Below are 115343 nucleotides of genomic sequence, written 5' to 3'. Positions count from 1 at the left end.
TGCAGCCAACCTGTCTACCCAGTTCAATGAGGTGCCGTTCCTGCAGCGCTTTGCCGCCGCCGCACAGGCCGGATTTGAGGCGGTGGAGTTTCTGTTCCCTTATGATTATTCGGCTGAGCAGCTAAAACCGCTGCTGGATGACAACGGCCTAAAGCTGGTGCTGTTCAATACGGCACCGGGCAACGTTGCGGCTGGCGAATGGGGCGTCAGCGCTATCCCAGGCCGGGAAGCGGAGGCACGGGCCGATATCGACAGCGCACTGGCCTACGCGCTGGCGCTTGACTGTCCCCAGGTGCATATCATGGCGGCCACCGTACCGCCGGGTGCGGATCGCCAGCAGTACGTTGATACCTTTGTCAGCAATATGCGTTACGCCGCTGAACGCTTCGCACCCCATAACATCAGGCTATTAATCGAAGCGTTAAATCCCACGACGAAACCGCGCTATCTGTATGCCAGCCAGTATCAGACGCTGGAGATGGTCGACCTGATCGACCGCCCCAACGTGTTTACCCAGCTTGATCTGTTCCATGCCCAGATCGTGGACGGCAACCTCAGCCATCTGATTCGCCATTACGCGGGACGTTACCGCCACGTGCAGATTGCCGCGGCCCCCGACCGCCATGAACCGGACGAAGGGGAGATCAATTATCCCTGGCTGTTCCGCTTACTGGATGAGGTGGGATATGACGGCTGGATCGGCTGTGAGTATATCCCGCGCGGGGACACCGTTCAGGGGCTGAACTGGTTCTCGCCCTGGGCAAAAAACTCCTAAGGCATTGATAAACATCACACCGGTGTGTCAGCACCGGTGCAGTTCTGGTCGTCTTTTATCCGCACCAGCATCAGGTTGAGCTGTAACCAAAAATCCTAAAAAAGATAATTTACTCTGAGGTTTACCATGACGACTGCGTTGCTGTTAGCCATCGCGACCGCCAGCATTGTGATTCTGCTGCTGCTGGTCATCAAAGCCAAAGTGCACCCCTTTGTCGCGCTACTGATTGTCAGCCTGCTGGTGGCGATAGCGACCGGTATCCCGGCTGAAAAAATCATGGAGACGATTATCAGCGGCATGGGCGGGCTGCTGGGCCATATCACCATTATTATTGTGCTGGGTGCCATGCTCGGGGCCATTATCGAAGCCTCCGGCGGAGCGGAGTCGCTGGCCCAGCGCTTCAGTAAAGCCCTGGGCCTGAAACGGACCGTTGCCGCCCTGACTATGGCGGCGTTTATTCTGGGCATCCCGGTCTTTTTTGAAGTGGGCTTTATTATCGTTATCCCGTTGATCTACGGCTTTACCAAGGTGGCTCGGGTTTCCCCCTTAAAGTTTGGCCTGCCGATGGCCGGGGTGATGTTAACGGTGCATGTGGCATTGCCCACCCATCCGGGTGCGGCGGCGGCGGCAGCGATTTTGCACACCGATATGGGCTGGCTGATGCTGCTGGGGATTCTTATCTCTGTCCCGGTTGGTATTTTAGGGTATTACGTCGCCCGGGTGATGAATCGCCGTCAGTATCATCTGTCAGTCGAGGTGCTGGAACAGTTACAGATGGCGAAGCCTGAAGGTGCCATCAAGAAAAATGAGCCGGCCCCACCGGGCGCATTGACCATCTGTGGCCTGATCGTGATTCCCATTGTTTTAATTGTGCTGGGCACGTTGTCGCACTCACTGCTGGCGCCAGACAGCCAGCTGGGGAAAGTGATGACGGTCATTGGCACGCCGCCTGTTGCGCTGTTGATTGCATTAGGGCTGGCTGCCTGGCTACTGGGCATCCGCCGTGGCTGGAGCAAAGATAAGCTGGAAGACCTGACCGGACGGGCGATTCCGGGATCGGCCAGCGTGATTCTGGTTGCGGGCGCAGGGGGCGCTTTTGGTAAGGTGCTGGTTGAGTCTGGCGTAGGTAAAGCGCTGGCCCTGGCGCTGGAAACACTGCACCTGCCGTTAATCCCTGCCGCCTTTATTCTGTCACTGGCGTTGCGCGCCTCTCAGGGATCGGCCACCGTCGCGATTCTCACCACCAGTGGCTTACTGACGCAGGCCGTCGGCGGCATTGATGATGTGCATCGGGTGCTGGTGACGCTGGCAATTTGTTTCGGCGGGCTTGGGCTGTCTCACGTTAACGATGCGGGGTTCTGGGTGGTGACCCGCTATCTGGGCCTGTCGGTGGCAGATGGGTTAAAAACCTGGACGGTACTGACGACCCTGATGGGGCTGTGCGGTTTTGCTCTGACCTGGGCACTCTGGTGGGTGATCTGATGCGTTGGCCGGGAAAGGCGATTGGCTTTCCCCGGCCAGTCTGAGCGTCAGGACACCAGTTCCTGCGCATACCGATACAGCGCTTTCAACTGTGCCACTTTTTCCTGGTCGCTTTCATGCAGGCTGGCCAGGGATTCCAGCTCCATCAGGAAGGACTGCACCTTCTCCGGGTTCAGCACCTCGCGTCGATGCTGCAGCCAGCGCTGCTGCTCGGCATCATCCAGCGTGCCCGGAAAATTACGTGCCCGGTAGCGAAACAGCAGCTTAGCCACGCGTGGGCTGTCAAACGTCAGGTCCAGCGCGGGCAGATTCGCCGGTGCTGTCTGGCGAATAATGTTCATGCCCGCCCGATCGGCATCGCTAAAGAAACCATCATAGAGCTGAGTGTCGACATCATCCGACGGCGTGAAGGGGTCTGCATCGGCAAAGATCGCCACCAGTTTTTCACGCACCTCGGGATGTTGCCGCAGCGTCGCCAGGTTATCCAGGCTGAACTGACGATCGATACCCAAACGCTCGGCATCTTCAGGTCGCAGGGTATTCGCCGGTGCCAGCACGGGACACTTATTGATATGTACCAGCTTAACGGGAACGGCTGCCAGATCGCCGAGATCGCTTTTGCGCGTATACAGACGCGCGCGCAGGCTGTCGGCATCCAGCGCCAGTAGCGGCGTGATGTCCCCGGCCAGATCCACCACGATGAGCGCATTACGGTTGTCGGGATGCCAGGCGAGCGGCACCACCCAACTGGTATTGCCGCGCGCCGCGCCAAACATACCGGAAACGTGCACCAGCGGTTTCATTTGGGGGATGTCGACCAGCTGAATGAGTTTGTTTTTGTTGCGATGCGTAAACAAAAACTCAAACAGTTTGGGCTGTTTCTCTTTAACCAGTTTTGCCATGGCAAGTGTGGCGTACACATCTGACATCGCATCATGGGCGTTTTCATGGGCCACGCCGTTGGCTTTGGTCAGGTGCTCCAGCCGGAAGCTGGGAAAGCCGTCTTCATTTTCTGGCCAGTTAATGCCTTCGGGCCGCAGCGCATAGCAGGCGCGCATCACGTCCAGTAAATCCCAACGGGAGTTACCGTTCTGCCAGCTCCAGCCATAGGGATCGTAGAAGTTGCGGTAAAAAATATTCCGCGTCACCTCATCGTCAAAACGTACGTTGTTGTAGCCCACCACGCAGGTTTGCTCTGTGGTGAACAGGGCATGAATACGGGCGGCAAATTCAGCCTCGCTCACGCCTCGTGAGGCGGCAATTTGCGGCGTAATGCCGGTGATCATCACCGCTTCGGGCTGGGGCAGGTAATCATCCGGAGGACGGCAATAGAACACCTCTGGCTCGCCAATCGGATTGAAGTTGCTGTCGGTACGTAAACCGGCAAACTGCGCCGGACGATCCAGGGATGGACTGGTGCCGAAGGTTTCGTAATCGTGGAACAAGAAAGTTAATTCAGAGGCGGGCACGTCGCTGTCCTGTCTGCAAAAAATCAATGTTCAGGATAGTCTTCTGCGCGCTTCAGTACAACCGTGCAGGGCAATGCTGCGTAACGGCGCGCAGCAGTTCATATTTTTTTTCAATTTATTTAAACCTTATTAAGGCTTTTGCCGTAAAACGTCCGGCTGTTCCCGTCTGTTTTATTTGCGCAACTAAGGATGAAGTGTTGAAAAGGCGTCTGTTAATTACCGTAACTGTTTTTTGGGCTTCGCTGGCACAGGCCGACGATATGCCGTTTCCCGTGACGCCACCGGCGATTGATGCCGCGTCATGGGTGCTGATGGATGCCACCACGGGGCAGGTTCTTACCGCGGGCAACCCCGACGAGCGCCGCAATCCTGCCAGTCTGACCAAACTGATGACCGGTTATGTGGTCGATCGCGCGATCGATCAAAAGAAAATTACCCGCGACGATATGGTCACCGTGGGCAAAGATGCCTGGGCTGCGGGCAATCCGGTCTTCAAAGGTTCCTCGCTGATGTTTCTTAAGCCAGGCGATAAACTGACTGTGCGCGACCTGAGCCGTGGCGTCATCATCGACTCAGGCAATGACGCCTGCGTGGCGCTGGCCGACTACGTCGCCGGGAGCCAGGACAATTTTGTTAAGCTGATGAATCACTACGTTGAGAAACTGGGCCTGGCAAATACCCATTTCGAAACCGTCCACGGTCTGGATGCACCAGGACAATTCTCCAGCGCGCGGGACATGGCAAAACTGTCCCGCGCCATTATCAGCGGCGAGCCAGATTTCTATGCCATGTACCGTGAGAAAACCCTGTCCTGGAATGGCATCACCCAGAACAACCGTAATGGCCTGCTGTGGGATAACAACCTGCATGTCGATGGTCTGAAAACGGGCCATACCGAAACGGCCGGGTTCAACATTGTGGCTTCAAATGTCGTCGGTCAGCACCGTCTGATTGCCGTGATCATGGGCGGTAAAAGTGCCAAAGGGCGCGAAGAGCAGGCCCGCAAGCTGCTGGTCTGGGGACAGAATACCTTCGACACGGTGCAACTGTTCCATGCCGGTAAGAAAATTGGCAGCGAGCATGTCTGGTATGGTAATCCGCACCAGGTGGAAGTGGGCACGGCAGAGGACGTCTATCTGTCGCTACCGCGCAGTGAAATCCCGAACGTCAAAGCCAAATACGTGATTCAACGTACCGATCTGGAAGCGCCGCTGAAAGCCAATGAAAACATTGGGGAAATCCAGGTGATGGACAAAGATAAGCAGATTGCCAGTTATCCACTGGTGGCGCTCAGCGCTGTAAACGAAGCGGGCATAGTTAGCCGCCTGTCTGACTATCTGAAACGTAAGTTTTAATCTTACGCTACGCGCACCTGCCTGTCGGGCAGGTGCCGGGCGATCGCCTGCCTCAGGGCCGTCTGGCCACCTGAGCGGTTAATTTTGCTGATTTACGGTCACGGGTCGGAGATAATGACCCATTGCTTCAGGCATTCACTAAAATATTGACGGCGCGCCAGGAGTGACAGGGCGCATCGCGTAGAATCACCTTTTTACCAGCGGACAGCCACCTTGCGCTCTGATAAGCCCATCTCAAATCTGGAATTCTGGTTGTATCGTCATTACCGCAGCGTGCACGGTCTGCGCATCGCGGTCGCGTTTCTCTTTGCTTTTTTATTTGTCCGCATCACTGAAATCCCCGAAGGCACCTGGCCGCTGATTACGCTGGTGGTCGTCATGGGGCCGATTTCGACGTGGGGCAATGTGTTTCCCCGCGCCATTCAGCGCATTGGTGGCACGATTGCCGGTTCCATTTCGGGATTAATCGCGCTCAAGCTGGAGATCATTTCGCTGCCGGGCATGCTGGCATGGTGCGGGCTGATTATGTTTATCAGCGGCTATCTGACCCTGGGGAAACATCCCTATATGGCGTTGTTGATTGGCATCACGCTCTGCGTGGTGGTGGGCGCGCCGATGGGGGATTTCACCGTTGCCATGTGGCGCGGCGGCGATGTGATTTTAGGCTCGCTGCTGGCGCTGATATTTACCGCCGTCTGGGCGCAACGCGCGTATATTCACTGGCGTATCCAACTTTCGGATACGCTGGGCGAGATGGCAAAAATCTATCATGCGGGGTTTTCGGCCAACCTGGTGGACAAGCCGCGACTGAACAAGCCGTTTGGTAAACTGCTCACCAGCGTGATCAAAATGCGGGCTTTGCTGGAGCCGTCCAGTAAGGAAACGCGCATTCCCCGTTCGGTGTTTGAAGCGATTCAGACCATTAACCGTAATATGGTGTACACCATTGAGATGCAAATTAATGCCTGGTGGGCATCGCGGGAAAGCCATCTGATTATGCTGAACGCCCCGGCACTGCGTCGTACCCAGCAGATGACGGAAAACGCGTTACGCACCTTATCGGTGATGGCGGTGAAGGGGGAAACCTATGACATTATTGCTGCCAACCATGAGTTAACAGAAATCGTCAAAGAACTTAAGCAGTTGATCGCCGACGGCAGCGACCGTCTGGAGGAAACGCCGATTTATGGCTATGTCTGGCTGAGTCTGGAGCTGGCGAAACAGCTGGAGCGCATGACCGATTTGATGCGTCTGGCGCTGCGTAAATAATCACCTCAGACAATGACTTAATGCGAAACCCGGTTTTTTTGCGCTAAGATAAGAGCCAGTCCGAATTTAGCTGTGAGAATTGCCCATAAGGCTGGCTAGCCGCTAAGCTGATCGTTTTGACTCTCTCCCTGCTTTAGCAGGCTTAAAGAAAGGTGCCATCATGGAAAATGCCAAGCAATCATTTCAGGACGTACTTGAGTTTGTGCGTACGTTTCGCCGCAAGAACAAACTGCAGCGTGAAATTGTCGATAATGAGAAGAAAATTCGTGACAACCAAAAGCGCGTGCTGCTGCTGGATAACCTGAGCGAATACATTAAACCCGGCATGAGCGTTGAGGCGATTCAGGAAATCATCGCCAGCATGCGTGCTGACTATGAAGATCGCGTTGATGAATACATCATCAAAAATGCTGACCTGTCTAAAGAGCGCCGTGAGCTGTCTAAAAAGCTCAAGACGCTGGGCGTGGGTGAGACAAAAGCGCCGTAATGGCGCGCCGCTAGCGCAAACCGTCCGTTACCGATATCACCGGCCCGCTGCAACCTTCAGGTTGGGCGGGCTTTTTTGCGCCCGCATGGCGGGCTAAAACGCTTAACCCGAGAGCTTACGCGCAATCTGCTGCAGCTGACGGGCCAGATCGGATAAATCCAGGTCCTGACTGGCGGGTACGGCGGTGGTTTCCCGTATCACCAGAACCGGCTCCAGTATGCGGGACGTCACCGCCTCACCGCGCAGTTCGGCCAGCACCCGATCAACGCTGTGGGTGCCAAGTTGTTGAAGGTCCTGACGAACGGTGGTGAGCGGGGGCTGATACCAGGCACTTTCCGCCGTGTCATCGTACCCCACAATGGAAATATCGGCCGGGATCGCCACGCCGTGCTGATGCAGCGCCCGCATTGCGCCCAACGCCATCTCGTCATTCGCCACTAACAGCGCCTGGGGCAGGGCATCGGGTAGCTGCGTCAGCATGGCCTGATAGCCCGATTTTGCGCTCCAGTCGCCGCGCAGTACGCAGCAGGGGGAGAGCTGATGATCGGCCAGTACCTGACGCCAGACGGCTTCGCGCTGACGCGCCGATATCGAGCGCACAGGGCCATTGAGCAGGCCGATTTGCCGGTGTCCAAGGGCAATCAGATGCGCCACGGCGGCACGTGCCCCTTGTTCATTTGAATACTGACAGTGAGAGACAACAGCATGCGGATCGGCATCCAGAAACAGTACGGGTTTTTTGCCACACATCGCGCGGATTTTTTCTGCCTCAGCCGCTTCTAAAGGGATATTAATCAGCACCGCATCAACACGTTGGGCCATCAGTTCATTCACCGTGGCTTCGGGGTTGTCTTCACTGTCCATGGCGATAACCAGGTGGTATCCGGCTCTGGCGGCGCGCTGCTGTATGGCCGAGGCAATTTGCGCCGGTGCCATCAGGGCCAGATTGCTGGTGGCCAGCCCCAGGGTGCGGGTGGCTTTTCCCGCCAGCTGCTGCGCGACCCGGTTGGGAACATAGTTAAGTTGTTGCATCGCCGCTTCAACTTTTTCTCGGGTGCGGGGGGAGACCTGCTCAGACCGGTTAAGCACACGAGAAACGGTTTGATAGGAAACGCCAGCCAGTTGGGCAACATCATCAAGGGTCACAGAGCGGGACGTCATTATTCCTCCATAAGATGAGGCAGCGAGTGTAACAAAATTCCGTTACCCGCGCGTCCTGCAACGGCGCGGCTGCTTTCTCATCACTTCCGTGTTTAACGGTTCTGTTGATAGATTTGCAGGTTAACGTTCACCGCATTCAACAGCGGCACCGTAAGACTATGACGGTTGGCGCGCAACAGCAGGTCGCCAATGATGGTCTCCGCTTCAATCGCGAAACCCTGGGTCAAATCACGATACATTGAAGACGTCATCGGCGTGGCCGGATTGTTCAGCCACTGATAAATTTTGGCGGTAACGGCATGGCGGGGGTGATAACCCTCGGCGCAAATAACCTGAAGCACCTCAGCGTAAATGCCCTGAAGCAGCATCTCGCCGCCTTCAGCGTTCAGCACCTGTTGCGTGTTACCTCGCGCCAGGCAGCAGACCGCGCCTAACGTGCTTAACAGCAGCCATTTTTCCCACAGTTCACTGATAATATCCTCGGTAAAAAACGTCTCTACCGCACAGGTGCGTAGCGCCGCATCCAGTTGCTGAAGCCGTGCGTCGTTATGGCCATCCAGCGCACCGTAATAGAGCTGATGCAGTGGCGTGAGCTGCACCACGTGGCCCTGTTCGTTAAGCGTGGCGTTAATTTTGCACAGGCCGCCCACCACCTTGTCTGCGCCAAAATGGGCAATCAGGGTATCGAAATGCCGCATACCGTTGAGAATCGGCATAATCAGGGTTTCTGGCCCGACCGCGTTATTCATATCGCGCAACGCCTGCTCAAGGCCGGTACTTTTAACGGTCAGAATGATCAGGTCAAACGGGCTGTTCAGCGCAGGAGCAGTGACTAACTGCGGTTGCAGGACTTCGCGTCCGGATGGGGTTTGCAGCACGAGGCCGTTTTCTTGTAATTGACTGAGACGGCGCTCACGCACAAGAAAGGTCACATCCTGCCCGGCCTGTACCAGCCGTGCGCCAAAATATCCGCCGGTTGCTCCGGCACCCACCATTAAAATGCGCATCCGATATCCTTGTATGAAAAGCGTCTGCCCTAACACAGCGCCGCAATTTCTGTTATGCGTCAAAACCCAACGCGCTCGCAAGTAATATTACAACCTGAACGCCAACAGGATAGGGACTGGCAGGCTAACCTTATGTCAAAATTCTTGAACGTAGCGCTTAAGGATATTCACTATCAGTGATGGACAAGCTGGCGTACCCTTTGTGCATTACGGTTTATAACGCGAAAGCAACCGTCTTTCGTCAGGAGACGTCACAGATGAAAAATATTGGTTTTCTCTCATTCGGCCACTGGACACCTTCGTCTCAGTCAGCCACCCGTTCTGCTCAGGACGTATTGCTGCAGTCTATCGATCTTGCCGTGGCGGCAGAAGAACTGGGCGCCGACGGCGCGTATTTTCGTGTGCATCACTTTGCCCGTCAGCTCAGCTCGCCGTTTCCGCTGCTGGCAGCCGTCGGCGCGCGCACCAAAAAAATTGAAATAGGCACCGGCGTTATCGATATGCGCTATGAGAATCCGCTCTATATGGTGGAAGACGCGAGTGCGGCCGATCTGATTTCTAACGGTCGCCTGCAACTGGGACTGAGCCGCGGTTCACCAGAACAGGTTATTGATGGCTGGCGCTACTTTGGCTATGCACCGCAGGAAGGCGAGACGGATGCCGACATGGGCCGTCGTCACACCGAGGTGTTCCTGGATGCGCTGCGTGGCGAAGGTTTTGCCAAACCCAATCCACAGCCGATGTTTCCAAACCCACCCGGCCTGCTGCGCCTGGAGCCGCTGTCTGAAGGCTTGCGCGATCGCATCTGGTGGGGTTCCGGCTCCAACGCTACGTCCGTATGGGCGGCGAAGATGGGCATGAACCTGCAAAGCTCGACGCTGAAAGATGATGAAACCGGCGAGCCGTTCCACATCCAGCAGGCTAAACAGATTCGCGCCTATCGTGAAGCCTGGAAAGCGGCAGGGCACCAGCGTGAGCCACGGGTTTCCGTCAGCCGCAGTATTTTTGCACTGGTAAATGATATGGACCGGGCTTACTTTGGCCGCAGTGGACAGGATCAGGATTCAGTGGGTTTTCTGGATGAGAAAACCCGCGCCATTTTCGGCCGCAGCTATGCCGCCGAACCGGAAAAACTGATCAAGCTGTTGGCAGAGGATGAAGCAATAGCTGAAGCCGATACCTTGCTGCTGACCGTGCCGAATCAGCTGGGCGTGGATTACAATGCGCACGTCATAGAATCGATTCTGAAGTATGTGGCTCCGGAGCTGGGCTGGCGTTAAGCCCTGATTGATTCCAGCCGATTGATAACCCCACGCAGCACTGGTTGCGTGGGGTTTTTTTATTCAATAATAACCCCACTTCGGCAGCCCTCGCGCTCCCAACGCCTGCCGATTAGGTCGATGGCAGGGCCGCGTTTTGGTTAAAACTATTACCTCTTGAAACGATAACCTTTCGATAATATTTGCTTTCAGATTTATCCCAATAAATTAGCGTGCGTTGTAAATTAATTGACATGAAGTCATGTTAATTTTATTAATGTATCAAGATCTTCAAAAGGATACCTCTATTTTAGATATCCTGACATATTCATTTTCACTGCGTAAAACACGCAGGCGTCTTTTTATTTCTTGTTCGCACGCTACGACAGTCATTGCATGCTGCTTAATATTTTTTAATATCAAATGGCACTAAATTCTGTCGAAACCTACTGAACATAACGGATTGCAACGCCCGTTTTATCCTCATCACAACGTAATCGGAAAAAATTAATGGCGATCGATATTTATTTGAAAGTTGAAGGTACCACAGGAGAATCCCAGGACAGCAACCATAAAGGATGGACCGACGTGCTGTCATTTGACTGGGGGGCTTCACAACCCGGCAATATGGCGGTGGGAGGCGGTGGCGGCGCAGGGAAAGTGAATTTCAACGATCTGCGTGTTAAAGCGCTAATCGATAAATCCACGCCTGCTATCCTTAAATACTGTTCCAGCGGAAAGCATGTTTCAAAAGTTGAACTGTCCGTCTGTAAAGCCGGTGGAAGCCAGGTCGAGTATTCCAAAATCGTATTAGAAGATGTTCTGGTTACCGCGACCAATTTCAACGGCATCGGGCAAAGTGACACTATTGTGGTTGACTACGCTTTTCAGGCATCCAAAGTTTCAACCAGCTATTGGGAACAAAGCGCAAGCGGCACCAAAGGCGCGGAAACCAAAGCCGGTTGGGATATTAAACAAAATAAAGAGAGCTGAGTGAATCTGCCCTGAAATATAAAGGTGAAAAATGGCTATTGATATATTTTTAAAAATAGATGGAATCGAAGGCGAATCGCAAAATGCGAATCATAAAAAATGGATTGATGTCCTGTCATTTAACTGGGGAGCGCAGCAGCCAGGTAATATGTCTGTTGGCGGCGGCGGTGGAGCAGGGAAAGTTAATTATCATGATCTAAGCGTTGAGGCATTGATCGATAAAGCCACGCCTGCGTTAGTGAAATATTGCGCCACCGGTAAACATCTGCCAAAAGTTCAACTGTCTGTCTGTAAAGCGGGCGGACAGGAAGTGGAGTATACCCGTATCACGCTGGAAGATGTATTGGTGACACAGACTGACTTTACCGGAGTCGGTCACGCCTCCACGCTGGGGATGCAATACGCATTTCAGGCCAGCAAAGTGGCACTGGAATACTGGGAGCAGGCTTCTCAGGGAAGTAAAGCAGCCTCGGTGCAGATGGGCTGGGATATTAAACAAAATAAAGAAAGCTAATCACTTCGTCAGGCGGCATCAAACAGAGAGGACGTTATGGCATTTCCCAAAGTTAACCTTATTGAGGGCCTTACTACGGACCCTGGTTCTAACCCTGCGGGTTCCGCTAATTTTCTGACAAAAGAGGTGCTTGAAGAAGCCCTGATTTTAGTCAGATCGTTTGAGCCAAAAGAAATCGCCCAGCTCAGTAAAACGGAAACAAGCCAGATTGCCTATGCGATGTCGAATTATAAAGATGAAAATAACCGCCGCTTCAAAAGCTGGAATGAAGAGTCTGCGTCGCATAGAAAGCCGGGCGGGGAGATTCGTCGCCTGGATAATCGTATTGCGGGCGTAAAAGTACAGCAGGCGAGTATGATTGTGACAGGTGCTGTAGCCAGCTCTACTGGCGCGACAGGTATGGCCTTATGGTCAGCCTTAAATGGTCTGGGAAGTATTATTGGGCGTGGTTCTCTTCCTGTTATTGCGTCCATTGCTTCGAGTGTAGGCGGCTATTTCGTCACAAAAAGAACGTTTGCTGTTAACCAGATGGCTGCACATATCAAAACGCTGGCTGATACATTCAATTCAACACACGAAGCCTTTGAAGAGTTTAAAGTGGAAGCTGAACGTAAACGTGCCAATTTTAAACCTGATACGGAAATGCGCATACCACTCAGCTTTGAGCAAACCGTAGCCTCTCATAACGCGATGACACCGGACCTGGCGCAGGATATGGCGACTATCCTGCAGCAGTTTATTCACAATGAATATAAGCGTGTCGAGCTGTATGGCACCAGCAACCCGTTTGTGAAAGTTTTTTTCAGAAACCAATCACCGCTAAGTCTGTCACGCACGCAGTACAGTACTCTTATCAACTTAAAATTCCCATAATCCGCTATTTTTCCTAATAAAATGACAGGCTGTACAGCGCCCTGAGGTGAATTTCTCAGGGTCGGCCGCTGCTTGTTTGGCGGACCTGCGGTTCCGATTACCCCTCATATGCAACGACCATGAATACCGGTGTCGAGTCCGGCCTCCAGGTTACACCGTCTGCGCCAGGGCAAAATCGACCCAGCCCAGTGGGAGTTGAGGCGTTTTTCCGCTAACCAGTTTGCCCACTCGCTCAGGCACAGTGCCGGGGCGAAGAGTCAGACGCAGGCCTTCCATCGCGTGTAACATGTCGATGGGCAAACCAAAAAACCGCCACGCTGTGGGGAAGGGATTTTCACATCCTTACGTCAATCAGAAATTCACTGCTCATGGCACTGCGTCGTTAAGCACTGTCCTTACAGCGCGCACTGGCACGATCGCTGGGGTTATTAAAGGCACAGGACGGCGGCAGGGGATCGTGCAGAAAGGGGGCTATTTTTAGCGTTATGCGAGGAGGCTTCCAGAGTCTGGCTTGTTGGCAGGCGTCAAAAACGCTATCGTTTACGGGCACTTGCAAAACCCAGTGCCGGGACGTCTGCAGCGAAAACTTTCCCGGCGATATCATGCGAGCCTGCGTCTTTTAAACCTCGTCAGCTTTGCGATGCATCATTATCACGTGGGCTGTGTGAGAGCACACTAAGGTGCGCGGTAAGGACGCAGTAAGTTATGAGGTACGCGGGTTTAGTATAAGCAGACGTTCACAACGCGGTCAGCCCATCACCGTTGAAACGGGCACCTCTTATCATGGAATCATCCTCTTAACCAGGAGCTTGCAAATGACTATGAACTTAAGACCTTCTGACGCTGCACCTGTCTCAGTATCTTTTAAAACCCAGCGTCGATACAAAGTCGGCTATGTGCCTAATTTTGGCGATACCAGCACACCTGCGCTAAATATAAGTGGTAAATGGCTGCGGGAAGTCGGATTTGAAACCGGCACGCTGGTGACGGCAGAAATTAGCCTGGGATGTATTGTGCTGCGGATCGATAAGTCATAAAGGGGAAGCGTCAGGCCAAAAAACGCCTTAAGGACGATCTTCATCTTTTGCCGCACGCAGGTAGCAACGCCTGGTTAAATATAAAAGCCCTGCGCGCCAGCCCGGTTAGCATCCAGCACAACTTTGCCGTCTTGTTCTACCTGACGTCTGTCAGCGCTGGTGGGTGAAATAAACAACAAAAAGCCCGCTCGGGTTTCCCTGAGCGGGCTCTTAAAATTTGGCTCCTCTGACTGGACTCGAACCAGTGACATACGGATTAACAGTCCGCCGTTCTACCGACTGAACTACAGAGGAATCGTTTGAACGGGGCGCATATTATCGACGTCCCGCAGGCTTGTCAAAGCTCTTTTTCACAAAACTGTCTAATTGCTGAAATACTCGCCAACTCCCGCTGTTCAGCCGTTCCGCTCTGCTTTGTGACCGCCAAAAATGGCCGCAAACTGCACCTTTTATTCAATAAACAGAATCTCTGTTCCATTTCTTAACGATTCTGAAAGGCCCGGTTGCACGAATGTTCTTTAGGTTCGTCACAGTTATTTCATTTTTAGTTTGAAATACCTATAAATGGAATTTAAATTTCATTTAATCCTTTCTCTGTCAGCCCGGAGTCAAAATGAATAAAGTCAGAATCGGCATGATCGGTAGCGGTTATATCGGTCGCTGCCATGCGATCGCCTATGCCCAGGCACCGGCGGTGTTTGCGTTAAAAGGGGAGATCGTGCGTGAGATGCTGGCAGAGGTTAATCCCGAACTGGCGGCAAAGCAGGCCGCCACCTTTGGCTTTTCCCGCTCCACGGGTGACTGGCATGCGCTGGTATGCGACCCGAATATTGACGTCGTAGACATCTGCGCGCCCAATTTTCTGCACAAAGAGATGGCGCTGGCTGCCATTGCCAACGGCAAGCACGTTTATTCTGAAAAGCCGCTGTCTCTGACGGTGGCCGATGCACAGGAGATGGTAGAGGCGGCCAATGCGGCAGGGGTTAAAACCCTGGTGGGCTTCAACTACATGAAGAATCCCACCAGCCAGCTGGCAAAAGAAATCATTGCGCGGGGCGAAATCGGTGAGGTGGTGCATTTTTATGGCACCCATAACGAAGACTACCTGGCGAAGCCGGAAACGCCGCTCGACTGGCACTGCCAGAAAGCGCTGGCCGGGTTAGGTGCACTGGGCGATCTGGCCGCGCACATCGTCAATATGGCGCACTACCTCGTAGGCAACATTGCTGAAGTCAGTGGGGATATGATGACGGTGATTAAAACCCGTCCGGACCCAAAAGACCTGAGCCGTCAGTTGCCGGTAGAAAATGAAGACCAGGCCAGCGCCTTGCTGCGCTTTCACAATGGCGCGCACGGCGTAATTGAAACCTCGCGCATCGCCTGCGGCGCCAAGATGGGGCTGACCTATGTCGTGACCGGCACCAAAGGCACGCTGCGTTATACCCAGGAGCGCATGGCGGAACTTGAGCTCTATATCCATGATGAACCGGCAGGGCGGCAGGGCTTCAAAACGCTGCTAACCGGGCCTGCGCATCCGGACTATGCTAACTTCTGCGTATCGGCAGGCCATGGCATCGGCTTTAACGATCAGAAAACGGTAGAAATTCGCGATTTGATTAATGGTATCGCTGCGGGCGACCGCATGTGGCCAGATTTTGCAGAAGGATTGCAGGTGCAGAAGGTGCTGGAGGCGATAGCCCTGTCGGCAGCAGAAAGACGCTGGAAGGCGGTATAGGTCTTAGTTACATCATACTTATGACTGCACAACACAAAGTCGGCCCCGAGCATCATGTCGGGGCCGGTCAGCGTTGATCAGGCTGACGCTTTATCCCACCACAGCTTATCCATCGCATAGTAGCGATCGCGCTGACTGACAGGCTGAGACAGATCGCGCTGCCACGGCTTATCCAGAATGTAATGCAGGTTCTTGACGTCGTCGCATTCCCACAGTTTGTCATGCTGGAAACGCAGCGTTTTCAGGGCGTTGTAAACATAAGAGAGCGGCATCCACTGGCCTTTAAAGGCCTCGTTCAGCAAATCCTGCTCGGAAAAGGTGTACTCGCTCAGGTCATCGATAGCCGCAATGCGGGCTTCCAGTTTTTCAAACATGCCGTTATCGGGCTTCAGTACCAGAAAGCCGCCGTTGAGGTAGTCATCCACATGCGCGGGTGGCGACTCCTCACGTTCCTGCCAGGTATAGTGACAGAACTCGGGTTGCCAGTTGTCAGGATAGGCGTCGATCTGGTTGGGATTGCAACGGCAGGCATGACAGGCGGCAAGAAAGTTGTCACCGAGATCCAGTGAGAACAGTTCATCCATGTTCTGTAAGACCAGCATATCGGCATCCAGAAACACGACCCGCTGATAATCGGTCAACTGCCATGCACGCAGTTTGGTCCAGACTTCCCCGAAGCGTTCAGACGCATAGTGCGCGTTCAGATCGCGGTGCGGATAAAGCCCGTGAACACGATGGATCACACAGCCTTCATCTTCCAGTGCGGCGCAGTCTTGCGCATCAATGGCGTCGGTTGCCATGACCACCAGTGGCCAGCGCGTTTTAGTTTGCATCAGTGAACGGTGCAGCGCTTTCACGCCCACCAGATAATCCGGTTGCGTCAGTAAGGTTACCCAGGCAAACATATCATCCCTTATCGGTTTCATTAAACAGTGCGGTGGTGTAGTCGTTGCTAAGGCGGTTTTGCGGATCGCGCTGCTCCCGCAGGGCGCGGAACGCTCCCCAGTGGGGATAGAGATCCTGCCAGCGGTACAGCGAGGCATCATAATATTTGCCCCAGTGAGGACGACCGCCTTCTTCTGCCAGCAGTTTCTCCACCTCAGTTAAAAAGTGCAGGCCCGCTTCAGAAAGGGAACCGTCATCGGCGTAATACACCACAAAGCCAAAGAAGCAGGTGGGTTGGTCGAAGGCTGGACTCAGCCAGGCCGATGAGGCACCGGTACAGCGCAGGATAATTGGATAGTGCATGTGCGGGCGATTTTCGGCATACCAGCGTTTAATCTTGCGGATAACCGCCGGTGTTTTTTCCAGCGGCACGCCGATCTCCACGTTGATCTGCGGCACGGCAATGCCGCGACAGAACAGCTGATAGATATCGCCGGTGACATCGGTAAAATCCCGAAAACGTGTCACGGTGCGGAACTGTTTGCCGCCTTTACCGTGGATCTGCGTGTCGCGATGCATATGTTCCAGCGTCTGATCGATGGTGTCGTTCAGGCTGTCATCACCTTCATCAGCGTGCTCCACGACTTCACGGCCATTCTTCTCATAATGCTGGATCTCGTCTTCACTGGCCTGATGCGCATTCCACACGTGCATCAGGTTGTCATCCACAAACCACCAGGCTTTGCTGAGTTCGTATTCGTCATTCCAGCGCAGCAAATCACTTTCCAGGTTATCTGCGGGAACCGCATTTTTATGGCAGGTGAAAATACGAAAAGGCTGGGTGCGCAAGGTGACCTCAGTGACGATGCCAAGCACGCCAAGGGAAACCTGCGCAGCAGCAAAATCCGCATCACCACGTGACAGCTCACGAACTGAACCGTCGCTCAGCACCATGCGGATGTGCTCAGCTTCATCGGCAATCGAACTCTGTTGCAGGCCCTGACCGTGGGTGCCGGTCGCCATTGCGCCCGCCAGCGTCTGTACGGAAATGACGCCGGGCGAAGAGGCGAGCATGCGATCCATGTCGGTCAAGGTGCTGTAGATGTCTTCCAGCGGTGTGGCAGCCGCGAAGGTCACGCTGTTCTCGTCGCTGCGGACAAGGCCGGTCAGCGCACTGAGATCCAGCAGCAACTCGTCCGGGTGCACGGACAACATTCTGCCAGGGGAATAGGTTTTGCCGGTCACGCGTACCTTGCCACTGGATTCACGCAATAACTGCTGAAGCGCGGCTTCATCAGCGGGGCGTTTTACCTGCTGGCGCGTCCCAATTTGTGCATTTTGCGCCCAGTTCCAGACAGCATCATCGTGCGGATCAACGTGGGTCTGGCGTAGCGGATAAAGGTTGGCGTCTCTGCTCAAACTGCAGTCCTTAGTTAAGTGATATTAAAAATACCTCTTAAGCATAGACTATTGCTTTTTACGCCCGGGATGCTGGCCGCTAGCGACAGATATAACGCAGGGTGGCCGTGACCGCTAACTGGCGGTTACGACGGATAATGTCCGCTTCATCTTTGTCGGGGCTGAACAGAGTATTAAACGTGAACCGGTTCGATACCTGATGCACGCAGATACTGCTGATAAGGCGATGTACATCCAGCGTCTCGACTTCCTGAATAAACAGCCCCTGCTGCTGTCCCCGACTGAGGATGTCATCCAGCAGATCCAGCGCACTGCGGTTCAGCTGGCCCAGGCGGGCTGACTGCGCGATATAGCGGCCGCGGGACAGGTTTTCCATGCAGATCAGCCGAATAAAGTCTGGATGAGAAACATGGTAATCAAAACTGGCCTCAACCAGTTTGGTTATGGCCTGCTCAGGTTGCATTGCCGCCAGATTCAGGCCGGTTTCGTGTTCCCGGATCTGCTGATAAACCTGTTCCAGCACATCGATATAGAGCTGCTCTTTATTGCCAAAATGGTAAACCACCATGCGTTTGGTGGTCTGGGCATTCTCGGCAATCTGCTCCAGGCGAGCACCCTGCATACCAAATTCGGCAAAGGTTTTGAGTGCACCAGCCAGAATGCGTTTTTTAAGCCCTTCGGGATCGTTTTTGCGTTTCGTAGTGTCCGACATAGTGCTCAACGGGTTGCCTGATAACGAGAAAGTAAGAGGCTGATACTACCACAGCGAAACAATACTGTTGCGCCGACAGGGGAAAATCCCCCCGCCAATCAGGATTAATCGGTCTGTTCTGAGGCGCGTTCTCGATAAGGCAGCGGCACCTTTTCCCCTCTGACGTTATTGCTGCATTACAGCGTTTTTACGATCATACCGATGGCGGCCAGCAGCATAATCACGCCTACCACTTTGTACATTATCTGCAGCGATTGCGGGCTGGTCAGAAAAACCCGGATTTTCATCGCCGCCAATATAAACATTGCGCCGACAGCCAGTAATACCGCGGCGGTAACGGGCACCAGCACTGTCCCCCAAAATTTCAGTGAGATCGTCTCCAGGGAAATCACCAGCGGCAGTATTGCCAGATAAAAAGCAATCGTTTTGGGGTTACCCAGCGTAATACTCAGACCGGATAGCCAGGCTGAAGCCAGTTGCTGATGCGTCACTTTCTGGTCGATGTTGATTGCATGGGGTTGATAAGACCAAAACTGCCAGGCCAGAAAACCCAAATAAAGTGCAGCCGCCCAGTTAATCAGGGTAAAGAGAGCGGTATAGGTATGCGCGACCACGCCAAGGCCAAAAACGGCAAGGGTGAGATAAAATAGATCGCCCATTATCACGCCCACCAGGGCGGCTAAGCCGGCCAGTGAACCGCCATTTAAGCTGCGCGCGACAATCGCCGTCATGCCCGGGCCAGGAATCGCGGCGGCCAGGCCAAGCGCCAAAACATAAGGCAGTAATTCTGCATTGACAGGCATAGCATTTCCTTTCTTTAGATGACATGTATGCGTCTGTTCACGAGTCCTGTAGCCCTGACAGCACGCTCGCTCAGAGGCGAAGTAAAATGCCCTTATCCGCCTTACTTCGTTGCGTCACATCCTGCTCTGTAAAGCATTCACCTCTCGCACCGCACACAACACAGGGTGAATACAGTATGCCGGAGCTGACCAGAAATGGGTTGTCTGAATCACGTCGATATGCCTTACTCTTTGCAAGAATTTACCTGTTTTATGCCTTATACAGAAAGGAACTGACCTCCATGGCGCTCGACAAGACAGAAATAAAAATTTTAAGTGTATTGCAGGGCGATGCGCGCATCACCAATCAGGAACTGGCCGATAAAATTGGCCTGTCCGCCTCACCGTGCTGGCGCAAAGTTCGCAAACTGGAAGAACAGGGCGTGATACAGGGCTACCGGGCCGTACTGGATCGAAAAAAAACCGGCTCTGGGGTAATGGTGTTTATTCGGGTGGTCATTGACTGTCACAGCGAAGCTGAAGCGGAGAAGTTTGAGCAGCAGGTGACCGCACTGGAGGACGTTGTGGCCTGCTACAGCATAGGCGGCGACGCCGACTTTCTGTTGCAGGTGGTGGCAACCGACCTCGACTCATACGCTGATTTCGCCATGTCGGTCGTGCGCAGGCTGCCGCGTATCAAAGAGATGCAAAGCATGTTTGTCTTAAAGGAAATTAAACCTTTAACGACCTACCCGATTAAAAGCACATAATGAAACCATTGCTCTGGTAAATCCAGGTTCTGTTATCGCCTGGCCATCATACTCCGTATGGTGGCTCTATCCTGATGTCACGCCGATACGTTCCCGGCTTGCTCAACGGCCAAAAGCTCATGCAGTTTTAAAGCGGCCGGCCAATTTTTTTTGTGCCTTTGATGTAGTTAAGGTTGTGATATTGGCCATTTGAATAAATCACAATGAACTTCCTCTGACCGACATAGGCTCCGTAACTGTTTTTAGCGTTAACCATGCCGGGAATGATCCAACCGAACATCAATTCTTCTTTATCTTCGGGAACATTCATGATCCATGAATATCCTCTATAGGGCTGGAAAAAACGATAATGGGCGCTATAGGGATCTTTTAGATGATAATAAAACGTATCTTTGACTACCGTTTTATAGTTATTAGGCAGCGTGCCATAATTAGCGAACTGCACCTGTAACGGATCGGGTTCATGAGACCGTGCTACACATCCAGTTAGCAATACTGTTAAGGCAAAATAAAGAAAGCGCGTACTCATCAACTGCCTCTCAGTGGGGGGCATATTATAAATTTTTTATCAGCCAGAACACTAGCATCCCGATTGATTACCGGTCTATAAACCATTGATAAACGAATTGTTTATTGATCAGTGCCCGTCTGGAAAGGGAAATGTATGGACGTTGCCCGTCGCGTGAAGGCAATCATGATCGATGTGTAAACAGCGAGGCCATCTGAAAGTGTTGCCTGCCAACATCAATCGGGCTTCAAGGTGCGTTAGCGATACCCAGCAAAAAGCCCGCTCAGCTTTCCCTGAGCGGGCTTCTCACAATCTGGTTCCTCTCACCAGGATCGCCTTTGCCATTAACTGGCTGAATGACAAGCGAAACTGAAAAATGGCGGCGGTTGTCAGGGCCACCAGAATGACCACCAGCACCCATCACTTTCGCCTTATTTTCTCTCTGCGACAAATGGCCTTCCGGGTTCACGATCTGCAAGAAGCGGCCTGATTTCAAACTGGACATCCCCCTTACCGACAATACATTTGAAAATGTCGGATGACATTGCAGTTAAGGTCGCTCTTCACATTGCACCACTACCATTATTTTCATGAAAGTATTTGCATGTGGTTTATATTTATTAATGCTTTTTGTTTTCACGAAAACAGTTTATTCAGATGTCTGAAAGGGCAACGTTAAAAATATTTTGTATATCATTCGTAGTAAGTCACTATCCGTTGCCCACTCAGTTCATGGACACTAACCTTCATATCATAAAGTTGGCCGAGACGTTCAGCTCTAATAACCTGGTCAGGAGAACCCTCACAATATATTTTGCCTGCGGACATCGCAATAATGTGATCTGAATAGTACGAAGCAAAGTTGATATCATGAAGCACTAATACGACGGTTTTACCCAGATCGTCTGCTGCTCTTCGAAGAATCTTCATTGTTGCAGTAGCATGCTTGAGGTCTAAACTGTTCAGGGGTTCATCGAGTAACAGATAATCGGTGTCCTGACACAGGACCATTGCAATAAAGGCGCGCTGGCGCTGTCCACCTGAAAGCTCGTCAAGGAAACAATCGCGCAACGATGTTATGTCCAGATACTCAAGTGCATGCTCAATATGCTCTCGATCATCTTGGGTGAAACGTCCTTTCGAGTGCGGGTAGCGGCCAAAAGCTACCAGGTCGCTGACGGTCAGGCGCACACTGGTATGGTTATCCTGGCGTAGAATTGCCAGACGTTGTGCAAGTATGTTCGTTGGCGTGTTAACGACATTCATCTCGTCAACCGTCACTGTTCCACTGGTTGCTGGCAATAACCTGCTAATGAGCATCATAAGTGTGGATTTACCTGCACCATTAGGACCGATGATGGATGTCAGTCCGCCTTTAGGTATACTCACTGAGACGTTGTCCACAGTCGTAATTGTGCCGTAGCGTTTAGTGAGTGCGTGCGTTTTTATCATCGCGCCTTCTGCATGATTAATATAATGAAAGTAATACCGCCGAAGAACTCAATTATAATGCTCAGGCCGGTATTAAAGCCAAATAGCCTCTCCAGAACAAACTGCCCGCAGACCAGACACGTCATCGCGATCAGCACAGAGGCCGGTAGCATCAGAGCATGCCGCGCATTCCCGACAAAACGATAAGTTAGATTGGCTACCAGCAGGCCGAAGAAAGTAACCGGCCCAACCAATGCCGTAGAGACCGATACGAGGATGGCAATCATCATCAGGATGGCTCTAACCGTTCGTTTGTAATCAATGCCTAAATTGATCGCGGTGTCTCGCCCTAGCACCAACACATCAAAGCTGTGCCGCATTCTCCAGCCTGTCAGCGAGACGCTAAGGACAAGTATTGCTGCTATGGATAGCAGGCTGGCGTCGATAAGATTGAAGCTTGCAAAGAGGCGGTCCTGCAGGACGGCGAATTCCCCCGGATTGATAACACGCTGCAGGAAATTTGACAGACTTCGCAGTAGCCCACCGAAAACGAGACCGGCCATCGCCAGAAACATCAGGTCTCTGCGTCCCCCGGCGAAGAGTCTGCTATAGAGCAGGGTTGCTGAACCGATCATGACGAATGTCTCGACTGCAAAACGTAGAAATGGGTTGATGGTAGCGTCGTGGACATAGCCTATGGTGAATGCCACTAAGGTCTGAATAAATACGTACAGTGCATCGAAACCCATGACGGATGGCGTCAGAATACGATTCTGGGTTATGGTCTGGAATAGCACAGTAGAGACGGCTATTGAATAACCAACTAACAAAAGCCCTGCGAGCTTTTGTGCACGAAGAGGTAGCACAAAAGACCAATGTCCTCCTGCACCGACTGTCATGAAAGCCACTGATAAGAGTAATGTCAGTGTAGCGAGCAAAATGATTACTATAACGGGTCTTATCTCTTGAGATTCAATCAAATCGTGCAGCTCCCCTTTTGAGGATGAAAAGGAAAATCACACTGCCAGCAATCCCTATGATGGGGCCCACTGGGATCTCGAAGGGTTGGTTTACGGAGCGACCTAAAATGTCGCAACTCAGTACGAAACCGGCGCCGAGAGTGGCGGTCCAGGGTACTGATCTGCGCAAATTATCGCCTATCATCATGCTGATGATATTTGGCACGACAAGACCGACAAAGGGAATTGCACCTACCGTCGCGACCACTGCAGCCGTTACGATTGAAACGATGACCAGCCCGGTAATGAGTGTCAGCCGATAGTTCAGGCCCAGGTTATTTGCGAAATTCTGCCCAAGTCCTGCCACAGTGAACCTGTCGGCTGCAATGTAAGCGAGGACGGCTGCGCCAAATGAGATCCACAGTAGTTCATAGCGGCCGCGCAGAACCGATGAAAAATCCCCAGTAGACCAGGCTACGAGGGACTGAATAAGGTCGAAGCGGTAGGCAAGAAATGTCGCCATTGCATTGATTACGCCGCCGAGCATCAGGCCGACGAGCGGAACCATTAATGGCGAGCGCATGGGCGACAGCCGCAGGATGACAAGGAACAGCAGTGTTCCCAGAAGGGCGGTACAACATGCCACAAGCATGCGTGCGAGCACAGGCAGCCCGGGGGCCAGTAGCGCAGCCAGCAATAACCCAAGAGTGGCGGACTCAATCGTACCTGCTGTGCCAGGCTCCACGAATCGGTTTCGCGAAAGCATTTGCATGATCAGGCCAGCAACAGCCATGGAACTTCCAGCGAGGAGCAATGCAAGGGTCCTCGGAATGCGGCTAGCCAGCAGAATGCTTATAGTCGATGTCGTATTGCCTGCAAAAAGCGATACAGGCGAAGTTGTCGTCGCACCGATAAAGAGGCTAATAAGGGAAAGCAATCCGATAACGCTCAGTGCGATCAAAAGTCCTTTCACTGACGATTTGTCAACGTGCGCTGGAGACGTCATTTTGTCTTCGTTATTGCCAGGGAAACTTCATCGGCCATTGACTGAAGCGCAGTGAGTCCGTCGCCAACAATATACCATGCGACAGGATCAAGGTAGACAACGTGGCCAGCCTTCCAGGCTTTGGTTTGACGCACCAGTTCATTATCCAGCAGCTGTTGGGCTGATGCTCCTTTTTCCCCTATGGCCGCGTCACGATCAATCACATAAAGCCAGTCAGGATTCGTTTCGAGAATGAACTCAGAGGATATCACCTGGCCGTGAGGGCCATCATCCAGTTTGCGCGTCACGGGTTGCACGCCAAAGTCGTTATAAAGTGTACCAAACCAAGAGTTTGGGCCGAGCGCCGCGATGCGTCCACCGCTGGTCATCACCAGCAGTCCTGTCCCTATTTTGGACGTTTGTGCTCGAAGTGCCTCTACTGTTGCACGTAGCTTGCTGGTACGACGGTCAACCTCGGCTTGTTTCCCAAATATTTCTCCAAGAAGCTGCGCATGCGATATGGCGCTGTCAACCCGGTGTTGAAAGTCAGGAGTAAGGTCGATGGTAGGGGCGAGCTTTGCTAATTGAGTGTACTTGGGTGATGAACGTCCCCCCACGATGATCAGGTCAGGGGACAGCGCATTAAGTGCTTCGTAATCGGGCTCGAAAAGTGAACCAACCTTCCGGTAACGGCTTTCCCCAAATTTAGCGAGATAAGGGGGATAGTTGAGTGTGGGAACACCCGCAACATCAACCCCTATGGTGGAAAGGGTATCTAGTGCAGCGATATCAAGTACAGCCACAACCCTGGGCTTGACCGGTACGCTGGTTATCCCCTGAGTATGATGAACGGTTATCTCTTCGGCTTGCAGCATGCTCGAAAAAAGAACAAAGAATGTCAGTGAGATTATCGCCAGCGCATACTTGATGCCCACTACCACACACGATGGGCGCGGATAATAACCGTTTGATATGAGTACAAGGACAGTCTGCCTGTTGAACATGCTGAATTTCCGTAATTGTCGGCGTCAACGCGCTGCACATCATGTCCATTGCATTGAACATCATAATAATGGGTTCGATATCACCACAAGTTGTTAATTAGGGATATAACGGTTTGCGCATACGATAAAAATAGAAAAGCTCGCTAAAAATGATATGGATTTAAAAGTAAAGTGTCATTGCGCAATATAGCCAATCTGTTAACCAATTCAGCCAAAATAAATCGGATAATTTTTCTCATCAGGCGTGTTTTTTATCTATTTTAATAGCGGTCTTATGTGGGTGCTAAGTTATTAATAACGGGTGGCGGACTTTAATGCCAATTAATATCACGCTGGTTTTTTGAGCTAATTCCCAATATTTTAATTTTTCAAAACCAAGATAATTTTGTGAGTATTTTTTTCAATGTTATTTAAACTGGAGCGATTTTATAAAAAAAGAGAAGGGTGATTAACATGCAAAGAAAAATGAAAGCAATGGTTTATCACGGGAAAAATGATATTCGTGTTGAGGAAAGGGTTCGTCCAACGGTTATGGAAGCTACTGATGCCATTATTAAACTAACCAAAACGACAATCTGCGGGACTGACCCGGGTATATGGAAAGGAAAAAAACCGGAGACTGGCAAGCAGACGGACGGAGTGGTTCTGTGACCATGTTCTGTTGCGCTTATGCCAGCCCAATGCAACGTGCTTAAACGTTTTTTCCGGTGAGCGGGCAGCTTTCCTGGCGATACGTTGCTGTGCTGGATTGATATTCTGCGCCATCACGTTGCTGCCGGGCATAAGCCAGAGAAACATCGGGATAGGCACCTAAGCCGAGGCGGGATTCTTTACCATTGATACGATATTTGAGACACCAGAGACGTGAACCGGCTGGATTGACGAAAAGGGACAGGCCATGAGAATCGGAAACTTTGAAAGGTTTAGCGGATGGTTTTACGCTTCGGATTGTCGTGTCGTTCAGAGACGTAGGGTAGTCACGCCATAATCGAACTGAAATGACCTCAAATCAGACCATCAACCTTGCCCAATGCGAAGGGGGAAATGAAAATGCACCGGAAAGACTTTTCATGCTAAGTTGTTGAATATAAAACGTATAATGATTCGGGGAGATGCATGAAAACATACATCTGGCTCCTCTGACTGGACTCGAACCAGTGACATACGGATTAACAGTCCGCCGTTCTACCGACTGAACTACAGAGGAATCGTGCTACAGGGCGCATACTAATGGAGTCAGGATGCTGAGTCAAAGCGGTTTTACCGGCTTCTGAACCCTTTGCTGAAGGTTTCAACAGCCTGTTTATTTCGCCCGCAACAATCCCTTTGTAAGGTTCCATTTAAGCATTCGTTGAGTCGCCTTTCAGATACATGACCTGGCCCTTAACGGATGAGGGCAGGGCGTTGGTGCGCGCGGTGATATTCGCGCCGCTTGTGCCGTGATAAGCAGCAGCTATGGTTAAAAGGGTGCATAACCTTATCACGGAGAGGCGAATGAACGAGCAACTGAAAGCGCAGATAGCCGCAAGGCTGGCGGTAACGGCCGGGCAACGACAGCAGACACGCACAGCGCTCAGCCAGGGCCAGCAGGCGGAGCCGGATCAACGACGCGCGCAACGCTATGCGTTTCAGCAACGCGCCCGCCAGGGTGTCATCATTGGCACGAACGATCTGCTACCGGTGTCTTTTTTGCAGCAAGGATTGCGCGCGGCCAAAGCCGTGGCGCTGGTCAGAGAAGATGGCGTGCCGAAAGGCAGCGGATTTCTCACCCACGGCAACCTCTTTGTGACTAACCATCATCTGCTGTCTGACCCCGCAGCATCAGGCCGTATCACACTTCAGTTCGGCTACCGTCAGGGCGAGACGGACGAGCTTATTCAGGGGCGTCTTTATAGCGTAGATGCAGAACGCTTTTGGCTTACCAGCCCGACGGACGCGTTTGACTGCACGCTAGTCGCGCTGGGCGAAGCGCTTAACGACAGCGCTGAGAATCCGTTGCCGCTGGCGCTTAACGATCGCAACGATAAACATGCACTGGGCATCAGCCTTAATCTGATCCATCACCCGGCTGGCGCGCCACAGCAAATTACGCTGCGCAATAATGCGCTGTTAGCCCGTCACGAACAGTTTCTGCACTACGAGGCCGACAGCGAAGGCGGCTCGTCGGGTGCGCCGGTATTCAACGATGGCTGGCAACTGGTGGCACTCCATCATGGCGGTGTTGAAGATAACGGGAAATGGGTTAACGAAGGTATACGCATCAGCGCGCTCACTGACTGGCTGAAAGGCGAACTGCCGACGCTGCCTGCTGACCGGCAGGCAATCCTGATGCAGGCACTCAAGGCTGAACCCGCACCGGACTACGCGCTTCCAGGTGCCGCCGCGCCGGACGAAAATTATCGTAACCGCGACGGTTTTCAGGCGGACTTTCTGGCTGATACCCACATCGATATGGCCACGATTATCGCCCCGCGTTCCGGTGAAGTCGCGCCCCTGCGTGACGGGCGCAAGGGCGCTGAGGCCAGGCTGGATTACGAACACTTTTCCCTGCTGATGAACGCTGAACGGCAGCTGGCTTTTTTTACCGCGACCAATATTGATGGCGCGCGCTATATCAATGTCGACCGCGGCAGCGGGCAGCCCTCACTGTTACCCGAAGGCGACCGCTGGTCTGAAGACAGCCGCATCGACAGCCGTTATGTGACAGGTCAGTCGTTCTATAGCGCGTTCAGCCGCTGGTTCGACCGCGGTCATCTTACCCGTCGCAGCGATCCCACCTGGGGCACAGCGGCTGAAGCGGTGCGCGCCAACAAAGATACGTTTCATTTTACTAACTGCTCACCGCAGCATTTTCGTTTTAATCAGAGCGTGCAGTACTGGCAAGGCGTTGAGCGCTATATCCTGGAATACGGCGTGCTGAAAACCAAACAGCAGATTAGCGTGCTGACCGGACCGATACTCAACGATCAACATCGGCAATATGGAGAGTTACAGGTGCCGCTGATGTTCTGGAAAGTGGTTCTGCGCATTGGGCCACAGGGCAAACCGCAGGCGACCGCCTTGCTGGTCAGTCAGGATAAGTTGCTGGATGAGCCGCGCCGCGTGTTACCGTCCTTGCAGCCGGAAGCGGTGCCGCAGGTGGACGAATACCGTGTCTCTGTCCGCTCGCTGGAAACGCTGGCCGGGCTTGATTTCAGTGCTTTCCGCGACTGGGACAGCTGGCAGCCAGATGCCAGTCTGCTGGCCGAGCCTGTGCAGGCCAAACTGATTATGACGTGGGCAGAGGTGTTGTAATCGCGGAGGAAAAGTGGCTGACTGTCGTCGCGTAAAGCCCGCGCCGGGAAACCCGGGCGGGTTTTATTCATGCTGGCCGCTGGCTGAGGTTGTCATTGTCTGTATACGCTGAAAGAACGAGCGGTTTAGCTACAAACCCTTGTCTGTTTAGATCATTAGCCTGACTACGTTTGGTGAACTATGCGACTGCCAGTGCCGATAACGTGCAGACATGATCCCTCGCTGACAGGCAACGTGCGGTTTCTGATTGAAGAGAAAGCGCCCAGCCTGTTGCAGTAAGCAGCGAACCTCTCAGAGATTCGCTGTGCAGAACTCACGCATAAGCAGGTTCGACAGGGTAAAACGTTGGCGACTTTAGGGGGATTCTTTTCAGACGTTCGCAATGAATGCGATAACGCCGCGCAGGAACCCATGATTCACAGTACTGCGGGTTGTGGCTGCATGTGAAGGCAAAGAAGAACACCCATTCGTCCATGCACCCGGCGATGAGTTCTCAGACACGAAATGCCTCCACCATGCCCCGCAGATCCTGTGCCTGCTCAGACAGCGAACGGGAGGCTGAAGACGACTCCTCCACCAGCGCCGCGTTGTTCTGCGTTACGCCGTCCATCTGGCTCACCGCCACGCTGACCTGTGAAATGCCCTGCATTTGCTCGGACGATGCCAGGGAGATGTTATCCATGGCCTCCGCCAGCTCGCCGACCATGCCAACAATCTTCATAATGCTTTGCCCGGTAGCGGAGGCGACGCACACGCCGCTTTCCACCTGATCAACGGCCTGTTCAATCAGCACCTTAATATCCCGTGCCGCCGTGGCACTGCGCTGCGCCAGCGTACGGACTTCGCCAGCCACCACGGCAAAGCCACGGCCTTGCTCACCGGCGCGTGCCGCCTCTACCGCCGCATTCAACGCCAGAATGTTGGTCTGGAACGCAATGCTTTCAATCACCGAGGTAATATCCCGGACTTTTGCGGCGCTGACGGAGATATCGTGCATCGTCTCCGACATTAGTTGTACGTCGGACTCACCCGAGCGGGCCAACTGTGCCGTCCCGCGAGCCGATTCAGCGGTCTGCTGAGCACCTGCGGTATTGCTCTTCACCGTGGCGGTCAGTTGCTCCATGCTGGCAGCGGTTTCCTGCAGGGCGGCGGCCTGCTGCTCGGTGCGGGATGACAGTTCGGTATTGCCTTGGGCGATTTCATCGGCGGCCAGCGCCACGGAGGCAGAGGCGTCTTTTATCTGCGAGACCAGACCGCGCAGTCTGGCCTGCATGCTGTCCAGTGAGGCCAGCAGGCTGGTGGTATCCTTGCTACGCAGCACAACGGTGGAACTCAGGTCTCCGGCCGCAATAGTAGCTGCCAGCGCCTGTGCCTGACCAGGTTCACCACCCAGCTGCCGCATCAGTTTCCTGCTAATAAACACACAAATTGCTGCTCCGGAAATGACGGTTGCAAGAATGAGCGCAATAAAGGTTTTAATAACGCGACTGGCGGAGTCATTACTTTTTACCGCCGTGTTTTCAGCAAACGCCCGCTGCATATCTGTTAGTTCATTCAGACTGGATATGAGAATTTGCTGAGGAGGACGAACAACATTTGTCAGATAAGCAGCAAGGCCATCCAGTTGCCTCTGCCTGCCCATGTTGGCAGCGGCGGCGAGTGTGGTGAGCGCAGCCTGTTCATTTTCCTGCACTTTCCTGAGCAGGCTAAGTTCCTTCTGGTTACTGTCTCTCTCGATCATGGCGGCAAGCTCAGTACGTTTCTGAGTATAAGCCGCTTTTTGGGTTTCAAAGCGCCCCCACTCATTCTCAATCGCTGATTTATCAGAAAAGAGAGCCATGTTCCTCACTTCAACAAGCATGTTTCTCAGGGCCGTACCTGCATCATTAGCCAGTGTGACTTTTTTGAGGTTGGTATTGACGATCTCATTAATATTCTGACGCGCTTCAAGCAGGTTGCTCATGGCAACCGCTGAGCTAATAACAAAAAGCAGGATTAAAAAGGCAAATCCTGCCGACAGTCGTGTCGATACCTTCATCTTTCTCTCCGGTTATGGTTTGTCGTACCCATGTTATTTTCGGCAGAGTGCTGATGAACCTAAGGGGCCGTTTTCACAAAGCGCAAAACAGCGCTTTTTTTTAACGTCTGGTGATATCTCACTACGAGCTGACCCCATGACAGATACCGGTAAACGCGTAAGTTCACCTTAATAAATCAATTAAATTAAAGTGTTGTGCTGCGCATATTACGTCCTGTTGTGCCGACAACGCCTCTGTCTTATTTCTCTTTTAAAGGCATCGTTAATGATTAAAAACGTTTTCAGCCAGCCGCAGCGAGCATCCGCTGCTGTTACCGTCCTTTAGCCTGAAGAACATCGTCAAAAATGCCCGGCTGTCGCTCAACTGCCCGACCTTCAGGACAGTCAGCTACCTCTGGCACCTGAATCGTTTTGGATGCGTGAGGGAGAAAGAAATACCCGAAGCACGCCGTTGCTGGGTTATGCCTTTTGCCACTCTTACATCAGGTAATGCTTTAACAACGCGTTGATATTCTTCTATATAGATAGTCGACACCGCTTTATTTCGATCTTTATCCCAAAATGGAATATCTCGCGCTGGCTGATTTATCTCAAAAGGGGATGATGCGATGCGTTTGCATAACGCGGAGTGAACAACATGAAAAATCAGGACTGGCATCCGGCAGCTATCAGCGCGTGAGTCGGGAATAAAGAAACAAGAGACAGCGCTGTCGCGCAAAGCGTGATTCGCCTTAGCTGGTTTAGCGACTGCGCTCACGTGGTGTGGCGGATGGGGAAGGGGCGCATCGCCGCAGAATCAAGGTGATTAAGCGCAACACATCTGGCCTGGGCGCGATTCCACTGCCGCCCATCATCATGCGGCTAACCCCCAGCAAGCAAAAAGCCCGCTCAGGTTTCCCTGAGCGGGCTTTTCAAAATCTGGCTCCTCTGACTGGACTCGAACCAGTGACATACGGATTAACAGTCCGCCGTTCTACCGACTGAACTACAGAGGAATTGTTGGAACGGGGCGAATAGTAGCGGCGTCAGTTCGGGATGTCAAAGCACTCTTTCATCGTTTGCGTTCAAGTGCTCGTAAAAGCAGCGCTTTGGCGAATATCAGACACATTCGCTTGCTTTTCAAACTGCTAACAGGATCTCACTTTAAACCCATTTCTCAGTAGATGTTAGACGCATGTCAAAGTTTTGTTATTTGACGATATCAAAACACTTGTTTCAGTGCTTTTATGATAAAAATTTCAAAAACAAAATATATGGAATAAATAAACTGCTCGGCGCGGGAAAGTGGGATGGACGTGCCAGCGCAAAGAGGATGTCTCATCCTTAGTTAGTAAAATCATGTAGATAAGAAAAGTAATGGTGGATTGAAAAAAAAGCATTAACGGAGTTGCCTTACCTCAAATTTTCCATAAAAACGCCAGCGAAGCGGTTCGAATGTAAAAAATATTTTTCATTCAAAGCGTTATTCGCTAGCAAGTTAACAAATAAGAAGGGTCCCTATGAACATCAAAAAAACGATTGTTGCCTCACTGTTAGCCTGCATGTTACCCGCCGCCGCAATGGCAAAAGATATTTCCGTTGGCGTTTCAATGGCGTTGTTTGATGACAACTTTCTGACGATTGTGCGTACCGCCATGCAAAAAGAAATGCAAAAAGATGGCGTGAAAGGTCAGGTTGAAGATGCCAAAGGCGATGTGGCCCAGCAGCTCCAGCAGGTACAAAATTTTATTGGTCAGGGCGTGGACGTCATCATCGTTAACCCGGTAGACACGAACGCCGTGAAACCCATCATCGATCAGGTAACCAAAGCCGGAGTGGCGCTGGTGTTTGTTAACCGTAAACCTCAGGCCCAGTTAGGCGACAAGATGGCGTATGTGGGCTCTGACTCCGAGCTGGCGGGACGTCTGCAGATGGAAGCGTTGGCGAAAGCCATGAACGGCAAAGGCAATGTGGCGATTCTGCTGGGCGATCTGGCTAATGAAGCCACGCGTGAACGTACCAAAGGCGTTGAAGCCGTGGTCGCCAAATACCCAAATATTAAAGTGGTACAAAAACAAACGGCCAAATTTACCCGTAACGATGCGGTAGATGTCGTAAGTAACTGGATGACCGCTGGCGATGATATCAATGCCATCGCGTCAAACAACGATGAAATGGCGATTGGCGCCATTCAGGCATTAGGCAAGAACGATAAACACATTCTGGTAGCAGGCGTGGATGGCACACCGGATGCGTTGCAGATGATCAAGAACGGCAAGATGGTGGCCAGCGTATTCCAGGATGCTAAAGGCCAGGGTGAAGGCGCTGTTCAGACCGCCATCAAGCTGGCTAACGGTGAGAAAGTGCAGAAAATTGTGGATATCCCCTTCCAGCTGATCACCAAAGATAACTACACCAAATACGTTGGCATGAACCAAAAATAAACGTCCTGAACCTGTTGTACGGAGGTGATGTATGACCGCTTTTGCGCTTGAAGCCGAAGGCATCAGCAAGTTCTTTCCAGGCGTTAAGGCACTGAACAATGTGTCACTGCGCGTACGTTCTGGAACGGTACATGCCTTGATGGGTGAAAATGGCGCGGGCAAATCCACTTTAATGAAGTGCCTGATCGGGATATATCGTCCCGATCAGGGCACCATTAAGATTAAAGGGGAGCCAGTGCAATTCAGGGACACCATGGATGCGTTACGGTCCGGTATTTCTATGATCCATCAGGAACTGAATCTGGTGCCGCACATGACCGTGGCTGAAAATATCTGGCTTGGACGGGAGCCGGTTAAATTTGGCTTTGTCGACCATGCTCAGTTGAATAAAGAAACCCAGGCGCTGCTAAACCGGCTGAATATTAAACTGAAAGCCGACAGCATGGTGGGCGAGCTGAGTATTGCCTCGCAGCAGATGGTAGAGATTGCCAAGGCGGTATCCTGGAATTCCGACATTGTCATTATGGACGAACCCACCTCCGCCTTAACGGAAACTGAAGTCGCGCATTTATTTACCATCATTCGCGATCTGCGCCAGCAGGGGAAAGCCATCATCTATATCAGCCACAAAATGGATGAGATCTTTGCCATCACGGATGAGATTAGTATTTTCCGTGATGGTAACTGGGTCGGCAGCGACATCACCAGTGAATATACGCGCCAGTCGCTGATTACCAAGATGGTTGGACGTGAGCTGACACAGCTGTTCCCCAAATTCAACAATGCCATTGGTGAAGAGGTGCTGACGGTACGTAACCTCACCTGTAAAGACCGGTTTTCTGAGGTGAGTTTTAGCGTACGTCGTGGCGAAATCCTTGGCGTTGCCGGGCTGGTCGGGGCAGGGCGCAGCGAGGTGATGGAAACCCTGTTTGGTATGACGCATTTTGACAGCGGTGAAATCCTGATTGATGGCGTACCAGTCACTATCGACTCGCCGTCTGCCGCGATTGAAAAAGGCATGGCGTTTCTGACTGAAGATCGTAAGAAGTCTGGGCTGTTTTTAGTGTTGTCGGTGTTAGAGAACATGAGCATCGTCAACATGCCTGAATACAGCGGTAAAAGCGGTTTTGTCAGCCATGTCAAAATGGCCCAGGACTGCATGGATCAAATTCGCCGCCTGAACATCAAAACCCCAACCATGGATCAAATCATCAATAACCTGAGCGGGGGAAATCAGCAGAAAGTGCTTATCGCTCGCTGGCTGCTGGCCCAACCGAAAATCCTGATCCTGGATGAGCCAACGCGAGGAATCGATGTAGGGGCAAAAGCCGAAATTTACCGTTTGATCAGTGAGCTTGCCAACCGTGGAGTCGCCATCATTATGGTGTCGTCAGAGCTGCCGGAGATTCTGGGCATGAGCGACCGTATAATGGTGATGCATGGCGGGCGCATTACCGGCATCCTCAATAAAGAAGAAGCCGACCAGGAAACTATTTTGTCGTTAGCATCCGAATGAGGCGCGAAACCACTATGAGTAACACAAAAGTCACGGCCGCTCAGGCTCCTCAACAACAACCCTCGTTTCTGTCGACCTTGCGCCATCGCATGCCAAAGGACACCGGCATCTTTGTGGTGATGGTGGGGATTGCCCTGGTTTTTGAAATGTTCGGCTGGTATGTGCGCGATCAGTCCTTTTTACTCAATCCTAACCGCCTGGTGTTGATCGTCCTGCAGGTTGCTATCATCGGCATCATTGCCGTGGGTGTGACGCAGGTGATCATTACGACCGGTATCGACCTTTCTTCCGGTTCGGTGATTGCGTTAACCGCAGTGGTGGCTGCCAGCCTGGCGCAAACGTCAGACAGTCTCACGCCGATGTTCCCGTCGCTGGTTAATATGCCTGCGGTTGTACCTATTGGTGCCGGTATCGGGGTCGGTTTGCTTTGCGGGCTGATCAATGGCGTCTTAATTACCCGTACCGGAATTCCTCCCTTTATTGCCACCTTGGGTATGATGGTCTCCGCGCGCGGTCTGGCGCAGTATTACACCCAGGGCAACCCCATCAGTTTTCTGTCCGATGGATTCACCTCTATTGGTCAGGGTGCTATGCCGGTGGTGATTTTCCTGGTTGTGGCGCTGGTGTTTCACGTTGCGCTGAAACATACCCGCTATGGCAAATATGTTTATGCCATCGGCGGCAATATGACTTCGGCCAAAGTGTCCGGCATTAACGTCAATAAATACCTGATCATCGTTTACACCATCGCAGGGGCGCTGTCAGGCCTGGCAGGTGTGGTGCTGGCGGCACGCGTCAGCAGCGGCCAGTCAAGCATGGGCGTGGGCTATGAACTGGATGCGATTGCCGCAGCGGTCATCGGCGGCAGCAGCCTGATGGGCGGCGTGGGTCGTATTACCGGCACGCTGATTGGTGCGGTGATTCTTGGTCTGATTAAAAGCGGATTCACCTTTGTTGGGGTGGATGCGTATATCCAGGATATCATCAAAGGCATCATCATCGTCGCCGCAGTTACCATCGATATGCGACGCAATCGCGCCAAACGCTAATACGCTGCCGCCTTTGCGCCGTAGCGGCGTTGGCACCAGGCGCTTATCCCAGTCACATAGTTAACTATGCTCCTGGGCCTAAGCGCCTGGCGCCGCCTTGCTACAACACAAATGCGTTTGCGTATTCGCGCTTTGCTGGCTGAGGTGAACAAGAGACAGCAAAACTAAAAAGCTTTTTACCGAAATCCCGTGAGGGTTTTCTCTGGTGCCAGAGGATATCTGCCTTGCTACAACACAAATGCGTTTGCGTATTCGCCTTTCTGACCTTTTAAAAAAACGTGAGTATATTTAGCGTTATAGGTGGGAAGACGTTTCGAATCGATCAACCACTCAGGCAATAACGTGTTTCTCCTCAGCCAACAGTCTTAGACTTTCACGCAGCAACGCAGCAACGCAGCAACGCAGCAACGCTTCTCTCTTTCTGCTTTTTCTCCTGCATAACCGGGCCGGGCGCTGGCACGTCGATAACCTTTGCTGGCACAGGGCCGACGCTGCACGCTGGTTTGACATATTGCGCACTGTTGCGGTGCAGCTCACCTCGCCTCGCCGCCTGAATACGGCGGTGCTCCCAGGCTTACCTCTTTGGAGGTACAGATAAACGCTGTTTATTCTGATGCTTAGCAATTATTTCCCAACATGTTTCGCGATCTGAATAAACCTGGTCTGCATATTGCAATTCCCTCTTATGCAAGCTGGTTGACAGAGACCAGCCAGACACCTTGACGTAGCAACGGAGGCAAGATGAATTTAAGACGGCTGAAATATTTTGTGAAAATCGTCGATATCGGTAGCCTGACGCGGGCAGCCGAAGTGCTGCATATTGCTCAGCCTGCATTGAGCCAGCAGGTTGCTACGCTTGAAGGTGAGTTGGAACAGCAGCTTCTCAACCGCACCAAGCGCGGCGTTACGCCGACGGAAGCCGGGAAATTACTTTACAGCCATGCGCGCGTTATTCTGCGGCAGTGCGAACTGGCACAGTCAGCAGTGATGAATGCGGGTGAGGTGGTCAACGGGCAGGTGTCGATTGGACTGGCACCGGGAACGGCGGCCTCAGCCTTAACTATGCCGCTGCTGCAAACCGTACGGGAACAGTATCCCGATATCATGGTTTATCTGCATGAAAACAGCAGCAGTGCGCTAAACGAAAACATCATCAACGGTCAGTTGGATATGGCCGTGCTGTATGACCGTGCGCCGACGGCAGGCATTAACAGCGTGCCGTTGCTGAAAGAAGATCTGTATCTGGTGGGCACCACGGCCTGTCCGGGGACCAACGTGGATCTGGCCGACGTGGCGCAGATGAGCCTGTTTCTGCCACGCGACTACAGCGCTGTGCGCCAGCGGGTCGATGAGGCGTTTTCACTGCGTCGCCTGAGTGCGCGCATTATTGGCGAAATAGAGTCGCTTTCTACCCTCACCGCCGCCATATCAAGCGGAATGGGTGTGACCGTGTTGCCGGAGTCGGCTGCCCGGGCGCTGGTAGGATCAACCCAGGCGTGGATGGCGCGCATTACCAGTCCGACCATCAGCCTGCCGTTGTCGCTGAACCTGTCACACCGTTTGCCTTTATCGCCGCCTGCGCAGGCCGTTAAAAATATCCTGCTGTCGCTGCTTAACAAGCCGCTAACGGAAAAACGCGAACTCACGCTGGTCAGCTGACGCTCATCCTTGTTGATCTGTCTGTAAAGCAGGGCGCGGAGACATCGCGCCACTGCCCTTTCTCTGGCTGTCTTCCTGATGTGATTCATTCCTTCCTGCTGCCTGTCATATGCTTTAAATGCATAAATAAAACTTTTTTAGTATTTCCTGTTATCGATAATCCTTTTTACCCTCTGGTTATCAGATTGTGTAAAGAGAGGTAAAGGGTGTGAATTTCCAGCAACTTAAAATTATTCGCGAAGCCGCGCGGCGGGAGTTCAACCTGACAGAGGTGGCAAGCACCCTGTTTACGTCACAATCGGGCGTCAGTCGCCATATCCGCGATCTGGAAGATGAGCTTGGCGTCGAAATTTTTATCCGGCGCGGCAAGCGACTGCTCGGTATGACAGAGCCGGGTAAGGCGTTATTAACCATCGCTGAGCGAATTCTGGACGAAGCCGGTAAAGTCCGTCGTCTGGCGGACGTTTTCACCAATGAATCCAGCGGTATTCTCTCCATCGCAACCACCCATACTCAGGCCCGATACAGTCTGCCACCGGTTATTAAGGCGTTCCGCCAGCTTTATCCCAATGTCCGGCTTGAACTCAACCAGGGATCGCCGCAGGAAATCGTAAATATGCTGCTGGCAGGAGAGGTGGATGTCGGCATTGCCAGTGAAATGCTGGTGAACAACGGCAGTCTGGCGGCGTTTCCATGGTTCAGCTGGCATCATGCTTTGCTGGTGCCGCACGATCATGACCTCGTTCAGCAGCAACCGGTATCACTGAATGCGCTGAGCCACCATCCTCTTATTACCTATCGTCAGGGCATTACCGGACGCTCGCGCGTGGACAGGGCCTTTCAGGGCGCAGGTTTAAAACCGGACATCGTGCTCAGCGCCCAGGATTCCGATGTGGTGAAAACCTATGTCAAACTTGGTCTCGGAGTCGGTATCCTGGCCGATCAGGCCTGTGAAACCGAGCCGGGCGGAGAGCTGGTCAGGCTGGATGCCACGCACCTGTTTGACGCCAACACGGTATGGCTGGGCCTGAAACGGGGACAGCTACAGCGCAACTACGTCTGGCAATTTCTTGAGCTGTGCAACGCCAACCTGTCGCTTGAAGAGATCAAAAAGCAGGCGCTTTCATCAGCAGGTGATGATGAACCGGTGATCGATTTTCAGATTTAACGCTCGGGCACATCGGGCTGCATATCGTGACGGCATAAAATTTTTTTTCTGCCGTAAATCCTCTCAGCGAACGCTTTCTGGCTGGCAATAACAACATCCTGCGCTTCCCCCCACCCGATAAAGTGGAAAGATCTGAACAAAGGGGGATGGGATGTCACGTATACAACTAAACGATCACACGCTGCTGCGCCAACAGGCGCTGTTCGCGGGCCAATGGCAGAATGGCTATCAGGGCGAAACCTTGCCGGTTATCGACCCGGCCACCGGCGACACGCTGGCCACCATTCCGGCGCTGGGCCGTGAGGAAACCGAGGCGGCAATTAACCACGCGGAGTCGGTGCGTCATGAATGGGCAAAAACGCCTAATGCCACGCGTGCCGGGCTGCTGGAGAAGTGGTATCAGCTTATTATCGATAACGCGGACGATCTTGCCATCATCATGACGGCCGAGCAGGGCAAACCGCTGGCGGAAGCGAAAGGTGAAGTGCTGTACGGCGCCAGTTTCGTCAAATGGTTTGCCGAAGAGGCACGTCGCATTTATGGCGATACCATTCCTGCTCCCACCTCAGACCGCAGAATTATCGTGTTGAAACAGCCGGTCGGTGTAGCGGCAGCGATCACACCCTGGAACTTCCCTATCGCCATGATTACCCGCAAGGTGGCTCCGGCGCTGGCGGCGGGTTGCCCCATTATCGTTAAACCCTCCGACCTGACGCCGCTCTCCGCGCTGGCGCTGGCGGTACTGGCCGAGCGCGCCGGCTTTCCGTCCGGTGTCTTGCAGGTGGTCACCGGTATGCCGACGGAAATTGGTGCCGCGCTGACCGAAAGCCGCCTTGTCCGTAAGATCTCTTTTACCGGTTCAACTCGCGTGGGTCAGTTACTCATGAAGCAGTGCGCTGACAGCATAAAACGGCTGAGTCTGGAGCTGGGGGGAAATGCGCCGTTAATCGTTTTCGATGACGCCGACATTGAGATTGCGGTGGCGGGCGTAATGACCAGCAAGTTCCGTAACGCCGGGCAAACCTGCGTCTGCGCCAACCGGATTCTGGTTCAGCGCAACATCTATGAACGCTTTTCCGCCCGTCTGCTGGAGGCCGTTGCTACCCTGAAGGTGGGTGACGGATTTGCAGCCGGAAGCACCATCGGGCCGCTAATCAATACCGGGGCGGTCGAAAAGGTGAATGCGCACATCGACGATGCCTTACAAAAAGGGGCGACGCTGTTAACAGGCGGCATCAGCAATGGAACGGGCACCTGGGTTCAGCCTACCGTGCTCGGTCAGGTCACGCGTGAGATGCGTATTGCCCAGGAAGAAACCTTTGGCCCTGTGGCGCCGCTGTTTATCTTCGACGATGAAGAGCAGGCACTGGCGATGGCAAATGACACACCTTATGGACTGGGCGCTTACTTCTTTACCGAGAATATTCGTCGTGCCTGGCGGGTAGCGGAAGCGCTGGAATTTGGCATGGTCGGTTTTAATACCGGCGTAATCTCTTTAGAAGTCGCTCCTTTTGGTGGGGTAAAATTATCCGGTATTGGTCGTGAAGGTTCACGTTACGGAATTGATGAATATCTGGAGCAAAAAACTTTCCATCTCGGCAGCCTGTAATTTAAAACGGTATTCATAAATGTACGCGCCAGCATAAGCACTCTGCTGGCGCTTTTTTTTGTGCGCCAGATCTAAGTTTTCCTTCCATTCTCCTTTTTAGTGCAAGTTTCATGCGCAATGCACCAAAGCAATGCGGGTTTTTTGTGAGGTAAATCATCTGTTTAAGGCTTCGGCAATTCCGCAATAAATCCGTCATTAATACGGCAGAAAAATTTTTTTGCGTGGTTTTAAACGCATTTTAATTTTCTTAACGGCTGGCATACTTTCTGCATTACCTAATTAATATTTCAGAAAAGCATTGCCGAAATTTAACCAAACCAGCGTGTGACGGCTGTAACAAATAAGGATTCTTCCATGTTGAGTTTCGACCCGGAAAGCGTGCAACTCCCGTTGGGCCATTATATCGGCGGGAAACATGTGCAAACACAAGGCGAATCTTTTGCCGTCAAACGCCCCTCAGATGGTCACGTCTTTGCCACTCTGCATGAAGCGCAGGCCGAGGACGTTGACCATGCCGTCATGACGGCCCATCAGGCATTAAAAACCAGCGGCTGGTCAGGCTGTGCACCCCGTGAACGCGGTCGGATAATGCGTCGCTGGGCCGATTTAATTGAGCAGGATCGGCTGCTGGCCCAGCTTGAAGCGCTGGGCTCGACGCGTCCGATTGCTGACGTGATACAGCACGAAATTCCTTTCACTGCCGAAGCCATCCGTTTCTATGCCGAATGCGCGGACAAATACAGCGGTGACCTGTTCCCCACCCGTGAAAACAGCCTGGGGATGTTGATTGCTGAACCCTATGGGGTGATCGGTGCCATTACGCCCTGGAATTTTCCGTTGTCGATGGCCTCGTGGAAGTGCGGACCGGCGCTGGCTGCGGGGAATGCCGTGGTACTCAAGCCGTCAGAACTGACGCCGCTTTCTACCGTACGCATGGCAGAACTGGCGGTCCAGGCCGGTTTGCCCGCCGGTATCCTCAATATTGTACAGGGCAGTGGGGCCGTAACGGGCAGTGCGCTCGTCAGGCATCCTCTGGTCCGTAAGGTCTCCTTTACCGGCTCAACCCTGACCGGCGCGCGCATTATGAGCGATGCGGCGCAGTTCGGCATGAAACCGGTGACGTTGGAGCTGGGCGGAAAAAGTCCACAACTGGTCTTTGATGATGCGGGTGATATCGAGGTGCTGGCGCAGCGTATTCTGCGCGGCTTTACCGCCAATGGCGGTCAGGCCTGCGTAGCGGGTACGCGCTTAATCGTGCAGCGCGGCATTGCCGATGCGCTCACGGCGCGGCTGACGACATTGTGCCGTGAGGTTAAACCCGGCGTCACCTGGCAGGAAACCAGTCGTTATGCGCCGCTGATTGATGCACGCCAGGGCAATAAAGTGCGTTCGGTGATTGAAGAAGCCAAAGCCCTGGGCGCAGAAGTGCTGGTGGGCGGCGAACGCTTTGCGGATACCGATGAGGGCTGGTTCTGGCAGCCCACGCTGTTAAGCCAGGTTAAACCTGATAACCCGGCGGTTCAGCAGGAAATTTTTGGTCCGGTGCTGACGATTCAGACCTTCGATGAGGAAGAGCAGGGGCTGGCACTGGCGGCACATGACACGTATGGCCTGTGCGCGGGCGTGCATACGCTGAGCCTGCCCCGGGCGATGCGGGCGATACGCGCGATTGAAGCCGGTACCGTCTGGGTCAACCGCTACGGTCGCTCTGGCGATTTTATTATCCCTACCGGCGGCTTTCTGGGATCGGGTATTGGCAAAGATTTGGGTCGCCAGGCCTTCCAGGCCTGCCAGCGCCAGAAAAGTGTACTTATCGATTTTTAAGCACCACACCTGACAATAACGAGGTTAATTCAATGGCACTGTTTAAACCCAAATTCATCACATTTGATTGTTACGGCACGCTGATTTTTTTTGACATGGCCGGTGCGGCTAAACGCTGTTTCGCCGATCGTGTCGACGCAGAAGCGCTGGACGCCTTTGTAACTGATTTTTCCAGCTACCGTCTGGACGAAGTCATGGGTGCATGGAAACCCTATTACGATGTCGTCAGCAATGCTATTCAGCGCACCTGCAAAAAGTGGGGCGTGAAATGGCAACAGGCAGACAGCGATTTTATTTACGCTGACTGCGCCACCTGGGGCCCGCATCCTGATGTGCCCGCTGGCTTAGCCAAAGTGGCAAAAGAATTCCCGCTGGTGCTGTTGACTAACTCGATGAATGACCTGATTCCTCATCATATTCCTCGCCTGGGCGCACCGATCCATATGACGATCACGGCGGAAGAGGCCGGTGCCTACAAACCGCATATGAAAGGTTTTGAATACATGCTGGAAAAACTGGACTGCCGTCCGGACGAGATCCTGCATGTGTCATCCAGTTTCCGTTATGACCTGATGACCGCCCACGACCTTGGCATTAAGCATAAGGTCTGGGTCAACCGCGGCCATGAACCGGCTAATCCGTATTATCAATACACCGAAGTTAAAGACATTGGCGGCCTGCCTGGCGTCGTCGGTCTTTGAGGACATCGACATGAAACTGGAATCGTACTGGCAAGCCACCGCCCCGTCGTTCAGCGCTGCCGCGCAGGGGCCGTTGCCGTCACAGGCGGATGTGGTGGTGATAGGCGCTGGCTTTACCGGTGTGTCTGCGGCGCTGACGCTGGCGCGAAACGGTATCAATGTTGTGGTGCTGGATAGCGGAGAAGTGATGAGTCAGGCTTCGTCGCGCAACGGCGGTCACTGCAATACCGGCGTGGCGCAAAACTTTGCCTCGCTGGTTGCCAGCCAGGGACTTGAACAGGCCAGTCGCTTCTATCGGGCGTTTGATGATGCGGTTACCTATGTTGAGCAGTTAGTGAAGGACGAGCAGATTCACTGCGATTTTCGGTGGTGCGGCAAACTCAAGCTGGCCAGTAAAGCCTCGCATTTTGCCGGACTGCAGGACGCCTTCACGTTGATGCGGCGCACGGTGGACCCCGATATCCAGTTACTGAGTAAAGATGAGGTTCAGCGTGAGATCGGCAGTAGCGATTTTCACGGTGGATTGCTGCAACAGCGCGGCGGTCAGATGCACATGGGCAAGTTTGGTGTGGGCCTGGCCGAAGCCGCGGCACGCAGCGGCGCAAAAATTTATCCCCACCATCACGTCACCCAACTGGAACGCCTTGACGGCTATCGCCACCGGGTGGTGACCAGCAAGGGTGAAATCCAGGCAGACAAAGTGCTGATGGCAACGGGCTGCTCCAGTGAAGGTCCGTTTCCATGGTTCCAGCGTCGTATCGTGCCGGTAGGCAGCTTTATCGTTGTCACTGAGCCGCTGGATGATGGGCTCATCCGTACCTTGCTGCCTGAGGATCGTAACTACGTTACCTCCATGAATATTGGTAACTACTTCCGCACCACGGCGGACCGCCGTCTGGTCTTTGGTGGACGCGCGCGCTTTGCCATCAGCAATCCGACCTCGGACTCACGCAGCGGCGAGATATTGCATGCTGCAATGGCGAAGATGTTTCCGAAGCTGGCTAACACCCAAATTGATTACTGCTGGGGTGGCATGGTGGATATGACGGCCGATCGCCTGCCGCACGCCGGCGAACAGGACGGCATATTTTATTCGCTGGGTTACAGCGGTCATGGCACCCAGATGTCGGTATGGATGGGCCGCGTGATGGCCGATCTGTTAAGTGAGAAAGTCCGGGACAACCCCTGGCAGCGTCAGACATGGCCTGCACTGCCGGGCTATCACGGAAAACCGTGGTTTTTGCCCCTTGCCGGGCTCTACTACAAAGCAAAGGATCGCCTTTCGTAAATTCACATTGTTTTTCAGGCCGTTGCGGGGTTGTTGTGTTTGCCGAAAGCGACCAACAGCCCGCCGCGGATGGGCAATGCAGCATGCGCCGTCTGAATAACGCAGGGAATTTTCCATGTTCGCTCGAACACGTAATGAGGTGTACAGATGAGTAAAATTGATAATAAAGAATCTGACGTAACCAATCCTGCTCTGACGCGGATGATCACTGAAGGCACATTGTCTCGTCGCAGTTTAATGAAGCTACTCTCCGCCGGTGCGGTGATGAGCACGGGACTGATTGGCTTCCCCGGCATGGCGCTGGCGGAAAGCAAACCCGTACAGGGCGGGAAACTGCGTGTCGGGATGTCTAACGCGTCTGCAACCGATACGCTGGACCCGGCAAAAGGCAGTAACAGCGCCGACTACACGCGCCAGTTTATGTTTTACAGCTGTCTGACCGAGGTCGACAAGGCGATGTCCGTTAAGCCCGGCCTGGCAGAGTCGGTTGATTCTGACGACGGCATCACCTGGAGCATTAAACTGCGCAAAGGTGTTACCTTCCACGACGGTAAACCTTTTACCGCGAAGGATGTGATTTTCTCGCTTAATCGTCATAAAGATCCTGCCGTTGCCTCCAGCGCATTCAAGCTTGCTGAACAGTTCAAGACCATCACTGCCGTCAACGATAATGAAGTGCAGCTTGTTCTCGTGGCACCTAACTTTGATCTTCCCTATATGCTGACCACGTCTCCCTTCCTGATTGTTCAGGATGGCACCAAAGATTTCAGCAAAGGGATCGGCACTGGCCCCTTCGTATGCAAGAGCTTTACGCCTGGCGTGAATACCGTGGGCACCAAAAACCCGAACTACTTTAAACCGGGCCTGCCGCATCTGGACGAAGTGGAGCTGCTTGGCGTTACCGATCAGGCTGCCCGCGTCAACGCCCTGCTGTCTGGCGATATCCAGGTGGCCTCGGGCCTGAAAGCCTCAGACAGTATGCGCATTGGTCATACGACGGATCACGCGGTGCTTGAAACCAAGGGCGGCATGTATACCAACCTGATCATCCGTACCGATATCAAACCCGGCAGCAACCCAGATTTCGTGCTGGCGATGAAATACCTGCAGCCCAGAGAAATCATCGTGAAAACGGTGCTGCAGGGCTTTGGCGATGTCAGTAATGACACGCCGGTTCCGCCGTGGCATCCGCTGTTTAACGCCGATCTTAAACCGCGTCCGCTCGATCCTGAAAAAGCCAAGTTTTACATCAACAAAGCGGGCATGACCGGACAGTCGATAGAGATTATTACCACGCCGCCGCTGGAAGGCGCGACGGAAGGGGCGCAGCTCATCCAGCAGGTCGGGCGCAACGCAGGGCTTAACGTTAACGTGCGGCGCGTGCCGTATGAAGGCTACTGGGGAACACACTGGACGAAAGATCCGGTAGGCTACGGCTCGATCAACCCGCGCCCAACGCTGGATATGCTGTTCTCACAGTTCTACCTGTCAAGCTCATCTACTAACGAGAGCGGCTGGAAAAATCCCCAGTTTGACCAGTTGGTGATTGCGGCACGCGGTGAACGTGATAAAGCCAAACGCAAGCAGATGTACGGTGATATGCAAACCCTGATCTATGACCACTGCGGTACGCTCATCCCGGCATTTATCAGTTCAATGGATGGCTACAGCAAGAAGGTTAACGGCCTTGAGGCCTGGCCATCGGGCATGCTAATGGGCTATCGCTTCCATGAGTTTGCCTGGCTTTCAGCCTGATAATCGTCTGACGAAGGAGTTCGCCGATGAACCGATACATGATGTTCCTGATTGCCCGGCGCATTGGCGCCGGCATCCTGACCTTGCTTATCGTCTCGGCGGTGGTATTTTTTATCACCAGCCTGCTGCCGGGCGATGCGGCGCAAATGATCCTGGGGCAAAACGCCACGCCAGAAACGGTAGCGGCCTTGCGCCAGCAGCTCGGTTTAGATCAGCCGCTGCTGGTGCGCTATTTCACCTGGCTTGGCGGCATGCTGACGGGAAATTTTGGCACCTCATTTGCAAGTCATCTGCCGGTCGCACAACTGGTGGCGCAGCGTCTTCCCGCCACCTTTGAACTCGCTGCTACTACCACAGCGATTTGTGTGCCGCTCGCACTGATTATTGGTATCGCGGCGGCCATGAATCGTGGCTCCAAACTCGATCGTGCGCTGGTGATTGGCACGATGGCGACGGTGGCCGTACCGGAATTTCTGGTGGCCACGATTGCGGTGCTGATTTTTGCCGTGAAGCTGCACTGGGTTTCTGCGATGTCGCTGGGCAGTCCCAGTATGGACTTCGCCAGCTACATCAAAGCCTATGCGTTGCCGGTGATGACGTTATGCTGCGGACTGGTCGCGCAAATGGCACGTATGACCCGCGCGGCCATTATTAACCAGCTCGACAGCCCTTATCTTGAAATGGCCTTGCTCAAAGGGGTTTCCCCCATGCGGGCGGTGTTACGCCATGCCTTACCGAATGCCGTCGGCCCCATTGCTAACGCGATTTCCCTCAGTCTTTCTTACCTGTTTGGTGGGGTCATTATTATCGAAACCATCTTCAGCTATCCGGGTCTGGCCAGCCAGATGGTCGACGCGGTCAGTAATCGCGATCTGCCGGTGGTACAGCTCTGCGTAATGCTGTTTGCCAGCTGTTATCTTGTGCTGCTGCTGGCGGCGGATATTGTCACTATCGCCTTTAACCCGAAATGGAGGAGCTGATGAAAATATTGCTTCCGTGGCGTATTTTTCAGTCACTGTCTTTATCGGGCCGCCTGGGCCTGGTGGTGACCTTGTTCTGGTTGATCATCGCCATCTTCGGCACCTGGTGGGCCCCCCACAATCTTGACGACATTGGGGTCGGGCCATTAATGGGCGGATTGACGCATGAAAACCTGCTGGGTACCGATTACCTCGGACGGGATATGCTCAGCCGCATTATGTACGGTGCGAAGTTTTCCCTGGGTCTGGCGCTGGGCGCTGCCATGCTGGCCAGCCTGATTGGCACCATGCTGGCGCTGTTAGCGGCGGTAACCGGACGCTGGCTGGAAGAGCTGCTGGGCCGTATCAACGACGCGATGCTGGTGTTGCCAGGCAAAATACTGGCGCTGATGATTGTGGCGGTGTTCGGGTCCTCGCTGCCGATGCTGCTGATCACGGCGGTGTTTACCTACTGGCCGGGTGCGTTTCGTATCGCCTTTGCCCTCGCCAGCAACTTACGCAACATGGACTATGTCCGCGCCTCTCGCCTGCGGGGAGAAAGCCGCTGGTACATCGCCATCCACGATATTCTGCCCAACATGGTGCATCCGGTCCTGGCGGATTTTGGTCTGCGCTTTGTGTATATCGTATTACTGCTGAGTGGATTGAGCTTCCTGGGGCTGGGCGTTCAGCCACCTTATGCCGACTGGGGAACATTAGTGCGTGAAAATATTCAGGGGTTGTTTGACGGCTCACCGGCGGTGTTGATGCCTGCGGTAGCGATTGCCAGCCTGACCATCGCGGTCAACCTGTTTATTGACAGCTTGCAAAGCATGCGTCCGTTGACGCTGGCAAAGGAGGGGGCATGAACGTGACACAACATACGGCAATGCCTGTGATTTCTGTCGATAACCTGCGCGTGACGGCGCATACCGACAATGGGGATGAACTGGATATCGTCTCCGATATCCGCTTCACGGTGCAAAAAGGTGAAGTGCTGGCGCTGATTGGTGAATCCGGCTCGGGTAAAACCACCATTGCGATGGCGCTGATGGGCTATGCGCGCCACGGTTGCAAGATCGCCGAGGGCAATATTCATGTGGCGGGCACCAACATCATGGATCTCACGCCCGCGCAGTTGCGCATGTTTCGCGGCAATAAAGTGTCCTATATTGCCCAGAGTGCCGCCGCCTCTTTTAACCCCGGAATGAAAATCATCGATCAGGTTATCGAACCGGTTGTGATTCACGGCACCATGACGCGCAAGGCGGCGAAGGTCAAAGCGCTGGCGCTGTTCCGTGAGCTGGCCTTACCCAACCCGGATACGATTGGCGATCGCTTCCCCCATCAGGTCTCAGGCGGGCAGTTACAGCGTTTAATGACGGCGATGGCCCTGATTAGCGATCCCGAGGTGGTCATTCTTGATGAACCCACCACGGCGTTAGACGTGACGACCCAGGTTGAAGTGCTAAAAGCCTTTCGTCGGGTGGTGAAACAACGCGGCGTAACGGCGATTTATGTCAGCCATGACCTGGCCGTGGTGGCGCAAATGGCCGACCGGATTCTGGTTCTGCTGCAAGGCAAAATTGCCGAATACGGCACAACGGCGCATTTGATTGGTGCACCCCAGGCGGACTATACGCGCCTGCTGATGGATGCCGCTCAGCAAAAAGAGCGGCCCAGCAACTGGTGTCAGGCAAAGGCGAATGAACTGCCGTTGCTTGAAGTGCGTGACCTGTCAGCCGGTTACGGTCCAAAGGGCAGTGATGGATTGCCCAAAGTCCGCATTCTGGAAAATATTAATCTCACGCTGTGGAAAGGTCAGGCCATTGGCATTATCGGGGAATCCGGCTCGGGTAAAACCACCCTGGCGCATGCCATTGCCGGTCTCAATCCTGCCTGCCAGGGACATGTCCTGTTTAACGGCCACTCTGTTGCGGGCCAGATGCAAAAACGCAGCGACAATGAGCTGCGACGTATTCAGTACGTTTTCCAGATGGCGGATACAGCCCTCAATCCGGCCCATAGCGTGGAACGCATTTTAACGCGTCCGCTGACGCTGTTTCATGGTCTGAGCGGCATCGCTCGCCAGCAGCGACTCTATCAACTGCTTGATCTGGTTAAGCTGCCGCGCACCGTGCTGTCCCGCCGCCCCTGGTCACTGTCAGGTGGGCAAAAACAGCGTGTTAACCTGGCCCGTGCACTGGCGGCTGAACCGGATGTGATTTTATGTGATGAAGTCACGTCGGCGCTGGATACCGTGGTGGCTTCCGCCGTGCTGGATCTGATCAGCGAACTGCGCCGCGAGCTGGGCCTGTCGGTAATGTTTATCAGCCACGATATGCACGCCGTGCGCGCGGTATGTGATGAGATCGTCGTGATGCGAAATGGCAGCATCGTCACTCAGCTGGCGCGCAGCAATTATGACCAGCCTACCAGTGAACTCTATTTCGAACGCCTGAAACGTGCGGTTCCTGAGCTGCGTCAGGGCTGGCTGGATGAGCATGAAGAGATTCTGAAAGCTGAGTAACAGGCTGTTATGCCGTCGAGCACGTTCGACAGACAGACAGTATCCAGGCGCCGGGCGCGATGAGCGTCATGGCACCGGCAAACAAACAGATTAAGAGGTGGCTACGCCATGCCCGCACCGATTCGTTACGTACAGGACAGCAGTGATTTCCCGGCGTCCGCCGATGTGGTGGTGATTGGTGCCGGTATTGCGGGGGCCGCCGCCACCTGGGAACTGGCAAAAAAAGGATTGAAGGTGGTGCTGATCGAGAAGGGGCTGGTCGGCGCCGAGCAGTCGAGCCGCAACTGGGGCTGGTGCCGTCAGCAGAATCGTGACGAGCGCGAACTGCCGCTGGTGATTGAAGCCTTACGCGGCTGGGAAGAACTTAGCATTGAAACCGGGGAAGAGCTGGGCTTTCGTCGCAGCGGTCTGGTCTATGCTACCCGCAATGAAGCAGATATTGCGGCCTGGGATAAGTGGGGCCAGATGGCCAAACAGTACGGCGTGCGCAGCGATATCCTGAATGCTCAGCAGGCGAAAGCCATGACGCCAGGCAGTACCACAAACTGGCTGGGCGGCGTTTCCGCCCCGGCGGATGGTGCGGCTGAACCTAAACTGGCTGCACCGGGCATTGTGATTGGCGCGCAAAAAAAAGGCGCGCTGGTTTTCCAGCAGTGCGCAGTGCGCGGGCTGGATATTTCAGCCGGGCGCGTCAGCGGAGTCATAACGGAACGCGGCCTGATCAAAACCACCCGGGTGATCTGTGCGGCGGGCGCCTGGACCTCGATGTTTTGCCGTCGGCACGGTATTGATTTGCCGCTGGGGAACGTCATTGGCACCGCCTTCCGTACCCACCCGATTGAGCAGGCTATCGCCGTCCCTTTTTATACCGAAAGCTTTGCCTGTCGGCCGCAGATGGATGGCAGCTATACCGTTTCCGTATCGGGCCGCGGGCGGCTTGAACCCGGTGCGCAGGGGATTCGTTACCTGCGACAGTTTTATCCCACGTTTAAAAGTCGGCGTAAAAATCTTACCCTGAATCTGGGGGTGAAGCCGTTCTTTAATGGCCCTGAGGCGATGGGCCGCTGGGATCTGGATGCGATTTCACCCTTCGAGCGGATGCGTATTCTGGACCCCGCTGCCGATGCCTGGGTCGTGGAAAGCGGACTTGCGGCAATGCGGCGTGAATTTCCTGCGCTGGCAAACCTGAAAGTCGCACAGGCCTGGGGCGGGATGATTGACAGTACGCCGGACGCGATTCCGGTCATTTCAACGGTGGCAAAACTGCCAGGCCTGGTGTTGTCGGCAGGATTCAGTGCCCACGGTTTTGGGATTGGTCCCGGTGCGGGCCGCCTGGCGGCTCAACTGGCGACAGACTCCACGCCGGTGGTCGATCCCACGCCTTATCGCTACAGCCGTTTTATCGACGGCAGCGGACTTGATGCACCCGGCATGATGTAAGGAAAGCAAAATGACAGTTGATATTCGTACCATGACGACCGAAGACATTCCCCAGGTTTACGCGATGAGCCAGGCGCTGAACTGGCCGCACCGCCATGAAGACTGGGCCATCGGCATGCAGCTCGGCGAAGGCGTGGTCATTGAAGAGCAGGGCGAAGTAATAGGCAGTGCGATTCTCTGGCGCTGGGGCGACAAGGCCGCGACCATCGGTCTGGTGATTGTCGCGAATCAGCACCAGGGGCGCGGGCTGGGCAAGCAGTTGATGCTGGCCTTATTAGAGAAAGTGCCCGGTTATAACGTGCGTCTGCACGCGACGGAGATGGGTAAGGGCTTGTATGAAAAACTCGGCTTTGTTACCTGCGGTAAGATCCTACAGTACCAAACGCCTGCCCTGAACGCGTTACCCAGAGTGGAGATTCCGGCTGGATTGACGCTGCGCAGCGCCACCCCTGACGATCGGGATGCGCTGGTGCAGATGGAGCAGGCCGCCCACGGGCTTTTCCGCCCGGCGCTGGTGGAACATCTGATTACCGACAATCAGACCATTATCTTGCAGGATGACCAGCAAACCCCTCAGGGTTATGCCAGCCTGCGGCGCTTTGGTCGTGGCTGGGTCATTGGACCCGTTATTGCACAGGATTTTCCGGTTGCCCAGGCGCTAACCGCCGCGCTGATGCAGAGCCTGAAGGGCGAATATCTGCGCATGGATACGGATGCCGCGCTGCCGCTGGCCGCCTGGCTGGAGAGCCTGGGCCTGACAAACGTTGACGCGCCGATCACGATGGTGCGCGGTGACGTCTGGGTGCCACAAGGCATGCAGGCATTTGGGCTGATGACGCAGGCAATGGCCTGATGCACATCGTTTATAAATCGGAGCCACAGCGCGGCCTGCACTGGCAGCGTTGGCTGGCTGAGCACGCGCCTGATATTCATTTACACCTCTGGCCGGAGACCGGCGATGCCGATCAGGTTGATGCGCTGGTCGCCTGGCTGCCGCCCGATAACCTTGCAGACCGTTTTCCCAATCTGAAAATCCTGTTTTCCGTAGGGGCCGGAGCGGAACAGTTTGACCTGTCCAGGCTGCCGTCACATATCCCGCTGGTCAGAACGATTGAACCCGGCCTGACGCAGGGCATGGTGGAGTACATCACCTTTGCGGTGTTGGGATTACATCGTGATATGCCACGCTATTTTCAGCAGCAACGGCATCAGCAATGGCAGGCGCATCTGGCTATTCCCGCCGGTCAGCGCCGCGTCGGGATCATGGGACTGGGCGAACTGGGCCGCGCGGCACTGGCCCAGCTTCAGACGATGGGGTTTGACTGTGGCGGCTGGAGCCGTACGCCGCATCTTATTCCGGATGTGCCGTGCTGGCATGGTGACGATCAGCTGCCCGACTTTCTCGCCCGCAGCGATATTCTGGTGTGCCTGCTACCGCTGACGCCCAGTACTCAGGGGCGACTGAATGCCGGGCTGTTCAGCCAACTGCCAACTGGTGCTGCACTGGTCCAGGCCGGGCGCGGTCCCCAGCTTAATCATCAGGATCTGCTGGATGCGCTCGACAGCGGTCAGTTACGGGCGGCGGTGATTGATGTAACCGATCCTGAACCTCTGCCTTCCGATCATGCATTCTGGACGCATCCCGCAATCTGGCTCACGCCGCACATCGCCAGCCAGACGCAAAACGACAGCGCGATCAGCGCACTGCTGGCTAATCTGCGTCGCTTTCAGCGTGGTGAACCGCTGCACGGCGTCGTTGATCGTTCACGAGGATATTGATATGGACCATTTAGTGGCGTTGCGCCGCGATCTACACCGTAATCCTGAACTGGGTTTCCATGAACAGCGAACCAGCGATATTGTCGCGCGTTTTCTACAGGAGTTAGGCATTGAGGTGCATCGGGAAATTGGCAAAACGGGCGTAGTGGGCGTGCTGAAGAAAGGCAACGGCTCACGCATGATTGGGCTGCGGGCCGACATGGATGCGCTTCCCATGCAGGACAAAGGCGAGGTGCCCTGGACCAGTCTGGTAGCGAACCACAGTCATGCCTGTGGTCACGACGGTCACACCACCATGCTGCTGGGCGCGGCGGAAAAGCTGGCGCGTGAGGTTGAGTTCAGCGGCACTGTCTGCTTTATCTTTCAGCCGGCAGAAGAGGGCCTGGCAGGCGCGAAGGCCATGATTGACGACGGTCTGTTTCAGCGCTTCCCCTGTGATGCGGTGTTTGCCCTGCATAACTGGCCTGAATTACCCCTGGGTGAAATTCAGACCCGGCCCGGCGCCATTATGGCCGCGGCAGACCGGTTTGATATCACTGTCAAAGGCGCGGGCGGTCACGCCGCACAGCCGCATCTGACGCACGATACGTTGTTAGCCGTCAGTGAACTGGTGGTGCAGTTAAACACGCTGGTTTCCCGGGCGCTCGATCCCTGCGAACCGGCTTTGCTGACGGTGACGCGAATGCAGGGCGGTTTTTCCCACAATATGATCCCTGCGGAAGCCAACATCACCGGTACGGTGCGCACTTTTAACCCGGCAGCGCAGGATATTATTGAATCCCGGCTGCGGCAGATGGCGGAACACATTACGGCGGCGCACGGGTTACAGGCCGAGGTGAACTATTTGCGTTATTACCCGGCCACCATCAACAATGAATCTGAGGCGACTCAGGCCCTGGCGGCCTTGCAGGCGGCGGGCATGACAACCCAACTGGCGCGCCAGCCTGCACTCACCTCGGAAGATTTTGCCTTTATGCTACAGGCAAAGCCCGGTGCCTATGTATGGATAGGATCGGCCCCCAGCAAGCCGCTTCATCATGCCGCCTATGACTTTAACGACGCGCTGATACCGCATGGCATCCAGGCGTTGATTACCCTGGCCTGCCACGGGCTGGGAACAACATTTACTCGCTGAAACCCGTGGGATTTTGACACGAAATGCCGCTGCTGACGGAATTACGGCAGCGTTATTGCCCCACAGATTGCGATACTTAAGCCAATCGAACACGACGTGGATGAGGTATAAAAATGCAGAATGTCCTGGCAGAGCAGCAAACCTATGCGGACAACAGCCAGTTGCTGGATGTCCGAGATCATAATGTGCCGCGCGGCATTGTTACCGCTCATCCGCTGGTGATTGAGCGAGCCAAAGGCAGTGAAGTGTGGGATGTAGAAGGCAATCGCTATCTGGATTTTGTCGGCGGCATTGGCGTGCTTAACGTGGGCCACAACCATCCGGCTGTGGTTAACGCTGTAACCCGCCAGCTGGGCCTGGTATCGCACGCCTGTTTTCAGGTGGTGGCCTATCCGGGATATATCGAACTGGCGCAGCGTCTGAATAAGCTGGTGGGCGGGGACGAACACTATAAGAGCGTGTTTTTCACCAGCGGTGCAGAAGCGGTGGAGAATGCGGTTAAAATTGCCCGTTCTTATACGCAACGACCGGGCATCATCGCCTTTGACGGCGCCTTCCACGGACGTACTTTACTTGGCGTCACCCTGACGGGGATGTCAGCACCTTACAAACAAAATTTTGGCCCTTTCCCTGGCGATGTTTATCGTCTGCCGTTCCCGAACCCGTTGCACGGCGTCACGGAAGCGGACTGCCTGAAAGCGCTGGACCAACTGTTTGCGGTGCAGATTCTGCCGGAGCGCGTGGCTGCGATTATCATTGAGCCAGTGCAGGGCGATGGCGGCTTCCTGCCCGCCGGGCCGGCATTTATGCAGGCGTTGCGTCGCATCACGACTCAACACGGTATTATGCTGATCTGTGATGAAATTCAGACCGGCTTTGGTCGTACGGGCAGCATGTTTGCCTTCCAGCAACTCGGCATTAAGCCTGATATGGTGACGATGGCGAAAAGTCTGGCGGGGGGCCTGCCGATTTCCGGTGTGGTGGGCAAAGCCGAAGTGATGGACGGCCCGGCACCGGGCGGACTGGGCGGCACCTATGGCGGTAATGCGCTGGCCTGTGCAGCGGCACTGGCGGTGCTTGACGTGTTTGAGCAAGAAAACCTGCTGGCGCGTTCCTGTCAATTGGGTGAGCAGTTGAATCAACGTTTGCGTCAACTTGCAGATAAATATGCCTGCATCGGTGACGTGCGCGGCGTGGGCTTTATGCAGGCAGTAGAAATTCTGGATGTGGACACCCACAAACCCGACAGCGCGCTGACGCAAAAGATCCTCGACAGCGCCTGTCAGGAAGGGCTGCTGCTGATTAAATGCGGTTTACACCGTAATACGATTCGCTTCCTTGCACCGTTAGTGACCACCGATTCGCAACTTGAAGAGGCACTGCATATTTTTGATATTGCCCTGGCGCGTGCGACCGGACGCTTAGGATAGCCGCTCTCCCTCATTGAACAGGCAACAGCCCGGTATCGCGGCCAGCGGGGCCGCCACCGGGTTCAACGCTGGCGCAATTTTTGCAAAGCGTGACAGACCGGGGTTTTTTTGTGTTACAAAAAAATAGCGTACTTGTTATTTTAAAGTGGCGTATTTTAAGTATCTATAAAAGTGCGCTTTACGCTTGTGTACACAGAGTAGCTCTGGGTAGTAGCGAACATCCAGTACAGCTGTAAACAATGAGGGGTGCTATGAACGGCTTAATGAAACTCGATCGCATCGATATCAATATTCTGGTGCAACTACAAAAAGATGGCCGTATCAGCAACGTTAATCTCGCCGATGCAGTAGGACTTTCCCCGAGTCCTTGCCTGCAACGGGTTAAACGGCTTGAGCAGGCCGGTTTTATTACCGGCTATGAAGCACACGTCAATCTCACCAAAATTACCGACTCGGTCACCGTGTTTACCGAAGTGACGCTGAACGGACACCGGCGCGAAGACTTTATGAAGTTTGAAGCCGCCATGCGTGACGTTGACGAACTCATGGAATGTCATTTAATTACCGGGGGTTACGATTACCTGTTGCGCTTTATTACCCGCAGCATTGAGCATTATCAGGATGTGATTGAGAAGATGCTGGATGCGCAAATTGGCATCGATAAGTACTTCAGCTATATCGTGATTAAATCACCCGTGATGAAAAGCAGTGTGCCGTTACGCTCATTGATCAGTAAACATAACCCGATGGAGTTCGGCGTGTAATTTTCGGCCCGGCGCGCAGAAGCCTGGCAAGCCCATCCTCTGCGCGCCTTGCCACCCGTACTCAGGATCAGAGCAGTTTAATACTGATTCGCGTAGCGGAGCTGACAGGCTGAGCCTGATAGCCCTCGACAATAATGCGACCAAAGTGGGCTGTATTTGAGCCCGCTTCAATCAACGGAATCAGCGTGCCTGCTTTGGGGTGATAACCCTTCACAAACTTCACTAACAGCGTACCGCCTGCGACCAATGGCCCCTTCACGTTGAGACGACCTCCGCCCTGACCATCGATATCCAGTTCAAGAGTTGCCTGAGGCTGCGCCGAATATTGTTTAACGCGCACCGGGCTGGCTGCGGCAATACGCACGCTGCCGGCGTTGCCCACATAAACTTCACCCACGCCCAGGGCGCTGGCTGAACCGGCCTCCAGCACGCCACCTTCAATTTCAGTGCCGCCGCTGTAGCGATTCGCACCCAGTAGCCGCAGCGTACCTGAACCCTGTAAGGTCAGTTTCCCCTGGCCGCCAATCGCATTCCGCCAGCTGTCGGCCTGATTAAAACCGCCTTTCTCAGCATCCATCATCACCTGCACATTCCCGGTAAACTGACCATATCCGTCGGCAGCCGCCACGATATTCAGACGTCCCCAACCTTCGGCATCATCCAGGATCGGATAGCCCGATGACAGTTCAGTGGTTTTTAAAACCACGCGGCGCTGCATGGCACTCAGATAGGGAAAACGGGTTTCCAGCAGAATCTCGGCACCTTTGGGCACCACCGGTGGACGATGGCGGGACGCGATGGGAGCAAAGCCAAACGTCATGCGCCGAAGGGCACTGGCACGGTTAAGGGTAGGATCGGCGAAGCGGTCGGCACTGAGCGGCGCGGCGTGAGCGTATTGCAGGAAGGTGCTGGGTTGTGTACCGGTGCGTTGCCATAATGCCTGATGCGCCTGTTTATACGCGCGTTGTGCATCTTCATGATATGCCGTCAGATTCGCGGTGGTAACGGCCAGCGCGAACATGCGTCCGCCCATAACATCCAACGGCGAATGCATCCCGGCGACGATCCGGCTTTCGCCCAACTCCATCCCGCGGCTGACCATCTCCTGGTAGCGCTCCGGCACCAGCCACGCCATGGTCAGGGCATCTCTGACCGCCTCCGCTGTGTGTCCGCTGATAAATCCGCCATCGGTAGCGGGCGTAGGGCTTTCTGCGGGCACAAGGGCAGGCACCACCGCCACCTCTGAACGCCAGCGGTAGGGACGGGCGTATTTATAGAAACGTTTTGCCGGTTCCGTAGAGGCGTTGTTACCCATTTCATTGAGAAAATCCACCACCTCACCGAAGTCGCGATTGCCGTCATGGCTGCCCGTGCCGGTATTGTTTCCCTTGTCGTTATACAGCACCGTCGTGGCATCCGCGGGAATCTGCGTGATGGTGGTGACCTGCTGAGCGGCACTGCGCCATGCCGCGGTCAGCGGACCCAGGCCGTCCGTGACGCTATAGCCTTTGGCTCGACGATCGTCAAAGTAGGCCGCCTCGGCCTGGGCTGCCGTTCGCTGGTGGGTCGCCGTAACCACATACTGAACATTCGCCGCCAGTACCTGATGATTAAGTATCATGCCGCAGACGGGGGCCTTACCGGGCAGGCCAGTGCAATCAGAGGGCGTAATCGCCGCAAAACCATCACGAGCCGGTGCCGAAATCCCCGCATCCACCTTGAGCGTACGCGGACGCCACAGGGCCAGAAAGCCGGACACCACGCGCACGCCGGCATTTGTCTCCAGCGTGGCAAAGCGCGCATCCCCGCGTTGGTTGGTGGCGATGCTGTCAACAAAAGCCGGCACCTTTGCCGCAGGCGCGCTATCGGTAAATCCGGGGTCGGCGGGCGGTGCATGCAGCGCGGCCGAAGTCCGTGCGCTGCTCACAACAGGCGCCGCAATCATGCCTGAAAAAAGCGCCAGAAAAGTGCCAAAACGGATAACAGCAGACATGATAAAAGCCTTCGACAAGAATAATGGGCGACTATTGTGGGCGCCGGGCGTGAAGGGCGCATGACAACGCAGTGACATTCTGATGTGCTTTTCGCTTTCCAGATGAGATTCAAAAGTTTCCCATTTATCGTGCATCACCGCCCCATCAGCGTGCCAGAAACCGCCGCACCGCAACGGGTAAGGTGCCGCGTCTTATCATAAGTATTCGATCTTGTATCCCAGCCCGTATCCAGACGGACATCCGCGCGTGCCAACGCGGGAGGGACGATTCCTGGCATGCTTCATGCACTTCTTATCGGGTTAACAATGCCGGTAAGACAACATGCGTGGAAAAGGGTTAACAGCCCGGTAAGGCGGCAGTACATCACCACGCAATGCAATGACAGTCGCCAGCGCGACGGCACCTGTGCCGCCATAAAGATGGCGAGTACAGGATGAAAGTCAGTGCCCCAGCGCGCCTGTCCGTGGATTCACCTTAACCAGGAATTTTTGCCATGAAAAAACAGGCTTCCCCAACGTTAGAGCAGGAGTTTGAGCACGAACCCGTGCCGCTGTCGCATCGCCATCCGACCCGCTCGGTTTCTGCGGTCTGGTTTGGTTTCCCCATGATCCTCACCAATGCGCTGTTTGGCGGCATCATTACCTGGCACCTTGGCTTTTGGCCTGCGTTGCTGGCGATTGTGATGGGTAATCTGGTGCTGTTTGTCTATGTCGGCGCACTAAGCTGGTTTGCGGGCAATACCGGGATGAATTTTGCCCTGCAGGCGAAAAGGACCTTCGGCAGCAAAGGCTATATCCTCGTGTCCGGCTTTCTGTCGACCGTGGTTATCGGCTGGTACGCCTTCCAGACGGGATTGACCGGGACGGTGATTCATCAGACCTTTGGCTGGAATGCCCTGTCGGTGACGGCATTTGCCATGGTGCTGTTTACGGCCGTGACCTTTCTGGGCGTGCGTGCCCTGTCCGTGCTGGGCATGATTGCTGCGCCAATGTTTGTGATTTTAGGGTTTGTCGCGCTGTATTTCGTCGGGCAGACACATGATTTTTCCAGCATGTTTCACTGGAAGGGCAGCCCCACGGTGGCGGGAGCCATGAGCATGGGCACGGCGGTCACCATGGTGGTGGCGGGGTTTGCCGATTCCGGCACCATGACTGCCGATTTCACCCGCTGGTCGAAGAGTGGCCGTGCTGCGGTCATCGCCGCCTTTTCCGCGTTCCCGGTCGCAAACCTGATCGCCTATCTGTTTGGCGTGATTATTGTCTCGGTCGGCGCGGCGGTGGACCCGCTGACCAACGGCGGCAATTTCCTGCCTATGTTGATGGGGCATGGTGAGATTTTAACCGTGGTGGCTTTCCTGTTTGTGTTCATCAATCTTGGCTCGGTGTGTACGCACTGTCTTTATAACGGTGCGGTAGGCTTCAGCCATCTTTTTAACAGCAAGATGCGCCGCTGGACGCTGATTCTCGGTGCCATCGGCGGCCTGCTGGCGCTGGCGGGCGTTTGGACCTATTTCCTGGCATGGCTGAGCCTGCTGGGCGTGGTGGTGCCGCCGTTTGGTGCGGTCATGATTGTTGATCTGATTTTTATGGCGAAGCTGAGTGAACAGCGCCCGGCGCAACGGTTTCATGGTGCCGCTTTTGCGGCCTGGGCGCTGGGAAGCCTGTGCGCGGTCATCGCGCATCTGGCCTTTCCCCAGTTTGGCGAAGCGGTCATCGGCCTGGTGACGGCGGCACTGAGCTATACCCTGATTATCAAATTACGTTCCCCGACGCCGCGAATGGAGAAGAAAAATGCCTGAGTACAGTGTGAATTCCACCCCCTATGCCTGGCCGTTTGATGGCCATTTTAGTGCCGCTGATACGGCGCTACTCGTCATCGATATGCAGATCGATTTTTGTGGCGCGGGCGGCTACGTTGACACCATGGGCTACGATATTGGCCTTACGCGCGCGCCTGTCGAACCGCTTAAGGTGTTGCTGGCCCGCATGCGTGCGCTGCATTTTCCCGTCATTCACACCCGGGAAGGGCATCGCCCGGATCTCAGCGATCTGCCTGCCAATAAACGCTGGCGGTCGGGCAGGATGAATGCAGAAATTGGCAGCCCAGGACCGTGCGGTCGTATCCTGGTGCGCGGTGAGCCGGGCTGGGAGATTATCCCGGAACTGGCACCGCTGCCGGGCGAAGTGATCATCGATAAGCCCGGTAAAGGCTCTTTCTATGCAACAGACCTTGAGCTGGTGTTACGCAGTCGCGGCATCCGCAACTTGATTATTACCGGTATTACAACGGATGTGTGTGTGCATACCACCTTGCGTGAGGCCAACGATCGCGGGTATGAGTGCCTGGTCTTATCCGACTGCTGTGCCGCCACTGAGCGACATCATCATGAAGCCGCCCTGAGCATGATTCATATGCAGGGCGGTATCTTTGGCGCGGTCGCCACCTCGGCGGCACTGCTGGATAGCCTGGGCCAGCCCTGAAGGACCCGCCTGCCAGCCTGTTGCCCTGTACGCGACAGGCTGGCGCGAATTCATGTTTACGTCACCGTCTCGTCACCTCGCTGTCATCTGATCCCGTCAGTCTGTTTCCATCCCGCAGCACCTTCGCTGCGAAATCCCTCTACTGATGTGAGGATTTAATTGTGATGGAGTTATCCAGACATCCGACCACTGTGTATCAGGCTGTCGCAGCGCAACTGGAGCAGGCTGTTCAGGAACGCTACCGCAGTGGTGACTATTTACCCTCCGAGCAGCAACTGGCCGATCACTATGCGGTAAACCGCCATACGCTGCGTCGGGCGGTCGACGAGCTGGTCAATAAAGGCCTGCTGCAACGCCGCCACGGTGTTGGAATTTTGGTGTTGATGCGCCCCTACGACTATCCGCTGCATGCCCAGGCCCGCTTCAGCCAAAACCTGATGGAGCAGGGCAGCGATCCCACCAGTGAACGTCTGCTGGCGGTGCTGCGCCCGGCCAGTGCCGATGTGGCCGCGGCACTTGGGGTGAGCGAAGGCAATGACGTGATCCACCTGCGTACTCTGCGCCGTGTAAATGGTCTGCCGGTCTGTCTGATCAATCACTTTCTTGCCGATCTCAGCTGGTGGCCGCAGCTGCAACGCTTCAACAGCGGTTCACTCCATGACTTTCTGCAGCACCATACCGGCAAGCAGCTGGTGCGCAGCCAGACGCGTATCAGTACCCGCCGGGCGCAGGCAAAAGAGTGTAAACAGTTGGAAATCGCGCTGCATTCCCCGTTGTTGTGCGTGCGTACCCTGAATAAAACCACCGATGGCGCGATGGCGGAATACTCCGTCAGCCTGACCCGTGGCGACATGATCGAACTGACTCTGGAGCACTAATGAAACAGCAAACGGCCCGCCAGCACTGGCTTTCGGTGTTGGCTCACAGCAGCGCAGCCGAGCTTGACGCGCACTGGCAGCCGCTCAACCTCAAGCCTGAATTTACCCTGATCCGTCCGGCTGAAATTGGCCTGACGCGCCTGCAGGCCCGCATGGGCGCTACCGGCAAGCGTTTTGTGGTCGGCGATGCCACCGTGACGCGTGCAGTCGTGCGGCTTAACGATGGCACCCTGGGTTACAGCTACCTGCTCGGGCGGGATAAAGCCCATGCCGAACGTTGTGCCCTGATGGATGCCCTGTTGCAGCAGACAGAAACCGGTGAACTGCTGCAGGAAAAAATTATTACCCCGCTGGCGGCCTCACGTGAAGAGCAGCGTCAGCTGCGCGCACGTGAAATTGCCAGCAGCAAAGTGGACTTCTTTACGCTGGTACGCGGAGACAATGAATGACTTTACTGGCAAGTTTTAATCATCCGGTTGCGGATGCGCAGCACGCCTTTCGCCGCATTCTGAAAGCCATGAGCGAGCCGGGCGTGATGGTTTCCCTACCGCTGCAACAGGGCTGGGGCGCACTTTCGCCTGCCGCCACCGCCGTGCTGCTGACGTTGGTCGATCAGGAAAGCCCGCTATGGCTGGACCCGCAGGTGGATAATCAACAGCTGCGCGACAACCTGCGTTTTCATACCGGCGCTCCTGTTACCGACAGCAACGATGCGGCCTTTGCATTAAGCCACGCCGATGCCCAACCCAATCCAGGCGACTTCGCCGCAGGTGACAACCTGGCACCGGAAAAAAGCACCACGCTGATTATTGAAGTGCCCTCGCTAAACGGTGGCCTGGCGCTGCGGTTGTCGGGACCTGGGCTGCGTGAAGCCCGCGCCATTGCGCCACAGCTGCCAGAAAGCGTGCTCGAATACCTGCGCGCCCGGCCCCATCCGTTTCCTCAGGGCGTTGACCTGATTTTCACCTGTGGCGAAGCGATGATGGCGGTGCCACGCACAACAAATGTTGAGGTGTGCTCATGTACGTAGCGGTGAAAGGGGGCGAAAAAGCCATTGCGAATGCCCACCATCTGCAGGCCGACTTGCGCCGGGGCGATCGCGCCGTAGCGGAGCTCTCCTGCGATCAGATTGCACAGCAGCTTGGGCTGGCGGTGGATCGCGTGATGACGGAAGGCGGGATTTACGATCCCTTGCTGGCGGCGTTGGCGATTAAACAGGCCAGCGGTGACCTGGTAGAGGCGATTTTCCTGCTGCGTGCTTATCGCACGACCTTACCGCGTCTGGCACAAAGCACGCCGTTAGCCACCAGCAGCATGCGGATTGAGCGGCGTATCTCGGCTGTGTATAAGGACTTACCCGGCGGTCAGGTTTTAGGCCCGACCTACGACTACAGCCACCGCCTGCTGGATTTTACCCTGATGGCTAACGGGGAAACGCCGCTTCCGCCGCGAAGCGAGCAGGCACTGCCTGAGCACTGTCCGCATATGTTCAGCATGATGAGCGACGAAGGCTTAGCACAGAGTGAAAGCGACGACGACAGCGAACCGACGGATATCACCCGCGAGCCAATGGGGTTTCCCGCTTCGCGCGCCGCGCGGCTGCAACAGTTGGTACGCGGTGATGAAGGCTTTTTGCTCTCTCTGGGCTACTCCACCCAGCGTGGCTATGGGCGAACCCATCCCTTTGCCGGTGAAATCCGCACCGGCTATGTCAGCGTCAGCGTTTGCCCGGAAGAGCTGGGATTTGAACTGGAAATTGGCGAAATGCTGCTGACCGAGTGTGAAATGGTCAACGGATTTACCCACGACGGTGAAAGCGCGCCGCACTTCACGCGCGGCTATGGCCTGGTATTTGGTCGGGCAGAGCGAAAAGCCATGTCCATGGCGCTGGTGGATCGCGCGTTACAGACCCGCGAGCACAATGAACGTATCACCAGTCCGGCTCAGGATGAGGAGTTTGTGCTGTCCCATGCGGATAACGTCGAAGCCGCGGGATTTGTTTCCCACTTAAAACTGCCGCACTACGTCGATTTCCAGGCCGAACTGGAACTGCTGAAACGTCTGCGCCAGGACTATCAGGAGCAGCAAAATGGCTGAGCTCAGCGGCTATAACAACGGTTACCTCGACGAACAAACCAAACGCACGATTCGCCGTGCCATCTTAAAAGCCGTCGCGATTCCGGGCTATCAGGTGCCGTTTGCCGGACGTGAAATGCCCATGCCTTACGGCTGGGGCACGGGCGGGATTCAAATCACCGCCAGCGTGATTGGTGATAAAGATGTGCTGAAAGTCATCGACCAGGGCGCAGACGATACCACCAACGCCGTTTCTATTCGCCGTTTCTTCCAACGGGTCAGTGGGGCCGCCACCACCGAACGCACGGTCGATGCTACCCTGATCCAGACGCGCCACCGTATTCCCGAAACGCCGCTGGAGGAAGATCAGATTCTGATTTTCCAGGTGCCGATTCCTGAGCCGCTGCGTTTTATTGAGCCGCGCGAAACGGAAACCCGCACCATGCATGCGCTGGAAGAGTACGGCATCATGCAGGTCAAACTGTATGAAGATATCGCCCGCTTCGGTCATATCGCCACCACCTATGCCTATCCGGTGAAGGTCAACGATCGCTATGTGATGGACCCGTCGCCGATTCCCAAATTTGATAACCCGAAAATGCACATGATGCCGGCGCTGCAGCTGTTTGGTGCCGGACGCGAGAAGCGCATCTATGCCTTGCCGCCCTATACCAAAGTCGAAAGCCTCGACTTCGACGATCATCCCTTCACCGTGCAGCAGTGGGACGAACCCTGTGCGCTGTGCGGATCGCGTCACAGCTACCTGGATGAGGTGGTGATGGACGATCAGGGAACGCGAATGTTTGTGTGCTCAGATACCGATTTTTGCCACCAGCAGCAGGAACAACAACATGCACAGTGAACAACCGCTGCTCGCGGTCAATAACCTCACCCACCTTTATGCACCGGGAAAAGGCTTCGAGGAGGTCAGCTTTGATCTCTATCCGGGCGAGGTGCTGGGGATTGTGGGGGAGTCGGGTTCCGGCAAAACCACCTTGCTGCGCAGCCTGTCTGCCCGGCTGGTGCCGCAGGCGGGCGAGATTCATTACCTGCAGCGCGATCTCTATCAGATGAGTGAAAGCGACCGTCGCCGGTTACTGCGTACCGAATGGGGCGTGGTACACCAGCATCCGCTGGAAGGATTACGTCCTCAGGTCACGGCGGGCGGCAATATCGGTGAGCGTCTGATGGCTGTCGGCCACCGTCACTATGGTGATATCCGCGCAGAAGCCAGCCACTGGCTACAGGCGGTAGAAATCGCGGCTAACCGTATCGATGATCTTCCCACCACCTTCTCCGGGGGCATGCAGCAGCGTCTGCAAATCGCCCGCAATTTAGTGACCCAGCCGAAACTGGTGTTTATGGATGAACCGACAGGCGGGCTGGACGTCTCGGTGCAGGCGCGGCTGCTGGACCTGCTGCGTACCCTGGTACGTGAACTGAATCTGGCGGTGATCATCGTGACGCACGATCTGGGCGTGGCGCGCCTGCTGGCTCATCGGCTGCTGGTCATGAAGCAGGGCCGGGTGGTGGAAAGTGGGTTAACCGACCGCGTACTGGATGATCCGCATCATCCTTATACACAACTGCTGGTTTCATCGGTGCTTAACTAAATGGCGACAGCGACAATGAAGACGCAACTGCGCGTGGAAAATTTGTGCAAAACCTTTGTCCTGCACAATCAGAACGGTGCGGCACTGCCGGTATTGCAGGATGCCAGCCTCGATGTCAGTGAGGGGGAATGCGTGGTACTGCATGGGCATTCTGGCAGCGGTAAATCCACGCTGCTGCGTGCCCTGTATGGCAACTATCAGGCCAACAGCGGCAGTATTTGGGTACAGCATCAGGGCGAATGGGTGGATATGGCGCAGGCGCCAGCCCGTCAGATTATCGCGATTCGCCGCGATACCATCGGCTGGGTCAGTCAGTTTCTGCGCGTTATTCCCCGCGTACCAACGCTGGAAATCGTCATGCAGCCCTTGCTGGAGCGCGGCGCTGAACGCGGCTTCTGTGAAGCGCGCGCCAAAGACCTGCTGACCCGGCTTAACGTACCGGAACGTCTCTGGGCCCTTGCGCCCTCGACCTTCTCCGGTGGTGAGCAGCAACGCGTCAATATCGCCCGTGGTTTTATTGCCGATTATCCGGTGCTGCTGTTGGATGAACCGACGGCGTCGCTCGACAGCGTTAACAGCGCGGCGGTGGTAAGCCTGATCGAACAGGCGCGTGAGCGCGGTGCGGCGATTGTGGGGATTTTTCATGATGAAGCGGTGCGGGAACGTGTGGCGGACCGCCTGCACGTGATGCAGCCCTTCACGACAGGGGCAGAAGCATGATCATCAATAATGTAAAGCTGGTGCTGGAAAATGAAGTCGTAGCGGGATCGCTGGAGTTTCGTGAAGACCGTATTACCAACTTTAGCGAAACGACCAGCCAGCTTGCCAGCGCGCTGGATGGCGAAGGCGCGTATCTGTTGCCCGGCCTGGTGGAGCTGCACACGGACAACCTGGATAAGTTTTTCACCCCGCGTCCTAAAGTCGACTGGCCGGCACACTCGGCCATGAGCAGCCATGACGCGCTGATGGTGGCCAGCGGCATCACCACGGTGCTGGATGCTATCGGCGTGGGCGATGTGCGCGATGGCGGTCACCGTCTGGACAACCTCAGCAAAATGATTGGGGCTATTCGCGACAGTAATCGCAAGGGGCTAAACCGCGCCGAGCATTTATTACATCTGCGCTGCGAGCTGCCGCACCACACAACGCTGCCGCTGTTTGAGGCGCTGATCTCGTCACCGGAGCTGTCGCTGGTGTCGTTGATGGACCATTCACCGGGACAGCGCCAGTACGCATCGCTGGAAAAGTATCGCGAGTACTATCAGGGAAAATATCAGCTTAATGATGAGCAGATGGATGAGTTTGAGCGCGATCAGCTGGCGCTGGCCAAAGCCTGGTCACAGCCTAACCGTCTGGCGATTGCCGCGCTGTGCCGTGAGCATGGCATCGCCATTGCCAGTCACGATGACGCCACCGAAGCGCACGTGGAAGAGTCGCACGGCGTGGGCAGCGCGATAGCCGAGTTTCCCACTACGCTGGAGGCGGCGAAGGCGTCCCGCTACCGCAATATGCAGGTGTTGATGGGCGCGCCGAATATCGTGCGGGGCGGCTCACACTCCGGCAACGTTGCCGCCTGGGAGCTGGCGTCCCACGGGATGCTGGATATCCTGTCATCGGACTATTATCCCGGCAGCCTGCTGGATGCGGCGTTCCGCCTGGCGGCAGATGAGCGTAACACGCTGTCTCTGCCGCAAACTATTGCGCTGGTGACCTGTAATCCGGCCCGGGCGCTGGGGCTGGAAGATCGTGGCGTAATTACTGAAGGCTGCCGCGCCGATCTGGTGCTGGCGCATACCCAACATGGTCATCCCCATATTCGCCATGTGTGGAGTAAAGGTCGGCAGGTGTACTGATGGCCCGGTTTATCTGGCTAACAGGTCCCTCCGGCTCAGGGAAAGACAGCCTGCTGGACCTGCTGCGCGAGGCACCGCCTGATGGCCTGCTGATTGCGCACCGCTACATTACGCGCCCCCACGATGTGGGGGGAGAAAACCATGTTGCCCTGACGGAAGCGGAGTTTATTCGGCGCGAGGCGCTGGGTTTATTTGCCGTTAGCTGGCAGGCCCACGGTTTTCGCTACGGCATCGGGCGTGAAATTGATAGCTGGCTTGAATGCGGGCAAAACGTGCTGGTAAACGGGTCCCGGCAGCATCTGGAACAGGTGCGCGCGCGTTACGGCACGCAGCTGTTACCCTTGTGCATTGAGGTTTCGCCGTCGGTGCTGGCCGCGCGCTTACGGCAGCGCGGACGCGAAAATGAAGAGGCGATCGCCCAACGGCTGGCTCGCGCTGCGCAGCATCAACCAGAGGGCTGTTTACGGCTGAATAACGATGGCGCGCTGGCGGATACCGTACAACAGTTACGCCAGCTGCTGGCGCTGTCGCCATGAAACTGACCTTTCTCGGTACTGGCGGCGTGACGGGGGCACCGGTGTTCGGTTGTGACTGTCACGCCTGTTTACGCGCCCGCCAGCAGCCACGTTATAAACGTGCGCCCTGTAGCGCCCTGATTGAAGCCGGTCAGGCGCGTATTTTACTGGACGCGGGCTTGCCCCTGCTGGCCGAACGTTTCCAGCCGGGTGACATTAACCGGATTTTGCTGACTCACTATCATATGGATCACGTGCAGGGATTATTCACCCTGCGCTGGGGCGAAGGCAACGCCATTCCCGTCTGGGGGCCGCCGGATGAGAAGGGCTGTGACGATCTGTTCAAACATCCCGGACTGCTGGATTTCCGTCCATCCCTGACCCCTTTTGTGGCGGAGTCGTTCGGTGCGTTGCGGGTGACGGCACTGCCGCTGCAGCACTCCCGGCTGACGCACGGCTATCTGTTTGACTGGTATGGATCGCGTCTGGCCTGGCTGTGCGATACCTGCGGTCTGCCGCCCGATACAGCGGATTTTCTGCGCGGACAGACGCTGGATCACCTGGTGGTGGACTGTAACGATCCGCCCGGACAGGGTGGGCGCAATCATAACGATCTCACCGCAGCGCTGAAAATCATCGATGAACTGAAACCCCATCAGGCCTGGCTGATTCATTTGAGTCATCACATGGATAACTGGCTGGCAGAGCACGCCTTGCCTGCTCAGGTGCGCGCGGCTTACGACGGTTTGTCGTTGTCTCTCGGTGCCGATTTGCCTGTCACAGTTTAATCATCTAACCGTAATACAGCCTTCATCCCCCATGTTCTTAATATAGCGGTCTCTCGTCAGATTCCTGCGGCGTGAGCAACAGACGCAAGATAATGACGCACGCCAACCAGCACCGACCAGCGATATAACGTCAACTCTGGATTCGGGGGGCGGGCGTACAGAACGTAAACTGTAACAGCGGAGTACATCATGGCACAGGCACTGCTTAAAACTGTGGTCGATAACGTCACGTCATTGACCCATTCAGGCGGGCAAAAAGTGTTGTCTGTTCAGGGATTGAGCAAAGCATACGCCAACAATAAGGTGCTCGATAACGTCAGTTTCGATTTGCATGCGGGCGAATTAGTGGCGGTAATAGGTCGCTCTGGCGCAGGCAAATCGACGCTGCTGCATATGCTCAATGGCACCATTTCCGCCTCACAGGGCGCGATTATCAGTCTGCACCACGGCGAGGCCGATCGGAATGTGGTGAATCTCAGCAGTCGGCAGATGCGTGAGTGGCGCACCCAGTGCGGCATGATTTTTCAGGATTTTTGCCTGGTGCCCCGCCTTGATGTGTTGACCAACGTATTGCTTGGCCGCCTCAGCCAGACGTCCACGCTGAAATCCTTTTTCAAAGTCTTCTCTGACGCCGATCGTGCCCGCGCCATTCAACTGCTTGAGTGGATGAATATGCTGCCCCAGGCGTTGCAGCGCGCCGAGAACCTCTCCGGCGGCCAAATGCAACGCGTGGCGATTTGCCGTGCACTGATGCAGAACCCAAAAATTCTGTTGGCGGATGAACCTGTCGCGTCGCTGGACCCTAAAAATACCACCCGCATTATGGATGTGTTGCGTCAGGTCAGCGGTCAGGGCATCAGCGTGATGGTGAACCTGCACTCGATTGAGCTGGTAAAAAGTTACTGCACGCGCGTCATTGGTATTCAGCGTGGTGTGGTGTTGTTTGACGGTCATCCTTCTGAACTCACCGACGGCCTGCTGCATCAGCTGTACGGTGACGAACTGAACCAGATCCACTAACTATCACAGCAAGAGAACAATGCTAATGAAAATGAGATCTTTCGCTTTATTGACTACAGCACTGCTTACCTTTGGCGTTAATGCAGCGGACGCACCGAAAGAACTGAATCTGGGTATCCTGGGCGGTCAGAACGCGACGCAGCAGATTGGTGATAACCAGTGTGTTAAATCGTTCTTCGATAAAGAGCTGAACGTGGATACCAAAATCCGCAACTCTTCCGACTATTCAGGCGTGATCCAGGGGCTGCTGGGCGGCAAAGTGGATCTGGTATTGAGCATGTCTCCCTCCTCGTACGCGTCCGTCTACATTCAGGACCCCAAGGCCGTTGATTTAGTGGGTATCGTTGTGGATGACAAAGATCAGTCTCGCGGTTACCACTCCGTGGTGATTGTGAAAGCCGACAGCCCCTACAAGAAGCTGGAAGATCTGAAAGGCAAATCCTTTGGTATGGCCGATCCGGATTCAACCTCGGGCTTCCTCGTGCCAAACCAGGCCTTTAAGAAGATGTTTGGCGGCACGATTGACAATAAATACAACAACTTCTTTTCAAGCGTGACCTTCTCCGGCGGTCATGAGCAGGACATTCTGGGTGTGCTGAATAATCAGTTTGACGGCGCGGTGACCTGGACATCCATGGTCGGTGATTACAACACCGGTTACACATCGGGTGCGTTTGGCCGACTGATCCGTATGGACCATCCCGATCTGATGAAGCAGATTCGCATCATCTGGCAATCGCCGTTGATTCCTAACGGTCCAATTCTGGTGAGCAATAAACTGCCAGCAGACTTTAAAGAGAAAGTGGTTGCGGCAATTAAAAAGCTGGATAAAACCGATCACGCCTGTTTCGTTAAAGCCGTGGGCGGCGCGCAGCACATTGGCAAAACCTCTGTTGCTGACTTTCAGAACATCATTGATATGAAACGCGAGCTGATGAAAGGCGCGCGCGGCTAACGGCAGGGCAGTGAGCTTTCCGTCCTCGTGCCGCCTCCAGCAAGGCAGGCGGCACGAGACAGCCGACGGGCTTGTCTGCACGTCAACCTTTCCAGGATGGCTTTGTCACACCTCAATCTGAGACATCTCCCGTGACCGACTTCGAACGTTATTATCAACGTATCCGCCGCCAACAGAAGCGTGACTCGCTCATCTGGTCTTTGGTGTTGGTGGTGCTTTATCTGGCGGCGGCCAATATGTCAGAGTTCAGTCTCGTGACCATCTGGCAATCGTTGCCGCACTTTTTCGATTACATCCGCGAAATTATCCCCGTTTTGCATCTGCCGCTGCTGTTTGCCGATGGTAAGACGGAAGGGTCGCTGGCCTACTGGGGCTATCGTCTGAACATTCAGCTCCCGCTGATTTGGGAAACCTTACAGCTGGCGCTGGCCTCCACACTGATTGCGGTTGTCATTGCAGGCGTACTGGCATTTTTTGCCGCCGACAACACGCAAACGCCCGCCAGCCTGCGCATCGGAATTCGTGCCTTTGTGGCGTTTTTACGCACGATGCCTGAACTGGCGTGGGCGGTGATGTTTGTCATGGCGTTTGGGATTGGCGCGATTCCCGGTTTTCTGGCGCTGGCTTTACATACCATCGGCAGCCTGACCAAGCTGTTTTATGAATCGATTGAATCAGCATCGGATAAGCCGGTGCGCGGGCTTGCCGCCTGCGGTGCCAGCAAGCTACAGCGTATGCGCTTTGCATTCTGGCCCCAGGTCAAACCTACCTTTCTTTCCTACAGTTTTATGCGGCTGGAGGTTAACTTCCGTTCGTCGACCATTCTTGGGCTGGTCGGGGCGGGCGGAATCGGTCAGGAGTTAATGACCAACATCAAACTGGATCGCTTTGATCAGGTCAGCATGACGCTGTTGTTGATTCTGATTGTGGTGTCGCTACTGGATACGGTTTCTGGCCGCCTGCGCCGCCGTGTGGTGGAGGAATAAATATGGTTACGTTGGCCCCTGATATCATGGCGATGAAGCAGCAACATCCTGAACTCTTTGCCGCGCAAAATCGCTATCTGCGGCGTCTGGCTATGCTGGCACTGGCGCTGGTGCTCTATTACGTCTTTTTCTTTATGGTGTACGGTATTGAATGGGGCCGCCTGCTGATGGGCTGTCAGCAACTGGGGCGCTATTTCCTGCGCATGTTTGTCTGGCAGGACTTTGCCAACTGGCCCTTTGGCTACTATTTCTCTCAGGTAGGGATTACGCTGGCGATCGTATTTGCCGGTACGCTTACCGCCACCTTGCTGGCGCTGCCATTATCCTTTCTGGCCGCACGTAATGTGATGCATGACCGGGCAGCCCGGCCCATTGCTTTCCTGATGCGTCGTCTGTTCGACATGCTGCGCGGGATTGATATGGCCATCTGGGGCCTGATCTTTGTGCGTGCGGTCGGCATGGGGCCACTGGCCGGTGTACTGGCCATTATCCTGCAGGACGTGGGACTCTTGGGTAAGCTCTATTCGGAAGGGCACGAAGCGGTAGAGCGTTCACCCAGCCGGGGGCTGGGCGCACTGGGCGCGAACAGCTTGCAGAAGCACCGTTTTGGTATCTTCACCCAGTCTTTTCCGCAGTTCCTGGCGCTCAGCCTTTATCAAATCGAGTCGAATACCCGCTCAGCGGCGGTCCTCGGCTTTGTCGGCGCGGGCGGTGTCGGCCTGGTTTATGCTGAAAATATGCGCCTGTGGAACTGGGATGTGGTGATGTTCCTGACGTTGATTCTGGTGGTGGTGGTGATGATCATGGATACGATCTCAAGCCATCTGCGTAAGCGCTATATCATTGGGAAAGCGGTGCCGTTGTGGCAGCCGGGCGGGCACGATTAAGCCGCGCGCTTCGCTGCCAGGCGCGCTGGAGCGCCTGTACCAGTTGCGCCTCCTGCCAGGGTTTTGCCAGCCGCTCACACAGCGGCAGCGTGACCGGCTGGTGGCGCAGGTCCTGACCGCTGATCAGTAACGTTGCCAGTTTCGGCCAGGTTTGCTGGGCCTGACGAATGACCTCGGCACCGTTTATCTCCCCCGGCAACATTAAATCACTGATGAGCAAATCGATATCCGGCGTCTGATGCAGGAGTGCCAGCGCCTCTTCACCGGTCGCGCACTCCAGCGTCAGATAACCCAACTGATGCAGGTGCTCACACAGGGTTTGCCGCACCGCCGGTTCATCATCCAGCACCAGCACCAGACGGTCATCGGCGGCATCGGGCTGAGCCGGAGCCGGCACGATGGGACGTGCCGCCGCGACATCAGGCGCACGCGGCAGCAACAGCCGTACCGTTGTGCCCTGGCCGGGCGCGGTTTCCAGCTCTACCTGTCCACCCGACTGGCGGACAAAACCGTAGACCATCGACAGCCCCAGCCCGCTTCCGGTTCCGGTGGTCTTGGTGGTAAAGAAGGGCTCAAAGACCTGGGCACGCACGTCATCCGCCATCCCACAACCGTGATCGATCACCTCAATCGTCACCCGATCACGTTTTTCACCCTGTTCGCTTCGCCGCTGATTCCAGATGCGCAGGCGAATCTCGCCACTCTGTCCACCCATGGCATCTCTGGCATTGACCACCAGATTCATCACCGCATTCTCTAACTGGCTGGCATCTATCCAGGCTGGCCAGCCGGGCCGCTGTGCATCGATAATCAAGTGCTGACCGGGCAGCAGCGAGTGCTGCAGTAGCCCCTGTAGATTCTCTATCAACGACACGACGGAAACCGCATGGGGATTCAGGGTTTGTTTGCGCGAAAAAGCCAACAGCCGCTGGGTCAGGAGTGCCGCTCTGTCCGCCGCCTGGCGTGCCCGTTCAATCCGGCTGGCAACAGGGCCGGGCGCAAGCTGCCCTTCGGTTAACGCCAGGCTGCCGATGATGACGGCCAGCAGATTATTAAAATCATGCGCGATGCCGCCGGTCAGTTGGCCCACCGCTTTCATTTTCTGGCTGTGCACCAGCGCTTCTTCCAGCACCTTACGCGAGGTGCGTTCCAGCACGGTATTCACCATTCCGCGCCGCGGCACGGGGCTAAAGCGCAGTTCCAGCGTCCGTCCGTCTGCCAGCCTGACTTCCTGGGGTTCCGCTAAATCGTGCAACTGCACATCAAGCTGCTCCAGCAATTGCTGATAGTGCATGCCGCGATGCAAATCTCTCGGGGCGATGCCCAGCAGTTGCGGATACTGCGCATTCCATACCACCAATTCCCCGCTGTTATCAAAGAGGGCAAAACCATCGCGCATCGCCAGGAAGGTGGACTCAAGCTGGGTGCTTTTCTCTTTTAACAGACGTGAGGTATGCGCCAGAGAGGCGGTATTGCGGGCAAAAACGTTAAACGCGCGCGCCAGCTCACCCAGTTCATCCCGACGCTGCAATCCTGGTACGCTGACGTTCTGTTCTCCCTGCGCCAGCCGGGTCATCGCCCCCGCAATGGCGGTCAGGCTGGAGCCGAGGTTGCGGTAAATGTAGTAGCCGGTATACACGGTGATCGCCAACGCCAGCAGCGCAGAGAGCATGATAAATCCGCTCACCGAGTCGAGTTGGTGATGTGTCGCAATATTGCGTCTTTCTGTTTGCTGCGCCACCTGCTGTACGTAAGCAGTAATGTCGTCATTCAGCGCGGCCACCAGCGCTTTGATACGGTAGGTGGCGTAGGCGATGGCCAGATCGCTCTGTTCCAGATCCGCCGACAGCGGCGTCAGGCTTTGCAGGGCCTGCACCAGTTGCTGCACGTCGTCACCCAGCGTTCCTTGCGCCGTGACGCTGTGCCATGTGTTCATGACCTGCTGCAGCTGTTCAATCACCGCGGCTGACGAAGGGGTACGGATAGCGATATCCAGCAGCCTGCCGGTCTGCTGTCGCAGCTCCCTGTCGGGTGCGCCTGCGGTCTGCCGCAGTGCCAGGTCGTTAATGCGTTCAAGCAGGAGTTGCGACTGCCATAAACCGCTTAACAACATATTGCGCTGCAGATGGCGCTCATGGCCGGTGCGTAACAGCAGACTGACCGACTGTTCAAGCATCAGGCTGCGCGCCCGGAGGCGAGCCACGCGCTCAGGCTCACGTGCGGCCAGCGGTGTGTTGGCCAGCAAAAAGAGCGAATGCTGCAAAGCCTGCTGATTCTGCTGTAATCGTCGCGATTCACTTTGATATTCAAGCGCACCGACCACCTGGGATAAGCGCACTGCCGTAATGGCGACGTTTGCGGTATCCCGCGCCAGGGCCAGGCTGCCGTTCATATCGGCCAGGGTTTGCGCCTGGGCCTGTTCCTGGATGGTGCCCGCATGACGAAAGCTGGTTACTGCCACCACGCTGACCATTAATGTGACGCACACCACCAACAAATGAGACAGCAACAGGCGACCGCGCGCCCCGACTTGCCACGGTGAACTGCGTTGCATAAAGACTCTCCGACCGTGCGACGATGAGCCGAGTATAGGAGCGAGCACAAGGCGGAATATGACAAATATGAATGACCTCTGACATTTTCCATTTATCTGGCCCTGCTTAACTCGCTGCTATTCATAACCAGCAGGAGCGGGTAGATGACAGCAAAGCCGATACTCGAAATGCGCGAGATCACCCGACGCTTTGGTAATTTTTACGCGTTAAAAGGGGTGGATCTCACCGTGTATCCCGGTGAGGTGCATGCGCTCATGGGCGAAAATGGCGCGGGTAAAAGCACCCTGATGAAGATACTGGCGGGAGCCTATACGGCCAGCAGTGGCGAGGTGTTAATTGATGGCAAGCCCTGGCAGTTGAAAGGGCCCAAAGAGGCGTTAGCTGCTGGCATCACACTGATCTATCAGGAAATCAACCTGGCCCCCAATCTTACCGTGGCCGAAAACATCTTTCTGGGCAGTGAAATTACCCGGGCAGGGATGGTGAAGCGCCACCAGATGGCGGACGAGGCGCAACAGGTGATCAACCGGTTGGGCGCACAGTTCAGCGCCACTGACAAAGTCAGCCGCTTGAGTATTGCCGAGCAGCAGCAGGTTGAAATTGCGCGCGCTTTGCACCGTAACAGCCGGATTCTGGTGATGGATGAGCCTACCGCCGCCCTGTCGAATCGCGAAACCGAACAACTGTTTGCCCTCATCAAACGTCTGCGCAGCGAAGGCATGGCGATTATTTATATCAGCCACCGCATGGCTGAAGTCTATGAACTGTCAGATCGGGTCAGCGTGCTGCGCGACGGGCAGTACGTGGGCAGCCTGACGCGTGACAACCTCAATGCCAGTGAGCTGGTGCGCATGATGGTGGGGCGTCCACTCAGTGACCTGTTTAACAAAGACCGCACGATTCCGCGCGGTGCCGTTCGCCTGGCGATCAACCACCTGTCCGACGGCGGCAAAGTCCATCCCTGTAGCCTGGAGGTTCGTGCGGGCGAAATTGTCGGCCTGGCCGGACTGGTGGGGGCCGGACGCAGTGAACTGGCACAGCTGATCTTTGGTGTGCACCGGCTTAAACAGGGTGAGATATGGATCGATGGTCAGAAGGTGGCGATTCACTCCCCGCGTGAGGCGATTGCGCACGGCATTGGTTTTCTTACCGAGAACCGTAAAGAGCAGGGGCTGTTTCTGGAGATGGCCGCGCAGGAAAACATTGTGATGGCTACCCTGGAGCGTGATGCCAGCTACGGCATGCTTAACCGTCGCAAATCCCGAAAAATCGCCAGTGAGGCCATTTCGTCTCTCAATATTCGTGTGCCCCATGCGCTGGTACGCGCTGGCGGTTTATCAGGGGGCAATCAGCAAAAGCTGTTGATCTCTCGCTGGATTGCCATCGGTCCCCGCATTCTGATTCTGGACGAGCCGACGCGCGGCGTCGACGTCGGCGCAAAAAGCGAAATTTACCGCATGATGCAGGATATGGCGCGGCAGGGCGTGGCCATTCTCATGATCTCCAGTGAATTACCGGAGGTCGTCGGCATGAGCGACCGGGTTTATGTGATGCATGAAGGGGCCATCGCCGGCGAGCTGGCGGGCGACCGGATCAGTCAGGAAAACATCATGACGCTGGCAACCGGTGCGCACAGCGCATCACCGCTTGAAGTATGAGGATAAAACAATGACACAAACGGCACCTGTTAACCCACCGACGATCAAGCGCGCTCTGATGGGCGACATCATGCAGACGGTGGGCATTTTACCGATTTTGATTTTAATCGTCGCGGTCTTCGGTTTTGTTACCCCTAACTTCTTTACCGAAGCCAATTTACTGAACATTACGCGCCAGGCTTCTATCAATATTGTGCTGGCGGCAGGAATGACCTTTGTCATTCTGACGGGCGGTATCGATCTGTCCGTGGGATCGATGCTGGGCACCACGGCGGTGGTGGCGCTGCTGACCTCGCTGGACCCGATGCTGGCGTCACTGACGATCCCAATGGCGCTGGGAGCCGGGCTGGTCATGGGATTGTTTAACGGCATTCTGGTGGCCTGGGCCGGACTGCCGCCGTTTATCGTCACGCTCGGCACCTATACCGCTCTGCGCGGCGCGGCCTATCTGCTGGCCAACGGCACCACGGTCATTAATTCCGATATTAATTTTGAGTGGATAGGCAACGGCTATCTTGGGCCGGTGCCGTGGCTCATCGTCATCGCTTTTGCCGTCATCGCCATCTGCTGGTTTATTTTGCGCCGCACCACGCTGGGGGTGCATATCTACGCGGTGGGCGGCAACATCCAGGCGGCCCGACTGACGGGCATCAAAGTGGGCATGGTGCTGGTATTTGTCTACGGCATGAGCGGGTTGCTGTCCGGGCTGGGCGGGCTGATGAGTGCGTCGCGTCTTTACAGCGCCAACGGCAACCTTGGCGTGGGCTATGAGCTGGACGCCATCGCAGCGGTCATTTTAGGCGGCACCAGTTTCGTCGGTGGCATCGGCACCATTACCGGTACGCTGATTGGGGCGCTGATTATCGCCACGCTGAACAACGGCATGACATTAATGGGCGTTTCCTATTTCTGGCAGTTGGTGATTAAAGGCGCGGTGATCATTATTGCCGTGCTGATCGACAAATATCGAACTCGTCATCATGTGGGCTGACAGGCCACATGCGCAGAGCAAACAAAGCGCCATTCAGCAGTTGGCAGATAAATAACAGCAGGAGAAGATCTATGCGTTTTAATCCGATTGTAACTGGGCTGCTGGCGGCAACGCTGTTCAGCACCGGTGTGGCTCAGGCAAAAGAACTGAAATCTATTGGTGTAACCGTAGGCGATCTGGCTAACCCATTCTTTGTGCAGATCACTAAAGGTGCAGAGATGAAGGCGCGCCAGCTGGCCGGCGACAACGTTAAGGTCACGCTGGTCTCGAGCGGCTACGATCTCGGACAGCAGGTCGGTCAGATTGACAACTTTATTGCTGCCAAAGTGGACATGATTATCCTGAATGCCGCCGATTCAAAAGGGATTGCTCCCGCCGTTAAGCGCGCACGTGACGCCGGTATTGTCGTGGTCGCGGTGGACGTGGCCGCAGATGGCGCTAACGCCACCATCACGTCCGATAACACCCAGGCCGGTGAAATGGCCTGTAAATACATCGCCGATCGCCTGAAAGAGAAAGGCAACGTGGTGATTATTAACGGACCGCCAGTTTCGGCAGTACAGAACCGCGTCGAAGGCTGTATGACCGAGCTGAAACGCCATCCGGACATCAAGCTGCTTTCCTCTAACCAGAACGCCAAAGGCAGCCGTGAAGGCGGACTGGAAGTGATGACCGGCCTGCTGTCGGCAAATCCAAAAATCGATGCGGTGTTCGCCATTAACGATCCTACCGCTATCGGCGCAGACTTAGCCGCAAAACAGGCGCAGCGCAAAGAGTTCTTTATTGTCGGCGTGGATGGTTCGCCGGACGGCGAGGAAGCGCTGAAGCGTAAAAACTCGCTGTTTGCCGCCACACCAGCACAAGACCCGCAGGTGATGGCAGCCAAAGCCGTTGAGATCGGTTATGACATTCTTCAGGGCAAACCGGCCCCGGATAAACCGGTGCTGATCCCGGTGAAGTTAATCGATCGTAATAACGTCAGCAGCTACAAGGGCTGGACAGTGAAATAAACCGGCGCGCGGCACCTCAGGGTGCCGCTTTAACGGGAGAGCTGAGGATGCAACGCTCCGAAGTGAATGTGTTTTTGCAAAACACGCGAGACTTTTTTACGCGTCAGGATGTCCATCTGCCGCCCTGGGCGGATTACGATATCCGTCAGTGGCGTCAGCAGCAGTGTGATATGGATGAAATTGTGGCGTTACGTCTGGGCTGGGACCTCACCAGCTTTGGGGACGATGATTTTCTGCAAACCGGCCTGACGCTCTTCACCCTGCGCAATGGCTCACCGGGCGGAAAGCCCTGGCACAAACCCTATGCTGAAAAAGTGATGCATGTGCGTGAAGGTCAGGTGACGCCCATGCATTACCATCCACGAAAAATGGAAGACATTATTAATCGCGGTGGCGGCAATCTGATCGTCGAGCTTTACAACCGTGAAGGCAATGAAAAAGCGAGCACGCCGGTCACGGTGTCGCTGGATGGCATCAGGCAAACCCATGCTGCAGGGTCACAGCTCCGGCTGTCACCTGGCGAAAGCGTCACTCTGATAGCCGGTGTCTGGCACAGTTTCTGGGGCGAAAACGGCTTTGGCGATGTGCTGGTCGGGGAAGTCTCAATGCCTAACGATGACGATAACGACAACGTGTTTCTGACGCCGCTGGCACGCTTTAACGCCCTCGACGAGGATCAGGAGCCGCACCGGCTGCTCTGCAACGACTATTCCCATTGGCTCAATCTGAGGAGTGAATAATGGCATTGATCTCTCTGGCACAAGGGCTGGCTCATGCACAGCAAAATGGGTACGCACTGGGCGCGTTTAATGTTCTGGACAGCCATTTCCTGCGCGCGCTGTTTGCGGCTGCCGAGCAGCAACGCTCACCTTTTATTATCAACATTGCAGAAGTGCATTTTAAATATGTCACGCTCGACCAGATCGTTGAGGCGATAAAGTTTGAAGCCGGGAAGCACGCTATTCCGGTGGTGCTCAATCTGGATCACGGTTTGCACTTCGAAGCGGTGATGCAGGCCATCCGCCTGGGCTTTACCTCGGTAATGTTCGACGGTTCGACCCTGAGTTATGACGAAAACATTCGCCAGACCCGCGAGGTTGTCAGGGCGGCACATGCCGTGGGCGTGTCGGTTGAAGCGGAGCTGGGTGCGGTAGGGGGAGATGAAGGTGGTGCCCTGTTCGGGGAGGCCGATAGCGAAAAATTCACCGATCCGCATCTGGCCGCCGAATTTGTCCGCGAAACCGGCATCGATACGCTGGCGGTTGCCATTGGGAATGCCCACGGCAAATACAAAGGCGAACCCAAACTTGATTTTGACCGGCTGGCCGCCATCCGTCAGCAAACCGGCGTGCCGCTGGTGCTGCACGGCGGATCGGGCATCAGCGATGCGGATTTCCGCCGGGCTATCTCGCTCGGTATTCATAAAATTAACTTTTATACCGGCATGTCCCAGGCGGCACTCGACGCGGTAGAGCGCAGTCTGGCATCACGCAATACGCGTTATGACGAGTTTGCTGAACTGCTCATGGCGGTAGAAAAAGCCATTTGTGAGACGGTCATGCAGCAAATGAAGATTTTCGGCAGCGTAGGGCAGGCATAGATGAGCGCGCGGCGCGGCATTCTGGCCGCTGGCGTGATGCTGGTGGATTACGTCCACCGCATTAGTCACTGGCCGGAGCAGGGCTGGCTGGCGGAGGTGCAGCATAGCGAAAAGGCGGCAGGTGGCGCGCCGCTTAACGTCCTGCTTACCCTGTCGCGCATGCACTGTCAGCTTCCGCTGGTGGCGATCGGCCTGTTAGGAAATGACGCCGACGGTGACTATCTGCTGACCATGATGCAGGAGGCGCAGATCGATCATCGCTGGGTGCAGCGTACCAGTCATAAGCCCACCGCGATGACGCAGGTGATGACGGCACCGGATGGGCAGCGAACGTTTTTCTTTTCACCCGGCGCGAACGCCCTGCTGGACAGGCCCCATTTTGCGGCCGTTGATGACGCACAGCGCATCTTCCATTTAGGCTATTTACTGCTGCTTGAAACGCTGGATGGCGCAGACAGCGAATTTGGTACGCGCAGCGCCCGTTTACTGGCCCAGATGCAGCAGCGTGGCTATTTTACCTCTCTGGATTTGGCCTCACGCGTGGGTGATTATCGTCCCCAGGTGCTGCCCGCACTACGCTGGCTGGATTATCTGATCATTAACGAACTGGAAGCCCAGGCGCTGTCAGGTATTGTGTTGCGTGACAGTCGGGGGATTCAGACACCGGCGGCTTTTGCAAACGCTGCACAGTGGCTGGCCGGGCAGGGCGTGCGCCAGCGCGTCGTTATTCATGCGCCGGAAGGTGCATGGGGTCAGGAGGTGGGCGGCGAGGGCATCTGGCAGCCAGCATGGCAACTGGCACCGGACGACATTGTTGGCAGTGTGGGAGCCGGCGATGCGTTTTGCGCGGGGGTGCTGTTTGCCAGCCATCAGGGCGATGACATGCTGTCGACGCTGCAACTGGCTCACACCTGTGCCTGCTTTAATTTACGCGCGGCGAATGCCATCGATGGTATTCGTCCACTGACCGAGATGCGGCAGTGGATGGCTCAGGCCGTTTGCGTCGAGAGCCGCAGACCTTCGGGTTTCACCACGTCCGCTGAAAAAACATAACCCAGCCCGCGAATCGTGCGGATCAGGCCGGGTTGATGCGGGTTCACTTCGATTTTACGGCGCAGCCGCATAATCAGAACATCGATGGTACGGTCAAACACGTCCATGCTTTCGCTATGAGTGAGTTCCAGTAACTGATCGCGCGTCAGCACCTTGCGCGCATGTCGTACCATGGCGCGCAGCAAGGTGTATTCACCCTGGGTTAAGGGCACGGTTTCACGCTGCGGATTCAGTAACTGGCAGCGCGCCTCATCAAGCAGCCAGCCATTAAAACGCCATCCTTCATGGTCACCTTCCGGCGTCACGACGCGCCCGCTGCGCCTGAGTGCAGCGCGCGCCCGTGCAACGACGACGCGGGGGTTGAAGGGCTTGGCGATATAATCATCCGCCCCCATCTCCAGGCCCACCACCATCTCCGCTTCCGATCCCATCCCGGTCAGCATAATCACCAGAATGTCGGGACGCTGACGCTGCAACTGCTGCAGAACCAGCAATCCATTGGTGTCGGGCAACATCATGTCCAGCATCACCAGAGAAATTTCCGGGCGTTCGCGCACCATCGCGAGGGCATCTTTTCCCTGATGACAGCGATAAACCAACAAACCATGTTCACTGAGTGCGTCCTGCAACAGATCGCAGACAGCATGATCGTCATCCACCACCAGAATTGCTGGCTTCATCGTGTGACCTCAATGTTACTGAAGGGTTAAATGCGAGTGTACACATTCCAATATTGTCTGCAGGTTGATGCTGCTGAAACGTGACCAGCGTCGCCTGGCAACGTGCTAAACCGTGCGTAAGCGCAGAATTTCCCGGAGAGTGAACCGTGCAGGAAAACGATTGCGCTGTCAGGGGGCAATGCACCATAATCGCGCCCTGATTCGGTTCAGAATTATCTTAAGGCTCGCTTGCCCTCACCCAGGTAATCGATTGCGTGCCAGGCTGGCACAGCAATTGCTTAAGCCTTTGCAATTGCTCACGTGACTAAGGAAAGCGAAAACAGTATTTCGGGTGGCCGGGCTGGCATGCGACAGCACTGGCGATCCCTCAGTATCACAACAAACAGCATGACCATAACTTTGGCAAGAGAGCGCGCACCTAAGTGACGTCTCTATCATCGAGAGATAATGATGTTAGAAAAACTATTTAAATTAAAAGCGCACAACACAACCGTACGCACTGAAATCATCGCAGGGATTACCACTTTTCTGGCGATGGCCTACATTCTGTTTGTTAACCCCAGTATTCTGGGCGCAACCGGCATGGATAAAGGTGCCGTTTTTGTCGCGACCTGTCTGGCAGCTGCGATTGGTTCTGTATTAATGGGGCTGATTGCCAACTACCCGATTGCGCTGGCACCGGGGATGGGGCTGAATGCCTTTTTCACTTATACCGTTGTCTTGCACATGGGCTATAGCTGGCAGATTGCATTAGGTGCGGTGTTCCTGTCCGCCGTGATCTTCTTTGCCTTATCCATATTTAAGATTCGCGAATGGATTATTAACAGTATCCCGCTGCCGCTGCGCGCAGGTATTGCCGCCGGGATCGGGCTTTTCCTGGCGATTATCGCGCTGGAAGGTGCCGGAATCGTGGTGGATAACCCGGCCACGCTGGTGGGGATTGGCGATCTGACCAAGCCGGGACCGCTGCTGGCGATGTTAGGTTTTATCATCATCGTCGTCCTGGAAGCGCGTCGCGTCACAGGGGCCGTATTAATTGGCATTTTGCTCATTACCTTTATTTCCATGGGGATCGGCCTGACCAAATTTGGTGGTGTGTTTTCTGCACCGCCTTCAATCGCGCCAACCTTTATGCAGTTGGATATTGCGGGAGCCTTTAACGTCGGCTTAATTAGCGTGATTTTTGCTTTCTTGTTTGTCGATGTGTTTGATAACACCGGTACACTGCTGGGCGTGACCAAACGTGCCGGGCTGGCTGACGAGCAGGGCAACGTGCCTAAGATGGGGCGCGCGCTGGTTGCAGACAGTGCTGCCGCGCTGTTTGGTTCTCTGCTGGGGACATCTACCACCACCAGCTATGTCGAGTCTGCCGCTGGCGTCAGCGCAGGCGGACGTACCGGCCTGACGGCTGTGGTGGTTGCCGTTCTCTTCCTGCTTGCGCTGTTCTTTTCTCCCCTGGCGTCAAGCGTACCGGTTTATGCCACCGCGCCGGCGTTACTGTTTGTCGCTGTTTTGATGACGTCCGGGCTGGCTGAAATTGACTGGAAAGATATCACGACTGCCGCCCCTGTGACGGTAACCGCACTGACGATGCCGCTGACGTATTCTATTGCCAACGGTATCGCGTTTGGCTTTATCACCTGGACCGTGGTTAAGTTACTCAGCGGGCGCACCAAAGAGATTAATGTTGCACTGATTATTCTTTCTATCTTATTTGTCATTAAACTTGGCTGGCTGAGTGCCTAATTAATCAGACCGTTACAGTATATTGAATATGCTGTAACGGTTTTAATGCGGTATACCAAATTAACGGGTGACGGTTATTCACGGTTATCTTCAATCCTTGTGCGCTCCCTTCCAGATCGTCTCTGAACCACCTTTTCTTCACGCCGCTGTCCTTTTATCCTTTGATTAAACATTGCGAATAAAGGAACGAGTTGACTCTCTTTTTATTTTTCCTTTTTATTCAATCAGGTAATGTTTATTGCGCGAGACTTTGCTTCAATAACAGTGAAGCAGGTTGGGACTTACATTAATGGATTGAGTTAATCCGCCTGTCAGGAAAAAATAATGGGCAATCTGTATGGAAAACGGAATCGCGGTAATCCGCATTTGACCCTCAGTCATCGCTGGACAGGAGGCAGAAAAATGGAAAATTTTGAGATGCGCTTTGAGCGACTTGAAGCCGACAATCATCAAATAAAAATCGATCTGGCGCTTTTTAGTGGGCGCGCCATGGCGTTTGCGACCAAAGCCGATCTTGAGCGTCTGCGCTCGGAGCAGACTGTTTTTCATGTTGAAATACGTCAGCGATTTACTCAACTGGAAGATAAAGTTGAACATTTTAGCATCAGGTTTGCCGATCTTGACGGCAGGCTGGTCAGCATTGAGAGCAAACTGACTGAAATCGATGGCATATTATTCAACTTTTCTAATCGATTTAATCTTATCGATATCCAGTTCAGCGTGATAAATGCGAAGTTTGATGATGTTTACAAAAAATTCGACGCTATTGATGTGAGATTTAACGGCATTGAAGCACGTCTTGACGGCATTGATTTCAGGCTTAATGGCATTGATATCAGACTTGATGGCATCGACAGACGACTTGATGCCATGGATCATCGATTCGACAAGATTGACGAAAGATTCGATAAACTGGATTTAAAATTTGAAAGCCTGAATAACCGACTTATCTGGACGTTAATGGTCCCGGCTATCCTTGCTGTATTTGCCTGGTTCATCAACACTGCCGTATTAAACGCGGCCTGAATCAGCATAACGTATTCAATGTAGAGACGGCATTAATGTGAAATGCATTCACACTTAATACCGTCTTTTTCATCTTTTATCGTTTAACGGAACGGTGGCTCATTAAACGTGCGTAACTTACGTGAATGCAGCTTATCACCTTCAGCCCGCAATAATTCCACGGCACGAATACCAATCTGCAGATGTTCTGAAATCGCACCATCGTAGAAGCGGTTTGCCTGACCGGGCAGCTTGATCTCGCCATGCAGCGGTTTATCTGAAACACAGAGTAATGTGCCATAAGGCACCCGGAAGCGATAACCCTGCGCGGCAATCGTCGCACTTTCCATATCGACGGCGACGGCACGGCTGAGGTTAAAACGCAGGGCAGAAGCCGAATAGCGCAGTTCCCAGTTGCGATCGTCAGTCGTTACAACGGTCCCGGTGCGCAGGCGTTCTTTGACCTCTTCGCCCGGCATACCGCTGACCGATTTGGTTGCGTCATACAACGCCCGCTGAACCTCAGCGATGCTTGGAATCGGGATATCGGGTGGCAACACGCTGTCAAGCACATGGTCATCACGCAGATAAGCGTGCGCCAGCACATAGTCACCGATACGCTGGCTTTCACGCAGGCCACCACAGTGCCCAATCATCAGCCAGGCATGGGGACGAATAACGGCCAGATGATCGCAGATGGTTTTGGCATTGGACGGACCGACGCCGATATTAATCAGGGTAATGCCCCGGCGGTTGGGTGACGTCAGGTGCCAGGCGGGCATCTGATGCTTCTTCCACGCTAAATCAGACAGCATCGCTTCGTTGTCTTCCGTACTGGCTGTCAGAACGACATCTCCTGCGCAGACAAGACTGTCAAAAGGCGTCGAAGGATCGCGAACCTGCTCAATGGCCCAGCGAACAAATTCGTCTACATAGCGCGTGTAGTTGGTGAACAGTACAAAGGGCTGAAAATGCTCAACGGCGGTGCCGGTATAATGGCGCAGGCGGGCGAGTGAAAAGTCAGTGCGCAGCGCATCGAAGTGAGAAAGAGGGAAGGTGGCATCGGCATGAAACAAACCGTCTGCCGTTTCATCACCAATCTGCGACAGCTCGGTGGTGGGAAAATGGCGGGCAATACCGGCGCTCATGGTGCGGTCCAGCGACAAACCGTCAATGACGTAAGGATAAGGGATTTCCTGACGCGAAGGACCGACGTCGATTTCTACCTCATACTCTTTTTCCAGCATAGCAAGCTGCTCAGAAATGTAGTGGCGTAGCAAAGCCGGGCGTGTAATCGTAGTGCTGTAACTGCCTGTGTGAGTAAAACGTCCCCAGGCGCGGGTACGATTCTGCTGAGGGCCATCGCCCTGCCATGTAATACGTAATTCAGGATAAACAAACAGACCTTGCGACCGGGCAACGGGATCAGGTAACGATCCTTCTTCCGTGTAGGCTTTAATCGACGCGCGCAGGGCATTCACTGCATCGTCATACATCTGCTCAAGCGTATCAAGCGCCTGCTCGCGTGTAAGATTTTTCCGTTGGGCGGGCATAACTTCTCCTTTCACATGCTTACGACAATTTCCTTCAGCTTAGCGGGTTTAACGAAGGATTTGGTGAAGAATCTATGATCGCGCGCATTTTACTGCTGCGAGTTATAGGCGAGGCTTAACGCTGGCGCGATGGGGTAAGTGAAAATGCAGATAAACCCGACCATTACATCAGGTTATCCGCACAGAAAAGGCATTCTTCCAGGGATTATCGCGTGCCGGATGCGACAACGCGGCGATTTAAATGGGTGGGAGGCAGAGATAAAAAAAGTGTGTAACCATGATTTAACAGGAATGCAAAACGTTTTGCATATTTGCCCGCAGGCTACCATCATTAGAGTTATTCCCCCGACTTCTTCATATTTGGTACTCCTTTGCAAAATCCCGGCGTAGCAGTGGTGCAGGCGATTAAGCGCACGGCGTGGTATCCCAAACGTCGTTCCTACCGCACGCTGTACTGGCGTGAAATTTCGCCGCTTGCAGTTCCTATCTTTTTCGAAAACGCCTGTGTGCTGTTAATGGGCGTGTTGAGTACTTTCCTGGTCAGTTGGCTGGGTAAAGAGGCGATGGCAGGCGTGGGCCTGGCTGACAGTTTTAACATGGTCATCATCTCCTTTTTTGCCGCCATCGATCTCGGTACTACCGTGGTCGTCGCCTTCAGCCTCGCAAGACGCAACGGCAAGCGTGCCCGCGCCGCCACGCGCCAGTCTCTGGCCATGATGACGATTTTGGCGCTGGTGCTGGTCATTGCTATCGAATTCTGGGGCCACCTGATCATTGATGCTATTGCGGGCGCTGCCGAACCAAAAGTTAAAGCCTTAGCACTGAGCTATCTCCAGGTTTCCGCATGGAGCTATCCGGCAGCGGCAATCACGCTAATCGGCAGTGGCGCGCTGCGTGGGGCAGGGAATACCAAGATCCCGATGCTGATTAATGGCGGGATGAATATCCTCAATATCATGATCAGTAGCGTACTCATTTATGGCTGTTTTTCATGGGATGGACTGGGGTTTGTCGGCGCTGGATTAGGGTTAACCATTACCCGCTACATCGGCGCTTTCGCCATTATTTATGTATTAATGATTGGATTTAATGCTTCGCTAAAAATCACGCTTTCCAGTTATTTTCGTCGCTGGAACAGCAGCATCTTATATGAAGTACTGAGCATAGGCGTGCCTGCCAGTATCGAATCCGTGCTGTTTAACGGCGGTAAATTGCTGACTCAGGTTTTTGTCGCAGGCATGGGCACCAATGAAATTGCCGGTAATTTTATCGCCTTCTCTGTCGCTTCATTGATTAACCTGCCGGGTAATTCTCTGGGTTCAGCGTCAACCATCATCACCGGAAGGCGGCTGGGCAAATACCAGGTGTTTCAGGCTGAACGGCAGGCAAAGCATGTCTTTTGGCTGGCCACGCTCTGTCTGTCATGTATTGCTGCGCTTACCGTACCGCTGGCAGGTTTACTGGCCCGTTTCTACACCAGCGATCCCGAAGTCATCAATGTGACTAAACACCTCATCTGGCTGAATGCCTTGTTCATGCCAATATGGGCCGCCTCGTGGGTTCTTCCAGCCGGTCTCAAGGGCGCGCGTGATGCCCGTTACACAATGTATGTCTCCATGTTCAGCATGTGGTGTGCCAGAGTTGTTGTGGGCTACCTGTTGGGCATTGAACTGGGGATGGGCGTGACTGGCGTCTGGCTTGGCATGTTCCTCGACTGGATGGTGAGAGGGCTCTTTTTCTGGAGACGATTCAATAGCGGTAAGTGGTTGAACAATTACCGTAAGATGATTGCCAAAGCCCAGCAGTCGTGATTTCTGCGTACACCGCGCTGGCTAACGCTGGTCTGTGTTGGCGTTCAGCGTAACGCTTGCGGCTTCCTGTTTTCGTCCGTCCAGACGTCACTTCCCGCATCCATACTTTCATTTAAAACCGGCCAGGCGTTATCCCTGCGGGCCTGGCTGGTCTGTAACAACTGACGCGATGCCGTTTAATTTCCCATAACAGTTGCAGAAAGACGCTATTAATTGATCAGATTATTAAGATAATTCTTAAATTAATATAAGTCCTTGTTTTTAACTCATTGAATTTAAATAAATTAAATGAATTAGGATTTATTACTTATGGGTAAAATTTGACTTAATTACGATTTAATACTTAAAAACGCTTCCCCGGCGCGCCCATTATCCTGCTTTCCAGACGTAATTTCTTCATTAAGCATTCGTTATGCTAATGTTTACAGGCTTAAGCGGAGCGGGAGGCAGCCTGAATTCGCGGTTTTTAGCCATTTTCATGGCAGTATTCTCAGGCCAGGATGAAGTTTGCGTTAACTATAAATATTAGTTTTATTACTGATTAGGATGTGTCTGAGCTATGTTGAAATTTTGCAGGCATTATGTAAAGCTGTGTAAGATGTTAATAAAAGGAAAAGAACTTTACACAGGCGAGCAGGATGTTCAGGCTCGTGCGGTAGCTATGGTGCTGCAGTTTAATTTGTAAGCCATTGATTTATTGCTATTTGTGTGAGATCGACTGGAAGTTAAGCAGGATGTTGCCATTCTCCCCACACTTATAACGATTAATCAGCCTTGCAAAACTTAACGATTCAGCAATATGAATTGTTTGCGCGTAAGAGTTAACCAGGCTGTCTTAATGACGTTTGCGTTTAGGAATTTGTCAGTTTGCTGAATGTTTAATCTTACATTTAGCCGTCTTGTTCCGGTCATCAGGTTTTTATGAGCAGTTTCTACACTGTTCAATCTCATCGAATATAAATTTTACACTCAATAAATTATCTTATTCAGGCAAATTGTTTTGTTAATCAGGATGTTGGCTCCAAATGGCGGCCAGCATACCTCGTATGACGACATGGTTTGCTTAACACCGGCCAATGGCCACTTTTTGGGTATTAATGGAACTAAATATGAAGAAAATGGTGAACTTTCGAATTGCATTAAGCCTGATGTTCGTTTTTGCTGTTGCAGGCTGTAAAACACCGCCAAAAATGACGGATGACACAATGGTGACCAGCACGGTTGATGGCACCACCTTGATGCATCGTCATGCCATTGCTGCACCCGCTCAGTTTTCTGCCTTGAATGAAACCTATCGCGCCTTGTATCCGGCGTCCGTCATGACGCGCCCGGATTTCAGCGGCAAAGTGGTTGAAACCCTAAAAACCGGTGAAAGCTATACCGTTGTCGGCCAGGTTGAAAATAACTGGCTGGCATTGGGTGAAGACGCGCAGGCCGAAGCCGCACCCGCGCCAGCTGCCGATGCAAAAGCAGCTGATAACAAAGGTGCCGCTGCTCAGGCCCCAACCAGCGCTGTAAAAGTCATTGGCTATGTGCCGTTCCGTGCCGTGGTGAAAAGCGATATGTACGATCAAACCGTTAAAGCTGACCAGCCAAAGCGTCGTGTGCGTGCCGCTGCCAGGAAAAAGACCTGTGTGTCAGTCGATGGCAACAGTCAGGCGTGCCAGAACAAAAATAACGGTACCTGGATCATCAACTAAGTCAGGGGCAGGGAGGGACAGAAATGGCACATACCTATTTACGCGCTGGTCTGAAAATATGGCTCTGGCCCTTCCTGCTACTCTTGCTGACGGCATGCAGTAGCAGTAAGCCTGATATCGCGCGCTACAACCTGAATTTTCAGGCGCATCCACAAATCAATGGTGGCGCGCCGTTGAAAGTCCGGGTCATGTTATTGACGTCGGATGCGGAGTTTATGTCCGCTGACTTTTTCACCTTACAGAATCAACCTGCTACCGCGCTGGGAAATACGCTGCTTAACAACCAGCAGTTTTTCCTGATGTCCGGTCAGCTCACTAAAACGCTGAGTGCCAAAAGTCTTCCTGAAGCACGTTTCATCGGCATCATGGCGGAATATCAAAAGCTGGATGGCAAAGTGTGGCGGCTGGCGTTGCCTTTTCCTGACAGCGACAGCAGTTCGTTCTGGCAGTTCTGGAAGAGCAATGATGGCGAGTTAAACGCCAACATTATCGTAGACGATGCCGGCATGCGTCCCGTTAAGCAATAAAACCGTCTTCAAAGGATGATTATGAACAGAGCCGAAAAGGTTGTTTGGGCGGAAGGGATGTTTTTACGTCCCCACCATTTTCAGCAGGCAGAAAACTTTCTGCAAAACGCACTGCGTGAATGGGGCCAGTCGCAACGTCCTTACGTTTGGGGATTTTTCGATCTCGAATTTGATGAAGCTCTGTTACGGCAGGGTAAACTGGCGCTCAGTGCCGCCAGCGGATGCTTGCCAGATGGTACCTTTTTTTCCTTCAGCCAGCCGCAACACGGGCCCGCACCGCTGGATGTGCCGGGCAATATAGACCGCGCTAAAGTGGTCCTGGCGATTCCTGCTCGCCGTAACGGACGTGAAGCCGTGACCTTTCAGGATTCACCGGATTCGCTGGCGCGCTATCTGGCCTGGGAAGCGGAAGTTGAAGATGATAATGCGCAGGCTGTCGGGACGGCCACCGTCCAGTTTGGCAAGCTGCGCCTGCGTTTGATGCTGGAGCAGGATCTGACCGCAGAATGGACAGCGATGGGCGTTGCCCAGATCGTTGAAAAACGCAGTGACAACCACATTCGTTTAGACAATGACTACATTCCCCCCACACTTACCCTTGCTGGCAGTCGTCCGCTACAGAGCATGATGACCGACCTGCACGGCATGATTCAGCAGCGTAGCCAGCAGTTAAGCCAACGTGCACCCGGCACAGGCCGTTTTAACAGCGCAGATATGGTGGATTTTATGCTGCTGGCGCTGCTCAATCGCCAGTTAGGCCTGCATGCGCATTTGCAGCACCTGCCGCTATTGCATCCCGAAACCCTCTACAGCCACTGGCTGCAGCTGGCTGCTGAGCTGGCAACATGGACGGAGGCTCGCACGCCGGATGCTTTTCCCCTCTACGACCATGATGACCTGCAGGGCTGTTTCTCGCGCCTCACGCTGTTGTTGCGTCAGGGGCTGTCACAGGTGATGGAAGAGAGCGCTATCCAGTTACCGCTGACCCAACGTTCACACGGCCTGAATGTCGCAACCGTGCCGGATAACAGCATGGTGCGCGAGTTTGGCTTTGTGCTGGCAGTGAAAGCCAGTGTGCCAGCGGAAGCCCTGAAAACGCATTTCCCGGCGCAAATGAAGGTCGCTCCGGTCACGAAAATTCGCGACCTCGTGCAGTTGCAGTTGCCGGGCCTTGCCCTGAAAGCCATGCCGGGCGCGCCGCCGCAGATCCCATGGCATGCAGGTTACAGCTATTTTGAGTTGGATAAGAACAGCGAGCTGTGGCAGGAGATGGAACGATCGGGTGCCTTCGCGCTGCACCTTGCCGGTGATTTTCCGGGCCTGAACATGGAGTTCTGGGCCATTCGCAGTCAGTCAGAATAATTCAAACTGAGCAGGCATGATGCAGGAACAAAATAAACCGAACAGTGATGCATTTCAGCAGGATCTTAGCCATCAGAATATTTTGGTGGCAGCCGCTAATCCGCTGATTAACGCGATTCCACAGATTCGTCACTCCGTGTCGCATGACGATCCCGCACGTTTACGTCAACAGCTTATCGACCAGATCCGCCGTTTCGAGCTGGCCTGCCAGCAGTCCGGTCTGAGTTATGAGGTGATCGTAGGCGCGCGTTATTGTTTGTGTACGGCACTTGATGAAGCTGCAGCACTGACGCCCTGGGGAAGCCGTGGCGTGTGGACCAGTAATGGCTTGCTGGTGACCTTCCACAATGAAACCTGGGGCGGTGAAAAGTTTTTCCAGTTGCTGGCTAAGCTTTCGCAAAATCCGCGTCAGCACATCCTGTTACTGGAGCTGATCTATTTCTGCTTACTGCTTGGTTTTGAAGGGCGCTATCGGGTTTTAGATAATGGCCGTTCTCAACTGGACACCATTAAACAGCGTCTGTTGCAGATGATTCGAAGCGTCAGGGGCAGCTTTGCCGCTGCGTTATCGCCGCATCCGACTGACCAGCCAGTATTGCGCAAACTGTGGCGACCGATGATTCCGCTGTGGGCCTGCGCGGCGCTGGCCGGTCTGGCTGCCTGCCTGTTCTATATTGTGCTGAACTGGCGTCTGGGGGATTACACCTCGCCAGTCCTGGCAAAAATTTATCAGACGACGCTGCCAGAAGTGCAGATCCGCAATCCGGCACCGCCGCCGCCGCCGTCCCTGAACCTGAAGTCCTTCCTCAAGCCTGAAATCGACGAAGGCCTGGTTGCCGTGCGCGACGAGGCAGATCAAAGCGTGGTGACGTTGAAAGGAGATGGCCTGTTCGCTTCCGGCTCGACAGAGATTCGCGGACGTTATGACGCCGTCATCCAGCGTATTGCTGAAGCCATGAATAATGTCAGTGGGAAAATTCTGGTGGTGGGCTACAGCGATAACGTTCCGATTCGCAGTGCCCGATTCGCGTCCAACTATGAGCTGTCACTGGCGCGAGCCCAGTCCGTGCAGACCGTGTTGCAAAAACAGTTGGCTAAACCATCACGCGTTAAAGCGGAAGGGCGTGGCGAAACGCATCCGTTGGTGCCGAATAACAGTGCAGAAAACCGCGCACGTAATCGTCGTGTCGAGATTACATTGCAGGTCGCACCTGATACGACGCAAGCTGAACTCAACGGCCTGGCGAGAGGGAACTAATCCATGCTGAACGTACTATTTGCGGTACTGACCAGCCGTCTGGCCTGGGGTTTTGTCGGTATTACCGCGTTATCATTTATTATCTGGGTTATCGGCCCGGTGTTCTCAATTGTGGATTCTCGCCCGCTGGAGTCTGAACAGAACCGCATGATCAGCATTGCGCTGCTCTATGTCGTCTGGGGCCTCAGCCAGGCGATTCCGCGCGTTTACAACTACTGGCTGAACCGGAAACTGATGTCCAGCCTGGAGAGTAATAAGTCGGATGCGCCGGAAGAAGACCGCAAGCGTCTGACCAGTGAAGATCAGGTGCTGGCGACTCGCTTCTCTGAAGCCACAGAGATGCTTAAAAAAGCACACTTTCAGCGTCAGAGCAGTAAAGGTGCGCCTTTCTGGGCACAGCGCTTCAGTCATCAATATCTCTATCAACTGCCGTGGTACATGATTATCGGCGCACCGGGTGCCGGTAAAACGACGGCCCTGGTGAACTCCGGGTTGCAGTTCCCACTGGCGGATAAGTTCGGTAAGGCCGCACTGCGCGGGATTGGCGGTACGCGTAACTGCGACTGGTGGTTTACTAACGAAGCCGTGTTGCTCGATACAGCAGGACGTTATACCACCCAGGAAAGCCAGCAGGAGCGGGATGCCGGTGAATGGCATCAGTTCCTTGAACTCCTGCGTAAATACCGTGGACGCCAGCCGGTTAACGGCGTCATCGTGACCTTGAGTGTGGCGGATCTGTTATCCCAGTCACCTGAGGCCATGCGTAATCAGGCGGTGGCGTTGCGCCAGCGACTGATGGAGTTGCATGACCAACTCGGTATCCGTTTCCCGGTGTACGTTCTGGTTACCAAAACCGACCTGTTAAAAGGCTTCCGCAGCTATTTTTCCAGCCTGGACAAGGCACAGCGCGAGCAGATTTGGGGCTTTACTTTCCCTTGGGCAAAAGCATCAACGGCAGACTTTGAACTCAGCAGCCAGTTTCAGCAGGAATATTCGCTGCTGCAACAGCGACTGGATGCGGGACTTGCCGATGTCCTGTTGGCGGAAAGTGATGCTCAGGCTCGTGCCGAAAGCTACCTGTTTCCACAGGAATTTGCCGCGCTGCGCCCACAGTTGGCCGAAGCGCTGGATATCCTGTTTGCACGTTCCGATTTTGAAACCCAGTTTGCGCCGCGCGGTATCTACTTCGCCAGCGGTACGCAGGAAGGATTACCCTTTGACCGCGTGATGGGTGAACTGACGCGTGCGCTGCATCTGCCGGGCCAACAGCAAGGGGAATCAGGCAGTTGGGACAAGGTCGATAAAGACGCACCGATTCCGCAAAACAAAGGCCAGAGCTTTTTCCTTAAGGGCGTGCTGGAAAATGTCATCTTCCAGGAGTCCGGTCTGGCCGGCAGTAACCGCTGGTGGGAATTACGTAACCGGGTGGGCTTGTGGTCTGGCTATGTTGCGTTACTGGTCATTGTACTGATTGCGGGTGCACTGTGGCTGGTGAGTTATAACAAAAACAAAACCTACCTGCAGGAGATGGCCGCGAAAAGCCCACAGGTTGAGCAACTGGGCGACAAGCTACAAAAAGAGGTAAATGGCAACCTGTTTGTGTTGGTGCCTTATCTCAACACGCTGCTGCACCTTCCTGAAAGTGAATCCTTTTCTCTGGATCATCCCCCGCTTACGCGCCGGATGGGCCTGTACCGCGGAACGGAAGTCAGTGATGCCACCCAGGCCTTGTATGACCGGGCGCTGAAGCAGTTGCTGATGCCACAGGTTGCACAGAACATTACCCGCTGGCTGCGCAATGACACCGGGAGTGATGCCGACTACAGCTATGAAGCGCTCAAGGCTTATCAGATGCTGTACCAGCCAAAACACTACGACGGTAAATTTCTCCAGGCATGGATGATGTTAAACATTTCTCGCGAATTGCCGCAGGACGTGACCCAGGCGGAAGTGAAGCAACTGGCGTGGCATCTGCAGCAGCTCCTGGAGACGCAGATTCAGTCCTCGCCGTATGCGAAGGATGATGCGCTGGTAAAGCGCGAGCAGGCGCTGATTAGTCAGATGCCGCTGTCACAGCGCGTTTACGGACGCCTGAAACGCCTGCTGGAACGCGATGGCTCACTGTCACCGGTTACCCTGTCAGCCCTGGGCGGGCCACAAAGTGAACTGGTGTTTTCACGTAAAAGCGGTAAGTCAGTCAACGACGGCGTGTCCGGGCTCTTTACGCCAGACGGTTACTGGAATCATGTTGATAAACAGATCGCGCCGGTGACGGATGCGCTCTACAAGGATGATACCTGGGTGCTGGGTGCCGAGACAGCCCATGAAGACAGCAAACAAACCGACCTTGCGGTGCGCCAGCTGTATATTCAGGACTACATCCGGCAGTGGGAGCAGTTTCTCAGCGACATTCAGCTCAACAGTAATGCCGATCTGACGCAGCGTATTAATACGGCACGCCTGCTGTCAGGCAATCATTCACCGTTGCGCCAGTTGGTGATTAACCTGAGCAAACAGCTCACGCTGACCCGCGCACAGCCTGAAGACAAGAACGCAAAAGACCCGTCTGCATCTTCAGATAACAGTGCGACCCGAACGCTACAGGCGCTGTTTACTTCGCCACGTACCAACGGTGAGCAGGCAGCCGTGCAGCAAACGCCTGAGCAAGCGGTCACCGCGCATTTTGCGCCGATTATTGAACTCGCACAGCCCTTGCAGCAAGGCAGCAAAGTGCTGGCCGTCGATGATTTCCTGAAGCAGATTGACGATCTTTATCGCTACCTGACTGCCGTGCAGGATGCCGCCAACAGCGGTATGCCACCGCCGTCTGGTGATGCGATAAGCCGTCTGCAGGCCAGCGCCGGACGCTTGCCTGGCTCGCTGCAAAATATGGTGTCCGGTATGGCTGTCGGCGCCAGCAGCGATGCACAACGTCGCGATATGGATAATGTCCGTAAACGCATCACCATGGAGGTGGGCAGTTTCTGCCGTCAGGCTATCGCAGGTCGTTACCCGTTGGTGCGTAATGGACGAAGCGAAGTCACACCGGATGACCTGGCGCGCATGTTTGCACCGGGCACCGGACTGATGGACAGTTTTTTCCGTGACAATCTGGCCAGCAAAGTGGATACCACGCGTGCCGCATGGCGTTTCACGCCCGGCATTGACGGTAAAACGTTACCCGGCGGCGAAGCCTTACTGCGTCCTTTCCAGCAGGCTCAGTCGATTCGTGATGCCTTCTTTGCCAATGGCGCTACCACGCCATCCTTCCGCGTGACATTGCGTACGGTGAAGATGGATAACGATATCCTGAATATGACATTGGACGTGGATGGACAGATTTTACGCTATAGTCATGGACCACAGGCCGTTCAGTTAGTGAGCTGGCCCGGTCCGGGCGGGACAAGTCAGGTACGTATGCAACTGGGTCTGACGAATGGCACCACCTCGACCCTGACCACCAGCGGCCCATGGGCGCTCAACCGCTTCTTTGACCGCGCGCGGGTAACGTCGGTAGGTGGGCTGACTCGCGAAGCCAGCTTCAGTGTGGATGGTCATAATGTGACGCTGTCATTCACGCCTGGCAGCATTCGTAATCCTTTCCAGCTACCCGCATTTAGCTGTCCCTGAAACAGGATCTGACTATGACCCATTACGCAGCACCTGGCTGGTACGGTAAACTGCCCAGTTCGGGTGATTTTGTGAAACGACGCTTTCCCGATACCTTGCAGCGCCAGTGGTCTAACTGGTTTCAGGTGGGATTGCATCACTGGCAAACCAGTGCTGAAGGCGAAAATGCCCCCTCACGGGCTTTTCTTAAAGCGCCGGTGTGGAACTTTGTGGTGCCGCCTATGCTCGGCACACAACTGATCCAAATGGGTTGTCTGACGGCCGCACGTGACAGCGTGGGACGCCATTATCCACTCTGCGCCTTACGTTATTTTACGCCGACCGAATGGATGCCTTCATTACTGGCACGCACGGGCGACTGGTATCACCAGATGGGGAATACCTTATTGCGCGCGGTGCAGGATGGCGGAACACCCGAGCAGTTCGACCAGGCGCTGTTGAGTATTCCACTGCCTCAGCCTCAGCAGGACGAGGAGTCATCGGATATTCTGGCGGTTATCGGCAGCGGAGAACAAGATTCAACACTGAGCTGGCATTTGCCGTCACAAAGCTTTGATCCCCAGTTCCAGACCAGTTTCTGGTGGACGAATCAGAGCGATGGCTTCCCGCTTTATACCCATGTCCACAGTGGAAACTTCACGGCGCAGTTATTTTCACTGTTGTTTGATCCGGCGGGCGGTGCAAAGCCGGGACGAAATGGACTTTATCCTCCTATGTTTGAATCCTGAGGCGAAGCGGATGAGTATTGATATTGACACCTTGCTGATACCGGTAAGCCACGATAATCCGTGCGGTGAAAACCTGGAGTACGATGCGGATTTTCAGGCGATGGAACAGGCCAGTGTGGGGAAAGGCGAACAGCAGTTCGGTAACACTATTATCCCGGCTGAACCCGCCGACTGGAATAAAGTGGAAAAGCTGGCGCTGGAGCTACTGACCCGCAGCAAAGATTTACGCGTCATGCTGACGCTGACACATGCCTGGACGCGCCTCAAAGGGCTGCCAGGTTATGCCCAGGGGCTGCAATTGATTGAGCAGGCGATGCTGCAGTACTGGGAGCCGCTCTGGCCCCGCCTCGAAGAAGATGGCGAGCACGATCCTTTTTATCGCATCAATGCGCTCGCGGTGCTGGGCGATCAGTCGGCACTGACCGGCGCGGTGCGTCAGTCATGGCTCATGCGCTATGCGTCCGACGGTATTACACTGCGTGATGCCTCAGCCCTGTGTGACGGCAGCAAAACAGAGGTGGCCGACTACCCAGGTGGGCTGCCACGTCTCAATGACGAACTGGCGCGCGGCGAACAACCGGGCATTGCGGCCATCCAGAACATTGCCGAGCGTTTGCAGAATATTCGGCGCATTGTGGTGGAAAAACTGGATGAAACGGCCTTACCGGATATGAGTCAGCTGCAGCGCAGCATTGCGATGCTGAATGAGCGCTGCCAGGCCACGGATATCGAATCATTACATTCACTGGCGGCTGCGGTGCAGTCAGCACCGGAAACCGAGCGTCAGGCCAGTCCTGCCGCCCCGCGTGCCGCGACTGACTGGCGCAGTGCTCAACTGAATTCTCGGGCAGAAGCCCAACTTATGCTGGAAAAAGTCAAACAGTACTTCAGCCAGCATGAGCCGAGTCATCCGGCGCCGCTGATGATAGACAGGGTACAACGCCTGATCGAACTGGATTTTTTGGACATCATTCGCGATCTCGCGCCCGATGGTGTACATCAGTTAGAGAACATTTTTGGACGCCGCGACTAAGCTAACAGTCAAGCCTTTACGCAGCGAGACCTGCGCGCCTCCTGCGAGCCTATACCCGCGCATTATTTATGGAGAGAACCATGCCAACAATGAAGTCCAGTGGGCAGAAATTTATCGCCCGCAATCGCGCGCCCCGCGTTCAGATTGAATATGACGTGGAAGTTTATGGTGCCGAACGCAAAATTCAGTTGCCATTCATCATGGGTGTCCTGGCCGATTTAGCCGGTAAACCGCTGGAGCCGCAGGCCAGCGTTGACGATCGTAAATTCATGGAAATCGACATCGACAATTTCGATGAGCGTATGAAAGCCATGAAGCCACGCGCCGCATTCCAGGTAGACAACACGCTGAACGGCGACGGCAAACTCAACATCGATCTGACCTTTGAAAGCATGGACGATTTTTCTCCAGATGCCATTGCCCGCAAAGTTGACCCGTTGAACAGTCTGCTGGAAGCACGCACCCAGCTCTCAAATCTGCTGACCTATATGGACGGCAAAAACGGGGCTGAAGAGCTTATCGGTAAGATTTTACAGGACCCATCACTGATGCAGGCGCTGTCACACGTGCCTAAGCAGCCCGATGCCCCTGAAGGTAAGGAGGAGCAGTAATGAACCAGACTTCTCAACAACCGCAATCGCAGGGCGGCGCCAGCTTTAGCCAGGATGAATTCAGTGCGTTACTGAACAAAGAATTCCGTCCTAAAAGCGATCAGGCGCGCGAAGCGGTAGAAAGCGCGGTAAAAACGCTGGCACAGCAGGCGCTGGAAAACACCGTTACGATGTCCAGCGATGCCTACCGCACGATTCAGGCGCTGATCGCTGAAATTGACGAAAAGTTGTCTCAGCAGGTAAACCAGATTATTCACCACGATGACTTTCAGAAGCTGGAAAGCGCCTGGCGCGGTCTGAGCTACCTGGTGAACAACACTGAAACTGATGAAATGCTCAAGATTCGCTTTATGAGTATTTCTAAGCAGGAACTGAGCCGCACGCTGAAACGTTATAAAGGCGTGGGCTGGGATCAGAGCCCGCTGTTCAAGAAAATCTACGAGCAGGAATATGGCCAGTTTGGTGGTGAACCCTTTGGCTGCCTGGTTGGCGATTACTATTTCGATCACAGCCCGCAGGATGTCGAGCTGTTGGGCGAGATGGCGCGTATTGGTGCTGCGGCCCACTGTCCGTTTATCACCGGTACGGCCCCAAGCGTTATGCAGATGGAATCCTGGCAGGAACTGGCTAATCCACGCGATCTGACCAAAATCTTCCAGAACACCGAATATGCTGCATGGCGCAGCCTGCGTGAGTCGGAAGATGCGCGCTATCTGGGCCTGGTCATGCCGCGTTTCCTGTCTCGTCTGCCTTACGGTATCCGCACCAATCCGGTTGACAGCTTTGATTTTGAAGAGCAGACCGACGGTTCCGATCACGGCAACTATAGCTGGACCAACGCAGCCTATGCGATGGCGGCTAACATCAACCGTTCATTCAAAGAGTATGGCTGGTGCACATCGATTCGTGGCGTAGAGTCGGGCGGGGCAGTGGAAGATCTGCCGTGCCACACCTTCCCAAGCGATGACGGCGGTGTGGACATGAAGTGTCCAACGGAAATCGCCATCAGCGATCGCCGTGAAGCCGAGCTGGCGAAAAATGGCTTTATGCCATTAGTTCACCGTAAAAACTCCGACTTTGCGGCCTTTATTGGTGCGCAGTCGCTGCAAAAGCCAGCGGAATACCATGATGCTGATGCCACCGCCAACGCCCGTCTGGCCGCTCGTCTGCCTTATCTGTTCGCCTGCTGCCGTTTCGCTCACTACCTGAAATGTATTGTGCGTGACAAAATTGGTTCTTTCCGCGAGCGTGACGAAATGGAACGCTGGTTGAACGACTGGGTGATGAACTATGTCGATGGTGACCCGGCTAACTCTTCTCAGGAAACCAAATCACGCAAGCCACTGGCTGCTGCAGAGGTGAATGTGGAAGAACAGGAAGATAACCCAGGCTATTACGCTGCGAAATTCTTCCTGCGCCCGCATTACCAGCTGGAAGGATTGACCGTATCACTGCGTCTGGTATCAAAACTGCCCTCGCTGAAGTCGAACGAAAACTAATCGTTAAAACATGAGGCACGCCCTGCGGGGTGTGCTCTTTTTGTCATAACGCACAGTACTGCTGCATGAAGGCAAGCCGTTTAGTAAAATGGCTGGCTTACGTTTTACCCCACATTTTAACAATATCGCTTGGGACGAAGCGGAATAAACCTTTTCCGAAAGTGGTGTTTGTCGCGAAGAGTGTCGCGCTTTCTTCGTGCATTAGTCAGTATAATGCTCCGCCTGCCTTTACGTGATAAATAACGGCGGTGTGAGCACAACGGATGAAATAATTATTACAACCAGTTTGACGGTGTTCAGGCTTATTTCAGCAGCGTAATCTGGGTGAAACAGAGTGCACAACATAATGGTTTCACTCTATAAGTGTCGTTGCCTTTTGCACAAAGACCTTAATTTGAAATACCCATACAGCAAAAAAATCTCCTGCTATTGCGGTTAATTGTGGTGGGATCTTTCGGGATGCCTGTAGCAACACCCGAAGTCGAGGCAAAAGTAAAATATGGACTGTTTTATTCAGCCCCATGCTTTTCTCTTTGCCATATAGATGCTTTTTCGAAAGCGACAACTTTTTCCATAACGAAGAGTAAATATTATGGCTATTGATATGTATTTGAAGGTAGATGGCATTACTGGTGAATCTAAAGATTCTAACCATACCGGCTGGATTGATATTACCTCTTTCTCCTGGGGCGCTAATCAGCCGGGTAATATGAGCGTGGGCGGCGGCGGCGGCGCCGGTAAAGTAAACTTCAACGACCTGCACATTAATGCCAAAATCGACAAAGCTGTCACTGCACTGTTGAAAAACTGTGCCAGCGGTAAGCACGTCACCAAAGTTGAAGTTTCAGTCTGTAAGGCTGGCGGTACTCAAATCGAGTATACCCGCATTACGCTGGAAGACGTTCTGGTAACCAACGTACAGTTCGTGGGTTCTGAGCACGACGATACGCTGGGCGTTACCTATGCATTCCAGGCTGCGAAAGTGAAACAGCAGTACTGGGAGCAGAGTTCTTCCGGTGGCAAAGGCGCAGAAAGCAGCGCTGGCTGGAACATCAAAGAGAACAAAGAAGCGTAATTATATGGCAGCCCTGAAAGGGGCTGCTTTTTTAAACAAACTCAATTGCATGCAAAAGGAATTTTGATATGACGCTCTTACGCTTAGGCGATCGAGGTGATGCTGTTGCAGTTTTACAAAAAATGCTTGGAGAGAAAAATTATAAAGTTTCAATAGATAAAGTTTTTGGTAAAAATACAGAGTTAGCCGTAAAAAAATTCCAAACTGATAATAAATTATATGCAGACGGTATTGTTGGAAGAAAAACCTGGGAAGCACTAGGAAAAAGAGTCGTAGCTCCCGTTCCTCCGCCTCCGTTAAAAGGTGTTCAAGGACGGCAATATGTTAGCGGAATGAAACTGTCGGAAAGTGGGATTCAGGCACTTTTTAAATTAGAGTCTTTGCGCGGTGTCAGTAATCACTTGCATTGGCCTGGAGGTAAAAGCGGTGTGACTTTAGGTGCTGGCTACGACATGCTTGAAAGAACACAAAGTGAGATAAAGCAAAAACTTATTTCTATCGGCATTGATGCAACTTCTGCTGCTAAAGCAGCTGAGGGAGCAACCAAAAGTCATAAAGACGCGTCCGATTTTGCTGTGCAAAACAAAAATCTTATAGATTTAACAAGGCAGCAAGAAACTGATTTGTTGAGATTGACTGTTCCACATTATGAAACATTAATAAAAAACAGGATTACAGTCCCCTTAACACAATATGAGTTTGATGCACTGGTTTCGTTTGCATACAACTCCGGCGGTGTTTTAAATAAAGTGACCAATGACATTAACAACGGAAATGTTGGTGATGCAATGGCGATGATTAAAAAAATAATCTATAGCGGTGGTAAAGTCTTTAAAGGTCTGGTTAACAGACGTAACTCTGAAGTTAAACTTTATCTTGAAGGGATTTATGACGTATGAACAATAATAAAGGTTTGCTTGTATCTACCCTTTTAGGTGGTTTAGTGGTCATGACGTCTTGTCACGCCAACGGAAATATAGAAAGCGATATAAATGGGCAGTGGGTTGTTAAAAATGTCTATGTTAACAGTAATAACGCCTCACAGCCTGATATTATTAGTGATGATCCAAATCTGGTTGGCCGAATCATAAATTTCGACAAAAAAGGTATTTCTGGATCAATTCTGGTGGCGAAGGGATGTGATTCACCTTCCTATAATAAAAAAGAATCTGTTACGGCAGGTCAGTTGCTTAATCTTACGGCAGGTGAGGATGAAAAGTCGAACAATAATCTTGCAAGTGATTACGGATTACCTTTATCGGCTAAAGATCCAGTAAGTGCTTATGAAGTCACCTGTAAATCAGGCATGTTTGGCCCTTCAGGTGAAAAAGTTGGTAACTGGATTATTGAGAAAAACAATAATGAACTTCTCACCAACTGGAATTCACAAACTTATTTGTTGTTAAAAAAACTGCCCTCTAATCCTAAACCAGCACCCTCATTCGACTGTGCGAAAGCCTCATCAGATACAGAGAAGGCTATTTGTAGCAACGTTGAGCTTTCCGGCTGGGATAAGAGTGTTGCACAAGCCTATAGCATCGCTGTAAAACAAATAAAAGGTATTGATGTTGATGTCAAAGACAAGCTCGCCACGCTTCGTTCTGCGCAAAGTAACTGGATCAAAAAGCGCAATGAATGTGGCGGTGATGCGTCGTGTCTCTCTGAAAAAATGCAGAGTCGGGTTTCTGAACTGGTAGAAGCCTCGAAATAAAGTATTAATCATTTCTTTACTCTCACATCATGCAATCATGATGACGTTAGGGCTAAAAGGATTTATTCATAAAATGAAAAGGGTGTATTGCAAAGCTACATCCTTTTCATTTTTATTACTGGTTTTTAAAGTAAGAATCTTAATGTCTCATGATTGAATGTTTTGCTTATCAAAGAGCCTTTTTTTATAAAATGTCACGGCAAGATTTAAAAAAAGAGCATGAGATGACAGGGTTTAATATTGACACACCTTTGAAAAGTAAAAAGTTGTAATGAAGTTTGAGGTAAAACATCCGGAATGTGGCTTTCATTCATCTGCTGTTTTTTTAATTTCATCTTATGCAGAAGTTATGCGCATACCGTATTTAATAACCAGTGCGTCGCCAGACTTGATGAGTTACGCACGAAAGAATTATCAGAAATGCCCTACGATTAATTTTCACGGGCTGGCTATCTGCAACATTAGGTTTGCGTTTATCTTCCGTACCATTGACTACGCTTCTATATCCCGCCTTTCTTTCCGAGAGACGCGCGATATAGATGTCGAACAGCTAACCGCAGGAATCCGTGATGCGCTTTACGATAATAACCGCTAAACCCGGCCATGAACCGCCGCATACAAGTTTTGATTTTCTTCCTCCCGGCGGCACAATTGGTCGAGGCGTGGATAATAATCTGGTACTGCCTGACGACGACCGCACTATTTCCCGCCTGCAGGCTATCGTGCACATCACTGCTGAGGGTGAATGCCGCCTGACTAACCGTGGCAATGTCACGCGCGTGCTGCTGAATGACATCCCGCTTGAACGGGGACGCCAGGTGGAGTTGCAGGATGGGGACGTTCTCGGCATTGACGACTATCGTCTGCTGGTAAACGATCTCAATGGCGAGCAGCAACCGCAACAGCCACCGTTAGCGGCAGCGCCAAAGCCGCAGGCTGTGCCCAATGCGGCCCCTGTTCAGGCTTCGGCCGCTCCGACCGCTGCCAGTACGGCAGCGATTCCAAGCGAGATCTGGGACAGCCTTGCCAAAGAGTTTTCGATTTCTGACGACTTATCGAAGCGTAAAAGCCCCGCGCCAGAAATGCCTGAAGCGAATCCATTAACTTCTACCGCTGCGAACCGTAATCCCGAAGATCCGCTGGCGCAGTTGATCAGTGATAAACCCCTGGATATCGGTCAGCAACCTAAAACAAGCAGCCTGTTTGATGAAGAAGATGCGCTGTTTGCTCAGGAAAGCATTTTTGATGACCGCACACCCAGTACCTTGTCGGCAAAACAAAACGCGCAAGGGCAGCCAAAAATAGAGGAAATGTCCACCGACGTGGACCCGTTAAATATGTTTGGTAGCCAGGCCACGCCGGACCCGCGCCATCATGACGATCCCCTGGGATTAATGATGAGCGGTGCGGTGCCGCTGGCCCAGCCTGATGTGGTGCTTTCTTCACCTGAGGCTGCGCCCTTGCAGCAGAAAGAGAGCCATCAGTCTGCACCCTTACAGCAGAAAGAGCTCCATCAAGCGGCGCCATTACAGCACAAAGAAAATCACCAGCCGATGCCAGATATCCTTGATACGGCACCGGTTGAGTTGGCCGATTTAAGCAGTTCGCCATTGTTTGATCACACGGAAACGCAGGTCACTCACGATCCCGCTTTCGATCCTCAACCGGAACCTGTCCAGCCTGAAGGTGCACAGAGTCCGATTGATTATGGCGGCATTACCTTACCCACACCGCAGGCGGTGCAGCGCACGCCTTCACCGACGCCAAAAGGGCGGTTGCGTATCGATCCGGTTGCCTCTCACAACAACAGCGGTGGGGCAGAGCAGAGCAGTACCAGCAGCAGTGGCGATGCCTTAAAAGGTGAGTTGCTGGATGCGTTACTGGAAGGTATGGGTTTACAGGACCTGCAACCGACGCCGCAGTTCGACCGTGAGCAGATGCGGCAGTTCGGCCAGATGCTCAGCATGTTCTCGCAGGGAACGGTGGCACTGCTTTCTTCACGGTCAATTTTAAAGCGCGGTGTGAAAGCCGACATGACCGTGATCCTGGATGATGCCAACAACCCGTTCAAGCTCCTGCCGTCGGGTAAGACGGTCCTGATGCAGATGTTTGGCAGCCGTATGCCTGGCTTTATGCCACCACGTCAGGCTGTGCGTGACGCGCTGATCGATCTGCAGGCGCATCAGTTAGGCATGATTGCCGGTATTCGCGCCATCATTGCTTCCATGCTGCAATCCTTCAATCCCGATCAACTTGAAGACGAAGCACGCCAGGCGGGTTCTGTGTCGCGCCTTGGTCTGCCGGGTAGCCGTAAAGCCGCGTTGTGGGAGCATTTTGTCCAGCGCTATGGCGAAACCGCCGGTGAAATTGAAGATGACTTCCATACCTTGTTTGGCGAAGCCTTCTTGCACGCGTACGACATGGAAGTAAATCAGTATAAAGACTCACAAACCCACACGGATGACGCATGAATATCTCTACTGCTTCCACGTCGAATCAGGGCGATCGCGCCAGCAATCAGGATCAAACCGGTGAGAGCATCGGTGAACGTTCAGCCTGCTTTGTGGTGTGTGATGGTGTAGCAGGGTTTCCGGGCGGTGATGTGGCAGCAAAAATTGCACGCAGTAGCCTGATGGAAGCCTTCGATGGGAATGCGCATCTGGATGCGCAAACCATCCGCGATTACGTGAATTATGCCAATGGCGCGATTCGGCAACAGCAAAAAGCAAACAGTCAGCACAGCCGGATGGGGACAACGCTGGTCAGTTTGTTTATCGACAGAGACTATGAACTGGCTTACTGGGCGCATGCAGGTGACAGTCGCCTGTACCTGTTTCGTCGGGGCTATCTCTATCACGTCACCACCGACCACAGCCTGATCCAGCAAATGAAAGATGCCGGGCACCAGACGGAAGGCATTAACAGTAACCTGCTCTATTTTGCGTTAGGCATGGGCGATGAACAGCGGGATGCCAGCTACAGCGATGTGGTGCCTATTGAAGACGGGGATGCTTTCTTGCTGTGCACAGATGGTTTCTGGCATGGCGTCACGCTCGAACAAATGCAGCAGTCATTGCATATGGTAAATACGCCAGAAGAGTGGCTGACCCTGATGCAACAAATTATCAAAAACAGCCAACCGCAGGGTGGTCAGCAGGACAACTTCAGCGCTATGGCTGTGTGGGTAGGTTCACCAGAAGACACCACCTTATTGCACTCGCTGTCTGATGCGGCGCAGTTTTTCCCTCTTCGAGATTGAGAACGCCAACATGAAATATGGATTAGTGGGCCTGACTGCATTGCTGTTGAGTACACATGCCTTTGCAGAGAACTATCGCATTGTGCAGTCGCCAACTCAGAAACTGGATGTCTGGATTGATGATGTAAAAGATAACCAGCTTTCGAGCTGGTGTAAGAGCACGGTCAATCTGCGCATTGTGACGCACGGTGACAAAGAGGCGTCGGTGCTGAATGATTTTCTGCCGCGTGTAGCCGGGTTAATGGCGTCACAATGTAAACCGTTACAGCAGTTGCACTGGCAATTAACCGATACTGACGGCGGCGCGCTGTCTGCGGGTACGGCGGCAAAAGCGCAGCAGTGGAAACCCGTGGTCACGCCGCCAGCTGCGGTGCAACCGGTTCAGGCTGCGCAGCAGCCGTCCGTGCAGCAGCAGGCGCCCGTGCAGCAGCCCGTCACCCAGACCGCACCTGCCGCCCCAGTGGTACTGAACTCGCCGGCGGCAGATACGACGCCCTGGCTTCAGTTCAGCTTGCTGGATGGTTGCCATTTCCGCACCTGGTGGCATCAGCCCGCCCAGGCCAGTGCGCTCTTTGTTCCCGCTAAGCAGGGCGTAACCTGTGGTAAAGATGGCTGGTTAAGCGGACACAGCACGCTAACGCAAATGGGTAAGGACGCGTCTAAATCGGTTTCTGTGAGTTTTCTTCAGGGTTTCCCGGTGTCGGGCCTGAATAATAAGCAGCCGGTTGATGAGCTGACCATCACCACCGTCAACAGTGAGCGCATGGTCCTCAGTGATGAAAAATCACCGGACAGCTGGTTGGTGTTGCCGTTCAATCAACAGTTCAATGGTTGGCAGGCGGTAAATCAGGTTGTCGTTGAGATGCCCGCCAGTGAAGCCGCAGACGAAAACGCCTTGCGTGCCCGCCTGCAGGAAGTCCGTAAAATCTGGTCACCCTGGTTAAGCAGCCCTGCATCAATCAAAGTGCAGTTGGTGGAAAAACTGCATCCGGAACTTAAAGATCCGGCCGCAGCCGTCTATCGCACCATCAACTAAGGCATAAGGAGTTTGAATGGACTCATTACAACAGCGACTGGCTAGCGCTTCTCTGGCTGAAAACCTCTCCAGCATCACTGCGCAAATTCAGGCCAATCCCGCGGATGTCGATTTACGTGCGGCTTTTGTACAGCTGCTGTGCCTTGCCGGTAACTGGAGCCGGGCACAGACGCAGTTAAAATCCTGGCTGGCCATGCTGCCGCAGGCACAGCCGACCGTGACCCTGCTGCAACAGGCCATCGAGGGCGAACAGCTACGTGCAGCGGTTTTACGCGGTGACGCTGAGCCGCAACTGCCGGGCAGCGCCTGGCCGTGGTGCGAAGTCTTACTGGCCGCGCTGAAAGCAGACATTGCAGGCGACAAGGCCGCCGGTACGGCACTGCGTGCTCAGGCGCTGGAAAGTGCAGAGGCCAGTGCCGGCACCGCCACGACCCAGGAAGGGGGAAGCGAGTTCGCCTGGATAATGGACGGTGACAGTCGCTTCGGACCGGTCTGTGAAGCCATCGCCAATGGACGTTATTATTGGATTCCGTTCGCTGCGATTAGTGAAATGGAGTTTCAGGCACCGGCGAGCGTCACGGATCTGGTCTGGCGTCACACCCGACTGCAGCTGGTGGATGGCAGTGAACAGATCTGCCAGATTCCGGTACGTTATCCTTTACAGGACAACTCAGAAGAACGTTTCCTGCGCGCCAGCGTCACCGAGTGGCAGGCTTCAGACAGCGAAGACGGTCAGTTTATCGGACACGGGCAAAAGATGTGGCTCAGTGATGACGCTGACTATCCTGTACTGACACTGCAACAGCTTATTTTCAACGAAACTGAGTTAGCTCATGAGTCGTAATGACAATTCGTCCGGAGACGGCTATTCGCAGCTGCATGGCGGTTATCGTGCGCGCAAAAATCGCGACACGCTAACGGCGCGCGACAAACTTCAGTCCTCCTTGCTGGATCGACTGACGGATGACGCGCCAGACAAAACCAACGAGTCCGGCAACAGTTCCATTATTACTCACAGTACGCTGCGGCGTAATGTTCTGCGCGATCTCCAGTGGTTATTCAACACCATTAATAACGAGGCGCAGCACGATCTGACCGGTTTGACTGAGGTACAGCGTTCTGTCCTGAACTTTGGCGTGGCACCGCTGGCGGGACAAAATATTTCGGATATTGAATGGCAGGATATGCAACGCAAAATGACCGATGCCATTCTGCATTTTGAGCCACGTATTTTACCCCAGGGCTTGCAGGTCCGCTGTGTAAGCGACCTGACCTCCCTGAGTCTGCACAACGTGTTATCGATTGAGATTAAAGGCCGGTTATGGTGCGTGCCGTACCCGCTGGAGTTTCTGTTCCGCACTCAGGTTGATTTAGAGAGCGGCCATTTTGAACTACAGGATGCAGGTTAATCATGGACAGCAAGCTGCTCGATTATTACAACCGTGAACTGGCCTATCTGCGCGAGATGGGCGCGGAGTTTGCTGCCCAGTATCCCAAGGTCGCCGGGCGGCTTGGCATGCGCGGTATTGACGTTGCCGATCCTTATGTCGAAAGGCTGATGGAAGGCTTCGCCTTTCTGACGTCGCGCGTGCAGTTAAAGATGGATGCCGAGTTTCCACGGTTTTCCCAGCGGATGCTGGAAATGGTGGCACCAGGCTATCTTTCACCGACACCCTCAATGGCGATAGCACAGCTCACACCGGACAGCCGTAAAGGTGATATCAGCAACGGTTTCTTAGTGCCGCGCGGCACGATGATGGAAAGCCAAAACCTGAAAAAAACCGGGGTTACCTGTAGCTACACCACCGCACACGATGTCATGCTCCAGCCCCTGCGTATCAGCGATGTATCGTTAGGCGGCGTGCCGGCAGACATCCCTTTAGGCGAACTGAAAGCGGTCGGATCGACAGCAGCTTCCAGCGCACTCCGTATCCGCATCACCTGCGAAGGCATTTCCTCGCTGAGCCAGATGAGCCTGGATGACATCATGTTCTTCCTGAGCGGACCCGATATTCAGGCGCTGAAACTGATGGAGCTGCTGATGCAGCATCGTGTTGGCATCATCCTGCAGTCCGTGGAAGCAAAACCGCAACGTCAGTTTTTGCCCGATGATGCCCTGCAGCAGGAAGGCTTCGCACCCGAACAGGCGTTGTTACCGGACGATCTGCGTAATTTCGACGGTTATCGCCTGTTGCAGGAATATTTCGCCTTTCCGGCTCGTTTCCAGTTTGTCAGTCTGCGCCAGCTGGCACCTTTCCTGCGCCGCTGCGACACCACACAGTCTTTCGATATCGTCATCTTGCTGGATAAAGCCGATGCGGCACTGGAAAGCGTGGTAGACAGCGCGCACCTTGCCCTGCACTGCACACCGGTCATTAACCTGTTCCCCAAAACGGCCGAGCGGCTTAAGGTCAGTGACAGCCAGCATGAATACCATCTGGTGGTCGATAACATTCGTCCGCTGGACTACGAGATACATTCGGTAAAGCGCTTATTTGCCTCAGTGGAAGGGCAGCGCGAGGAGCAGATCTTCCGGCCATTCTGGAGCACGTTCAGCCATGATGGCGGAGATTATGGCGCTTACTTCTCACTGCGTCGTGAGCAGCGCACATTATCTGAGCACGCCATGCGCTATGGCACTCGCACAGGCTATATCGGTTCTGAAGTGTTTCTCTCGTTGGTCGATCAAAACCATACGCCATGGAACAGTGACATCCGCTATTTGTCGGCTGAAGTCATGTGTACCAGCCGTGATCTGCCGTTGATGCTGTTGCAGCAGGAGCAGGGCAACTTTGTTATGCCGGACTCCATCCCGGTCGGGCAGCTTAAGTTGTGCAAAGGCCCGACGCCGCCGCGCCCGGCGCTGGCCGAAGGGCTGTCAGCATGGCGACTGGTTAGCCACCTGCAGATGAACTATCTGAGCCTGATGGACAGCAGTGATGGCGAAGGCGCGGCTGCACTGCGCCAGATGCTGAGTTTATATGCCAGCCTGGCGGAAACGCCGTTAACCCGGCAGATTGACGGTATACGTCACTGCAACCTCAAAGCCGTGCATCGTCGGGTGCCTGAACCGGGGCCGGTGGTATTTGCGCGCGGCGTCAGTATTGCGCTTGAAGTCGATGAACAGGCATTTTCAGGTGCCAGTCCGTGGCTGTTTGGCAGCGTGCTGGAGCGGGTCTTTTCTCGCCTTGTCGCGCTAAACAGCTTTACCGAATTCACCCTGAGCAGCCAACAGCGCGGCGAAGTGGGCTACTGGCCACCGCGCATGGGTAAAAAGGCCCTGCTATGAGTGAGACGGCGCACGTTATTCCTTTACAGCGGGCCGTTCGCCTGCCTGATGGTTTTTGGCAGGCGGTCATGGCCGCGCCCTGGCGCTATGACCTGTTTCAGCTGTTACGCAAGCTGGATGCCCAGAGTGGGCAGCGTTATGCCTTAGGTAAAGCGCCACTGCCCAAATTTGAAGCCGTGCGTATTGGACAAAAGCCATCCCTGGCCTTTGCACCGTCGACTGTGTCACAGGTTAAAGCCCGTGAGCAGGACGAACGCTACGACGTCTCCATTTACAGCTTTGGGTTGTTTGGTCCTAACGGCCCTTTGCCCACGCACCTGACGGAATATGTACGCGGACGCATCGATCACCATCAGGATCACAGCCTGAGCGCCTTCGCCGATCTGTTTCACCATCGTGCCACGCTACTGTTTTACCGGGCCTGGGCAAATTCACAGCCCACCAGTTCTCTGGATCGCCGCGACGATCGCCGCTTCCAGGATTATCTGGCCTGCGTGGCGGGCATTGGTTTACCTGCTCAGCAGCAGGCCAGTTCGCTGAGTTTACATGCCCGTCTTATGCTGTCAGGCCATCTCAGTCGCCATGGTCACGATGCGGAAGGACTGGTTCGCATTCTGCGTCATTACTTTGCCGTGCCGGTTATGCTGCAACAGAACGTGCCGCAGTGGTTATCACTGGACAGCCGCGATCAGGCCCGGCTGTCTGCCGGACGACATATGCCGCGCCTTGGCGAATCTGCCTTTCTCGGTGTGGCTGTGCGTGATGTGCAACATCGTTTTCGTCTGCGTATCGGTCCACTCAGCGCCGAGCAATATGAACGCTTTTTACCCCATGCACAGGGCTCGCGCGAAGTGTGTGACTGGGTACGTCACTATCTGGGCATTGAGATGCAGTGGGATCTCAGCCTGATTCTGGCGGCCGAAGCCGTTAAGGGAATCACCCTTGGCGGTACGGCCCGGCTGGGCTACACCAGTTGGCTTGGACAGCAACCGCAGCCCGTTGATCGTGAAGATTTTGCCTTTGAGGTTGAGGCGATGCCGTCATAGCCCAACCGCTTTCCCCGATAGTTAGCCCGCTTCTTTCAATAAAGAGAACCGATATGTCAGAGATCAGCCGTGCCGTGCTATTCGGCAAACTGGATACGCTGTTATTTACCTCGCTTGAGAGTGCGACCGCCTTTTGTAAACTGCGTGGCAACCCCTACGTCGAGTTGGTGCACTGGCTGCATCAGCTTATGCAGCAGCAGGATGGCGATCTTCAGCAGGTGATTAAGCATTTTTCACTGGATGAAAACGCGCTGACGCGGGATATCGTCGCTGCACTGGACCGCCTGCCGCGCGGCGCTGGAGCAGTATCCGATCTCGCAGAACACATCGATAGCGCCGTTGAGCGCGCCTGGGTTTATGCCTCACTGAAGTACGGTGCCACCCGTATTCGTGGCGGTCATCTGCTGATTGGAATGTTAAAAACCTTTACGCTTGCCAGCGTTCTGAAGGGCATTTCAGCGCAGTTTTCACGTGTGAATGCCGATGCCTTGCTGGAGCAGTTTGATACCTTGCTGGCTAACAGCAAGGAAGTTCAGCAGGCGCTGGTGCAGCCAGCCGGTGAGGCCGCCGCGCCCCCTGCGGCAGGCGACAGCACCTTAGCGCAGTATGCGCAAGACCTGACCGCCCGTGCGCGCGACGGAAAAATCGATCCGGTCGCGGGCCGCGATGAAGAGATCCGCCAGATGGTGGATATCCTGATGCGCCGTCGCCAGAACAACCCCTTACTGACTGGCGAAGCCGGTGTTGGTAAAACGGCGGTGGTGGAAGGCCTGGCATTGCGCATTGCCGCCGGTGATGTGCCTGCACCGCTGCGCGACGTACAGTTGTGGCTGCTGGATATTGGTATGTTGCAGGCCGGTGCCGGAATGAAAGGCGAGTTCGAAGCGCGTTTACAGGCCCTGATTAATGAAGTGCAATCCAGCCCGACGCCGATTGTGTTGTTTATCGATGAAATTCACACGTTGGTCGGGGCAGGTGGTCAGCAGGGCACAGGCGATGCCGCCAACCTGTTAAAACCGGCGCTGGCACGTGGCCAGTTGCGCACCATCGGCGCGACGACCTGGGCAGAATACAAAAAATACATCGAAAAAGATCCGGCGCTGACCCGACGTTTTCAGACCGTGCAGGTGCAGGAGCCGGATGAAGCGAAAGCGATCCTGATGCTGCGCAGCACCGTCAGCGCGCTGGAAAAACACCATAAGATACTGTTGCTGGATGAGGCGGTGAGCGCCGCCGTGAAGCTGTCTCACCGTTATATTCCCGCTCGCCAGCTACCGGATAAAGCCGTAGCGTTACTGGATACCGCCTGTGCGCGCGTTGCCGTCAGCCAGGGGGCACAGCCTGCCGCGCTGGAAGATTGCCTGCACCGTCTGGCTGCGCTGGAAATCGAAGCGGAAATCGCCGAACGCGAAACCAAAGTGGGGCTGGGTGATGAAACGCGTCAGGCCAGTATTGCCGCGCAGCGCACTGCACTGGAAGCGGAGCGCGATGCGCTGGACGCGCGCTGGCAGCAGGAGCGTGAATTAGTCGAACAGCTGATTGCCCTGCGCGCACGTTGCGTCACGGAAGGGGAAACCTCCCTGCGTGAGCAGCTCGACGAGACCCGACAGAAACTGCACGCGGTGCAGGGTGAAGCTCCGTTACTGTTTGCCGCCGTTGACGCCAGCGTGGTTGCTGCGGTGGTCTCTGACTGGACCGGTATCCCGCTGGGCCGTATGGTGAAAAATGAAATTGACGCCGTGCTTAACCTGGCGGACACGTTGAACCAGCGCGTTATCGGTCAACGGCATGGCCTGGATCTGATTGCCAAACGCGTACGTACCTCGCGCGCGCGCCTGGACAATCCCAATAAACCTGTCGGTGTCTTTATGCTCTGTGGTCCGTCGGGCGTGGGGAAAACCGAGACCGCGCTGGCGCTGGCCGAGTCACTCTACGGTGGTGAGCAAAACATCATCACCATCAATATGAGCGAATTCCAGGAAGCGCACACCGTTTCAACCCTGAAAGGCGCACCGCCAGGTTATGTCGGTTATGGTGAAGGTGGGGTGCTGACGGAGGCCGTTCGTCGTCGTCCTTACAGCGTCGTGTTGCTGGATGAGATTGAGAAAGCGCATCCAGACGTGCATGAGCTGTTCTTCCAGGTGTTCGATAAGGGCTGGATGGAAGACGGTGAAGGTCGCCATATCGATTTCCGCAATACCATTATCATCCTTACCTCTAACGTAGGAACGCAGCTGATCAGTGCGCTCTGTGCCGACCCGGAACTGATGCCCGATCCTGATGCGCTTAGCACCGCTCTGCGTAAACCCTTACTTGAGGTGTTCCCGCCTGCACTGTTAGGCCGTCTGCTGGTGGTGCCTTACTATCCATTAAGCGATGAGATGCTGGCAGAGATTGTTAAGCTGCAACTGGGGCGCATTGTCCGTCGTCTGGAAGAGAATCACGGTATTGAAGCCATTATTGACGATTCGGTGGTCAGCCAGATCGTGCAGCGTTGTACGGAAGTCGAGTCTGGCGGTCGCATGGTCGATGCCATCCTGACAAATACCCTGTTGCCGCAGATGAGCCAGATACTGCTCAGCGCCCATGCCCGTGATGAACGTTATCGTCGCGTGCAGGTCAGCTGTGATCAGGGCGAGTTTGTTTGCCAGTTTGCTGTCTAAAGCCGTTTGTTATCAGAGAGCTTTCGAATATGTCGGAAAATGATAATCACCAGAATGTACCCAATGCCCTTCCGATTGGTTACCGGTTCAACGAATTTGAAATAAAAGATGTCATCGGTGGCGGTGGTTTCGGCATTGTCTATCGTGCCTGGGACCACCAGCTGGAGCGCGATATCGCCATTAAAGAGTTTATGCCTGCGTCGCTGGCCGTGCGCAGCGATGACCTGAACCTGGTATTGCGAAGTGAACGCTTCAGTAAAACCTTCCATGCGGGCCTGAACAGCTTTATTCAGGAAGCGCGTCTGCTGGCCCGTTTTAATCATCCCAACCTGCTACACGTTCTGCGCTTTTGGGTGCAAAACGACACGGCCTATATGGGTACGGTGTTCTACAGTGGCACGACGCTGTCTAACATGCGTGAGCGAAATCCTCATCTGATTGATGAAAACTGGATTCGTCGCCTGCTGCCACCGCTGTTGGGTGCGATCAAGACTATCCATGATGCGGGCTATCTGCATCGTGATATCTCGCTGGATAATATTCAAATCCAGAGCAACGGTGAGCCGGTATTACTGGACTTTGGTTCGGCACGTAAAACCATCGGTAATCTTTCTGATGAAAGTGAAACCATGCTGCGTCCGGGTTATGCGCCCATAGAACAATACAGCGATAACGATGAAAGCGAGCAGGGCGCGTGGACCGATATTTACGCTCTGGGCGCCGTACTGCACACATTAATCACTGGCGCACCGCCGCCGGTCAGTGTGGTGCGCAGTATTGAAGATAACTATCAACCTCTGGTGCAACGTGCTCCTGCCGGTTACAGCCAGACCTTGCTGGCCGCAGTTGATCGCGCGCTGGCGCTGAAACCGGAAGATCGTCCGCAGAGCATTGACGCTTTCGCGGCTTCAATGGTGCTGCCAGAAAAAGCACCGGAACCGCTGCCTGAAGTTAAGTACAGCGGGCCGGGCACCATGCTGGTACCGGTTCAGGAAGAGCAAGAGGATGAGACAGCGGCTGCACCTGCAACGCCGCTGAAAAAACTGATGCGTAACCGCTTTGCACTGCCTGGCCTGGTCGCTGCGGGCGTGCTGGTGGGGGTTTGCGTCGGTCTGATGATGGCGAGTGGCGATAAAGAGGCTGCTGAGCCTGCGACCGTTGCGCAGACAGAGACCGCGCCAGCAACGCCGGTGGCCTCTCAGCCTCCGGTCGAACAACCGGCTGCAACGCCAGCGCAAACCCAGACCGCACAGGCCGAACCGGAAAAACCGCAGGAACCGGTTGCGCCACCGCCTGAACCCGTGGCGCAGGTTTATATTAAGCTCCAGCCTGGCGAGCGTGTTGAGGTGAATGGTAAACCGCAGGCGGTTGTTCCGGCAGCCAACGGTTTTGCGGCACTGCAGCTGGCACCCGGCAATTACACGTTTTCTGTGACAGGCCAGCGTGGCGAACGCGAACAAACGTTGACCATTAATCAGGAAGGCGTTTGGTTACTTGATCCCCATAGTTAACAGGTATGTCTATGTCCTCACGTATAACTGTACAACTTCCCGCGGAAGGGCTGCTGTTCCGACGTCTGAGCGGCAGCGAGGCGCTGTCCCAGTCGTTCGTGCTGCAAGCGGAGCTGCTCTCCACCGACGCGCGCATTGACCGTCAGTCGCTGCTGGGCAAGCCGGTCACGTTCACGCTGCCGACTGACGGCCTGATGAGCGCGGTGAACCCGCGCTACATCAACGGCAAAATCACCCGGATAGGCGTGCGCAGCGAGGAGCTGGGCGGCGTGCGTTACGCGGTGTACGGGCTGACGGTGGAGTCGGATCTGTGGCCGATGAAGCGCGACCGCAACCTGCGCATCTTTCAGAGCCAGACGGTGCCGCAGATTGTGCAGACGCTGCTGAAGGAGTACGGGGTAAACGTGGAGACGCGGCTGGCGGGAAGCTACCGGGTGTGGGAATACTGCGTGCAGTATCAGGAGAG

99 protein-coding genes, 3 tRNA genes and 1 pseudogene (1 of these 103 running past the window's edge) are annotated in these 115343 nt (G+C 54.3%); 80 read left to right on the top strand and 23 right to left on the bottom strand.

From position 1 onward, the window contains the following. Together FBY13_RS10655 and FBY13_RS10650 are read left to right on the top strand one after the other, a co-directional pair. A protein-coding gene (locus FBY13_RS10655) for an HPr family phosphocarrier protein (protein ID WP_145394117.1) crosses the window boundary here: on the top strand, nucleotides 1–775 show its 3' portion. It extends 11 nt beyond the left edge of the window; only the last 775 of its 786 coding nucleotides appear in the window; its start codon lies beyond the left edge, outside the window; the stop codon is at nucleotides 773–775. Nucleotides 776–901: 126 nt separating this feature from the next. After that, entirely contained in the window at nucleotides 902–2257 is a 1356-nt protein-coding gene (locus FBY13_RS10650) for a GntP family transporter (RefSeq protein WP_145394116.1), read from the top strand. A 47-nt stretch (nucleotides 2258–2304) separates the two neighbouring features. On the opposite strand, the gene sbcB is transcribed toward FBY13_RS10650, so the two are convergent. Next, nucleotides 2305–3726, bottom strand: a complete 1422-nt coding sequence (gene sbcB, locus FBY13_RS10645; protein ID WP_096010779.1) for an exodeoxyribonuclease I — start codon at nucleotides 3724–3726, stop codon at nucleotides 2305–2307. Between the two features lie 197 nt (nucleotides 3727–3923). Between sbcB and dacD the strand changes: the two genes are divergently transcribed. The 3 genes from dacD to tmaR all read left to right on the top strand — a co-directional run bounded on the left by dacD (nucleotide 3924) and on the right by tmaR (nucleotide 6837). Further along, on the top strand, nucleotides 3924–5081 hold the full coding sequence (gene dacD, locus FBY13_RS10640) for a serine-type D-Ala-D-Ala carboxypeptidase DacD (RefSeq protein ID WP_172823904.1): 1158 nt from the start codon (nucleotides 3924–3926) through the stop codon (nucleotides 5079–5081). A gap of 213 nt (nucleotides 5082–5294) precedes the next feature. After that, nucleotides 5295–6350: an FUSC family protein gene (locus FBY13_RS10635; RefSeq protein ID WP_109717329.1), complete on the top strand. Its 1056-nt coding sequence runs from the start codon at nucleotides 5295–5297 to the stop codon at nucleotides 6348–6350. Between the two features lie 160 nt (nucleotides 6351–6510). After that, nucleotides 6511–6837, top strand: coding sequence for a PTS system regulator TmaR (gene tmaR, locus FBY13_RS10630; protein ID WP_063880128.1), 327 nt, complete (start codon nucleotides 6511–6513; stop codon nucleotides 6835–6837). Nucleotides 6838–6939: 102 nt separating this feature from the next. Here tmaR and FBY13_RS10625 read toward each other — a convergent pair whose 3' ends face one another. Both FBY13_RS10625 and FBY13_RS10620 read right to left on the bottom strand, forming a co-directional pair. Beyond that, nucleotides 6940–7998, bottom strand: coding sequence for a LacI family DNA-binding transcriptional regulator (locus tag FBY13_RS10625; protein ID WP_063880127.1), 1059 nt, complete (start codon nucleotides 7996–7998; stop codon nucleotides 6940–6942). A gap of 92 nt (nucleotides 7999–8090) precedes the next feature. Continuing rightward, entirely contained in the window at nucleotides 8091–9005 is a 915-nt protein-coding gene (locus FBY13_RS10620) for a ketopantoate reductase family protein (protein WP_145394115.1), read from the bottom strand. Between the two features lie 257 nt (nucleotides 9006–9262). On the opposite strand from FBY13_RS10620, the gene FBY13_RS10615 reads away from it, so the two are divergent. From FBY13_RS10615 to FBY13_RS10600, 4 genes are all read left to right on the top strand, one after another. Next, nucleotides 9263–10285, top strand: coding sequence for an LLM class flavin-dependent oxidoreductase (locus tag FBY13_RS10615; protein WP_063881209.1), 1023 nt, complete (start codon nucleotides 9263–9265; stop codon nucleotides 10283–10285). A gap of 489 nt (nucleotides 10286–10774) precedes the next feature. After that, entirely contained in the window at nucleotides 10775–11257 is a 483-nt protein-coding gene (locus tag FBY13_RS10610; protein ID WP_063880125.1) for a type VI secretion system tube protein Hcp, read from the top strand. Between the two features lie 31 nt (nucleotides 11258–11288). Further along, complete coding sequence (locus FBY13_RS10605) at nucleotides 11289–11771, top strand: type VI secretion system tube protein Hcp (protein WP_145394114.1); 483 nt, start codon at nucleotides 11289–11291, stop codon at nucleotides 11769–11771. A gap of 36 nt (nucleotides 11772–11807) precedes the next feature. Then, the gene (locus tag FBY13_RS10600) at nucleotides 11808–12644 is read left to right on the top strand and encodes a hypothetical protein (RefSeq protein ID WP_063880123.1); all 837 of its coding nucleotides are present in this window, start codon (nucleotides 11808–11810) and stop codon (nucleotides 12642–12644) included. Nucleotides 12645–12794: 150 nt separating this feature from the next. Here FBY13_RS10600 and FBY13_RS23440 read toward each other — a convergent pair whose 3' ends face one another. After that, a complete protein-coding gene (locus FBY13_RS23440; RefSeq protein WP_172898221.1) occupies nucleotides 12795–12944 on the bottom strand; it encodes a hypothetical protein in 150 nt (49 codons plus the stop codon). 515 nt (nucleotides 12945–13459) lie between these two features. On the opposite strand from FBY13_RS23440, the gene FBY13_RS10595 reads away from it, so the two are divergent. Then, nucleotides 13460–13681 carry a SymE family type I addiction module toxin gene (locus FBY13_RS10595; RefSeq protein WP_186440810.1) on the top strand — a complete coding sequence of 74 codons (222 nt, stop codon included), beginning with the start codon at nucleotides 13460–13462 and terminating at the stop codon, nucleotides 13679–13681. A gap of 218 nt (nucleotides 13682–13899) precedes the next feature. On the opposite strand, the gene FBY13_RS10590 is transcribed toward FBY13_RS10595, so the two are convergent. After that, nucleotides 13900–13975 (bottom strand) — tRNA-Asn (locus tag FBY13_RS10590). Between the two features lie 319 nt (nucleotides 13976–14294). Here FBY13_RS10590 and FBY13_RS10585 point away from each other — a divergent pair. Then, on the top strand, nucleotides 14295–15416 hold the full coding sequence (locus FBY13_RS10585; protein WP_096010776.1) for a Gfo/Idh/MocA family protein: 1122 nt from the start codon (nucleotides 14295–14297) through the stop codon (nucleotides 15414–15416). A gap of 77 nt (nucleotides 15417–15493) precedes the next feature. Here FBY13_RS10585 and FBY13_RS10580 read toward each other — a convergent pair whose 3' ends face one another. From FBY13_RS10580 to FBY13_RS10565, 4 genes are all read right to left on the bottom strand, one after another. Beyond that, complete coding sequence (locus tag FBY13_RS10580) at nucleotides 15494–16321, bottom strand: glycosyltransferase family 8 protein (protein ID WP_145394113.1); 828 nt, start codon at nucleotides 16319–16321, stop codon at nucleotides 15494–15496. A gap of 1 nt (nucleotide 16322) precedes the next feature. Then, nucleotides 16323–17720 carry a D-arabinono-1,4-lactone oxidase gene (locus tag FBY13_RS10575; RefSeq protein ID WP_145394112.1) on the bottom strand — a complete coding sequence of 466 codons (1398 nt, stop codon included), beginning with the start codon at nucleotides 17718–17720 and terminating at the stop codon, nucleotides 16323–16325. Nucleotides 17721–17799: 79 nt separating this feature from the next. Beyond that, entirely contained in the window at nucleotides 17800–18432 is a 633-nt protein-coding gene (locus FBY13_RS10570; protein ID WP_063880118.1) for a TetR family transcriptional regulator, read from the bottom strand. 176 nt (nucleotides 18433–18608) lie between these two features. Beyond that, entirely contained in the window at nucleotides 18609–19235 is a 627-nt protein-coding gene (locus tag FBY13_RS10565; RefSeq protein ID WP_145394111.1) for a LysE family translocator, read from the bottom strand. A gap of 281 nt (nucleotides 19236–19516) precedes the next feature. Between FBY13_RS10565 and FBY13_RS10560 the strand changes: the two genes are divergently transcribed. Beyond that, nucleotides 19517–19984, top strand: coding sequence for an Lrp/AsnC family transcriptional regulator (locus tag FBY13_RS10560; protein ID WP_063881208.1), 468 nt, complete (start codon nucleotides 19517–19519; stop codon nucleotides 19982–19984). Nucleotides 19985–20111: 127 nt separating this feature from the next. On the opposite strand, the gene FBY13_RS10555 is transcribed toward FBY13_RS10560, so the two are convergent. The 6 genes from FBY13_RS10555 to FBY13_RS10530 all read right to left on the bottom strand — a co-directional run bounded on the left by FBY13_RS10555 (nucleotide 20112) and on the right by FBY13_RS10530 (nucleotide 24871). Continuing rightward, on the bottom strand, nucleotides 20112–20513 hold the full coding sequence (locus FBY13_RS10555) for a hypothetical protein (RefSeq protein WP_145394110.1): 402 nt from the start codon (nucleotides 20511–20513) through the stop codon (nucleotides 20112–20114). A 262-nt stretch (nucleotides 20514–20775) separates the two neighbouring features. Continuing rightward, nucleotides 20776–20997: a hypothetical protein gene (locus FBY13_RS10550; RefSeq protein WP_145394109.1), complete on the bottom strand. Its 222-nt coding sequence runs from the start codon at nucleotides 20995–20997 to the stop codon at nucleotides 20776–20778. Between the two features lie 188 nt (nucleotides 20998–21185). After that, nucleotides 21186–21944, bottom strand: a complete 759-nt coding sequence (locus FBY13_RS10545; protein WP_063880115.1) for an ABC transporter ATP-binding protein — start codon at nucleotides 21942–21944, stop codon at nucleotides 21186–21188. Next, the gene (locus tag FBY13_RS10540; RefSeq protein WP_216639867.1) at nucleotides 21941–22903 is read right to left on the bottom strand and encodes an iron chelate uptake ABC transporter family permease subunit; all 963 of its coding nucleotides are present in this window, start codon (nucleotides 22901–22903) and stop codon (nucleotides 21941–21943) included. The genes FBY13_RS10545 and FBY13_RS10540 overlap by 4 nt, the downstream gene beginning before the upstream one ends. Next, nucleotides 22896–23855: an ABC transporter permease gene (locus FBY13_RS10535; protein WP_063881205.1), complete on the bottom strand. Its 960-nt coding sequence runs from the start codon at nucleotides 23853–23855 to the stop codon at nucleotides 22896–22898. The genes FBY13_RS10540 and FBY13_RS10535 overlap by 8 nt, the downstream gene beginning before the upstream one ends. A 29-nt stretch (nucleotides 23856–23884) precedes the next feature. Further along, nucleotides 23885–24871 (bottom strand): siderophore ABC transporter substrate-binding protein, encoded by a 987-nt coding sequence (locus FBY13_RS10530; protein WP_222430269.1) that lies wholly within the window; start codon nucleotides 24869–24871, stop codon nucleotides 23885–23887. Nucleotides 24872–25324: 453 nt separating this feature from the next. Between FBY13_RS10530 and FBY13_RS10525 the strand changes: the two genes are divergently transcribed. After that, complete coding sequence (locus tag FBY13_RS10525) at nucleotides 25325–25522, top strand: alanine acetyltransferase (RefSeq protein ID WP_255474483.1); 198 nt, start codon at nucleotides 25325–25327, stop codon at nucleotides 25520–25522. Here FBY13_RS10525 and FBY13_RS10520 read toward each other — a convergent pair. Next, nucleotides 25469–25871, bottom strand: a pseudogene (locus tag FBY13_RS10520) (Arm DNA-binding domain-containing protein); the annotation flags it as partial. The gene FBY13_RS10525 and the pseudogene FBY13_RS10520 overlap by 54 nt on opposite strands. Before the next feature lie 131 nt (nucleotides 25872–26002). Continuing rightward, nucleotides 26003–26078: transfer RNA gene (locus FBY13_RS10515), tRNA-Asn, on the bottom strand. A gap of 287 nt (nucleotides 26079–26365) precedes the next feature. On the opposite strand from FBY13_RS10515, the gene FBY13_RS10510 reads away from it, so the two are divergent. After that, a complete protein-coding gene (locus FBY13_RS10510) occupies nucleotides 26366–28165 on the top strand; it encodes a DNA/RNA non-specific endonuclease (RefSeq protein WP_145394108.1) in 1800 nt (599 codons plus the stop codon). Between the two features lie 493 nt (nucleotides 28166–28658). On the opposite strand, the gene FBY13_RS10505 is transcribed toward FBY13_RS10510, so the two are convergent. Together FBY13_RS10505 and FBY13_RS10500 are read right to left on the bottom strand one after the other, a co-directional pair. After that, nucleotides 28659–30203, bottom strand: a complete 1545-nt coding sequence (locus tag FBY13_RS10505) for a methyl-accepting chemotaxis protein (RefSeq protein WP_145394107.1) — start codon at nucleotides 30201–30203, stop codon at nucleotides 28659–28661. Between the two features lie 919 nt (nucleotides 30204–31122). Beyond that, nucleotides 31123–31198, bottom strand: a tRNA-Asn gene (locus tag FBY13_RS10500). Between the two features lie 504 nt (nucleotides 31199–31702). On the opposite strand from FBY13_RS10500, the gene FBY13_RS10495 reads away from it, so the two are divergent. The 19 genes from FBY13_RS10495 (at nucleotide 31703) to FBY13_RS10405 (ending at nucleotide 55232) form a co-directional block, all read left to right on the top strand. After that, nucleotides 31703–32626, top strand: coding sequence for a sugar ABC transporter substrate-binding protein (locus FBY13_RS10495; RefSeq protein ID WP_109717314.1), 924 nt, complete (start codon nucleotides 31703–31705; stop codon nucleotides 32624–32626). A 31-nt stretch (nucleotides 32627–32657) separates the two neighbouring features. After that, complete coding sequence (locus FBY13_RS10490; RefSeq protein WP_109717313.1) at nucleotides 32658–34142, top strand: sugar ABC transporter ATP-binding protein; 1485 nt, start codon at nucleotides 32658–32660, stop codon at nucleotides 34140–34142. Nucleotides 34143–34156: 14 nt separating this feature from the next. Then, nucleotides 34157–35191: an ABC transporter permease gene (locus tag FBY13_RS10485; protein WP_145394106.1), complete on the top strand. Its 1035-nt coding sequence runs from the start codon at nucleotides 34157–34159 to the stop codon at nucleotides 35189–35191. A gap of 741 nt (nucleotides 35192–35932) precedes the next feature. Further along, on the top strand, nucleotides 35933–36850 hold the full coding sequence (nac, locus tag FBY13_RS10480; protein ID WP_063880109.1) for a nitrogen assimilation transcriptional regulator NAC: 918 nt from the start codon (nucleotides 35933–35935) through the stop codon (nucleotides 36848–36850). A gap of 208 nt (nucleotides 36851–37058) precedes the next feature. Then, entirely contained in the window at nucleotides 37059–38018 is a 960-nt protein-coding gene (cbl, locus tag FBY13_RS10475; protein ID WP_096010770.1) for an HTH-type transcriptional regulator Cbl, read from the top strand. 151 nt (nucleotides 38019–38169) lie between these two features. Then, entirely contained in the window at nucleotides 38170–39627 is a 1458-nt protein-coding gene (locus FBY13_RS10470; RefSeq protein ID WP_145394105.1) for an NAD-dependent succinate-semialdehyde dehydrogenase, read from the top strand. Nucleotides 39628–39981: 354 nt separating this feature from the next. Then, entirely contained in the window at nucleotides 39982–41451 is a 1470-nt protein-coding gene (locus FBY13_RS10465) for an aldehyde dehydrogenase (RefSeq protein ID WP_145394104.1), read from the top strand. A 32-nt stretch (nucleotides 41452–41483) separates the two neighbouring features. Then, nucleotides 41484–42152, top strand: coding sequence for a haloacid dehalogenase type II (locus FBY13_RS10460; RefSeq protein WP_063880105.1), 669 nt, complete (start codon nucleotides 41484–41486; stop codon nucleotides 42150–42152). 10 nt (nucleotides 42153–42162) lie between these two features. Continuing rightward, the gene (locus tag FBY13_RS10455) at nucleotides 42163–43440 is read left to right on the top strand and encodes an FAD-binding oxidoreductase (protein ID WP_109717311.1); all 1278 of its coding nucleotides are present in this window, start codon (nucleotides 42163–42165) and stop codon (nucleotides 43438–43440) included. 147 nt (nucleotides 43441–43587) lie between these two features. Next, nucleotides 43588–45195, top strand: coding sequence for an ABC transporter substrate-binding protein (locus FBY13_RS10450; RefSeq protein ID WP_096010766.1), 1608 nt, complete (start codon nucleotides 43588–43590; stop codon nucleotides 45193–45195). A 26-nt stretch (nucleotides 45196–45221) separates the two neighbouring features. Next, entirely contained in the window at nucleotides 45222–46175 is a 954-nt protein-coding gene (locus tag FBY13_RS10445; RefSeq protein ID WP_063880102.1) for an ABC transporter permease, read from the top strand. Further along, nucleotides 46175–47023, top strand: a complete 849-nt coding sequence (locus FBY13_RS10440) for an ABC transporter permease (protein ID WP_063880101.1) — start codon at nucleotides 46175–46177, stop codon at nucleotides 47021–47023. Before FBY13_RS10445 ends, FBY13_RS10440 begins: the two co-directional genes overlap by 1 nt. Then, nucleotides 47020–48684: an ABC transporter ATP-binding protein gene (locus tag FBY13_RS10435; RefSeq protein WP_145394103.1), complete on the top strand. Its 1665-nt coding sequence runs from the start codon at nucleotides 47020–47022 to the stop codon at nucleotides 48682–48684. The genes FBY13_RS10440 and FBY13_RS10435 overlap by 4 nt, the downstream gene beginning before the upstream one ends. Nucleotides 48685–48792: 108 nt before the next feature. Continuing rightward, complete coding sequence (locus FBY13_RS10430) at nucleotides 48793–50124, top strand: FAD-binding oxidoreductase (RefSeq protein ID WP_145394102.1); 1332 nt, start codon at nucleotides 48793–48795, stop codon at nucleotides 50122–50124. Nucleotides 50125–50134: 10 nt separating this feature from the next. Beyond that, nucleotides 50135–50977, top strand: a complete 843-nt coding sequence (locus FBY13_RS10425) for a GNAT family N-acetyltransferase (RefSeq protein WP_145394101.1) — start codon at nucleotides 50135–50137, stop codon at nucleotides 50975–50977. After that, on the top strand, nucleotides 50977–51903 hold the full coding sequence (locus FBY13_RS10420; RefSeq protein ID WP_145394100.1) for a glyoxylate/hydroxypyruvate reductase A: 927 nt from the start codon (nucleotides 50977–50979) through the stop codon (nucleotides 51901–51903). The genes FBY13_RS10425 and FBY13_RS10420 overlap by 1 nt, the downstream gene beginning before the upstream one ends. A gap of 1 nt (nucleotide 51904) precedes the next feature. After that, the gene (locus tag FBY13_RS10415) at nucleotides 51905–53038 is read left to right on the top strand and encodes a M20 aminoacylase family protein (RefSeq protein WP_096010761.1); all 1134 of its coding nucleotides are present in this window, start codon (nucleotides 51905–51907) and stop codon (nucleotides 53036–53038) included. A 113-nt stretch (nucleotides 53039–53151) separates the two neighbouring features. Continuing rightward, entirely contained in the window at nucleotides 53152–54468 is a 1317-nt protein-coding gene (gabT, locus tag FBY13_RS10410) for a 4-aminobutyrate--2-oxoglutarate transaminase (RefSeq protein ID WP_063880095.1), read from the top strand. Between the two features lie 251 nt (nucleotides 54469–54719). Then, the gene (locus FBY13_RS10405) at nucleotides 54720–55232 is read left to right on the top strand and encodes an Lrp/AsnC family transcriptional regulator (protein WP_096010760.1); all 513 of its coding nucleotides are present in this window, start codon (nucleotides 54720–54722) and stop codon (nucleotides 55230–55232) included. A gap of 67 nt (nucleotides 55233–55299) precedes the next feature. On the opposite strand, the gene FBY13_RS10400 is transcribed toward FBY13_RS10405, so the two are convergent. After that, complete coding sequence (locus FBY13_RS10400; protein WP_145394099.1) at nucleotides 55300–57225, bottom strand: phosphatase PAP2 family protein; 1926 nt, start codon at nucleotides 57223–57225, stop codon at nucleotides 55300–55302. Between the two features lie 494 nt (nucleotides 57226–57719). Between FBY13_RS10400 and FBY13_RS10395 the strand changes: the two genes are divergently transcribed. The 16 genes from FBY13_RS10395 (at nucleotide 57720) to phnE (FBY13_RS10320) (ending at nucleotide 71277) form a co-directional block, all read left to right on the top strand. Beyond that, complete coding sequence (locus FBY13_RS10395; RefSeq protein ID WP_145394098.1) at nucleotides 57720–59024, top strand: cytosine permease; 1305 nt, start codon at nucleotides 57720–57722, stop codon at nucleotides 59022–59024. Next, complete coding sequence (locus FBY13_RS10390; RefSeq protein WP_063880092.1) at nucleotides 59017–59706, top strand: cysteine hydrolase family protein; 690 nt, start codon at nucleotides 59017–59019, stop codon at nucleotides 59704–59706. The genes FBY13_RS10395 and FBY13_RS10390 overlap by 8 nt, the downstream gene beginning before the upstream one ends. 164 nt (nucleotides 59707–59870) lie before the next feature. Next, complete coding sequence (phnF, locus tag FBY13_RS10385) at nucleotides 59871–60584, top strand: phosphonate metabolism transcriptional regulator PhnF (protein WP_063880091.1); 714 nt, start codon at nucleotides 59871–59873, stop codon at nucleotides 60582–60584. Beyond that, entirely contained in the window at nucleotides 60584–61033 is a 450-nt protein-coding gene (gene phnG / locus FBY13_RS10380) for a phosphonate C-P lyase system protein PhnG (RefSeq protein ID WP_063880090.1), read from the top strand. The genes phnF and phnG overlap by 1 nt, the downstream gene beginning before the upstream one ends. After that, on the top strand, nucleotides 61030–61614 hold the full coding sequence (phnH, locus tag FBY13_RS10375) for a phosphonate C-P lyase system protein PhnH (protein ID WP_096010757.1): 585 nt from the start codon (nucleotides 61030–61032) through the stop codon (nucleotides 61612–61614). The genes phnG and phnH overlap by 4 nt, the downstream gene beginning before the upstream one ends. After that, a complete protein-coding gene (locus FBY13_RS10370; RefSeq protein ID WP_145394097.1) occupies nucleotides 61605–62681 on the top strand; it encodes a carbon-phosphorus lyase complex subunit PhnI in 1077 nt (358 codons plus the stop codon). The genes phnH and FBY13_RS10370 overlap by 10 nt, the downstream gene beginning before the upstream one ends. Next, nucleotides 62674–63522, top strand: a complete 849-nt coding sequence (locus tag FBY13_RS10365; RefSeq protein WP_013026274.1) for an alpha-D-ribose 1-methylphosphonate 5-phosphate C-P-lyase PhnJ — start codon at nucleotides 62674–62676, stop codon at nucleotides 63520–63522. Before FBY13_RS10370 ends, FBY13_RS10365 begins: the two co-directional genes overlap by 8 nt. Then, nucleotides 63512–64273: a phosphonate C-P lyase system protein PhnK gene (phnK, locus tag FBY13_RS10360; protein ID WP_063880087.1), complete on the top strand. Its 762-nt coding sequence runs from the start codon at nucleotides 63512–63514 to the stop codon at nucleotides 64271–64273. The genes FBY13_RS10365 and phnK overlap by 11 nt, the downstream gene beginning before the upstream one ends. Next, nucleotides 64274–64993, top strand: a complete 720-nt coding sequence (gene phnL / locus FBY13_RS10355) for a phosphonate C-P lyase system protein PhnL (RefSeq protein WP_063880086.1) — start codon at nucleotides 64274–64276, stop codon at nucleotides 64991–64993. Then, the gene (gene phnM, locus FBY13_RS10350; RefSeq protein WP_109717298.1) at nucleotides 64990–66126 is read left to right on the top strand and encodes an alpha-D-ribose 1-methylphosphonate 5-triphosphate diphosphatase; all 1137 of its coding nucleotides are present in this window, start codon (nucleotides 64990–64992) and stop codon (nucleotides 66124–66126) included. Before phnL ends, phnM begins: the two co-directional genes overlap by 4 nt. Continuing rightward, the gene (gene phnN / locus FBY13_RS10345; protein ID WP_145394096.1) at nucleotides 66126–66662 is read left to right on the top strand and encodes a ribose 1,5-bisphosphokinase; all 537 of its coding nucleotides are present in this window, start codon (nucleotides 66126–66128) and stop codon (nucleotides 66660–66662) included. Before phnM ends, phnN begins: the two co-directional genes overlap by 1 nt. Continuing rightward, entirely contained in the window at nucleotides 66659–67429 is a 771-nt protein-coding gene (gene phnP / locus FBY13_RS10340; RefSeq protein WP_063880083.1) for a phosphonate metabolism protein PhnP, read from the top strand. Before phnN ends, phnP begins: the two co-directional genes overlap by 4 nt. 189 nt (nucleotides 67430–67618) lie before the next feature. Further along, nucleotides 67619–68449: a phosphonate ABC transporter ATP-binding protein gene (gene phnC / locus FBY13_RS10335; RefSeq protein WP_096010750.1), complete on the top strand. Its 831-nt coding sequence runs from the start codon at nucleotides 67619–67621 to the stop codon at nucleotides 68447–68449. Nucleotides 68450–68474: 25 nt separating this feature from the next. Further along, nucleotides 68475–69404, top strand: coding sequence for a phosphonate ABC transporter substrate-binding protein (gene phnD, locus FBY13_RS10330; RefSeq protein ID WP_096010749.1), 930 nt, complete (start codon nucleotides 68475–68477; stop codon nucleotides 69402–69404). A gap of 131 nt (nucleotides 69405–69535) precedes the next feature. After that, complete coding sequence (phnE, locus tag FBY13_RS10325; protein WP_063880081.1) at nucleotides 69536–70390, top strand: phosphonate ABC transporter, permease protein PhnE; 855 nt, start codon at nucleotides 69536–69538, stop codon at nucleotides 70388–70390. Between the two features lie 2 nt (nucleotides 70391–70392). Then, nucleotides 70393–71277 carry a phosphonate ABC transporter, permease protein PhnE gene (gene phnE, locus FBY13_RS10320; RefSeq protein ID WP_145394095.1) on the top strand — a complete coding sequence of 295 codons (885 nt, stop codon included), beginning with the start codon at nucleotides 70393–70395 and terminating at the stop codon, nucleotides 71275–71277. Here the strand turns inward: phnE (FBY13_RS10320) and FBY13_RS10315 are convergent. Beyond that, nucleotides 71231–73831 (bottom strand): ATP-binding protein, encoded by a 2601-nt coding sequence (locus tag FBY13_RS10315; protein WP_145394094.1) that lies wholly within the window; start codon nucleotides 73829–73831, stop codon nucleotides 71231–71233. The two genes, phnE (FBY13_RS10320) and FBY13_RS10315, sit on opposite strands and share 47 nt — an antisense overlap. Before the next feature lie 144 nt (nucleotides 73832–73975). On the opposite strand from FBY13_RS10315, the gene FBY13_RS10310 reads away from it, so the two are divergent. The 6 genes from FBY13_RS10310 to FBY13_RS10285 all read left to right on the top strand — a co-directional run bounded on the left by FBY13_RS10310 (nucleotide 73976) and on the right by FBY13_RS10285 (nucleotide 80144). Then, complete coding sequence (locus FBY13_RS10310; RefSeq protein ID WP_063880078.1) at nucleotides 73976–75490, top strand: sugar ABC transporter ATP-binding protein; 1515 nt, start codon at nucleotides 73976–73978, stop codon at nucleotides 75488–75490. 10 nt (nucleotides 75491–75500) lie between these two features. Further along, nucleotides 75501–76481, top strand: coding sequence for a COG4158 family protein (locus tag FBY13_RS10305; RefSeq protein ID WP_063880077.1), 981 nt, complete (start codon nucleotides 75501–75503; stop codon nucleotides 76479–76481). A 71-nt stretch (nucleotides 76482–76552) separates the two neighbouring features. Further along, on the top strand, nucleotides 76553–77491 hold the full coding sequence (locus FBY13_RS10300) for an ABC transporter substrate-binding protein (protein WP_145394093.1): 939 nt from the start codon (nucleotides 76553–76555) through the stop codon (nucleotides 77489–77491). A 47-nt stretch (nucleotides 77492–77538) separates the two neighbouring features. Then, on the top strand, nucleotides 77539–78231 hold the full coding sequence (locus FBY13_RS10295) for a D-lyxose/D-mannose family sugar isomerase (protein WP_109717294.1): 693 nt from the start codon (nucleotides 77539–77541) through the stop codon (nucleotides 78229–78231). Next, nucleotides 78231–79091, top strand: coding sequence for a ketose 1,6-bisphosphate aldolase (locus FBY13_RS10290; protein ID WP_145394092.1), 861 nt, complete (start codon nucleotides 78231–78233; stop codon nucleotides 79089–79091). Before FBY13_RS10295 ends, FBY13_RS10290 begins: the two co-directional genes overlap by 1 nt. Continuing rightward, nucleotides 79092–80144, top strand: coding sequence for a carbohydrate kinase family protein (locus FBY13_RS10285; protein WP_145394091.1), 1053 nt, complete (start codon nucleotides 79092–79094; stop codon nucleotides 80142–80144). Here FBY13_RS10285 and FBY13_RS10280 read toward each other — a convergent pair. Beyond that, nucleotides 80081–80824 (bottom strand): response regulator, encoded by a 744-nt coding sequence (locus tag FBY13_RS10280; protein ID WP_145394090.1) that lies wholly within the window; start codon nucleotides 80822–80824, stop codon nucleotides 80081–80083. The genes FBY13_RS10285 and FBY13_RS10280 overlap by 64 nt on opposite strands. 447 nt (nucleotides 80825–81271) lie before the next feature. Between FBY13_RS10280 and FBY13_RS10275 the strand changes: the two genes are divergently transcribed. Continuing rightward, nucleotides 81272–82570, top strand: coding sequence for an NCS2 family permease (locus FBY13_RS10275; protein ID WP_216639866.1), 1299 nt, complete (start codon nucleotides 81272–81274; stop codon nucleotides 82568–82570). 402 nt (nucleotides 82571–82972) lie between these two features. Beyond that, nucleotides 82973–83596, top strand: coding sequence for a hemolysin XhlA family protein (locus FBY13_RS10270; RefSeq protein WP_255474482.1), 624 nt, complete (start codon nucleotides 82973–82975; stop codon nucleotides 83594–83596). Between the two features lie 83 nt (nucleotides 83597–83679). Here FBY13_RS10270 and FBY13_RS10265 read toward each other — a convergent pair whose 3' ends face one another. Further along, nucleotides 83680–85128 carry an AMP nucleosidase gene (locus FBY13_RS10265; protein ID WP_145394088.1) on the bottom strand — a complete coding sequence of 483 codons (1449 nt, stop codon included), beginning with the start codon at nucleotides 85126–85128 and terminating at the stop codon, nucleotides 83680–83682. Between the two features lie 395 nt (nucleotides 85129–85523). Here FBY13_RS10265 and FBY13_RS10260 point away from each other — a divergent pair, with 395 nt between their 5' ends. From FBY13_RS10260 to FBY13_RS10145, 23 genes are all read left to right on the top strand, one after another. Further along, entirely contained in the window at nucleotides 85524–86939 is a 1416-nt protein-coding gene (locus FBY13_RS10260; RefSeq protein WP_109717439.1) for an EmmdR/YeeO family multidrug/toxin efflux MATE transporter, read from the top strand. Between the two features lie 1097 nt (nucleotides 86940–88036). Continuing rightward, the gene (locus tag FBY13_RS10255; RefSeq protein ID WP_063880068.1) at nucleotides 88037–88639 is read left to right on the top strand and encodes a hypothetical protein; all 603 of its coding nucleotides are present in this window, start codon (nucleotides 88037–88039) and stop codon (nucleotides 88637–88639) included. Between the two features lie 23 nt (nucleotides 88640–88662). Continuing rightward, nucleotides 88663–89166: a type VI secretion system lipoprotein TssJ gene (gene tssJ / locus FBY13_RS10250; RefSeq protein WP_096010740.1), complete on the top strand. Its 504-nt coding sequence runs from the start codon at nucleotides 88663–88665 to the stop codon at nucleotides 89164–89166. A gap of 21 nt (nucleotides 89167–89187) precedes the next feature. Then, on the top strand, nucleotides 89188–90528 hold the full coding sequence (gene tssK, locus FBY13_RS10245; protein WP_063880066.1) for a type VI secretion system baseplate subunit TssK: 1341 nt from the start codon (nucleotides 89188–89190) through the stop codon (nucleotides 90526–90528). Between the two features lie 16 nt (nucleotides 90529–90544). Next, nucleotides 90545–91786 carry a DotU family type VI secretion system protein gene (locus FBY13_RS10240; protein WP_063880065.1) on the top strand — a complete coding sequence of 414 codons (1242 nt, stop codon included), beginning with the start codon at nucleotides 90545–90547 and terminating at the stop codon, nucleotides 91784–91786. 3 nt (nucleotides 91787–91789) lie between these two features. Beyond that, complete coding sequence (gene tssM / locus FBY13_RS10235; protein ID WP_096010739.1) at nucleotides 91790–95416, top strand: type VI secretion system membrane subunit TssM; 3627 nt, start codon at nucleotides 91790–91792, stop codon at nucleotides 95414–95416. A 14-nt stretch (nucleotides 95417–95430) separates the two neighbouring features. Then, nucleotides 95431–96144 carry a type VI secretion system-associated protein TagF gene (tagF, locus tag FBY13_RS10230; protein WP_145394087.1) on the top strand — a complete coding sequence of 238 codons (714 nt, stop codon included), beginning with the start codon at nucleotides 95431–95433 and terminating at the stop codon, nucleotides 96142–96144. 10 nt (nucleotides 96145–96154) lie between these two features. Then, nucleotides 96155–97177, top strand: a complete 1023-nt coding sequence (gene tssA, locus FBY13_RS10225) for a type VI secretion system protein TssA (protein WP_063880062.1) — start codon at nucleotides 96155–96157, stop codon at nucleotides 97175–97177. A gap of 80 nt (nucleotides 97178–97257) precedes the next feature. Continuing rightward, nucleotides 97258–97788: a type VI secretion system contractile sheath small subunit gene (gene tssB, locus FBY13_RS10220; RefSeq protein WP_063880061.1), complete on the top strand. Its 531-nt coding sequence runs from the start codon at nucleotides 97258–97260 to the stop codon at nucleotides 97786–97788. After that, nucleotides 97788–99287 (top strand): type VI secretion system contractile sheath large subunit, encoded by a 1500-nt coding sequence (gene tssC / locus FBY13_RS10215; protein ID WP_063880060.1) that lies wholly within the window; start codon nucleotides 97788–97790, stop codon nucleotides 99285–99287. Before tssB ends, tssC begins: the two co-directional genes overlap by 1 nt. Before the next feature lie 592 nt (nucleotides 99288–99879). After that, nucleotides 99880–100362, top strand: a complete 483-nt coding sequence (locus FBY13_RS10210; protein ID WP_013026243.1) for a type VI secretion system tube protein Hcp — start codon at nucleotides 99880–99882, stop codon at nucleotides 100360–100362. A 68-nt stretch (nucleotides 100363–100430) separates the two neighbouring features. Further along, nucleotides 100431–101261: a peptidoglycan-binding protein gene (locus FBY13_RS10205; RefSeq protein WP_145394086.1), complete on the top strand. Its 831-nt coding sequence runs from the start codon at nucleotides 100431–100433 to the stop codon at nucleotides 101259–101261. Continuing rightward, the gene (locus FBY13_RS10200) at nucleotides 101258–102073 is read left to right on the top strand and encodes a lysozyme inhibitor LprI family protein (RefSeq protein WP_145394085.1); all 816 of its coding nucleotides are present in this window, start codon (nucleotides 101258–101260) and stop codon (nucleotides 102071–102073) included. Before FBY13_RS10205 ends, FBY13_RS10200 begins: the two co-directional genes overlap by 4 nt. A gap of 569 nt (nucleotides 102074–102642) precedes the next feature. Beyond that, nucleotides 102643–104544 carry a type VI secretion system-associated FHA domain protein TagH gene (gene tagH, locus FBY13_RS10190; protein WP_145394084.1) on the top strand — a complete coding sequence of 634 codons (1902 nt, stop codon included), beginning with the start codon at nucleotides 102643–102645 and terminating at the stop codon, nucleotides 104542–104544. Next, nucleotides 104541–105332, top strand: a complete 792-nt coding sequence (locus FBY13_RS10185) for a PP2C family serine/threonine-protein phosphatase (protein ID WP_013026239.1) — start codon at nucleotides 104541–104543, stop codon at nucleotides 105330–105332. The genes tagH and FBY13_RS10185 overlap by 4 nt, the downstream gene beginning before the upstream one ends. A gap of 10 nt (nucleotides 105333–105342) precedes the next feature. Next, nucleotides 105343–106368 carry a hypothetical protein gene (locus tag FBY13_RS10180; RefSeq protein ID WP_241567617.1) on the top strand — a complete coding sequence of 342 codons (1026 nt, stop codon included), beginning with the start codon at nucleotides 105343–105345 and terminating at the stop codon, nucleotides 106366–106368. Nucleotides 106369–106384: 16 nt separating this feature from the next. Then, a complete protein-coding gene (locus tag FBY13_RS10175; RefSeq protein ID WP_145394082.1) occupies nucleotides 106385–107212 on the top strand; it encodes a type VI secretion system accessory protein TagJ in 828 nt (275 codons plus the stop codon). Next, complete coding sequence (gene tssE, locus FBY13_RS10170; RefSeq protein ID WP_063880049.1) at nucleotides 107202–107777, top strand: type VI secretion system baseplate subunit TssE; 576 nt, start codon at nucleotides 107202–107204, stop codon at nucleotides 107775–107777. Before FBY13_RS10175 ends, tssE begins: the two co-directional genes overlap by 11 nt. 2 nt (nucleotides 107778–107779) lie before the next feature. Beyond that, complete coding sequence (tssF, locus tag FBY13_RS10165) at nucleotides 107780–109657, top strand: type VI secretion system baseplate subunit TssF (RefSeq protein ID WP_063880048.1); 1878 nt, start codon at nucleotides 107780–107782, stop codon at nucleotides 109655–109657. After that, nucleotides 109654–110703 carry a type VI secretion system baseplate subunit TssG gene (gene tssG, locus FBY13_RS10160; protein WP_096010731.1) on the top strand — a complete coding sequence of 350 codons (1050 nt, stop codon included), beginning with the start codon at nucleotides 109654–109656 and terminating at the stop codon, nucleotides 110701–110703. Before tssF ends, tssG begins: the two co-directional genes overlap by 4 nt. A 53-nt stretch (nucleotides 110704–110756) precedes the next feature. Then, nucleotides 110757–113366, top strand: a complete 2610-nt coding sequence (tssH, locus tag FBY13_RS10155; RefSeq protein ID WP_109717282.1) for a type VI secretion system ATPase TssH — start codon at nucleotides 110757–110759, stop codon at nucleotides 113364–113366. A gap of 29 nt (nucleotides 113367–113395) precedes the next feature. Continuing rightward, nucleotides 113396–114877 (top strand): serine/threonine-protein kinase, encoded by a 1482-nt coding sequence (locus tag FBY13_RS10150; protein WP_145394081.1) that lies wholly within the window; start codon nucleotides 113396–113398, stop codon nucleotides 114875–114877. A gap of 11 nt (nucleotides 114878–114888) precedes the next feature. After that, a partial coding sequence (locus tag FBY13_RS10145) for a contractile injection system protein, VgrG/Pvc8 family (RefSeq protein ID WP_255474481.1) occupies nucleotides 114889–115343 on the top strand: 455 nt, incomplete at its 3' end.

This window comes from Pantoea sp. SJZ147, from assembly GCF_007828605.1.
Taxonomy (GTDB): domain Bacteria; phylum Pseudomonadota; class Gammaproteobacteria; order Enterobacterales; family Enterobacteriaceae; genus Pantoea; species Pantoea allii.
This window is presented reverse-complemented; position numbering and strand designations above follow the sequence as displayed.

Excerpts from the sequence above, each read along its gene's own strand:
- FBY13_RS10650 (WP_145394116.1), top strand. The coding sequence starts at position 902 with ATGACGACTGCGTTGCTGTTAGCCATCGCGACCGCCAGCATTGTGATT.
- tmaR (WP_063880128.1), top strand. The coding sequence starts at position 6,511 with ATGGAAAATGCCAAGCAATCATTTCAGGACGTACTTGAGTTTGTGCGT.
- FBY13_RS10625 (WP_063880127.1), bottom strand. The coding sequence starts at position 7,998 with ATGACGTCCCGCTCTGTGACCCTTGATGATGTTGCCCAACTGGCTGGC.
- FBY13_RS10620 (WP_145394115.1), bottom strand. The coding sequence starts at position 9,005 with ATGCGCATTTTAATGGTGGGTGCCGGAGCAACCGGCGGATATTTTGGC.
- FBY13_RS10615 (WP_063881209.1), top strand. The coding sequence starts at position 9,263 with ATGAAAAATATTGGTTTTCTCTCATTCGGCCACTGGACACCTTCGTCT.
- FBY13_RS10610 (WP_063880125.1), top strand. The coding sequence starts at position 10,775 with ATGGCGATCGATATTTATTTGAAAGTTGAAGGTACCACAGGAGAATCC.
- FBY13_RS10605 (WP_145394114.1), top strand. The coding sequence starts at position 11,289 with ATGGCTATTGATATATTTTTAAAAATAGATGGAATCGAAGGCGAATCG.
- FBY13_RS10600 (WP_063880123.1), top strand. The coding sequence starts at position 11,808 with ATGGCATTTCCCAAAGTTAACCTTATTGAGGGCCTTACTACGGACCCT.
- FBY13_RS10595 (WP_186440810.1), top strand. The coding sequence starts at position 13,460 with ATGACTATGAACTTAAGACCTTCTGACGCTGCACCTGTCTCAGTATCT.
- FBY13_RS10585 (WP_096010776.1), top strand. The coding sequence starts at position 14,295 with ATGAATAAAGTCAGAATCGGCATGATCGGTAGCGGTTATATCGGTCGC.
- FBY13_RS10580 (WP_145394113.1), bottom strand. The coding sequence starts at position 16,321 with ATGTTTGCCTGGGTAACCTTACTGACGCAACCGGATTATCTGGTGGGC.
- FBY13_RS10570 (WP_063880118.1), bottom strand. The coding sequence starts at position 18,432 with ATGTCGGACACTACGAAACGCAAAAACGATCCCGAAGGGCTTAAAAAA.
- FBY13_RS10565 (WP_145394111.1), bottom strand. The coding sequence starts at position 19,235 with ATGCCTGTCAATGCAGAATTACTGCCTTATGTTTTGGCGCTTGGCCTG.
- FBY13_RS10560 (WP_063881208.1), top strand. The coding sequence starts at position 19,517 with ATGGCGCTCGACAAGACAGAAATAAAAATTTTAAGTGTATTGCAGGGC.
- FBY13_RS10555 (WP_145394110.1), bottom strand. The coding sequence starts at position 20,513 with ATGAGTACGCGCTTTCTTTATTTTGCCTTAACAGTATTGCTAACTGGA.
- FBY13_RS10550 (WP_145394109.1), bottom strand. The coding sequence starts at position 20,997 with ATGTCCAGTTTGAAATCAGGCCGCTTCTTGCAGATCGTGAACCCGGAA.
- FBY13_RS10545 (WP_063880115.1), bottom strand. The coding sequence starts at position 21,944 with ATGATAAAAACGCACGCACTCACTAAACGCTACGGCACAATTACGACT.
- FBY13_RS10530 (WP_222430269.1), bottom strand. The coding sequence starts at position 24,871 with ATGTTCAACAGGCAGACTGTCCTTGTACTCATATCAAACGGTTATTAT.
- FBY13_RS10525 (WP_255474483.1), top strand. The coding sequence starts at position 25,325 with ATGCAAAGAAAAATGAAAGCAATGGTTTATCACGGGAAAAATGATATT.
- FBY13_RS10510 (WP_145394108.1), top strand. The coding sequence starts at position 26,366 with ATGAACGAGCAACTGAAAGCGCAGATAGCCGCAAGGCTGGCGGTAACG.
- FBY13_RS10505 (WP_145394107.1), bottom strand. The coding sequence starts at position 30,203 with ATGAAGGTATCGACACGACTGTCGGCAGGATTTGCCTTTTTAATCCTG.
- FBY13_RS10495 (WP_109717314.1), top strand. The coding sequence starts at position 31,703 with ATGAACATCAAAAAAACGATTGTTGCCTCACTGTTAGCCTGCATGTTA.
- FBY13_RS10490 (WP_109717313.1), top strand. The coding sequence starts at position 32,658 with ATGACCGCTTTTGCGCTTGAAGCCGAAGGCATCAGCAAGTTCTTTCCA.
- FBY13_RS10485 (WP_145394106.1), top strand. The coding sequence starts at position 34,157 with ATGAGTAACACAAAAGTCACGGCCGCTCAGGCTCCTCAACAACAACCC.
- nac (WP_063880109.1), top strand. The coding sequence starts at position 35,933 with ATGAATTTAAGACGGCTGAAATATTTTGTGAAAATCGTCGATATCGGT.
- FBY13_RS10470 (WP_145394105.1), top strand. The coding sequence starts at position 38,170 with ATGTCACGTATACAACTAAACGATCACACGCTGCTGCGCCAACAGGCG.
- FBY13_RS10465 (WP_145394104.1), top strand. The coding sequence starts at position 39,982 with ATGTTGAGTTTCGACCCGGAAAGCGTGCAACTCCCGTTGGGCCATTAT.
- FBY13_RS10460 (WP_063880105.1), top strand. The coding sequence starts at position 41,484 with ATGGCACTGTTTAAACCCAAATTCATCACATTTGATTGTTACGGCACG.
- FBY13_RS10455 (WP_109717311.1), top strand. The coding sequence starts at position 42,163 with ATGAAACTGGAATCGTACTGGCAAGCCACCGCCCCGTCGTTCAGCGCT.
- FBY13_RS10450 (WP_096010766.1), top strand. The coding sequence starts at position 43,588 with ATGAGTAAAATTGATAATAAAGAATCTGACGTAACCAATCCTGCTCTG.
- FBY13_RS10445 (WP_063880102.1), top strand. The coding sequence starts at position 45,222 with ATGAACCGATACATGATGTTCCTGATTGCCCGGCGCATTGGCGCCGGC.
- FBY13_RS10440 (WP_063880101.1), top strand. The coding sequence starts at position 46,175 with ATGAAAATATTGCTTCCGTGGCGTATTTTTCAGTCACTGTCTTTATCG.
- FBY13_RS10435 (WP_145394103.1), top strand. The coding sequence starts at position 47,020 with ATGAACGTGACACAACATACGGCAATGCCTGTGATTTCTGTCGATAAC.
- FBY13_RS10430 (WP_145394102.1), top strand. The coding sequence starts at position 48,793 with ATGCCCGCACCGATTCGTTACGTACAGGACAGCAGTGATTTCCCGGCG.
- FBY13_RS10425 (WP_145394101.1), top strand. The coding sequence starts at position 50,135 with ATGACAGTTGATATTCGTACCATGACGACCGAAGACATTCCCCAGGTT.
- FBY13_RS10420 (WP_145394100.1), top strand. The coding sequence starts at position 50,977 with ATGCACATCGTTTATAAATCGGAGCCACAGCGCGGCCTGCACTGGCAG.
- FBY13_RS10415 (WP_096010761.1), top strand. The coding sequence starts at position 51,905 with ATGGACCATTTAGTGGCGTTGCGCCGCGATCTACACCGTAATCCTGAA.
- gabT (WP_063880095.1), top strand. The coding sequence starts at position 53,152 with ATGCAGAATGTCCTGGCAGAGCAGCAAACCTATGCGGACAACAGCCAG.
- FBY13_RS10405 (WP_096010760.1), top strand. The coding sequence starts at position 54,720 with ATGAACGGCTTAATGAAACTCGATCGCATCGATATCAATATTCTGGTG.
- FBY13_RS10400 (WP_145394099.1), bottom strand. The coding sequence starts at position 57,225 with ATGTCTGCTGTTATCCGTTTTGGCACTTTTCTGGCGCTTTTTTCAGGC.
- FBY13_RS10395 (WP_145394098.1), top strand. The coding sequence starts at position 57,720 with ATGAAAAAACAGGCTTCCCCAACGTTAGAGCAGGAGTTTGAGCACGAA.
- FBY13_RS10390 (WP_063880092.1), top strand. The coding sequence starts at position 59,017 with ATGCCTGAGTACAGTGTGAATTCCACCCCCTATGCCTGGCCGTTTGAT.
- phnF (WP_063880091.1), top strand. The coding sequence starts at position 59,871 with ATGGAGTTATCCAGACATCCGACCACTGTGTATCAGGCTGTCGCAGCG.
- phnG (WP_063880090.1), top strand. The coding sequence starts at position 60,584 with ATGAAACAGCAAACGGCCCGCCAGCACTGGCTTTCGGTGTTGGCTCAC.
- phnH (WP_096010757.1), top strand. The coding sequence starts at position 61,030 with ATGACTTTACTGGCAAGTTTTAATCATCCGGTTGCGGATGCGCAGCAC.
- FBY13_RS10370 (WP_145394097.1), top strand. The coding sequence starts at position 61,605 with ATGTACGTAGCGGTGAAAGGGGGCGAAAAAGCCATTGCGAATGCCCAC.
- FBY13_RS10365 (WP_013026274.1), top strand. The coding sequence starts at position 62,674 with ATGGCTGAGCTCAGCGGCTATAACAACGGTTACCTCGACGAACAAACC.
- phnK (WP_063880087.1), top strand. The coding sequence starts at position 63,512 with ATGCACAGTGAACAACCGCTGCTCGCGGTCAATAACCTCACCCACCTT.
- phnL (WP_063880086.1), top strand. The coding sequence starts at position 64,274 with ATGGCGACAGCGACAATGAAGACGCAACTGCGCGTGGAAAATTTGTGC.
- phnM (WP_109717298.1), top strand. The coding sequence starts at position 64,990 with ATGATCATCAATAATGTAAAGCTGGTGCTGGAAAATGAAGTCGTAGCG.
- phnN (WP_145394096.1), top strand. The coding sequence starts at position 66,126 with ATGGCCCGGTTTATCTGGCTAACAGGTCCCTCCGGCTCAGGGAAAGAC.
- phnP (WP_063880083.1), top strand. The coding sequence starts at position 66,659 with ATGAAACTGACCTTTCTCGGTACTGGCGGCGTGACGGGGGCACCGGTG.
- phnC (WP_096010750.1), top strand. The coding sequence starts at position 67,619 with ATGGCACAGGCACTGCTTAAAACTGTGGTCGATAACGTCACGTCATTG.
- phnD (WP_096010749.1), top strand. The coding sequence starts at position 68,475 with ATGAAAATGAGATCTTTCGCTTTATTGACTACAGCACTGCTTACCTTT.
- phnE (WP_145394095.1), top strand. The coding sequence starts at position 70,393 with ATGGTTACGTTGGCCCCTGATATCATGGCGATGAAGCAGCAACATCCT.
- FBY13_RS10315 (WP_145394094.1), bottom strand. The coding sequence starts at position 73,831 with ATGCAACGCAGTTCACCGTGGCAAGTCGGGGCGCGCGGTCGCCTGTTG.
- FBY13_RS10310 (WP_063880078.1), top strand. The coding sequence starts at position 73,976 with ATGACAGCAAAGCCGATACTCGAAATGCGCGAGATCACCCGACGCTTT.
- FBY13_RS10305 (WP_063880077.1), top strand. The coding sequence starts at position 75,501 with ATGACACAAACGGCACCTGTTAACCCACCGACGATCAAGCGCGCTCTG.
- FBY13_RS10300 (WP_145394093.1), top strand. The coding sequence starts at position 76,553 with ATGCGTTTTAATCCGATTGTAACTGGGCTGCTGGCGGCAACGCTGTTC.
- FBY13_RS10295 (WP_109717294.1), top strand. The coding sequence starts at position 77,539 with ATGCAACGCTCCGAAGTGAATGTGTTTTTGCAAAACACGCGAGACTTT.
- FBY13_RS10290 (WP_145394092.1), top strand. The coding sequence starts at position 78,231 with ATGGCATTGATCTCTCTGGCACAAGGGCTGGCTCATGCACAGCAAAAT.
- FBY13_RS10285 (WP_145394091.1), top strand. The coding sequence starts at position 79,092 with ATGAGCGCGCGGCGCGGCATTCTGGCCGCTGGCGTGATGCTGGTGGAT.
- FBY13_RS10280 (WP_145394090.1), bottom strand. The coding sequence starts at position 80,824 with ATGAAGCCAGCAATTCTGGTGGTGGATGACGATCATGCTGTCTGCGAT.
- FBY13_RS10275 (WP_216639866.1), top strand. The coding sequence starts at position 81,272 with ATGATGTTAGAAAAACTATTTAAATTAAAAGCGCACAACACAACCGTA.
- FBY13_RS10270 (WP_255474482.1), top strand. The coding sequence starts at position 82,973 with ATGGAAAATTTTGAGATGCGCTTTGAGCGACTTGAAGCCGACAATCAT.
- FBY13_RS10265 (WP_145394088.1), bottom strand. The coding sequence starts at position 85,128 with ATGCCCGCCCAACGGAAAAATCTTACACGCGAGCAGGCGCTTGATACG.
- FBY13_RS10255 (WP_063880068.1), top strand. The coding sequence starts at position 88,037 with ATGGAACTAAATATGAAGAAAATGGTGAACTTTCGAATTGCATTAAGC.
- tssJ (WP_096010740.1), top strand. The coding sequence starts at position 88,663 with ATGGCACATACCTATTTACGCGCTGGTCTGAAAATATGGCTCTGGCCC.
- tssK (WP_063880066.1), top strand. The coding sequence starts at position 89,188 with ATGAACAGAGCCGAAAAGGTTGTTTGGGCGGAAGGGATGTTTTTACGT.
- FBY13_RS10240 (WP_063880065.1), top strand. The coding sequence starts at position 90,545 with ATGATGCAGGAACAAAATAAACCGAACAGTGATGCATTTCAGCAGGAT.
- tssM (WP_096010739.1), top strand. The coding sequence starts at position 91,790 with ATGCTGAACGTACTATTTGCGGTACTGACCAGCCGTCTGGCCTGGGGT.
- tagF (WP_145394087.1), top strand. The coding sequence starts at position 95,431 with ATGACCCATTACGCAGCACCTGGCTGGTACGGTAAACTGCCCAGTTCG.
- tssA (WP_063880062.1), top strand. The coding sequence starts at position 96,155 with ATGAGTATTGATATTGACACCTTGCTGATACCGGTAAGCCACGATAAT.
- tssB (WP_063880061.1), top strand. The coding sequence starts at position 97,258 with ATGCCAACAATGAAGTCCAGTGGGCAGAAATTTATCGCCCGCAATCGC.
- tssC (WP_063880060.1), top strand. The coding sequence starts at position 97,788 with ATGAACCAGACTTCTCAACAACCGCAATCGCAGGGCGGCGCCAGCTTT.
- FBY13_RS10210 (WP_013026243.1), top strand. The coding sequence starts at position 99,880 with ATGGCTATTGATATGTATTTGAAGGTAGATGGCATTACTGGTGAATCT.
- FBY13_RS10205 (WP_145394086.1), top strand. The coding sequence starts at position 100,431 with ATGACGCTCTTACGCTTAGGCGATCGAGGTGATGCTGTTGCAGTTTTA.
- FBY13_RS10200 (WP_145394085.1), top strand. The coding sequence starts at position 101,258 with ATGAACAATAATAAAGGTTTGCTTGTATCTACCCTTTTAGGTGGTTTA.
- tagH (WP_145394084.1), top strand. The coding sequence starts at position 102,643 with ATGCGCTTTACGATAATAACCGCTAAACCCGGCCATGAACCGCCGCAT.
- FBY13_RS10185 (WP_013026239.1), top strand. The coding sequence starts at position 104,541 with ATGAATATCTCTACTGCTTCCACGTCGAATCAGGGCGATCGCGCCAGC.
- FBY13_RS10180 (WP_241567617.1), top strand. The coding sequence starts at position 105,343 with ATGAAATATGGATTAGTGGGCCTGACTGCATTGCTGTTGAGTACACAT.
- FBY13_RS10175 (WP_145394082.1), top strand. The coding sequence starts at position 106,385 with ATGGACTCATTACAACAGCGACTGGCTAGCGCTTCTCTGGCTGAAAAC.
- tssE (WP_063880049.1), top strand. The coding sequence starts at position 107,202 with ATGAGTCGTAATGACAATTCGTCCGGAGACGGCTATTCGCAGCTGCAT.
- tssF (WP_063880048.1), top strand. The coding sequence starts at position 107,780 with ATGGACAGCAAGCTGCTCGATTATTACAACCGTGAACTGGCCTATCTG.
- tssG (WP_096010731.1), top strand. The coding sequence starts at position 109,654 with ATGAGTGAGACGGCGCACGTTATTCCTTTACAGCGGGCCGTTCGCCTG.
- tssH (WP_109717282.1), top strand. The coding sequence starts at position 110,757 with ATGTCAGAGATCAGCCGTGCCGTGCTATTCGGCAAACTGGATACGCTG.
- FBY13_RS10150 (WP_145394081.1), top strand. The coding sequence starts at position 113,396 with ATGTCGGAAAATGATAATCACCAGAATGTACCCAATGCCCTTCCGATT.